Here is a 112,565-nt window from a genome sequence, read left to right on the forward strand (position 1 = left end):
CGTACAGGTGGATCTTCCGGTAGCTGGCGGCGAGCGTGCCGGACCGGTCGAAGACCAGCGACGTGTTCCAGGTGTGTGCCGGGTCCGGCCCGACCTCGTGGAAGGAACCGGCGACCACCCAGATCCCGAGGCGGCGGGCCACGTCGGCGAAGAACGTCCCCACCGTGCCGTCCACCCCCTCGGCCGCCGGCATCCCGTCGGCACGGCCGAGATAGTCGACGTACTCGGGAAGGACCGCCAGGTCGGCACCGGCCGCCGCGGCGCGGACCAGCAGGGCCTCGGCGGCGGCCAGGTTCGCCCGCCGGTCGTCGCGGGCGTTGAGCTGACAGACGGCGACACGCATGATGATCAGAGTACGGGCGGAAGCCGGCCCGGAACAGCCGGTGACGAGCTGATCCGCCCGTGGTCAGCGGTGTGTGCCGCCCCGCACACGCGGCAGCACGGCCCCGGGGCGCCGGAGCCGTGCTGCCGAAGGGTGGTGCGGGAGCGGCCGGTCAGGCCGACTTCTCTTCGCGGTCGCGACGGGCCCGCCGGCCGGTGAACTCGCGCGGCACGATGGTCGGGTTGACGTTCTCCAGGACCGCCTCGCGGGTGATCAGCACCCGGGCAGCGTCCGGGTTGCTCGGCACCTCGTACATCACGGAGAGGAGGACCTCCTCCATGATCGCGCGCAGGCCACGGGCACCGGTGCCGCGGAGCATCGCCTGGTCGGCGATCGCCTCCAGCGCCGGCGGCTCGAACTCCAGCTCGACGCCATCCAGCTCGAAGAGCCGCTGGTACTGCCGGACCAGGGCGTTGCGGGGCTCGGTGAGGATCCGGACCAGGGCGGAGCGGTCCAGGCTGCGCACGTTGGTGATCACCGGCAGCCGGCCGATGAATTCGGGGATCAGCCCGAACTTGAGCATGTCCTCCGGCATCACCTGGCTGAAGATGTCGTCGGTGGAACGCTCGGAGACCGACCGGAGCCGGGCACCGAAGCCGGTGCCGCCGGACCCGGTGCGGGCTTCGATGATCTGGTCGAGACCGGCGAAGGCACCACCGCAGATGAACAGCACGTTGGTGGTGTCGATCTGGATGAACTCCTGGTGGGGGTGCTTGCGTCCGCCCTGCGGCGGCACGTTCGACACCGTGCCCTCCAGCATCTTGAGCAGGGCCTGCTGCACGCCCTCACCGGAGACGTCCCGGGTGATCGACGGGTTCTCGGACTTGCGGGCGATCTTGTCGACCTCGTCGATGTAGATGATGCCGGTCTCGGCACGCTTGATGTCGTAGTCGGCGGCCTGGATCAGCTTGAGGAGGATGTTCTCCACGTCCTCGCCGACGTAGCCCGCCTCGGTCAGCGCGGTGGCGTCGGCGATCGCGAAGGGCACGTTCAGCATCCGGGCCAGGGTCTGCGCCAGGTGTGTCTTGCCGCAGCCGGTGGGGCCGAGCAGCAGGATGTTGGACTTGGCCAGCTCGACCGCGTCGTTGCCGGAGCCAGGGGCGTTGGCCGCCTCGGCCTGGATCCGCTTGTAGTGGTTGTAGACCGCGACCGCGAGCGCCTTCTTGGCCTGGTCCTGACCGACGACATAGTTGTCGAGGAACTGGCAGATCTCCATGGGCTTGGGAAGCTCTTCCCACTTCACTTCGCCCGACTCGGCCAGCTCCTCCTCGATGATCTCGTTGCAGAGATCGATGCACTCGTCGCAGATGTAGACACCTGGCCCTGCGATGAGCTTCTTGACCTGCTTCTGCGACTTGCCGCAGAACGAGCACTTCAGTAGGTCGCCGCCGTCACCGATCCGTGCCACCTACGTTCTCCCTGCACTCGTCGACCGGAACCCGGCCCTGAACCGCGGGCGCGGGGCGCCCGTCCGTGGTGAAATCCGTTCCGCCGGTCCGACCCGGCCACGCCGTACGGACCCGACGTTACCCGCTGGCGGAGGTTTCTCCGACCCCCAAAACGGGCGTGTCAGAGGTCGGCCGGGTTTGTGCCGCCCGGCCGACCCCCGACCCGAGGTTGCTCAGCGGGCCGCGTTGGCGGCCAGCAGGCCCTTCTTGCGGCTGGTCAGGATGGTGTCGACCAGCCCGTACTCCTTGGACTCCTCGGCCGTCATGATCTTGTCACGGTCGATGTCCTTGCGAACCTGCTCGATCGGGCGGTTGCAGTGCCGGGAGAGCATGTCCTCCAGCTGGGTACGCATCCGCAGGATCTCCCGGGCCTGGATCTCGATGTCCGAGCCCTGCCCGTAGCCGCCCTCGGTGGCCGGCTGGTGGATGATGATCCGCGAGTTGGGCAGCGCCATCCGCTTGCCCGGCGTGCCCGCCGACAGCAGCACCGCCGCCGCGCTGGCCGCCTGACCCAGGCAGACCGTGGAGATGTCCGGCCGGACGTACTGCATGGTGTCGTAGATCGCCGTCATGGCGGTGAACGAACCACCGGGCGAGTTGATGTACATGATGATGTCGCGGTCCGGGTCGGTGCCCTCGAGCGTCAGCAGCTGCGCCATCACGTCGTTGGCGGACGCGTCGTCGACCTGGACGCCGAGGAAGATGATCCGGTCCTCGAAGAGCTTGTTGTACGGGTTGGACTCCTTGACCCCGTACGAGGTGCGCTCGACGAACGACGGCAGGACGTAACGGTTGTGCACGGCCGCGAACTGGGGCGGCAGGCTCAGGTCGGTCATCGTCAGCTCCTCAGCTCAGGGTCCCGGCGCCATCCGGAACCTGCGTGGCCCCGATGATCACCTTGTCGATGAAGCCGTAGTCCATCGCCTCCTGGGCGGTGAACCAACGGTCCCGGTCCGAGTCGGCCTCGATCTGCGCCTGGCTCTGCCCGGTGTGGTGGGCGACCCGCTCCTGGAACATCCGCTTGGTGTAGAGCATCTGCTCGGCCTGGATCGCGATGTCCGACGCGGTGCCGCCGAGGCCACCGGACGGCTGGTGCATCATGATCCGCGCGTGCGGGAGGGCGTACCGCTTGCCCTTGGTGCCCGCGCAGAGCAGCAGCTGACCCATCGAGGCGGCCATGCCCATCGCCACGGTCGACACGTCGTTGTCGATGTACTGCATGGTGTCGTAGATCGCCATGCCGGAGTAGACCGAGCCACCCGGCGAGTTGATCCAGAGGAAGATGTCGCGGTCCGGGTCCTCCGCCGCGAGCAGCAGCAGCTGGGCGCAGATGCGGTTGGCGACCTGGTCGTTCACCTCGCTGCCGAGGAAGATGATGCGTTCCTTGAGCAACCGGTTGTAGACCGAGTCGTCGAGGTTGCCAATGGTGTCGCCACCTCGGGCTTCGATCGCCCGGAGCGGCTTCGCTGGGATGTGCATGTCGGTCATGGCAGCCCTTCGCTCTCCGTACCGTCGTCCCCGACATTAACCGCTCGACCGGGTGATCGACTCCCGGTCGCGGCACTGTTCGCTCTCAGCGCAGCTGGCTCGGGACGTACCCGGAAAAGGGGTTCGGCCGCCGTCTGCCGCAACGGGCGGACGGCGGCCTACCGGGTGTGGATCAGTGCTCGTGGTCGTGGTCGTGCGCCTGCTCGCTCTCGGCCCGCAGCGCGTCGAGGGTGACCTCGTTGCCGGCCGCGTCCTTGATGGTGATCTTTTCCATCATGGAGGCGAGCGCCTTGCCGCGCCGCACGTCGCCGAAGACGGCACCGGCGGCACCGGAGCGGACCAGCTGGTCGTAGTACTGCTGGGGGGCCATCCCGGCGCGCTGCGCCCGGTGGACGATCTCGTGCCCGAACTCGTCGTCGGAGACCTGGGTGTCCTCGGCGTCGGCCAGGGTGTCCAGCAGCAGCTGGATCTTGACGCCCTCGGTCGCCGCCTCGGTCAACTCGGCGTCGATCTGCTCCTCGGTCTTCTCCTCGGCGGCGAGGTACTCCTCCATCGAGGCGCCGATCCGCTCCAGCTGGTCGACCATCGCCTGCTTACGGCTCTCGACCTCCTCGCGGACGACACCCTCCGGGGCGGGCACCTCGGCGGCCGCGACCAGCTGCTCCAGGGCCTTGTCCCGGGCGGCGTAGATCTGCTCGACCCGCTTGCCCCGGCTGACCTTCTCCCGCAGGTCGGCGCGGAGCTCGTCGATGGTGTCGAACTCGCTGGCCATCTGGGCGAAGTCGTCGTCCAGCTCGGGCAGCTCCTTCTCCTTGACCGTACGGACGGTCACCGCCACCTCCGCGTCGCGGCCGGCGAAGTCGCCGCCCACCAGCTGGGTGGTGAAGGTGGTGTCGTCACCGGCGGCGAGACCGACCAGGGCCTCGTCCAGCCCCGGCAGGAGCTGCTTGCTGCCCACCTCGTGCGAGATGTTGCTCGCCGAACCGCCCGGCACGTCCTCGCCGTCGACGGTCGCGTTCAGGTCGATCTGCACGTAGTCACCCTCGGCGGCGGCCCGCTCGACGGTCTTGAGCGTGGCGAACCGCTCGCGCAGGTTCTTGACCTGCTCGTCGATCTCGCTCTCGTCGATCTGGAGCTCGTCCACGGTCACCTCGACGGTGGCCGGGTCCGGCAGGGTCAGCTCCGGCCGGACGTCGACCTCGGCGGTGAAGTTGAGCGAGTCACCGTCGTTGAACTCGGTGATCTCGACCTCGGGGCGACCGAGCGTCTTGAGGTCGTGCTCGCGGACCGCGGCGAGGATGTTCTGCGGGATGGCCTCCTGCACCGCCTCGTTGAGCACGGTGCCCCGGCCCACCCGCTGGTCGATCACGGCGGCCGGGATCTTGCCCCGACGGAAGCCGGGAACCTGGACCTGCTGGCCGATCTCCCGGTACGCCTTCTTGAGGCTCGGCTCGAGCTCGACGAACGGCACCTCGATGGCGAGCCGCACGCGCGTCGGGCTCAGAGTCTCGACGGTGCTCTTCACAGGCGTACTCCTTGACGGATCTCAGTTTGGGTCTGGACGGGTTGGACCTGGGCGTGATTGTGCGCATCGAGTGTAGGCGAGCCGGGACGCTGCTCCGGCAGCGCCCGGCGTACCGCACGGAATCGGCGTCACCCGGGGTCGCCCGGATGCGCACGCAGTCGGGGTGGCGGGATTTGAACCCACGGCCCCTCGCTCCCAAAGCGAGTGCGCTACCAAGCTGCGCCACACCCCGTGGCCAAAGAAGTGTATGCCGTCGCGCCCCACCCGGTACCCCGGGGCATCCCCCGGCACCGCAGCGGAGCGGCGTGGAGAGCGGCGGCGGGCAGAAGCCGGGGCGGGGTGGGAATGCCGGTGCGCGGGAGCCGGGGGGTGGGGGTAGGCTGGCGGCGCGTCCCGGGATGCCGGGCGTACGCGGGCGTAGCTCAATGGCAGAGCTTCAGTCTTCCAAACTGACGGTGCGGGTTCGATTCCCGTCGCCCGCTCCACACTTCCCCGAGCCAGGTCACGAGTCGATCGCGCTCCCGCCCACCCCGTACCGGGTACCGGTGCTCGTGGCCGCCATGGCGTGGCGGCTTCCCGATGCCGGTGGGCCGGCGGTCGGTGTCGGGGCATGGCAGGCTCGATGTCGTGATGAGCGACGACGCGGGACGGTTCGTCTCCGTGCACCGGGGGCCGGAGGACGGACCGTACGCGTGCCCCTGCTGTGGCTTTCTGACCCTCGGTGAGCGGGGCGGCTACGAGATCTGCGACGTCTGCTTCTGGGAGGACGACGGTCAGGACGAACACGACGCCGGCCGGGTGCGCGGCGGGCCGAACCGGGGCCTGAGCCTGCTCGACGCCCGCCGCAACTTCGCTGCCCACGGCGCGGCCGATCCGAAGGACCTGCGGCACGTCCGGCCACCCCGGCCCGAGGAGCACCCGCCCGGCGACCCGGGCCGCGCGTCCTGAGCCGTCCGGGGCAGACCGGACTGATCCGCCGGTCAGACCGGAGCGGCGGCGGGTCGACCGGGGTGTAGAACTGGGCCATGGACCCTGCGACGCTCGGCCGTGCCCTCGACGACGTGTTCGACCACGCGCTGGTGTACCACGCGTTCACCGACTACATGCGGGACTACGAGGTCATCGTCCACCTGACCGCCGACCCCCGTACCGGGATCGCGCCGACGACCCTGCGCTACCTGTTCCGGTACTGCGTCGAGGCCCGCTGCCGGACGTCGGTCCCACCGGTCACCTGGCGGGCCTCCCTGGACGAGCGCCTGATCGACCACCGGACCGGCGTCGACCTGGACGGTTACGTCTGGGGGGTGAAGTGGCACGCACTCTACCCGGGCGCCCGCGTCGTGGCGGACTCGGCCACCGCGCGGAGTTGGGCCGAGGCGACCGGACTCGACTTCCACGAGGTGGTGATCGAAACCAACGCCCACGTGCTCACCCTGGTCTTCTCCGACCTTCGGGTCAGCGAACTGCCACCGGGATACCGCCCCTTCACCGTCGACCGGGACGGCTAGCCGGGTGCGGCCCGGCGCTCGGCCGCCTCCAACCAGCGCCGGTACCAGCGGGCGAAGCCGAGCGGCGTGCCGTCGTCGTCGTACAGCGGCCGGAACCCGCCGCCCTCGGCGATGTCGTCCGCCCACATCTGCCCCCGGGTGGGACCGCTGACGACGAGCGCCTCCCGCAACGCACAGCCGAGATGGCACAGGTACAGCAGGCCGACCGAGTTCTCCGGCGTGTAGACGACCTGCTCGTACCGCTCCCAGTAGGCGTCCTGCGCGGCGGTGAACGCCTCCTCCGAGTCGTAGTCGTCCTCGTCGGGTTCGGCGGGGAGCCCGTCGGCCGGATTGAACGCCTCGACGTGGGTGAAGGGACGCCCGAGCGCCGCCACCGTGGTGAGGTCCGCCCCGTCGCCCTCCCACCGCCACCGCCCGTCACGCCGGCGCACCGGGAACAGCCCGTAGGCCGGTCCGGCGCCGCCCCGACCCGCCTCCCGCAGGAACGACAGGTACTCGGCGGGCAGCTCCACCCGCAGCTGCTCCGCCACCTCGGCCACCTCGGCGGCGGTCAGGGGTGGTTCGAGCTCCCACCCGTGGTCGCCGGCACCGAACACGGCATCGGAGCCGGGCGTCGCGGCCAGCCGGGCGAGCCGTCCACGGATGTCTGACCAGTCGGAGCGCGTCACGCCCGGCACGATACAAGCAGCGACTGAAGGGGCGACAGGGCTCAGAGCAGGCGGCCGGAGCGGTCGCGGGCGACGATGCCGTCGAGGCGCACGCCGGGAGTGAGGTCGGCCGGGTCGAACCAGAAGATCACCAGTTCCGGGTCGGTGCTCCACCGGGCCAGCCGGGCCTCGACCTGTCGACCGTCGACGGTGCCGACGATCCGGCTCGCCGGGCCGACGAAGTAGCCGAAGGTCGGCACCGACGGGCGGGCGGCCGAGGGGGTCGCTTCGTCGTACCCGATCTCGTGGAAACCCGGTCGTCGGTCGCTGCCCCGCACGTCGTTGACGACGATGTCGTCGGTCAGCTCCCCGGCGGGGGTACGCCGACCGGCCATCAGTCCGATCCGCACCCCGGGCGCCTCCGGCAGGTCGACCGCCACCACGTAGTACACCCGCTGGTCGACGCCGTACCAGATGCCGGCGTCCACCACGTCGCCGACCGGCCGTCGGTGGGGATCCCACCGGGTGGGGGCGGATCCCGACGGTGGAGTGGCCGGGGACGCGCCGCCGGGGGCGGATCCCGGCGGGGTGGCCGGAGAGGCGCCGCTGGGGGCAGGTCCCGGCGGGGTGGCCGGGGACACACCGCCGGGGGCGGCGACGCCGGCGGGTGGGCGGTCCGGCCCCGGCGGCCGGGCCCACCGCACGCCGAGCCCGACGCCGCCGGCCACCAGCACGGTGACCAGCGCCGTCGCGCCCACGCCGACGAGCCGACGGCGTCGGCGCAGCCGCCGGCCGTCCCGCATGATCACGGTCAGGTCGAGATCCTCGGGGTACGGTCGTTCGGTCGCCCGCATCGCCCGGCGCAGCTGCTCCAGCTCGGTCATCGGCCGCTCCCCTGGGTCGCCGGGGTCCCGGTGGCGCGGAGCTTCTGCAACGCCCGGGAGCTGGTGCTCTTCACCGTGCCGAGGGATACGCCCAGTTCGCGGGCCACCTGCGCCTCCGGTAGGTCGAAGTAGTAGCGGAGCACGACGATGGCCCGCTCCCGGGCACTGAGCGCGCCGAGGATGGCGAGCAGCCAGCGGCGGGTGGCGACGTCCTCGGCGACGTCACCGAGCCGCTGCTCCGGCAACTCGTCGGTGGGGTACTCGCGGATCGGCCGCCGCCACCCGTCGACGAGGTGGTTGACCAGCACCGTCCGGGCGTACCCGTAGGCGTCCTCGTCGCGGATCCGGGACCACGACGCGTACGTACGGACCAGCGCGGTCTGCGCGGCGTCCTCGGCCTGGTGGTGGTTGCCGGTCATCAGGAAGGCGGCATGCGTCAACCGCCCGGAGGCCGACCGGGCGAACTCGACGAACTCGGCGTCACCCCGGGCCATGCCCGCTCTTCCCGCATCCCACGACGCACAGGACGGGTCGGACCACCGAAAGGTTGAGTCCGGGGCGGATCAACTCCTGCCGCCGACCGCCCGTCCTTCCTCCTGCCCGTAGCCGACCGGCGCGGGGCGGAGGGAGCGTCATGGCGACGAAGGGTAGCGCGCACCGGGACAGCGGCCGGTTCCGCCGACCGACGGCAACGCTGCTGGTGGCGGGATGGTTGGCCGGTTGCGGGGCGCCCACGGCGGTGGACCGGGCCGCCACGGTGGCACCGGCCGACCGGGACCACCGGACCATGGCGGCACCGATCGACCCGGCAGCGGTGACCGGGCCGACGGCCGTGACCGGCGGACCGGCGGCAGCGGCCGGCGGACCTGTCGCGGCGGGGGGCGGGGCGGCGGCGGGCCGGGTCGGGAGCGCGCCGGTCAGCTATCCGGCGGACGGGAGCAACCGCTGGCAGGTCGCGGCCGGGGAGCCGGCGGCCCCGGGCGGCACCGGGCGGCTGTTGCGGTACCGGGTGGCGGTGGAGCGGGACATCCGGGGGCTGCCGGTGGCCGAGTTCGCGGCCGAGGTCGGCGCGACGTTGACCGCCCCGCAGGGCTGGGCCGGGGGCGGGAGACTGCGCCTGTGGCGGGTCGGCCCCGGCGGACCCGCCGACTTCACCGTCCACCTGGCCACGCCGGGCACCCGCGACGAGCTGTGCGGGGACGCGGCGGACGGCTACACCTCGTGCCGCAACGGCGACCGGGTGGTGGTCAACGTCGCCCGCTGGGTGAAGGGCGCACCGGGCTACGGCGCGGACCTCGGGACCTACCGGCGGTACGTGGTCAACCACGAGGTCGGACACCGGCTCGGCCACGGCCACGAGCGGTGCCCGGGGCGGGGTCGACCCGCGCCGGTGATGCAGCAGCAGACCCTGGGCCTGCACGGCTGCACCGCCAACGCCTGGCCGTACCGCGACGGGAGGCGTTACGCGGGACCGGCCGGCTCCTACGCCGACACGATCCCACCCCGCGAGCCGGGCCACCGGGGCTGACCCCGCCCCGGTCCGACACCCCGCGACGGGCCGGGGGCCGGGGCGACGGTCGGCGGGCCGGACCGGCCGGAGCCCGGGGCGGCGCGGGAGACGTACCATGCGGGACCGGGCATCCCCTCGTCCCGGTGGAGGTAGCGACCGATGGCAGGCCAGCAGGACGGATACGCCCTCGGGGTCGACCTGGGCACCTCCAACACCGTGGCCGTGCTGCGCTGGCCGGACGGGCGGACCCGGCCGCTGCTCGTCGACGGCCAGCCGATCCTGCCCTCCGGGGTCTACGCCGACACCGACGGCCGGTTGCACGTCGGCCGGGACGCCCAACGGCTGGCCCAGGCGGACCCGGCCCGGTACGAGCCGAACCCGAAGCGTCGGGTGGACGAGCCGGCGGTGCCCCTCGGCGACCGGTCGTACGCCCCGGCGGAGCTGCTCGCCGCGACCCTGTGGGCGGTCGCCGAGCAGGCGGTGGCGACGGTGGGTTTCCTGCCCCCGGCGGTGATCACCTATCCCGCCGCCTGGCAGGCCCCCCGGCGGCAGGTCCTGCACGACGCGTTGGGCCTGGCCGGGTGGCCGTCGGCGGCCGAGCACACCATGTCCGGCCCGGTGCCGACCGGCACCCGGCTGCTGCGGGAACCGGTCGCGGCGGCCCGCTACTACACCGAGGTGCTGCGCCGGCCGGTGCCGGTGGGCGAGTCGGTCGCGGTGTTCGACTTCGGCGGCGGCACGCTGGACGTGGCGGTCGTCCGCAACGAGGGCGCCGACCCGTGGGGCGACTCGGGATTCACCGTGATCGCCACCGGCGGGATGGCCGACCTCGGTGGGCTCGACCTCGACGAGGCCCTGCTCGGCCGGCTCGGTGAGCTGGTCGGCGGGGAGCATCCGGCGCTCTGGGACCGGCTGACCCGGCCGGAGACGACCGCCCAGTGGCGGGACCGGCAGCAGCTCCGGGACGCCGTACGCGGGGCGAAGGAGATGCTGTCCCGGGTCGCCGTCGCGCCGGTCGCGGTGCCGGGCCTGGAGGCCACCGTGCCGCTCACCCGGGAGGATCTGGAGCGGCTGGCCACTCCCCTGCTGACCCGGGCCGTCGACCGGACCCGGGAGGTGGTCGCCGAGGCGGGGCTCACCCCGGACCGGCTCGCCGGACTCTTCCTGGTCGGTGGTTCGTCCCGGGTTCCGCTGGTCGCCCGGCTGCTGCACGCCGAGCTGGGCATCGCGCCGACCGTGCTGGAGCAGCCCGAGCTGCCGGTGGCCGAGGGCGCGCTCACCGACCTGCCGCTGCCCCGCCGCGGCAGCCGCCCCGCAGCGGCCGGCGCGGCGGCCCTCGCCCCGCCCGGCACCCCCGTCGCCCCGCCCGGCACGCCCGTCGGCCCGGGCGGCACTCCCGCCGGACCGTCCGGTACCCCCGTCGGACCGTCCGGCGTGCTGCCGGCGGCGGCGACCGGCGGGACGCTGCTGGCCACGCCGGTCGCTCCCGCGCCCGTCGGCGTACCGGGTCAGGGCGGTCACCCGGTGGGGGCGACGGTCGACGCCGGTGGCCCGCCCGTCGCCAACCACCTGCCCGGCCCGCCGGGAGTCGGCGGACCGCCGGTGGAGCCGGTGCGGCGCGGACGTCGGACGTGGTGGATCGGGCTCGGCGCGGGCCTGGCGCTGGTCGGCGTGCTGGGTGCGGCGACGTTCTGGTTCACCCGGGACCGCTACCCGGCGTTGGAGTTCCACATCCTGACCGAGGTGGCCCGGCCCGCCGCCGACGGGGGCCGCTCGACGGCGATGTTCACCGCCGTGGCCGACGACCGCGCGTACCTGGCCTACCAGCTCCCCGACGACCGGTTGACGCTGGTCGCGGTCGACGCCGGCACCGGGAAACCGGCCTGGCGGAACACCATCGCGACGGGCGCCCAGCGGTGGGCCGGGGTCCGGGCGGTGCCCGGGGCGGTGCTGGCCGTCGCGGACGCCGCCGGTGCCAGCACGCCACGGGACGTGGTGGTGCTCGACGCCGGGTCCGGCAGGGAACGGTGGCGGCTGCCGGTGCACGGGGACGACGCGGTGCACGTCACCTCCGACACGCTGGTGTGGGTGGACGGCGGCGGCAGCCGCCTGGTCGGCCTGCGGCTGCGCGACGGCAGGCAGCAGTGGGAGCAGCCCAACCCGCGCAGCGAGTACGGCGACACCCGCAGCACGGTGCTGCCGGTCGGCACCGGGCCGGGCGCGGCCGGTCCAGCGGAGTTCGACGGCACTCCCCGTACCCCGTGGCGGGGTGACGCCGACCGGCTGGTGCAGGTGGGCGCCGACCGGTCGGTCCGGGTGCTCGACATGAACAGCGGGAAGGTGCTGCGCCGCCGCGACGGGGTCGCCGACGTCAGCGACCGGATGGTCGCCCACGCCGACCGGCTGTACCTCGTCGAGGAGGACCGGGGGTACAAGCTCCTCGGGTACGACCTGGGCAGCCTCGCCGAGCCGACGGTGCTCCACAGCGCGGGCGACCAGCGGCGGGTCACCGGACTGGTGGCCTGCGGCGAGCACCGGGCGTGCCTGCTCGAGGTCCCGGACGGGGACACCGAGCGGACCGAGGTGGTCGCCGCCACCGAGGGCAAGGACAGTCGTCGGTGGCCGGCGGCGGGTGGCCGCGACCTGGTGCCGGTGGGCGAGCACCTGCTCGTCCGGCGGGACTCACCGAAGGCCACGGTCAGCCTCTTCGACCCGGCCGGCAAGGCGGTGCTGGCCGACCGGAAGGGTACGGCGGTCCGGGTCGACGCCGGCAACCTGCTGGTCTTCGCGGAGACCCCGAGCAGCTACGAGGACGACCGCAGCATCGCCGGGGTGTCGACTTCCGGCGAGCTGACCGAGATGGGCCAGCTCCAGGGCGTCCGTAGCGAGTCGTGTTCCTGGAACACCTCGACGATCGTGTGCGGGGCCGAGCGCGACTTCGTGCTGTACCGGTTCGCCGGCGACGGCTGAGCGGGGACCGGCCGGGGCGGCGGACACGGTCGCGCCACCGACGGCCGGGGTGGCGGTCGGTGGCGCGACGGGAACGGGTGCGCGTGCCGGGCCGGTCAGCCGCCGAGGCTGGCGGCGGCCGAGGCGATCGACGCGGCGAAGGTGCTCACCTGGGTGTAGACACCGGGGGCGTTGGGTCGGGCGCAGCCGTCGCCCCAGCTCACGATGCCCACCTGGATCCAGGCGTTCGCGGCGTCCCGACGGAACATCGGGCCACCGGAGTCGCCCTGGCAGGTGTCGGTGCCGCCGCTGGGGTAGCCGGCGCAGATCTCCTCGGCGGCGATCAGGTCACCGGGGTAGGAGGCGGAGCAGCTCGCGTCGCTGACGAAGGGCACGGTGGCCTTGAGCAGGTAACGCTGCTGCGCCCCACCCTCACGGGCCGCGCCCCAGCCGGCGACGGTGAAGGTGCCGCTGTCGTACGCGGTGCTGGTGGCGATGGGCAGGGTGGCCTGCGAGGTGACCGGGGTGGCGAGCCGGATGAGCGCCCAGTCCTTGCCGCTGCCGTTGTAGCCGGGCGCCCGGTAGACGTAGTTGGACTTGACCTGGATCCGGCTGCTCGACTGGAGGTCGACCGCGCCGAGGGTGGCGGTGATGCTGGTGTTCGTGCCGGTGCGGTTCACACAGTGGGCGGCGGTGAGCACCAGCCGGGGGCTGTAGAGCGCCCCGCCGCAGCCCATGGAGAGCCGGACCATGAACGGGAACTCGCCCTGGGCCGCCCGGGTGCCGCCGACGACGGACGGGGCCGCGTCGGGGGTGGGCGCGGCGGTGGCCGGGGCGGTCAGGACGAGCGGGCCGGCGGTGATCGCCACCATCGCGGCGGCCGTCCGGCCGATGAGACTGCGCCAACGGTTCACTGGGCCTCCAACCTTCGGCGGCGCCGGTGGAGCGCCGGTTCGATGGCGGGAGCCTAGAGCCCTAGATCGACGATGCTCAACATACCGATGGGGTCATACGACCGCGTCCCCGCCCGTGGGCAGCCACGACGCGGGCACAGGGTCACCCGCCGGAGGGGGATGAAGGGGGCTCGGCGGGGTAAGACAGCGCCCGGCCTGGTGGAGTCGACCGGCGTCGTGGGTCAACCCCGCGACCGGACGCGGGCGGACCGGGGTCATCACCCGGCCCGCCCGCCGTACCGGGTCACCACCCGCGCCCCCGCCGGTGGTCACTCAGCCACCGACGGCGGTTCGCCCAGCTACCGGCCGGCGGTTCCCTCGGTTGCCGGTGGCGGTGCGGTCAGTTGCCGGTGAGGAAGTTCCAGGCGTCCATCACCCACTGGGTCTGTTGGAGGTAGGCGATGCCGACCCCGGCCAGGAAGATCCCCGTCACCAGGTGCGCGCCGCGTGCGCTGCGGCGGACGCGGCCGAGCTGGCGCTCCAGGACGACCCGCCCGAGCAGCCGGGACAGCGCGAAGAGGCCGGCCGCCACCAGCAGGCTGAGCAGGAAGGCGAGCAGTGGAGCGCCCAGGTCGCCCCGGCCGGAGATGGCCCAGATGCCCCAGCAGACGAAGGCGAACAGCGCACCGGCCGCGCTCCACTCACCGCCCCGGCGCAACTGCTCGACGTGCCAGCTCATCGGCCGGCGCGGCGCGGCCGGCTCGGCCCAGCCGTGGTCGTCGTGCTCGACCACGGGGAACGGCTCGGTGCGCGGAGCCCGGGGCTGCCCCACCGAGGCGACGCCCCGGCGGAACGGATCCCGCTGCGGCGGCACCCCGACACCGGGCTGGGGCGGCACCTCGACGGTCCGCTCGGCCCACGGCTGTGTCTGGTCTGCCATTTCGTTTCCTCCCCATGACCGGCGCCGGCCGTCGACCGGTCCACCGTCTTCGAGGGTAGCGAGCGGACAAACCGCCGTGCCCGGCCCGGCCCGGGGCCGCCGGGCGGTACGGTCGGCAGATGGCGGATGCGGAGCGGCGGCGACGCCGGTTACGGCACTCACCCCAGCCGGCGGACGGCACGGACGGGCCACCGGCGGCGGTCACCGCTCAGGTGCACGACGGGGCTGCCGCACCCCGGCCCCGGCGGGGCGGTCCGGGCGGCGATGACGGCGAACGGGGCCTGCGGGGGCTGGTCGGTTCCGGCTCGTCGCAGGTCGGGGTGAGCGCGGGGCTGCGTGCCCGGGACGCGGCCCGGCCCACCGAGCAGGACCTGGCCGAGGCCGAGGAACGGCTGGTGATCATCCGACGGAACTGGGTGCCCCGGGAGGACCTGCCCCGCTCGGGCCGGTGACCGGACGCCGGCCGGGAACGCGCGGCCCGGTGACGGACGCCGGCCGGGAAGGTTCGGCCCGGTGACGGACGCCGGCCGGGGAACGCGCGGCCCGCTGACCTGAGGGGTCACCCGGGGGTCGGGCCTCACCCGCGCCGGGTCGGCCGGGGAGCTGGCCGGGACCGGGCCAGCCGGCGGCCGGCCCGGTCGGTGTTGTCGGGGAACGTCAGGGCAGGTCGGGCAGTTCGCGGGTGCGCTCGTACTCGGCCACCTGGGCGATCCGGCGACCGTGCCGCTCGTTGCCGGAGAACGGGGTGGTGAGGAACGCCTCGACGATGGCGGCGGCCTCGTCCAGGGTGTGCTGGCGGGCACCGACGGCCACCACGTTGGCGTCGTTGTGCTGCCGACCGAGCTGGGCGGTCTCGACACTCCAGGCCAGCGCCGCCCGGACGCCGACGACCTTGTTGGCGGCGATCTGCTCGCCGTTGCCGGAGCCGCCGATGACCACGCCCAGGCTGCCCGGGTCGGCCACCACCCGGTCACCGGTGTGCAGGCAGAAGGTCGGGTAGTCGTCGTCGGGGTCGAAGGCGTGCGGGCCGACGTCGACCAGCTCGTATCCCTGCTTGGCCAGGTGATTGGCCAGGTGCACCTTCAACTCGAAGCCGGCGTGATCGGATCCCAGGTAGACGCGCATACCGGGCAGTCTGTCAGGGCCGCGCCCCGGCCCGCCGTGGGGGCGGCGTGCCGGGGCGGATTCGTCACACGGTCACTGGGGCAGTTCGGCGACGACCAGACCGCCGCGCGCCTTCGGGGTGAACCAGGTGCTCTTGCGGGGCATCTTCTCCCGGGCCAGGTTCACCGCGACGAAGTCGTCCACGGTCACCGGGGCGATCAGGATGGCCAGCTCGGCCCGGCCGGCGTCGACCTCGCCGGTGAGCCAGCTCGCCGGGTAGTCGCCGCCGACGTAGGTGATCCGCTTGTCGCCCGGGTCGAGGCCGAGGGCGTCGCGCAGCAGCAGCCGTTCGACCAGGGCGTGGTCGAGGTTCTCCAGCCGGGCTGCCTCCGCGTCGTGCGGCAGGGTCACCGCGTACCCCTGGCCGGCGAGCCGGAGGTGCACGGTGCCGCCGGCCGCCGGGACCTCGACCGGGCCGTCGATCGGGGCGAGCTGCGCCCCGGCGGCGCGGAGCCGGTCGAGCAGCTCGCCGGGGGTGCTGGTCAGCTCGCTGACCAGGCGGTTGTAGGGCTGGATGGCGACCGAGGCCGGGGTGGTGATCACGGAGAGGAAGCGCGCGAAGCCGCCGGTCTGCGCGGCCAGGCTGCGGTGGTTGCCGTCGGCGACCACCAACTCGCCGCCGCCGGCCAGCGCGGTCAGCGCGTCCTGCTCGGGACCGGGGCCGAGCAGCCAGATGGCGTGCGTCCGGCCGGCCTGGTCGGTGTCCGTGGCCGCCGGCACGCCGGCCGCGTCGGTCGCCGCCGCGAGCGCGGCGTGCAGCTCGTCGCCCCGCCCGGTCTGCAACAGGAGTACGGGCGAGAGCAGGTGACCCAGCGCCTCGGCCAGGGCGACCCGCTCCCGCACCTTGGCGATGAAGACGTCCTCGTTGCGGATCACCAGGCCGGGCTCGTCGGCGCTGGTGGAGATCTGGTCGGTGTCGACCATCGCGAACAGCCCGTACGCCGGATCCTCGTCCGGGGCGCTGATCCGGTAGAGGACGACGACCTGCTCGGCCGGGGTGTAGCTGCCGTCGGCCTTCGCCTCGGTGAGCCGGGCCGCCGCGTCGCCGAGCGAGTCGAGGAAGGACTTCCCGAGACTCTCCGGCGCCCGGTGGGGCATCTCGATGCCGAGGGCACTGTGCGGGTTCGCCTCGATGATCGCGGTGATCTCCGCGTCGTCGGCGAACTCGTCGTAGTTCTGCGCGCCGGTGCCGCCAGTGGTGATCCAGGCCCGGGTGATCGGATGCACGACCGTCATGGGGCTTGACGCTACCGGCGCGGGCCCCCACCATCACGCCGACCCCGGGGCCGGTCCACCAGATGAACCGTGCCGCCGCCCGGGTCCGCCCCCGGGCCGGTCAGTCGAAGATCGGACCCAGCTCGCGGGAGCGCTTCAGCTCGTAGAAACCGGGGGTACCGGCGACCAGCAGGACGCCGTCCCAGAGCCGGCCGGCGTCCGCGCCCTTCGGGATCGGGGTGACGACCGGGCCGAAGAAGGCGACCGTGGCGCCGTCCGGGCCGGGCGCGTGCACCACGGGGGTGCCGACGTCGGTGCCGACGGGTCGCATGCCGGCCTCGTGACTGGCCCGCAGCGCCTCGTCGTACGCGGTGGAGTCGGCGGCGTCGGCGAAGGCCGGGTCCAGCCCGACGTCGGCCAGCGCGGCGGTGATCATCTCCCGGCCGAGCGGCTCCTTGCCGGGGTGGATCCGGGTGCCCATCGCGGTGTAGAGCCGCGCCAGCGTCGCGCCGCCGTGCGCCTGCTCGACGGCGATGCAGACCCGCACCGGCCCCCAGCCCCGCTTCATCATCTCCCGGTACTGCTCGGGCAGCTCCCGACCCTCGTTGAGCACCGCCAGGCTCATCACGTGATAGCGGATCTCCACGTCCCGGACCTGTTCGACCTCCAGGAGCCAGCGGGAGGTGATCCAGGCCCACGGGCAGAGCGGGTCGAACCACATGTCGACGGCGACACGTTCGGTCACGGCGGGATCCCTTCCTCGGGCCGGGCCTGCCGGCAGGCCCGGCAGGCTGGCCTTTCGATACTCACCCCGGACGGCACCGATCGGTAGCGGAATGAGAGCGTGACGTCGACCACCGCACGGTCGGTGCATGGAAGACTCGGCTCGGGTCGCCGCCACGAGCGGCCGGCAGGGGCTGGCGCAGCCGTGAGGCGGCGAGAGTGGGATGGAGACGAAAGTGCCAGGAGTGCGCAACCTGACCCAGGCCGAGGCCACCGAGCGGGCCCGCCTGCTGGAGGTCACCGGGTACGACATCGACCTCGACCTGTCGACCGCGGTGCAGGCCGAGGCCCGCACCTTCCGGTCGGTGACCGAGGTCAGGTTCCGCTGCGCCGAACCGGGCGCCGGTACCTTCATCGAGACCGCCGCCGAGTCGGTGCACGCGGCCACGTTGAACGGCGAGCCGGTGGACCTGGCCGGCTGGTCGGCCGAGAAGGGCCTGGCGTTGACCGGGCTGGCCGCCGAGAACGTGCTCGTGGTGGACGCCGAGTTCGGTTACTCCAACAGCGGCCAGGGCCTGCACCGCACGGTCGACCCGGTCGACGGTGAGACGTACCTCTACAGCCAGTTCGAGACGGCCGACGCGCAGAAGGTGTTCGCCTGTTTCGACCAGCCCGACCTCAAGAGCGTGTACACCTGGCACGCCACCGTCCCGGCGCACTGGCGGGTGGTCTCCAACATGCCCGCCGAACGGGAGGAACCGGCCGGCGAGGGGCTCAAGACCGTCCACTTCACCACCTCGGTGCGGATGAGCACCTACATCACCGCGCTCTGCGCCGGCCCGTACCACGAGGTGCGGGACAGCCACGACGGCATCGACCTGGGGGTCTTCTGCCGGGCCTCGATGGCGCCCCACCTGGACGCCGACGACCTGTTCCTGGTCACCAGGCAGGGCTTCGACTTCTTCCACCAGCAGTTCGGGGTGCGCTACCCGCTGCCCAAGTACGACCAGCTCTGGGTGCCCGACTTCAACGCCGGCGCGATGGAGAACTTCGGCTGCGTCACCCACGCCGAGTCGCACTACCTGTTCCGCTCGCAGGTCACCGACTTCGAGTACGAGCAGCGGGCCAACACGATCCTGCACGAGCTGGCCCACATGTGGTTCGGCGACCTGGTCACCATGCGCTGGTGGAACGACCTGTGGCTCAACGAGTCGTTCGCCGAGTGGGCCAGCCACTGGTGCAACACCCACGCCACCCGGTTCTCCGAGGCGTGGACGACCTTCCTGTCGATCCGCAAGAACTGGGGCTACCGGCAGGACCAGCTCTCCTCCACCCACCCGGTCTACTGCGAGATGCCGGACCTGGAGGCGGTCGAGGTCAACTTCGACGGCATCACGTACGCCAAGGGCGCCAGCGTGCTCAAGCAGCTCGTGGCGTACGTCGGCGAGGAGCCGTTCCTGGCCGGGCTGCGGGCGTACTTCGGCAAGTACGCCTGGGGCAACGCCACCTTCGACGACCTGCTCACCGAGCTGGAGACGGCCTCCGGCCGGGAGCTGCGCAAGTTCGCCGCCCAGTGGCTGGAGACCGCCCAGGTCAACACCCTGCGCCCCGAGGTGGCCATCGGGGCCGACGGCGACTACGAGCGGGTAGTGGTCCGGCAGGAGGCACCCGCCGGCCACCCGACGCTGCGCACCCACCGGATCGGGGTCGGCCTGTACGACCTCACCGACGGCCGGCTGGTCCGCCGGGAACGGATCGAGGTGGACGTCACCGGGGAGAAGACCGAGCTGTCGGCGCTGCGCGGCCGGCCCGCCGCCGACGTGCTGCTGCTCAACGACGACGACCTGACGTACACCAAGCTGCGGCTCGACGAGCGGTCGATGGCCACCGTGGTGCCGCACATCGCCGGCTTCGAGTCGTCGCTGGCCCGGGCGCTGTGCTGGACGGCGGCCTGGGACATGCTCCGGGACGCCGAGCTGTCCGCCCGCGACTACGTGGCGCTGGTGCTGGCCGGGCTGCCCGCCGAGGCCGACATCAACCTGGTCACCGCCACCCTGCGGCAGGCCAGCACCGCGCTGGTCTTCTACGCCGACCCGGCCTGGGCGCCGACCGGCTGGGCCGCGCTGTCGCGGACCGCGAAGGCGACCCTGGCGGCGGCCGAGCCGGGCAGCGGCTTCCAGCTCGCCTGGGCCCGCGCGTACGCCTCGGCGGCCCGCTCCGACGAGGACCTGGCGACGCTGCGCGGTTGGCTGGCCGGCACCGGCGTGCCGGCCGGGCTGACCATCGACACCGAGCTGCGGTGGACGGTCCTGCAGTCGCTGGTGGCCAACGGGGCCGCCGGCACCGCCGAGATCGAGGCCGAGCTGGCCGGTGACCGGACGGCCTCCGGTGAGCGGGAGGCCGCGTACGCGCACGCGCTGGTGCCGACCGAGGAGAACAAGGCTGCGGTGTGGGCCCTGCTGACCGGTGCCGACGCGCTGCCGAACTGGCGCAACCGGGCGCTGTTGCAGGGGCTGACCCACCCGGCGCAGGTCGCGCTGACCGCGCCGTACCGGGAGCGCTACTTCGCCACCGTGGCGCAGGTGTGGGCGCAGCGGGACAGCGAGCCGGCGCAGGAGTTCGTGCAGCTCGCGTACCCGGCGTATCTGGTCGAGGAGGAGACGGTGGCGGCCACCGACGCGTGGCTGGCCGGCGACGGCCACCCGGCGTCGCTGCGCCGGCTGGTGGCCGAGGGGCGCGACGGGGTGGTCCGCGCGCTGAAGGCCCGCGCGCGGGACGCCCGCAGCGGCTGACGTCGAGGTGGCACGGCCCGGGGCCGGCGCGGGTGCGAGCCCACGCCGGCCCGAGGGAGCGCACGACGACCTGCTCGGCACCGGCGGGTGCGGTGGACGCGACAGAGCCCGGCCCGCGGGGCGCGGGCCGGGCTCCGGACGGATCGGGACGTGCGGGTGTGGGCTCAGCCCCGGCCGGCGTGGCTGGCGAGCTGGTCGAGCCCCTGGATGATGCCGCCGGCCAGGTCGCCGCCGCCGAACGACGCCACCATGGACAGCGCGGCCAGCTTCACGTACGTGTCGGGGATGCGCTTGCGGGCGTACCGGCCGGTGACGACCTCGAGCTGGCGCTGGTTGGGCGACACGGCGATCAGCACGGAACGGTCCGGCTCGGCGAGCTGGCGGTGCAGCCGCTCGGCGTGCTCCCGGACCGGCTCGTCGAGGCCGCCGACATAGACCGAGAAGACCAGGCCGCTGCCCTGGTCGGCCAGGCGCAGCGCCTCGTCGATGCGCAGCAGCTGGCGGGTCGAGAACGGCCCGTCCAGCACCTCGGGTGGGGTGCCCGTCCCGGCCTGGTCAACCTGCTCACCAACGGTCACTTGCGCCTCCGGTTCCACCGGCCGGCGCCTCGATGCCGGCCTGCTCCTGCTTGTGGCTGGTCAGCGCCGGCGCCTGGGCACCGGCGGCCAGGGCGGTGCCGGCCGAGTCGGCCAACTGCTCCGGGCGGCCCAGGAACCAGACCGGCGTGAAGTCGAAGCGTCGACCGGGGCGGTAGCGCTTGGCGCCGCCGCCGCTGCCGTGGTTGGCGGCGTAGACCAGCCCGACGATCACCAGCACCACCGCCGCCGGGATGCCGACGAAGATCAGCAACGTGTCAGTGACAGACAATCCCAACGCCCCCAGGCGGTAAGAGAGACCAGAGCTTCCGGGTCGGGTGGACGAGCATGGCATCGAGCTCCCGAGTCCGCTGCCATTCACGTTAGCGGAGCCGACCCCCCGCGAGCCTGCGGGGTGCCGATCCCACCTGTCACTCCAGTGTCCCAGTGACGTCGCGGTGGCGACGAGTCGGGTCGCGCGCCCCCATCCTGCCGGTTCGGCGCGCGGTGCGCCGGGGCGACACGGGCGGGGCGGGTGTGGCGTCCGCCCCATCTTCCGCTGACATGACCCGATCGGGATTGCCGGACGGCGCGGCGGGGCGCGGAGGATGACCCCAGTCGATCGACCGAGGTCGGTCGCATCCGGTCCGCCACCCCCAGGGAGTACCCGTGCAACCCGTACCCGCCCTCCACCCCCACCCCGTCCGGTCCGGTCCCCGCCGACCGTGGCCCCGGCTGGTCGCCCGTCCCCTGCTGGCGCTCGCGCTGGTCGGCACCGGGACGCTCGCCGCGCCGGGCGCGACCGCCGCGGCCGTCGACGGCCGAACCGTCACCGCGGTCGCCGCCAATCCCTACGAGCGCGGCCCCGCCCCCACGGTGAGCAGCATCGAAGCCAGCCGTGGTCCGTTCGCCATCGCCCAGAGCACCGTCGCCGCGTCGGCGGTGAGCGGCTTCCGGGGCGGCACCGTCTACTACCCCACCAGCACCGCCGAGGGCACCTTCGGCGCGGTGGCCATCTCCCCCGGCTACACCGCCAGCCAGTCCAGCGTCGCCTGGCTCGGCCCCCGGCTGGCCTCGCAGGGCTTCGTGGTGATCACCATCGACACCCTCTCGGTGTACGACCAGCCGGCCTCCCGGGGCACCCAACTGCTCGCCGCGCTGGACTACCTGACCGGCAGCAGCGCGGTGCGTACCCGGATCGACCGGAACCGGCTCGCGGTGATGGGGCACTCGATGGGCGGCGGCGGCAGCCTGTCGGCGGCCAACACCCGGCCGGCGTTGCAGGCGGCCATCCCGCTGACCGGCTGGCACACCGTGAAGAACTGGTCGTCGGTACGGGTGCCGACGCTGGTGGTCGGCGCGGAGAACGACTCGACCGCGCCGGTGTCGTCGCACTCGGAGCCGTTCTACACCAGCCTGCCGGCCAGCCTGGACAAGGCGTACCTGGAGCTGAACGCCGCCGGTCACTCCGCGCCCACCTCGGCGAACGTCACGGTGGCGAAGTACAGCATCTCCTGGCTGAAGCGGTTCGTCGACGACGACACCCGCTACGACCAGTTCCTCTGCCCGGCTCCCCGGGGCAGCGCGATCGAGGAGTACCGGGACACCTGCCCGCACTCCTGACCACCCACCGGTCGGACCCGTCTCCCCGGCGGGGCGGGTCCGACCGTCAGGAGGATCACATCGCGGTACGGGCCGACCACAGCTCCGGGAAGACCACCCGGGACATGCTGCGCTGCAACCAGGCCAGCCCGGCGGACCCGCCGCTGCCGACCTTGGCGCCCATGGTGCGCTGGACGGCCTTGACATGGTTCCAGCGCCAGTCGCCGAACTGCTCGGCCACGTCGGCCAGCGCGTCGCCGAGCTGCCGCAGGTGGTTGTCGGGTCCGTCGTCGTCGTAGACCGCCAGCCAGGCCGCCTCGACCCGGGGGTGCGGCAGGTGCTCCCCGGCGACGTCCCGGTCGAGCAACTCGGCGGGCAGGTCGTGACCGTGCCGGCCGAGCAGGGCGACCACCTCGTCCCAGAGGCTTGGTACGGCCAGCGCGGCGCGCAGCTCGTCGTACACCTGGGGCTGCCGGCGGAAGGGGCGGATCAGCGCCGGATCGCGCAGCCCGAGCAGGAACTCCAGCTGCCGGTACATCGCGGACTGGAAGCCGGAACCCTCACCGAGCAGGTTGCGGAACCGGTTGAAGTCGGCCGGGGTCATCCAGCGCAACCCGCGCCAGGCGGCGTTGAGCCCCTCCAGGTGCAGGGCGGCCCGGCGTAGCGGGGCGAGCGCCGCCCAGACCCGGTCGTCCCGCAGGTCCTGCCGGGCCTGTCGCAGCTCGTGGCAGGTCAGCCCGAAGTACAGCTCCATGATCTGGCTGACCATCAGGAACGACATCTCGCCCGGATCGGCGCTGAGCGGCTGCTGGAGGGTGTGCAGGGTGCTGGCGTGCACGTACGCGTCGTAGGGCACCCGGTCGGCGAACTCCAGCGTGGGTTCGCCGCCGTTGCGGGCGGCCCGCGCCCGACGCTGCTGCGGGGTGACCGGACGCACCGCCGGGGTCGGCGTACGCGCCCGCAGGTCCGTCTGTTCCATCGTCTCGCCTCCTCCGGATACCGGTTCCGTCATGATCTCGCGGCGCGGGCCGACGGCGGAATGCCGATTCGACGGCGGAATCCACTGCTCACTTTTACTGCTGAAGGCACTCCACCATTCTGACCTGCCGACGGTAAGGTCGCCGGATGGACGAGATGGACTGGGCGCTGCTGCGCGAGTTACAGGCCGACGCGCGCCTGTCGTTCAGCGAGCTGTCCCGGCGGGTGCACCTGTCCCCACCGGCGGTCGCCGAACGGGTCCGCCGGCTGGAGGAGTCCGGGGTGATCACCGGCTACCACGCCCACGTCGACCTGGCCCGTGCCGGCCGACCGGTGGTGGCGCTGATCCGGATGTCCTGTTACGGCTCCCGCTGCATCCTGCACGACCCGCAGGTCGTCGACTGGCCGGAGATCCAGGAGATCCACCGGATCACCGGGGACGCGTGCAGCGTGCTCAAGGTCGCCACCGGGTCGATCGGGCAGTTCGAGGCGGTCATCGACCGGCTCGCCCCGTACGGGCAGCCGTCCAGCACGATGGTGCTCTCCAGCCCGTTGCAGTGGCACCCGGTCACCCCGTTGCCGACCGGACCGTCCGCCCCGGGTCACCGGCGACGCTGACTCCGGGTTTGCCCCCCGGCCAGCGGGAATGCAGGCCCGCACACCCGTCGCTGGATTCCGGCGCACCGTCGCCGGGAGGGGGGAACCATGCGGGGGCTCACTCTGCACCGTCACGCCGTCGTCTTCGCCGTACTGGCGATGTTCGCCCTGGTCGGGGCGTTCGTCCTGGTCGCGGCGCCAGCGGCGCGGGCCGGCGAGAACGTCTTCGTCGAGGTCACGCCGAACAGCGCGCAGGCCGGCACCCGGGTCACCGTCCGGGCCAGCTGCGACAACACCAACAACCAGCAGGCCACCGTGCACTCGGACGCCTTCGGGCGGGTGGTGCTGCGGCCCGACAACGGTTTCCTCACCGGCGCGGTCACCATCGCCGGCAACAAGCAACCCGGTGACTACCCGGTCGACCTGCGGTGCCCGAACGGCAACACCGCCTCGACCATGCTGACCGTGCTCAACATGGCGCAGCCGAGCAAGGGACCGGCCACCGGTGGGGGCGGGACGGTGGGCGACCGGGGCACCGGTCCACTGTTGCTGGTCGGCGGCCTCGCCGTGGTGGCCGTGGTCGCCGGGCTCGGCGTCTTCGGCGGTAACCGCCGACGGACCCGTCCCGGCGCCTGACCACCGGTCGCCATGGCCCGCGCCCGTCGCCGCCGGTCCCGGCCGGCCGGCAGCCGGCTGCGGACGGCGGCCCGCCGGACCGTGCGGGCCGCCGCCCGGATCCACCGCCGGTCCCGCCGGCTCGCCGTCCGGTCCCGCCGGCTCGCGGCCCGGATCCACCGCCGGTCCCGGCGGGCCGCCGCCCGCTTCCGCCGGGTCGCCGGCCAGGCGTTCTCCGCCAGCGTGACCACCGCCGACCCGGTCACCCAGGCCCGGCCGGTACGCCCGGTGCCCCGGCAGCCGGCCTTCGGCGGCCGGTTCGCCGGCCACGGGCCGGGGCTACCGGTCCTGGCGACAGCCGCCGTGATGCTGCTGATCGTGACGATGCTCGGGGTGGAACGGGTCACCGGACGCAGCGTGCTGCCGGACCGGTTCATCGCCGGCCTGCGCCCGCCGCCGAAGAAGTTCCCGGTGCTGTCCGGGAGCCCGCCGACCCGGATCGCCATCTCGCGGATCGACCTACGGGCGACGGTGCACCCGGTCGGCATCGCCCCGGACGGCAGCATCGCCGTCCCGGACACCGCCCGCGCCCAGGAGGCAGGCTGGTACGACCAGGGGCCCACCCCCGGCCAGTACGGCCCGGCGGTGATCGTCGGGCACGTGGACACCACCACCGGGCCGGCGGTCTTCCACGGGCTCAAGGAGCTGCACGACGGCGACGAGATCCAGGTGACCCGCGCCGATCGTCGGGTGGCCGTCTTCGAGGTCGACGAAATCCAGCGGTACCGCAAGGAACGGTTCCCGGTCGACCAGATCTTCGGGGACTTCAGCCGCCCCCGGCTGCGGCTGATCACGTGCGGCGGGCGCTGGGTCGGGGGTGAGACCGGATACGCCGACAACCTGGTGGTCTACGCCACCCTGGTCCGGGCCGACTGACCGGCCCGGGCCGGCTCACCGGTCCCGGCCCGGGCCAGCGGCACCGCACGGCGGCACCGTCCAACGGCACGGCAGCACGGCACGGCGGCCCGACCCAGCCGCGCGAGACGTGACCGACCGCGCGAGACGTGACCGACCGCGCGAGACGTGACCGACCGCGCGAGACGTGACCGACCGCGCGAGACGTGACCGACCGCGCGAGACGTGACCGACGGCGAGGTCGGTCAGGCCGCCTCGGCCTCGCGGAACGGGTCGCGCAGGTCGAGCCAGTCCGCCCAGCGCGGATCCGGCGCGCGGTGACCGAGCACCCGCCAGGCGGTGCCCTTCGGTGCCGCCGGCAGGCTGTGCAGCCGCCAGCCCAGCTCGGCCGGGGTCTTGTCACCCTTGGTGTGGTTGCACCGGGCGCACGCGGCCACCACGTTCTCCCAGGCGTGCCGACCACCCCGGCTGCGCGGGAAGACGTGGTCGATGGTCTCGGCCGGACCCCGGCAGTAGGCGCACCGGTTGCCGTCGCGGGCGAAGATCGCCCGCCGGGAGAGCCCGACGTGGGTGCGGTAGGGCACCCGCACGAACCGGGTCAGCCGCACCACCGAGGGGACGGGCAGCGCGTCGTGGGCGCTGTGCAGGATGCCGTCGCCGTCGGCGACGCAGACGGCCTTGGCGGTGAGCACCAGGATCGCGGCTCGACGCACGGACACGACACACAGCGGCTCGTAGGTGGCGTTGAGAACCAGCGCGCCGGAGCCCACCGTGGGTCGTATGTCAGGCATCGTGCTCACCATCCCGGTCCAGCCGCTCCCACCGCTGGCAGCACCGGTCGACCCTCGGGCAGCAGGGAACACCGACCGGCTCCGGCGGGATCACCGTCATCCGCTGCGCCAATCGTCCCTGATCGGACCCGGGATTGCACGTACTAATCCGGGGTACCCGCTGAACGCTCCGCGCCGTGTAGGAAGATGTCCGGTTCGGCGTCGTACGATCATGGGACGGAACGGGCGTGGAGGGTCGGCCGTCGACCGTCCGGCCCCCTGCGGTACGAAGACAGGGTGAGCGTCGTCAGCCTGTCGTCCGTCGTCCTGTCCGCCGCCCCGAGCCCGGCACCGGGCAGCAGCCCGGGTTCCGGGAGCGGCTCGGGCGCCGACTGTCTGGGCAGCACCTCCTGCGAGTACCTGTACCGGGTGACCGGCTCGGCCTGGTTCGCCGAGGGCAGCTACTGGATCCTGCTCAAGCCGCTGCGGGTGGTGCTGATCCTGCTGCTGGCGCTCGTCGCCCGCTGGGCGCTGCACCGGACGATCAACAGGCTGGTCCGCACCACCGCGCACGGGTCGGTGCCCACGCTGCTGCGTCCCCTGCGCGAGCGGGTGCCCACCGCCGCGCTCGATCCGACCGAGTTCGTCCCCGAACGGCGTCGCCAGCGCGCCGAGGCGATCGGTTCGGTGCTGCGCAGCATGGTCACCGCGTTCGTCTTCGGTATCGCCCTGCTGATGATCCTGCGCGAGTTCAGCTTCGACCTGGCCCCGCTGCTGGCCAGCGCCGGGATCGCCGGGGTGGCCCTCGGTTTCGGCGCGCAGAGCCTGGTGAAGGACCTGATCGCCGGGTTGTTCATGCTCATCGAGGACCAGTACGGCGTCGGCGACACGGTCGACCTGGGCGAGGCGACCGGGGTGGTCGAGTCGGTGGGGCTGCGGGTCACCACCGTCCGCGACGGCCGGGGGGTGCTCTGGTACATCCGTAACGGCGAGATCATCCGGGTGGGCAACAAGAGTCAGGGCTGGGCGCTGGTCGTGATCGACCTGCCCATCGGGTTCGCCGGCACCGAGGAGGCCAACGCGGTGTTGCGGACGGCAGCCGCCTCGGTGGCGATGGACCCGGAACTGGCCCCGGAGATCGTCGAGCCGCCCGAGGTGCTGGGGGTGGAGCAGATGACGGTCGACGGCGCGGTGCTCCGCACGGTGGTCAAGACCACGGCGGAGGGGCAGTTCGCGGTCGGTCGGGAGCTGCGCCGCCGGCTCGCCGAGGCGCTGGAGAACTCCGGCATCACCGCCCGGATCGCGGCGGCCCGGCTCTATCCGGGGCTGCCGCCCAACGGCATCATCACCGGTCCGGCCACCCCGCCGAGCCCCACCCCCACCACGCCGCCGAGCCCCACCCCCGCCACTTCGGCCGGCACCTCCGCCCCGACCGGCACCGGTACGGGCACCTCCGCGCCGGGCACCACCGGCCCCGGCGGCACCGCACCGAACGGCACCGGTCCCGGCACCCCCGCGCCGGGCACCACCGGACCCGGCGGCACCGCACCGGACAGCGCCGGCCCCGGCGGCACCGCACCGCCAGACACCAGATCGGGCGGGACCGCACCGAGCGGCACCGGTTCCAGCGGGACCGCCTGAGGACGCCGCACCGTCGACCGGCTCCACCACCCGCCGGGCCGGCACGGGCCTGCCGGCAGCACCCACCGGCGGTAGCGGCCTTCCGGTGAGGCCACCGGCGACTGCCGCCGACGGCAGGCCACGGGCGGTAGCGGGCCGCCGACGGCAGGCCACGGGCGGAAGCGGGCCGCCGACGGCAGGCCACGGGCGGAAGCGGGCCGCCGCGGGCAGGCTCCGGCGGGCCACGGGCAAGCCTCCGGCCGCAGGCCACAGGCGGCAGGCACACCATGACGGCGGCCCGAAGGGCGGCACTCGCGCGCCGGCCGGCCCCTCGGGTATCGTCCGTTCGTTCAGTCGGGGATGCGACGATCAATCCGTTCGCCCTAGTCAGTTGTCAGACGATCGGGCAGAATCCGGTACACGCGTTCTCGGGAGCGTGATCGCGTCATCGCTGATCCGCGAATCTGACGACGGCGCCCCGCCGGGCCATCACAAGTGGCCGGTGTCGGGGCACGATGGAGGCCACGGTGTCCGACCAGCGACCCGGCCCGGAACGACCGGCCACCTTCCGTGAGGTGTTCGGCCGGGTCGAGTTCCGAGCGGTCTTCGCCGCCAGCGTCCTGTCCTGGATCGGCGACTACGTCGCCAAGGCCGCGGTCACCGTGCTGGTCTACCAGGAGAGCCAGTCCGTCGCCCTCTCCGCCGCCGCGTTCGCGGTCAGCTACCTGCCCTGGTTGGTCGGGGGTCCGCTGCTGGCCGCCCTCGCCGAGCGGTACCGGCACCGGCAGGTGATGGTGACCTGCGACGTGATCCGGATGGTGCTGACCGTCCTGATCGTGCTGCCCGACCTGCCCGTCTGGGCGATCCTCGCCCTGCTCTTCGCCGCCACCCTCGCCAACCCGCCCGGCCAGGCGGCCCGGTCGGCGTTGCTGCCGGCGATCCTCACCGGCGACCGGTTGGTGCTGGGCCTGTCGCTCAACGCCAGCGCCAGCCAGGCCGCGCAGGTGGTCGGCTACCTGGCCGGGGCGGCGGTGGCCGCGTTCAGCCCGACGGCGGCGCTGCTGCTCAACGCGGCCACCTTCGGCCTGTCGGCCCTGCTCGTCCGGATCGGCGTCCGCGACCGTGAGCCGACGCTGAGCGAGGCGCACCGCACCCATCTGCTGCGGGAGACCGCCGAGGGCTTCCGGATCGTCTTCGGCAACCCGGTCCTGCGGGCGATCAGCCTGCTGGTGTTCAGCGCGATGCTCTTCTCGATCGTGCCGGAGGGGCTGGCTGCGGCCTGGGCCGCGGAGCGCTCCGGCAACGGTCTGGACTCCGGGGCCGCCCAGGCCGTCATCATGGCGGCCAATCCGGTCGGATTCATCGTCGGCGGCCTGCTCGTGGGTCGGTTGGTGTCACCTGCCGGTCGGCTCACCCTGATGCGGCCCCTCGCGGTGCTCGCCCCGCTGGCCCTGGTGCCGGCCCTGCTGAATCCCCCACCGGTGGTGGTCGCCCTGCTCGCGGCGGCCTGCGGTTTCGCGGTCGCCGGTCTGATCCCGACGGCGAACGGCCTCTTCGTGCGGGCGCTGCCCAACGGCTACCGGGCCCGCGCCTTCGGCGTGATGGCGACCGGGATCCAGGTGATCCAGGGTGGCGCGGTGCTGGTCACCGGTCTGCTCGCCGACCGGTTCTCGGTGCCCACGGTGGTCGGGGTGTGGAGCGCCGCGGGGGTGCTGCTGATGCTGTGCACCGCGCTCCGCTGGCCGAGCCGGGCCACCGTCGACGCCGCGGTGGCCGCCGCCGACCTGACCAACGTCGCCCCCGGTCCGCAGCCGGACGGCCCAGCCGGGGCGGCGACCCGGCCCGGCGAACGGAGCGGTCACCGGCACGCTGTGACGTGATCGGCGTACGGGCGGCGGTCGGGGCACCGCCACACCTGGCAGGATGGAACGGTGAATTCCGCAGGCGAGCCCCGGCCCGTTCCGTCGACGACCCTCTTCGAAGCCGTCGGCGGTGAGCCCACCTTCCGCAGGTTGGTCGACAGGTTCTACGCCGGCATCGCCACCGACCCGTTGCTGCGGCCGATGTACCCGGAGGGCGACCTCGGGCCGGCCGCCGAGCGGATGACACTCTTCCTGATGCAGTACTGGGGCGGTCCGACGACCTACTCCGCCCAGCGGGGGCACCCCAGGCTACGGATGCGGCACGCGCCGTTCCGGATCGGTCCGGCCGAGCGGGACGCGTGGCTGCGCCACATGCGGCGCGCGGTGGACGAGCTGGCGCTGCCGCCGGAGACCGGCACCGCCCTCTGGGACTACCTGGAGCGTTCGGCCTATTTCATGGTCAACGTCATGGAGGACCCGGCCGCCGGCTGACGTCCCTGGGCCGCGTCGACGTCACGGAGCGCCCGGCCGACCGGCCGCCCAGGGCCACGTCGACGTCATGGAGAGGCCGGCTGACCCGCCCCGAGACCACGCCGACGTCACGGAGGACCCGGCTGACCGGCCGCCCAGGGCCGCCCGCCGCGCCGGGCCGGCGTAGGTCAGCAGGTCGGCCGGGGGCCGGTGCGCCCCTCCTCGTCAGCCGTGCGGGCCGACGGGCGTCCGCTCAGAGCAGGGCGCCCTCGTCGTGCAGCCAGTCGACGAACGTGGTGGCCACCGCCGCTCCGCAGTCCAGCATCTCCACCAGCAGCGCGTCGTGTGCCCCGGCGCCGAGGGGCACCTGCAGCTCGGCGTAGATGGGAAGCTGGCCGCGCTCGGTCGGGTCACCGATGTAGGCCTTGCAGAACCGGCGGGTGTGGTTCCACTCGTTGACCACCCGGTAGGCCCGGTCGGCCCAGTCCGGCGGGACGGTCGCGTGCGGACGTGCCCGCATCACCAGGATCTCGTCCTCGGGCCCTTCGAGGGTGACCAGCACCGCGTGCCGTTCCCACATGGCCAGCAGGTTGCCGTCACCGTCGGCCAGGTAACGCACGTCGAGCAGGTCGAGCGCGTCACACACCCGGGCCAGGGTGACCGGTGCCACGGAGACCGGCCGGTCGGTCACGGCCGGTCGCTCGGTGACAGGGCAGTCGTCCGCCGGTTGGCGGGGGGACGGTGGCCCCATCCGAATACTGTCCACCGTGATCCCGCTTCGAGTTTCCGTGTCGCCGCCAGCGGCGGGACCAGGGCGCCATGACCACCACGGCATCGCTCGCGCACCTCACTCCCCAGCGGATCCAATCGCCTACGGTGCGTTGGATCCGAGGATGGACGGTACCCGGACAGCCGGCTTGAGACACCCCCCCAACGGCAGCACCAGACCGGAAGAATGATCCGGGGTCATACTTTCGGCTGATCCCGCGCCGGACGAATTGCAAGATCCGAGACTTTCCGCGACCAGGCGGCTCCGTACGGCCCCACCAGACCGACCCACCGGCCGGCCACCCGCACCTGGACCTCCCCCGCCCCGCCGGCCTCGGCCGGACCCAGGAATCCCATCCGGACCAGACCCTGCACCAACCGTTGGGTGATCTCCACCGGCTCGGTCGGCCCGACATCCGGCGTGACGGTCACCGCCACGTGGTCGAGCAGCGCGTCCCGCAGCACCCGCTGGCCCACCGCACGACCGCGTACCCCCTCGGCGGCGGCGGTCCGCAGGGTGCCCGCCGCGGCCTCGGCGATCCGCCGCAGCTCGGCGGCGGGCAGCACCTCGACGGGTCGACTCGCCGCCGGGGGCAGCGGCCAGCGCCACCGGTCGTCGCGGGCCGGGGGCAGCGCGGGGTCGGCCGACGCCAACCGGGTCAGCAGCTCGGCCGCGTCCACGGTGACGTCGGCCGGCACCCGGCGGGTCACCGTCCGGACCACCAGCACGTCCCACGGCAACCGGGCCCACAGGGCGGTACGGCCGACGTCGGCCAGCGGGCGCATCCGGACCACCCCGCCGGGGTCGAGACGCACCAGCCGGGCGAGGAAGGCCCCCGCGTCGGCGACACCCTCGGCCCCCGGGCCGGCCACGCCCCCGCGCCCCGGGTCGGCGGCGTCCCCGGAGCGGGCGGCCGGTACGCCGGTCACGCCGACCCGTCGGCCACGGCCCACGCCTCCAGGAAGGCCCGCTCCTCGTCGCTGAGCCGCCGGGGCCGCTTCTCGAACAGGTCGAACGGGACCAGCACCGACCGGGCGGTGCTGGCCAGCACCTCCCCGTCGTACAGCTCGTAGGCGACGGTGAACGAGGCGGCCCGGATGCGCTCCACCCACAGTTCGATCCGGACGGTCGGCGCGGCCTCGGCGGTGGCCCGGCCGAGCGCGTAGTCGACCGGACGCAGGTAGTCGACCTCGTGCCGACGGATGACCACCCCGTCGGCGAACGAGCCGACGCCCCACGCCTTGCCGCCGGCGAACATCAGCGCCACCCGCGCCTCCTCGTACAGGGTGAGGAAGCGCGAGTTGTTGACGTGGCCGTACGCGTCCAGGTCGGACCAGCGCAGGGTGCAGTGGTAGACGAAACGGTCCGCCATGCTCAGTCGCGGGTCAGCTTGCGGTAGGTCACCCGGTGCGGGCGGGCCGCCTCGGCACCGAGCCGGTCGATCTTGTTCTTCTCGTACGCCTCGAAGTTGCCCTCGAACCAGAACCACTTCGCCGGGTTCTCGTCGTCGCCCTCCCAGGCCAGGATGTGGGTGGCGACCCGGTCGAGGAACATCCGGTCGTGCGAGATGACCACCGCGCAGCCGGGGAACTCCAGCAGGGCGTTCTCCAGGCTGGACAGCGTCTCGACGTCGAGGTCGTTGGTCGGCTCGTCGAGCAGGATCACGTTGCCGCCGATCTTGAGGGTCAGCGCCAGGTTGAGCCGGTTGCGCTCGCCGCCGGAGAGCACCTTGGTCGGCTTCTGCTGGTCCGGCCCCTTGAAGCCGAACGCCGCGATGTACGCCCGGGACGGCATCTCGACCTTGCCGACCATGAGGTGGTCCAGCCCGTCGGAGACGACCTCCCAGACCGTCTTGTCGCCGTTGAGGCCCTCCCGGTTCTGGTCGACGTACGACAGGGAGACCGTCTCGCCGACCCGGACCTGGCCGTCGGTCGGCTGCTCCAGCCCGACGATGGTCTTGAACAGGGTGGTCTTGCCGACGCCGTTCGGGCCGATGATGCCGACGATGCCGTTGCGCGGCAGCGAGAAGGACAGGTCGTCGATGAGCAGCCGGTCGTCGAAGCCCTTGCTGAGGTGGTTGGCCTCGATGACGGTGTTGCCCAGGCGCGGACCCGGCGGGATCTGGATCTCCTCGAAGTCCAGCTTGCGGGTCTTCTCCGCCTCGGCGGCCATCTCGTCGTAGCGGTCCAGCCGGGCCTTGGACTTGGTCTGCCGCGCCTTGGCGTTGGAGCGGACCCACTCCAACTCCTCGGTGAGCCGCTTCTTCATCTTGGCGTCGCGCCGGCCCTCGACGGCCAGCCGGGCGGCCTTCTTCTCCAGGTAGGTGGAGTAGTTGCCCTCGTACGGGTAGGTCCGGCCGCGGTCCAGCTCCAGGATCCAGTTGGCCACGTTGTCCAGGAAGTACCGGTCGTGGGTGATCGCCATGACGGTGCCGGCGTACTTGGCCAGGTGCTGCTCCAGCCAGGAGACGCTCTCCGCGTCGAGGTGGTTGGTGGGCTCGTCGAGCAGCAGCAGGTCGGGCGCCTCCAGCAGCAGCTTGCACAGTGCGACCCGGCGGCGCTCACCGCCGGAGAGCTGGGTGACGTCGGCGTCCGGCGGCGGGCAGCGCAGCGCGTCCATGGCCAGTTCGAGCTTGGAGTCGATGTCCCAGGCGTCGAGGTGGTCCAGCTCCTCCTGGAGCTTGCCCATCTCCTCCATCAGCTCGTCGGAGTAGTCGGTGGCCATCTGCTCGGCGATGGCGTTGAACCGCTCCAGCTTGGCCTTGGTCTCGGCGACCGCCTCCTCGACGTTGCCGAGCACGGTCTTGGCGTCGTTGAGCGGGGGCTCCTGGGCGAGCATCCCGACGGTGTAGCCGGGCATCAGCCGGGCCTCGCCGTTGCTCGGCTTGTCCAGCCCTGCCATGATCTTGAGGAGGCTGGACTTACCGGCGCCGTTCGGGCCGACCACACCGATCTTGGCCCCCGGCAGGAAGTTCAGCGTCACGTTGTCGAGCACGACCTTGTCGCCGTGCGCCTTGCGCGCCTTTTCCAGGACGTAGATGAACTGGGCCACGGTGCGGGCTACCTCCGTCGGTTGTCGTCGTGGGCGGCGCGGCGCGGGTGACGACCGCCATCCACCGCCGGCCGGAGGCCGGCCACGCGCACGCCGCCGTCAATCCTGACAGGTACGGCCCGCCGCGCCCACATCACCCCGCCCCGGCCGCGGTCCGGCCCGCCAGGTGGGAGCGGGTGTCGTCAAGATCACGGTACGGGTTCAGCCGGCGTGGGAAGGGTAGGTAACTGCGGCACGGGGTCCCGGACGCCGCAGCTACGCTCAGTACGCTCATCGCGGTGGACCCGTCAGCACCCGGAGGTGGCCGATCGTGACCGTCCGTAGCTCCTTTGTCGTTGTGGCCAACCGACTGCCGGTCGACGAGGTGAGCACACCCGAGGGGCGGCAGTGGCGACGTAGCCCGGGTGGGCTGGTCACCGCGCTGCACCCCGTCCTCGCCGAGCACCGGGGCACCTGGGTCGGCTGGGCCGGTGGCACCGGCGCCGCCCCGGAGCCGTTCGACCTGGAGGGCATCCGGCTGCACCCGGTGCCGTTGAGTGCCGAGGAGTTGGAACGCTACTACGAAGGCCAGTCCAACGCGACCATCTGGCCGCTCTATCACGACGCCGTCGAGACCCCTGCCTACAAGCGCCGCTGGCGGGAGGCGTACCGGCTGGTCAACGCCCGGTTCGCGGAGGCCGCCGCGGACGTGGCGGCCGAGGGGGCGACGGTCTGGGTGCAGGACTACCAGCTCCAACTGGTCCCGGCGATGCTGCGCGAGCTGCGGCCGGATCTCAAGATCGGCTTCTTCCTGCACATCCCGTTCCCGCCGATCGAGCTGTTCATGCAGATGCCGTTCCGCACCGAGATCCTGCGCGGCCTGCTCGGTAGCGACCTGGTCGGTTTCCAGCAGCGGCTGGCCGCGCAGAACTTCGTCCGGCTGGCCCGGCACCTGCTCGGCCTGCGCTACGAGGGCCAGATGATCCAGGTCGACGGACGGCAGGTGAAGGCCGGCGCGTTCCCGATCTCCATCGAGACCCGGGAGATGGAGCGGCTGGCCGAGGACCCGGCGATCCAGGCGCGGGCCAAGCAGATCCGCGAGGAGCTGGGCAACCCGAAGACGATCATCCTGGGCGTGGACCGGCTCGACTACACGAAGGGCATCGAGCTCCGACTCAAGGCCTTCCGCGAACTTCTTGCTGACGGAAAGTTGACAGTTCCGGATGCGGTTATGGTGCAGGTCGCCACGCCGAGCCGCGAGCGCGTCGAGCACTACCAGGCACTTCGTGTCAAGGTGGAACGCGAGGTTGGTCGGATTAATGGCGAATTCGGCAGGGTCGGCGTGCCGGCGGTGCATTATCTGCATCAGTCGTACAGTCGCTCCGAACTGGCCGCGATGTACGTCGCGGCCGACGTGATGATGGTGACCCCGCTGCGAGACGGAATGAACCTGGTGGCCAAGGAGTACGTCGCATCGCGCGCCGACCAGGGCGGTGCGCTCGTGCTCAGCGAGTTCGCCGGCGCCGCCACCGAGCTGCGCCAGGCGTTCCTGTGCAATCCGCACGACCCCGACGCCGTCAAGGACGCCCTCCTGCGGGCTGTACACGTAGAGAAGCCGGAGGCCCGCAGACGCATGCGGATCATGCAACGTCATCTGCGCACCCACGACGTGGGGCACTGGGCGAAGTCCTTTCTGACCGAGTTGGGCGCACCGGGGACGGAGGTCGAGTGAACGCCCCCACCGCCGAGATCGTCACCCCCGCCGCCGGGACGATGGACCCGGAGCTGCTCGCCGCGATCGGCCGGATCGCCCGCGTACCACAGCTCCTCGTCGCCTGCGACTACGACGGCACCCTCGCGCCGATCGTCGAGGACCCGAGCAAGGCCGTGCCACTGCCCGAGTCGGTCGCCGCCGTCCGGGCGCTGGCCGCACTGCCGCAGACCACCGTCGCGGTGGTCTCCGGCCGGGCGCTGCGCGACCTGGCCGCGCTCTCCCGGCTGCCCAACGAGATCCACCTCGTCGGCAGCCACGGCTCCGAGTTCGACATCGGCTTCGTCGAACGGCTCTCCCCCGAGCTGGTCGCGGTCCGCACCCGGCTGCGCGACGCGCTGCGCGAGATCGCCCAGGCCCACCCGGGGGTACGGCTGGAACGCAAGCCGGCCAGCGTCGCGGTGCACACCCGCGGGCTCGACCCGCAGGTCGCCGCCGCCGCCGTCGAGGCCGTCCGCAACGGGCCGGCGACGTGGGACGACGTCACCGTCACCCAGGGCAAGGAGGTCATCGAGCTGTCGGTGGTCGCCACCCACAAGGGCACCGCGGTCGACCAGCTCCGGACCCAGCTCTCGGCCAGCGCGGTGCTCTTCATCGGCGACGACGTCACCGACGAGAACGCCTTCGGCAACCTGCACGGACCCGACCTGGGCATCAAGATCGGTCCCGGCGACACCCAGGCGCACTACCGGGTGGCCGAGCCGATCGAGGCGGCCCGCGCCCTCGGCCTGCTGCTGGAGACCCGCCGGCACTGGCTCTTCGGCGAGCGGGCGGTGCCGATCGAGCGGCACTCGATGCTGGCCAACGGCCGTACCGTCGCGCTGCTCACCCCCGAGGCCAAGGTGAGCTGGCTCTGCCACCCCAAGCCCGACTCGGCGGCGATCTTCGCCGACCTGGTCGGCGGCAGCCCGGCCGGACACTTCACCGTCGGGCCGGAGCGCGGCGGCATCCCGCTGGGACAGCGCTACCGCAGCGGCACGATGACCGTGGAGACCCGCTGGTCCGGGCTCACCGTCACCGACTGGCTGGACCTGCCGGCCCGGGAGACCACCCCGGACGGCCCGGCCGTCATCACCGGCGACTCCACCCTGGTCCGGGTGCTCACCGGCTCCGGCCGGGCGCGCATCGAGTTCGCCCCGCGCCCGGAGTTCGGTCAGGTCGCCACCCAGCTCCAGCCGATGGACGACGGCCTGCTGGTGCTCGGCTCCAACGAACCCGTCGCGCTCTACTCCCCCGGGGTGACCTGGCAGGTCCGCAACGACGGCGGGTACGAGACCGCGCACGCCGTGGTCGATCTCTCCGCCACCGGCGGCCAGGTCGTGCTGGAGCTGCGTTTCGGCACGCACAGCCTGGAGGACCACGCGGTCGCCATCCACGACCGGCAGGCCAGGGCCGAGCAGCCCTGGAAGGAGTGGGTGGCCTCGCTGAAGCTGCCCGCCACCGCCCGGGACCTGGTCGCCCGCAGCGCGCTCACCCTGCGCGGGCTCTGCCACGAGGCGACCGGCTCGATCCTGGCGGCGGCGACCACCTCGCTGCCGGAGGAGTTGGGCGGCGTCCGCAACTGGGACTACCGGTACTGCTGGCTACGCGACGCGGCGATGACCGCGCGGGCCCTGGTCGACCTCGGCTCGATCGAGGAGGCCGAGGCGCTGCTGCGCTGGGTGGACGGCTGCATCGAGCGCACCGGCGGGCACCCCGAGCGGCTGCACCCGCTCTACACGGTGGACGGCTACGAGCTGGGCGCCGAGGCGGTCATCGACACCCTCCCCGGGTACGCCGGCTCCCGGCCGGTCCGGGTCGGCAACCTCGCCAACCACCAGCTCCAACTGGACGTCTTCGGCCCGATCGCCGACCTGATCGCGGCCGTCGCCGACGCCCGGGGCTCGGTCCGCGACGACGAGTGGCGGGTGCTGGACAACATGGTCGAGGCGGTCCGCCGCCGCTGGCACGAGCCCGACCACGGCATCTGGGAGGCCCGCCTCCCACCCCGGCACCACATCTTCTCGAAGGTGATGTGCTGGATGACCGTCGACCGGGCCCTGCACGTGGTGCGTCAGCACGACGGCGAGGACCGGCCGGAGTGGGTGGAGCTGCGCGACCGGATCGGCGCCAACGTGCTGGAGAACGGCTGGCACGAGGAGGTCGAGGCGTACAGCGTCGCGTACGGCGACGAGGACATGGACGCCTCCTCGCTCTGGATCGGGCTCTCCGGCCTGCTCCCGGGGGACGACCCGCGCTTCCTCTCCACCGTGCTCAGGATCGAGGCGGATCTGCGCAGCGGTCCGGTCGTCTACCGGTACCACTGGGACGACGGCCTGCCCGGCCGGGAGGGCGGCTTCCACATCTGCACGGCGTGGCTGATCGAGGCGTACCTGCGCACCGGTCGACGCACCGACGCGGAGGAGCTGTTCGCCCAGATGGTCGACACCGCCGGCCCGACCGGGCTGCTCCCCGAGCAGTACGACCCGCTGGCCGAGCGGGGGCTGGGCAACCACCCGCAGGCGTACAGCCATCTCGGGCTGATCCGCTGCGCCCTGCTGCTGGACAACATGCTCAAGCAGTAACCCGCCCGGACGCGTTCGAGGTGGCGGTGTCCCCGGCCGGGGACACCGCCACCTCGGCGAACGGGAGGCGACGCCGCACCCCGACCGGGGGCCCGGCGGTCAGCCGGTGAGGGCGTCGACCACCTCGCCGACCACCACGATGGCCGGTGGGCGCAGGCCCGCTACGGCCACGTCCGCCGCCACCGCGCCGAGGGTCGACCGGAGGCTGCGCTGCGCGCCCGTGGTGCCCTCCTGGATCACCGCGACCGGGGTGGCCGCGTCCCGGCCGTGGCGGGTCAGGGTGGCCGTGATGGCGGCCAGATTCTTCAGCCCCATCAGCACCACCAGGGTGCCGCGCAGGCCGGCGAGGGCCTCCCAGCGCACCAGGGAGGCCGGCGAGTCCGGGGCGACGTGCCCGGAGACCACGGTGAACTCGTGCGCCACCGCCCGGTGGGTGACCGGGACACCGGCCGCCGCCGGCACGGCGATCGCACTGGTCACCCCGGGCACCACCGTCACCGGCACCCCGGCCGCCGCACAGGCCAGCAGCTCCTCCCCGCCCCGGCCGAAGACATACGGGTCGCCGCCCTTGAGCCGGACCACCACCTTCCCGGCGAGCGCCCGGTCGACCAGGATCCGGTTGATCTCCTCCTGGGTCCGTGACGGGCCGTAGGGGATCTTGGCGGCGTCGACCAGCTCAACGTCGGGGCGCAGCTCGTCCAGGAGGAGTCCGGGCACCAGCCGGTCGGCGACCACCACCTCCGCCTCGGTGAGCAGCCGCCACCCCTTCACCGTGATCAGCTCCGGGTCACCCGGTCCCGCGCCGACCAGCGCCACCCGCCCGACCGGGCCGGCGGGCGGCGTCACCGCGTCGCCCGCCCCGACCGGCACCGGCGGGCCGACGACGACCCCGGCCACCGGGCCGACACCGGCCGCGGCCTGCGCGTCGAGCAGTTCCCGCACGGCGTCCCGGACGCCCACCGCCCGGCGCGGGTCGCCCCCGCCGAGCACGGCGACGGTGACCGGACCGTGCCGGGTGACCGCCGGCGTCCACGCGGTGGCCGCCGCCCGGTCGTCGGCCCGGACGCAGAAGATCCGGCGTTCGGCGGCGACCGCGCTGACCGCGGCGGCGGCGAGCGGATCGTCCACCGCGACCTGCACCAACCACGCGCCGTCGAGGTCGTCGGGGGCGAACCGGCGGGGCCGCCAGTGCAGCCGCCCGGCGTCGACGTGCGCCCGCAGCGCCGGGGTCACCTCGGGCGCGACGAGCAGGACCTCGGCGTCGGCGTCCAGCAGGGCGGGCACCCGGCGGGTGGCCACCGCGCCGCCGCCCACCACGACCACCCGCCGCCCGGCGAGCCGCAGGCCGAGAGGGTACGGATTGGCTCTCACTTCTCGGAGACCCCCGCCGCGTCGAAGGTGGCCACCTCGTGCAGCACCCGGACCGCGCCGGTGAGCACCGGCAGCGCCAGCAACGCCCCGGTGCCCTCGCCGAGCCGCAGGCCCAGGTCGACCAGCGGGTCGAGACCGAGGTGCCGCAGCGCCACGGTGGCACCCGGCTCGGCGGACCGGTGCCCGGCGACCATCGCACCGACCGCGTCGGGGGCGAAGGCGGCGGCGGCGAGCGCGGCGCTGGTCGCGATCACCCCGTCGAGCAGCACCGGCACCCGGCGGGCCGCCGCGCCGAGGAGCAGACCGGCCAGCGCCGCGTGCTCCAGGCCACCGACGGCGGCCAGTACCCCCAGCGGATCGGCCGGGTCGGGCCGGTGCCGGTCCAGTGCCGTCCGCACCACCCCGACCTTGCGCCGGTACGTCTCGTCGTCGACCCCGGTCCCCCGACCGGTCGTCCCGGCCGGGTCGACCCCGGTGAACGCGGCGACCAGCGCGGCGGACGGCGTGGTGTTGGCGATCCCCATGTCCCCGGTGAGCAGCACGCCCGCCCCGGCGTCGATCAGCTCACCGGCGACCCGGATGCCGACCTCGACGGCCGCCCGCGCCTCGTCCCGGGTGAGCGCGGCGGTGACCGTCATGTCCCGGGTGCCCCGCCGGACGTTGGCGTCGACCAGGCACGGCGTCCGGTCCGGTCCGCCGCTGTGGGCGGGGTCGCCGGCCACCTCCGCCACGGCGGCGGCGGGGTCGCCGGCCACGGCGGCGGGGTCGCCGGTCGGGAACGGCAGCGGGGTGGCCACCCCGACGTCGACCACGGTGACCGAGGCACCGGCCTGCCGGGCGAACGCGTTGACCACCGCCCCGCCGGCCAGGAAGTTCCCGATCATCTGGGCGGTGACCTCCTGCGGCCACGGGGTGACCCGCTGGGCGTGCACGCCGTGGTCACCGGCGAAGACCGCCACCGCCGCCGGTTCGGGCAGCGGGGGCGGGCAGGTCCCGGCCAGCCCGGCCAGGCGTACGGACAGCTCCTCCAGGGCACCGAGTGAGCCGGCCGGTTTGGTGAGCCGGGCCTGGAGGTCCCGGGCGGCCGCCATCGCCGCCTCGTCAGGCGGGCCGATCGCCGCGATCGTCGTCTCCACCATCATGCCTCCAGGATCTCCGCCAGTACCTCGATGAACGCGTCGGTGGTCGCCGGGTCGCGCACGGCGACGCGCAGCCAGTCCGGTCCCAGCCCGGGGAAGGTGTCGCCCCGGCGGACGGCCCAGCCACGGTCGCGCAACGCCTCGCGTACCCGGTCGCCGCCGGGCCGGTGGATCAGGACGAAGGCGCTGGCCGGGCGGCCCGCGACGCGTACCCCGGGCAGGGCCGACAGGCGGCTCACCAGGTGGTCGCGGTCGGCGGCGAGCCGGGCGGCGATGGCGCGCTCGGCGGCGACGGCGGTCGGTGACGCGACGGCGGTGGCGGCGGCCAGCGCCGGGGTGGAGACGGGCCAGAGCGGCTGCACGGCGGCGAGGCGCTCCAGCAGGGCGGGCGCACCCAGCAGGTAGCCGATCCGCAGACCGGCCAGTCCCCAGGTCTTGGTGAGGCTGCGCACCACCACCAGGCCGGGCAGGTCACACCGGCCGGCGAGCGACTCCGGCTCACCCCGGACACCGGGTGCGCCCGTGGTGTCGGCGAACGCCTCGTCGACCACGAGCACCCGGCCCGGCCGGGCCAGGGCGGCCAGGTCGGCGGCGGGGTGCAGCACCGAGGTCGGGTTGGTCGGGTTACCGATCATGACCAGGTCGGCGTCGGCCGGCACCCGGGCCGGGTCGAGCCGGAAGCCGTCGTCCGGGTCGAGGAGCACCCGCTCGACGCGGTGTCCGGCGGCCCGCAGCGCGGCCTCCGGCTCGGTGAACTGCGGGTGCACCACCACCGGCCGGTGGACCCCGGACAGGGCGCGGGCGAGCAGCACGAAGCCCTCGGCGGCGCCGGCGGTGAGCAGCACCTCCGCCGGCGGGCGGCCGTGCCGGGCGGCGACCGCGGCGCGGGCCGGGCGGGGGTCGGGGTAGCTGGCCAGTCCGGCCAGGGCGGCGGTGATCGGGGCGGCCAGCCAGTCCGGCATCGGATCCCGGCGGACGTTGACGGCCAGGTCGACCAGGCCGGGGGTGGCCTCGACGTCCCCGTGGTGGGCGAGATCCGGTTCGCCGGTGGTGGTCGGCGCGACGCCGGTCGGTTGCCCGTGCATGACCGCGATCCTGCCGGGAAGCCGGCGTGGTGGACAGCCGAACCCGGCGTGGGACACATCACGGCCACCGATGGGACGCTGACGGCGTTCATGAATTCTTCTCATGGATGATACGGAAATGTCATAACTTGACCAGGTGAGCAATCGACCCCTTGCCGCCGCAGGTCGTTCCGTTCCACTCCTCCGCGCCGGGCTGATCGCCGGCGTCGTGCTCGCCGCCGTGGCGTACCCGCTGGCCGCCGTGACCGGCCTCGGCGCCAAGGCCACCGCGCACGCCGTGGAGCACAAGACGAACATCCTGCGCACCGCGCTGCCCGCCGAGACCTCCTACCTCTACGCCCCGGACGGCAAGACGATCCTGACCATGTTCTACGAGGAGTACCGGCAGTACACCAAGTTGTCGGACATGTCGCCGAACATCCAGCAGGCCATCGTCGCCGCCGAGGACAACCGCTTCTACCAGCACGCGGGCGTCGACCCCAAGGGCGTCGCCCGGGCCTTCGTGGCCAACGCCCGCTCCAGCGGCGTCTCCCAGGGCGCGTCGACGCTGACCATGCAGTACGTCCGGATGGCGCTACGGGACAGCGCGCAGACACCCGAGGAGGTGCAGGAGGCCACCCAGCAGACCAGCCTGCGCAAGGTCAAGGAGATGCGGATGGCGCTGGACATCGAGAAGGAGCTGACCAAGGAGCAGATCCTGGAGCGCTACCTCAACTCGGCGTACTTCGGCCACCGGGCGTACGGCATCTACGCGGCGGCCCAGATCTTCTTCTCGAAGACCCCGGCCACCCTCAGCCCGGTCGAGGCGGCCACCCTCGCCGGCCTGGTCAAGTCCCCCTCCGAGTACGACCCACTCAGCTCCGACCAGAAGGACGCCACCGACCGGCGCAACTACGTCCTCGACAAGATGGCCCAGCTCAACTACCTGTCCCCGGACGCCGCCGCGACGGCGAAGAGCGAACCGATCCGCACCCGGCCCACCACCCCGGCCAACGACTGCGCCTCGATCACCGGCGCGTACAACGCCTGGGGCTTCGCCTGCGACTACGTGAAGAACTGGTGGAGCGCCCAGCCCGCGTTCGGGGAGAACCGGCTGGAACGGATGGACAAGTTGCGCCGGGGCGGCTACCGGATCGTGCTGAGCCTCGACCCGAAGGTCCAGGCCGCCGCCGAGAAGAACGTCGGCGCGAAGGAGCGGGTCGGCAGCCCCTTCGCCAACGGGATCGTGGTCGCCGAACCGGGCACCGGACGGATCAAGGCGATGGCGGTGAACCGCACCTACTCCCTGGACGTCGGCGAGAACGGCCCCAGCTCCAACCCGGAGGCCGACCCGAAGACCAAGGCGAACTACCCGAACACGGTCGCCCCGCTGCTCGGCGGCGGCACCCTCCCCGGGTACCAGGCCGGCTCGACGTTCAAGATGTTCCCGATGCTGGCCGCCCTGGACGCCGGGATGCCGCTGTCCACCGCGTTCGACTCGCCGCACACCTACCGGTCGGCCGTCTACGACGGGTGGGCACCGTCCAACGCCAGCGGGGCGATGACCGGCCGGCAGACCATGTGGTCCGGGTTCGGCAAGTCGGTCAACACCTACTTCGTCCAGCTGGAGGAGAAGATCGGCGCGGACCGGGGGGTGCACCTCGCCGAGCAGTTGGGCCTGCGCTGGCGGACCGACGTCGACAAGGAGCAGGCGTCGCCCGCCAAGGCGAAGAAGTGGGGCGCGTTCACCCTGGGCGTCTCCGACGCCACCCCGCTGGAGATGGCCAACGCGTACGCCGCGATCGCCGCCGACGGCCGGTACTGCGAGGCGATGCCGGTGAACTCGATCACCAACCGGGACGGCACCCCGGCCACCTACCGCACCGCCGGTGGCATCGAGCGGGAGGTCGCCAAGCCCCGCTGCCGGCAGGTGGTGAACGCCGACGCGGCGCGGGCCGCCACCGACGCGGCGCGCTGCCCCACCGGGGACACCCCGGCCAAGGGGAGCTGCGGTGGCTGGTCGACGGCGGACAGCGTCCGCCGCACGGTGGGCCGCCCGGTGGCCGGCAAGACCGGCACCACCGACAGCACCCGGTCGGCCTGGTTCGTCGGCTACACGCCGGAGCTGGCGGCGGCGAGCTTCATCGCCGACCCGGACAACCCGTTCAACGCGGTCGGTGACGGGCAGTCGCAGATCCCGGTCAACGCGGTCGCCCAGACCCTGCGGGACGGCCTCAGGGGCACCCCGACCCGCCAGTTCACCCCACCGTCGGACGCCATCGTCGGCTGAGCGGCCAGGCGACGCGGTCAGGCCGGGGCGGCGACGCCCTCGACCGGCGACGGCAGCGCCGCCGCCGTCACCAGCCGGGTCGCGATCCCGGGGTACGCCGCCCAGTGCAGGCCGAGCTGGGAGGCGTGCACGCCCCGCCAGACGAAGCCCTCGGGCGTGCCGCCCTCCCAGCTCCACGCGGCCCGCTGACCCGACCGGGGGGTGAGCACGGCACCGTGCTGCTTGTAGCCCACCACCGTCGTCCCGGCGGCGGCGACCACGCTGTCGGACTGGGCGACCGCCTCCCGGTAGCCCACCACCAGGCCGTCCCGGCTGGCCCCGATCGCGTCCAGCACCCCGCACATCGGCAGGCCGTCCAGCTCGCGGGCCAGCCACAGCAGGCCGGTGCCCTCGGCGATCACCGGCCGCCCGGTGCGGGCCAGCTCCGCCACCGCGATGCAGAGCCGGCGGTTGGCCGACAGGTCCCGCGCGTACGACTCGGGCAACGCGCCGCCGACCACCAGCGCGCGGGTGCCGGCGGGCAGCGCCTCGTCGCGCAGCGGGTCGACGGTGACCACCTGCGCCCCGGCGGCCCGGAGCAGCTCGGCGACCTCCGGGTGGCCGTAGCTGCCGCCCGGCCCTCCGGCGAGCGCCACCACCGGCGCGTCCCCGACCGCCGCCCCGGTGGCCGGCGACCACGGCGCGACGGAGAGCGCCGGGGCGGACCGGGCCAGCGCGAGCAGGCGCTCCAGGTCGACCGTGCCGGCGACCGCCTCGCCGAGCCGGCGGACCGCCCGGGTCGCCTCCGGGTCGCGGGCGAGCACCGGCACCACGCCGTGCCGGCGCGAGGGCAGCACCGGGGGCAGCTCGTGGCGACGCAGCGCGCCGTAGACCGGCACGCCGACGTCGTCGAGCGCCTCCCGGAGCATGGCCTCGTGCCGGCCGGACGCCACCTGGGTGAGGATCACCCCACCCAGCCAGAGCTGCTCGTCGTACGAGCGGAAGCCGTGCACCAGGGCGGCCACCGACTGCCCCATCGCCGCCACGTCCACCGCCAGCACGACGGGGCTGCGCAGCACGGTCGCGACGGCGGCGGTGGACTCCGCCTCGGGGCGGCCGGCGACCGAGTCGTACAGACCCATGGTGCCCTGGACCAGGGCCAACGCGGCACCCTGGGCACCGTGCGCGAAGAGCGGCCCGAGCCGGTCGGCGCCGGTCAGCCGGGGGTCGAGGTTGCGCCCGGGTCGGCCGGCGGCCAGCCCGAGGTACGCGGCGTCGACGTGGTCCGGCCCGACCTTGAACCCGGCGACGTCGAGCCCCCGGTCGGCGAGGGCGGCGAGCAGCCCGACGGAGAGCGCGTTGGTGCCGTGACCGGAGGACGGCGCGCTGAACACGAGGCGCGGCACGGCGGTCATCATCGACTCCTCGGTGGTGACGGACAGTAGTGCGCGGACGGCCGGGAGGAACACCGGCGGCGGTCCGCCCGCGTGACCATACCCGCCCGCACCGGCGGCGGAAGTCCGCCGATCCGGCGTCGTACGGATCGGTCCCGGGCCGTCGCGGAGGGTGGCCTCCGTCATACGGGTAGCCTCGTGCCGTGTACCGGTTCCTGCTGACCCCGCGCTGGTTGGGCATCCTCGCGCTGACCCTGGCCGCCGCCGCCGTCATGGTGCTGCTCGGCAACTGGCAGCTGGACCGCTACCGGGAACGCACCGCGGTCAACGAACGCATCGACGCCGGCACCGCGGGCACGCCCGCGCCGCTGCGGTCCACCCTGCCCGCCCCGACCGGCGGCGCGGGCACGGTCGGCCCGCCCCCCGCCGAGCAGGCCGAGTGGAGCAGGGTCACCGCCACCGGCCGGTACGACCCCGCGCACGTCGTCCTGGTCCGGGGCCGGACGGTGGAGAGCAGGGTCGGCTTCGAGGTGCTCGCCCCGCTGGTGCTGGACGACGGCACGGCGGTGCTGGTCGACCGGGGCTGGGTTCCCCCGGCCCCCGGCGGCGCGACGGCCGTGCCCCAGGTGCCCGCGCTGCCGACCGGGGAGGTGACCGTCGTCGGCCGGGTGCACCCCACCGAGACCGGCGGCAACGGCGTCGACCGGCGCGACGGCCGGTTGGAGACCCGACGGGTGACCGTCGACCGGCTGGCCCGGGAGCTGCCGTACCCGCTGCACGGGGCCTACCTGCTGCTCGACGAGCAGACCCCGGCGAACGACCCGGCGTTCCGGGCGGTGCCGATCGGGCACGCGAACAACTGGCAGAACTTCGGCTACGTCGTCCAGTGGTGGCTGTTCGCCGTGATGACGCTGTTCGGCTACGGCTGGGTGGCCCGCCGGGAGGCCCGCCGCGCCGCCGGCCTGGACACGCCGAAACTCCCCGTCGACCGGGCCGCCGAACCCGCCAACCCCGCCTGAGCGGTGCCGCGGCCGCCCTCGGCGGGCACCTCCCGGTGTCAGCCCGGCCGGTGGTCCGCCCTGCCGTGCGGTGCCCGGCTCAGCCGGCGGAACGCCCCGCGTGCAGGGCGCGGACCGTGTCGATGGTGTCGGCCTCGGCGGCCGACTTGTCGTCGCGGTAGCGCAGCACCCGGGCGAACCGGAGGGCCACCCCGCCCGGGTAGCGGGTGCTGGCGAGCACGCCGTCGAAGGCGACCTCGACCACCTGCTCGGGACGCACCCGGACCACCCAGTCGCCGCGCTCCACGGCCAGCCCGAGGAACCGTTCGGTCTGCCAGCGCAGCACCTCGTCGGTGAGGCCCTTGAAGGTCTTGCCGAGCATCACGAAGTCACCGGTACGCGGATCCCGGGCACCCAGATGGAGGTTGGACAGCCAACCCTGCCGTCGGCCGCTGCCCCACTCGACCGCCAGCACCACCAGGTCGAGGGTGTGCCGGGGTTTGACCTTGACCCAGGCCGAGCCACGCCGACCGGCGTCGTAGGGGGCGTCCGGCGACTTCACCACGATCCCCTCCTGGCCGGCGTCGAGCGCGGCGGCGAACGCCGCACCGGCCTGCTCCGGGTCGTCGACCTCGACCCGGCCCACCAGCAACGACCCGTCGACCACCTCGGCGAGCCGGGTCCACCGCCGCCGGCCGGGCAGGTCGATCAGATCGTCGCCGTCGAGGTGCAGCAGGTCGAAGAAGTACGGCGTGAGCACCGCCGGGTCGGCCGGGTCGGTGACGGCCCGCACCGCAGCCTCGACCGGATCACCGGCGGCTGGCACGACCAGGGCACCGGCGGCTGGCACGGCCAGATCACCGGCGGCTGGCACGGCCGGATCACCGGCGGCTGGCACGGCCGGATCGGCCCGGTCAGGGTCGGCCGGAGCGGGACCGGTGGGACCGGTCGCCCTGCCGGGAGACCTGCGGGCGGCCCGGCTGGAGGTCTGCGGGAACGGCAGCGGGCGGCCGGCGGCGTCCAACCCGATCGCCTCGCCGTCGAGCACCAGTTCCCGGACCGGCAACGCCCGGACCGCCGCGACCACCTCGGGCACCCGCGCGGTGATCTCGTCCAGGCTGCGGGTGAAGACCGCGACGTCGTCACCGGAGCGGTGCACCTGGATACGGATGCCGTCGAGTTTCACGTCGACCACCGCCGGAACCCCGGTGACCGCGAGCGCGGCGTCGACCGACGGGGCGCTCGACGCCAGCATCGGTGCGAGCGGACGGCCCACCTGGAGCCCGAACCCGGCCAGCGCGGCGGCACCGCCGGTGCGGGCGGCCACCGCGACGGCCCGCAGGTCGCCCACGAGCAGCAGCGCCCGCCGTACCGCCGCCACCGGCACCTCGGCGGCCCGGGCGATGGCGTCGGCGAGCAGGCCGGCCTGGGCGCCCTGGCGCAACTCGCCACGGAACAGGTCGACCAGGAACCGCTGCTCGTCGGCGGTGGCGGCACCGAGCAGCGCGGTGAGCAGGTGCCGGCGGCGGGCCTGGGAGCCGGGGCCGTGCACGGCGGCGATCCCGTCGACGGCCGCGTCGACGGCGGTCACGGTCAGCGTCGGCTCAGCGGCCGGCGGGGGCAGGTCGCGCAGGCTGGCCCAGCCCACGCCGGTCTGCCGCTGGCGCAGCTCACCGGCGAGATAGCCGGAGCCGACGGCCACCTCGGACGGGTCGAGCGCCCGCAGCGCACCGGCCAGCAGCTCCACCTTGGCGCGTCGGCCGGTGGTGGCCGAGACGGCCGCGGAGGTGGCTGCCAGGTCGAGGAACCGCACGCACCTCATCCTGCCAGCCACCCCCGACACCACCCGGGCATTGCCGTACCCGGGCCGTCTGTCTGTCCGGGCACGGCACGGCACGCCCGGCCGCCGGCCGGGCACGTCCGCACGGGACGGCCGGCCGGGCCGACCCCGGCGACGGGGTGCACCCCGGACCACCCGCTCAGGCCGAGACGGGCTCCTCGACGCGCAGGCCACGGGCGCGGACCCCGTCGGCGACCCGGGACAGCACGCCGTCCAGGGCGACCAGCACCGCCGAAAGCTCGCCGAGCTGTTCCTTGAGCGTGTCCTCGGGCCACGCGGAGACGTCGACGTCCCCCAGAGCGCTCACGGCGGCTTCCAGCCGCGTCATCACGTCGTTCGTACGCATGTTCGAAAGGCTATACCAGGTGGTCTTCCGACACGCCGCAAACTCCGACATCGACCCCGAAGTTACCGTTCCGCGACCTGACCGACCGGCTGCCGCTGCCGGGCCACGTTCGCCAACAGCAACGCCTCGGCGAGGCAGACCCGGGCGAACTCGCCCAGGTGCAGGCTCTCGTTCGGGCCGTGCGCCCGCGCGTGCGGGTCCTCCACGCCGGTGACCAGGATCGCCGCCTGCGGAAACATCTCCTGGAAGGTCGCGATGAACGGGATCGAGCCCCCGATGCCGATGTCCACCGGCTCGGTCCCGTCCCAGGCGGCCCGGAACGCCGCGCGGGCGGCGTCGAACACCGGCCCCGAGGCGTCGATGACACACGGATCGCCGCCGCTCTCCAGGGTCACCGTCACCCGGGCACCCCACGGCGCGTGCTCCTCCAGGTGGGCACGGACCGCGTCGTACGCCCGCCGGGGGTCGTCACCCGGCGCGAGCCGTACGCTCAGCTTGGCCTTCGCGGCCGGGACCAGCGCGTTCGGTGCCTCGCCGGTGGCCGGGGCGTCGATTCCGAGCACCGCCACCGCCGGTCTGGTCCAGAGCCGGTCGGTGATCCGGCCGGTGCCGGTCAGCGACACCCCGTCGACCACGCCGGCCTCGGCCCGGAACCGGTCCTCCGGATAGTCGACGGGAGCGCCCGTGCGGCCGGCCAGGCCCGCGACGGCCACGTCCCCGGCGGCGTCGTGCAGCGTGGCCAGCAGCCGGACCAGGGCGGTCACCGCGTCCGGGACGGCACCGCCGAACATCCCGCTGTGCACCGCGTGGTCCAGGGTGCGAACCTCGACGAACAGGTTGACCAGGCCGCGCAGCGAGGTGGTCAGGGCCGGCACGCCCACGTCCCAGTTCGCCGAGTCGGCGATCACGATGACGTCCGAGGCGATCTCCTCGCGGTGCTCGGTGAGCAGCCGCTCCAGCGAGTCGGAGCCGTACTCCTCCTCCCCCTCGATGAACAGCACCACGCCGACCGGGAGCTGGTCGCCGAAGGCGCGCAGGGCGGCGACGTGCGCCATGATGCCGGCCTTGTCGTCGGCGGCACCGCGCCCGTAGAGGCGACCGTCCCGCTCGACCGGCTCGAACGGCGCGGACTCCCACAGCGACAGGTCGCCGACGGGCTGGACGTCGTGGTGGGCGTACAGCAGCACGGTGGGTGCGCCGGGCGGGGCGGGACGCGTCCCGATGACCGCCGGCTGACCGCCGGAACGCACGATCCGCACGTCGAGACCACAACCGCGCAGCAGCTCGGCGACCGCCTCGGCGGACCGCTCGACGTGGGAGTGGTCGAAGCCCTCGAAGGCGATGCCGGGAATGCGGACGAGGCGTTCCAGATCGGCACGGACACCGGGCATCTCGCGCGCGACGGCGGCCCGTACCTCGGACTCGGACATGATCGGAGAGGTCATGACCGGCATCGTATGCCGGCCTTACCGGGCGGTACCCGGCGAGCGGGAACCCACAGCCGGGGGACCGGATCAGGGACCGGATCAGGGTCGGGCTCGGCTCACGGGACCGGAACCGGGACCTGGGCCGGAGGCGGGCACCCGGCGGCGGACGTAGTAGCGGTCGCGGTCGTGCGGCAGGGTCGGTGCCCCGTCGACCACCAGGTCGACGGCGGTGGCGGTCCGGTCGGCCGCGAAATGCGCCTCCTCCCCGGTATGCCAGCGCCGCAGCTCCGGCAGCAGCTGCGGCCCGTCCCGGTCCAGCGCGCGGCGCAGCCGCAGCCCGGCCGGCGCGGTGACCTGCACCGACAGGGTCAGCTCCGGCCGGATCGCCGCCCGTGCCGCACTCACCCCCTCCAGCAGCAGCACCGGGGCCACCGGCACCGGCATCTCGCGGGGCAGGAACTCCCGCCGCAGCCAGCTGTAACGCCGGTAGGACCCGGCCCGGCCGGACCGCAGCGGGGCGAGCACCCGGTCCTCCAGGCGGGTCCAGAAGGTGAGCTGGTCGTCCCAGCCGTCGAGCAGGTCGTCGGTGTGCACCACCGGTGGCCGCCCGCCGTCGGGCAGCGCGGCGAGGGCGTCCGCGAGGCGCGCGGTGAAGGCGCTCTTGCCCGCGCCGCTGGGTCCGTCGACGGCCACCAGTCGGGTACGCCCCAACCGTGCCGGACCGTCGAGCACCCGCCGGGCCAGCATCGCGTACGCCTCGACCAGCGCCACCGTCACACCGGTGACGCTAGTGGGTGTCCCCCGTGAGCCTGGTTCCGCCGTGGGGAGTGCTGTTCGTCGGGCGGTGGTGGGGGTGCCGGGGCATGATCTGGACGTGCTCAATGACGTGATGAGTCCGGGCGTGGACGCCCTGCTGGAACAGGCCCGGGCCGGGCTGCGGCGGCTGAGTCCTCAGCAGACGGTCGAGGCGGTACGGGCGGGTGCGCTGCTGGTCGACACCCGCACCGAGGGGCAGCGTCGTGAGCAGGGGGAGCTGCCCGGCGCGATCGTCATCGACCGCACGGTGCTGGAGTGGCGGCTGGACCCGGCCAGCGAGTGGCGGATCCCCGAGGCCACCGGCTACGACCGGGAGATCGTGGTGGTGTGCCGGCACGGCTACAGCTCCAGCCTGGCGGCGGCCAGCCTCCAGGCGTTGGGCCTGCGCAACGCCACCGACATGACCGGCGGCGTGCGGGCCTGGCGGGAGGCCGGGCTGCCCCTGTCCGACCAGCCCGCCGACGTCCGTCTCTGACGCCCGACCGGTGGGCGGCGGCGCGGTCAGCCGGCGGGCGGTGCTCCGGGTGGCACGAACGGCAGGTCGGCCGGCGGACCGGACTCGACGAGCCGCCACAGCGCGGCGGTGTCGAGGTGCTCCTCGACCAGGTCGCCGAGCAGGTCGAGGGAGCGTTCGCGGGCGGCCGCGAAGGTGGTGTCCGGGGCGACGGTGAACCCGTGCCGACCGGCCGACCGGGCCACTGCGGTCAGGAACCGGCGGCGGAACTCGTCGGACTCGAAGGCCCCGTGCCAGTGGGTGCCGTGCACCGCGCCGAGCCGGGCACCTTCGGGGCGACCGTCGGCGTGGTGCAGCAGCGGGGGCAGCGCCGGGTCGGCGGTGGAGACGTACCCGTGGTGGATCTCGTAGCCGCGCACCGGGACGTCGGGGGCGGCGGTGCCGACCGCGGGGCGCACGGTCTTGGCCGGGTCGAAGGTGATCTCGATGGGCAGCAGGCCCAGGCCGGGGACGCTGCCCCGGCGGCTCTCCACCGGGTCGTGGATGGCGGTGGCCAGCATCTGGAAGCCGCCGCAGATGCCGAGCAGCGGCCGACCGGCGGCGGCGTGTGCGGTGACCGCCCCGGCGAGCCCGGTCTCACGCAGCCAGGCCAGGTCGGCGACGGTGGACTTGGAGCCGGGCAGGACGACCAGGTCGGCGGCGGCCAGCTCGGCGGGTTCGACGGTGAGCCGGACCCGGACGCCCGGCTCGGTGGCCAGCGCCTCCACGTCGGTGGCGTTGCTGATCCGGGGCAGTCGGACCACGGCGACGTCGAGCCAGTCGGTGCCGTACGGGGCGGCGGGCCGGCCGAGCACCCGCCCGTAGGCGAGCGAGTCCTCGGCGTCGAGCCAGAGGTCGAGGTGCCAGGGCAGCACCCCGTAGGTGGGGCGGCCGGTCACCCGGTGCAGCATGTCCAGCCCGGGGCGGAGCAGGCCCAGGTCACCCCGGAACTTGTTGATCACGAAGCCGGCGACCAGGGCCTGGTCGGCCGGGTCGAGCAGGGCGACCGTGCCGAACATCGAGGCGAACACGCCGCCCCGGTCGATGTCGCCGACCACGATGGTGGGGAGGTCGGCGTGCCGGGCCAGCCCCATGTTGACGTAGTCACCGGCCCGCAGGTTGATCTCGGCGGGGCTGCCGGCCCCCTCACAGATCACCACGTCGTACGCCGCCCGCAGCTCGGCCAGGGCCGCGTACGCCGTCTCGGCGAGCTTCGGGCGCAGGGTGCGGAAGTTGCCGGCGGTGACCGTGTCGACGGCCTCGCCGAGCAGCACCACCTGACTGGCCAGGTCGCTACCCGGCTTGAGTAGCACCGGGTTGAACCGCAGGTCGGGGGCGATCCCGCAGGCGGCGGCCTGCATCGCCTGGGCCCGACCGATCTCGCCGCCCCGCCCGTCCGGGCCGACCACCACGGCGGAGTTGTTGGACATGTTCTGCGCCTTGAACGGCGCGACGGCGACGCCCTGCCGGTGCAGCCAGCGGCAGATGCCGGCGGTGAGCACGCTCTTGCCCGCGTCGGACGTGGTGCCCGCGACGAGCAGCCCGCCGCTCATCGACCGTTCCCCGGGCCGGGGACGCCGAGGCGGGCGGTGAGCCGTCGGGCCGGGTTCCACAGCAGGGTGCGCCCGGTGGCGGCGACCAGCCGGCCACCGGTCAGCGGCCAGAGGGCGGCCAGGGCGAGCGCGGCCAGGCCGACCCGGCCGGAGAGCCGGGCGGCCCGTTTCAGGTGCCGGGCCTCGGGGCGCGGGCCGTCGCCGAGGAACGGCCGCACCTCGGAGCGTCCGAAGTAGACGTTCCGGCCGCCGAGCCGGACGCCCAGCGCCCCGGCCATGGCCGCCTCGCACTGACCGGCGTTGGGGCTGGGGTGGTCGTGGCGGTCCCGTCGCCAGACCTGCCAGGCCCGGTCCCGGTCGCCGTGGACGCTGGGCGCGGCGGCGACGGTGAGCAGCCCGGTCAGTCGGGCCGGCAGCAGGTTGAGCAGGTCGTCGAGGCGGGCGGCGGGGGTGCCGAACCGGGCGTAGCGGGGTGAGCGGTGCCCGACCATCGCGTCCAGGGTGTTCGCCGCCCGGTAGCCGAGCAGGCCGGGCAGGCCGGCGAGGGCACCCCAGACCAGGGGGGCGACGACGGCGTCGGAGGTGTTCTCGGCGACCGATTCGACGGTCGCGCGGGCCAGCTCGCCCTCGTCGAGGCGGGAGGGATCCCGACCGCAGAGGTGCCCGAGCCGGTTCCGGGCCGCCGGCAGGTCACCGGCGCGCAGGGCGGTGCCCATCACCGTCGCCTCGTGGCGCAGGGTCCTACCGCCGAGCACCGTCCAGGTGCCGACGGCCACGACCAGGACCCGGGCCACCGGGTGCCGCCGGGTGGCCCGGTCGACGGCCACGCCGAGCAGCACCGGCGCACCCACCGCGACGGCGGTGAAGACCGCTCCCGCGCGGCGGTCGGCCCGGTAGACCCGACGTTCGAGGATGCCGGCGGCCCGCCCGAAGCCGGCCACCGGATGCCCACGCCGGGGGTCGCCGAGCAGGCTGTCCAGCGCGTACCCGGCCACCAGTCCGACCGCGTTCGCCGCCGCTGTACGCCGCCCCACCCGCACCACCTCCGGCCGGCCAGCCTAGCCCCTGGGCGGGGTGGCCACGTCGCCGTCGCCACCCCACCCCCGCCCGTCGGAACCCGGCCCCGCGCCCCTTCCCCGACGCGGGGCCGGGTCGTCAGGCCGGGACCGGCACCCGACCCCGGCCCCGCCGGCCCCGACCCGCCGGACCGCCGGCCACCTCGGCCGGCGTCGGAGCGGCCGGACCGCCCGACGGGTGGTCGTCGCCGGGCTCCCCCTCGCCGCCCGGTCGACGCTCCTCACCGGACCGGCCCTCACCCGGTCGGCCCCCACCCAGCAGATCCTCGCCCAGCAGGTCCTCGCCCAGGCGGCCCTCGTCATCGGGTCGACCCGGGTCCGGCCGGTCCCCGCCACCCGGCCGGCTCTCGTCGGGCAGGCCCCCGCCACCCGGCCGGTTGTCCTCGTCGGGCAGCGGGGTCAGGTCGTCGTCGGGCTCGTCGTCGAGCGGGTCGGACGTCGGGGCGTACCCGCTGCCGGGCAGGTCGTGGCCGGCGCGCGGGAAACCGAAGCCGGACAGCTCGAAGTCGTCGTCGAGGGGACGGTCGTCCGGGCCGGCGGGGGCCTGCCCCGGCGGCACCGGCTCGGTCGGTTCGCCCTGCACCCGGTGGGCCGTCTCGTCGTCCTCCACGGTGCTGGTGGCCATGCTCGGCCGGTTACGCAGGAAGCGGGACCGGCCCCGGGAGAGGTCGTGCCCGACCGCGACCGCCTCCAACTCGTAGAGGACCCGGTGGTTGCCGGCGTCGTCGGTCCAGTCGCGGGTGTAGAGCCGCCCGGCGACCACCACCGGGTCGCCGACCATGATCGAGGCAGCCACCCCCTCGGCCAGCCTGCGCCAGCAGTTGACCCGGACGCGCAGGCTGTTGCCGTCCACCCAGCGACCGCTGTCCCGGTTCAGGCGGCGGGCGGTCGAGGCCACCTTGAAGTTGGCGACCAGGGTGTTGCTCTGGGCGGTACGACGCCATTCCGGCGCGGTCAGCACATTGCCGACGATCGTTACGTAGGTGTCAAACATCGTTCCCTCTCCAGGGTCCGGCGGATACGGTGCCGAGTCGACTCGGGATCGAGCCTGACCCGGCGCGGCATGCCGGCGCGAACACCCGACCCCGTCCTGTGGACAACCGGACCGGCTGTGGACGACAACCTGATCAAGGTCCCGGTGTGCTAGGCCGACCGGCCCTGGAGGCGGCCCCGGGATCGGACCAGGCTGAAACCACCAGAGACCGAGGGAGGCCAGTGGGATCGGGAACAGCAGGGTCGAGAAGGCGGCATCACCCGGAGTGAGGTCGACCCCGACTGGGTATTGAGTTGATCAACCAAGCGCCACCAGGCACGACGTCCGAGGAGAAAGGCAGTGCTGATGATTCGGACCCCGCTCCGCATGACCGGCTCCGTCCGCACCGAGCGGGAGGGGCGGCGATGAGCGCGGTGGCGAACCCGGCGACCGTGGCCGAGTGCCTGCGCATGGGCGCGGGCTTCTCCCAGGGCGACCGGAACTGGATCGTCGAGCAGTTCGGCACCCTGGACGCCCGGCTGGCCGCCTTCCACGCCGACGCCACCGAGCTGGAGGTGTCGGTCAAGGACCGGGAGGCCCGCGGGCAGAAGGTCACCCTGGAGTGCTGGATCGCCGGCCGGCAGAAGATCGTCACCACGTCGACCGAGGAGGACCTGCGGGCCGCCCTCAACGACGCCCGGGACGACCTGCGCCGCAAGCTCAACGACTCCAAGACCCGGCAGGAGCCCCGGCACAACAAGCACATCCGGGAGATGGCCGCCCCGCAGGCACCCGCGCCGCTGCCGGACCTCGACGCCGACGACGCCCCCCGGGTGGACGCCGAGACCGTCTGACCGGTCGCCGGAGTGTCCCCGTCCGCGTTCCCACCGGACGGGGACACTCCCCGGCGAGCCCCGCCGGACGGGGACGTTCCCCGGCCAGACCCGCCGGTGCCGGTGGTGCCGCCCGCACCCGCACCGCCGCCGGGGCTACCGCCGGGTAGGTCCACGGGCGTAGCGTCGCGGTTGTGGAACAGGACGTGCTGGGGCCGCCGTACGAGCGGCAGACGATCGACCTGGGCACCGACGACGAGGGGCCGGTGGTCGCGACGCTGGTCCGGCGGCGGGCGGACCGCCCGACCGGCCGGGCGGTGCTCTACGTGCACGGCTTCGTCGACTACTTCTTCCAGACCCACCTGGCCGACTTCTACGCCGCCCGGGGCTGGGACTTCTACGCTCTCGACCTGCGCAAGTACGGCCGCAGCCTGCTCCCCCACCAGACCCCGAACTTCTGCCGCGACCTGAGCGACTACTTCCCCGAGCTGGACGCCGCCGCAGAGATCATCCGTACCGGGGACGGGCACGACACCCTGCTCGTCATGGGCCATTCCACCGGCGGCCTGATCATCTCGCTCTGGGCACACGCCCGCCGCGACGCTGGCCTGGTCGACGGGCTCGTCCTGAACAGCCCCTTCTTCGACATCAACGCCCCCTGGCTGGTCCGTCGACCCCTCGCGGCGGCCGTCGCCCGGCTGGGCCGTCGCGCGCCGCACCGCGCCCTCCCCTTCGGCCTCGGCACCGTGTACGGCGAGAGCCTGCACGCCGACCATCGCGGCGAGTGGACGTACGACCTGACCTGGAAGCCGCTGGCCGGGTTCCCGGTGCGGGCCGGCTGGCTGGCCGCGATCCGCACCGCCCAACGGCAGCTCCGCGCCGGACTGGACATCCGCGTCCCGGTGCTGCTGGCCTGCTCGACCCGGAGCTTCCGGGGCACCCGCTGGCACGACTCGGCGGCCCTGGCCGACGCGGTGCTGGACGTGGAGCACATGGTCCGCTGGGCACCCCGGCTCGGCCGGCACGTCACCGTGGCCCGCTTCGACGGCGGCAAGCACGACCTGGTCCTCTCCGGCCCGACCGTACGCGAGCAGGTCTTCACCGAGGTCGGACGCTGGGCCGAGGCCTTCCTGGGTGCCGGCCCGACCCGCCCCGCCGACACCGCACCGACGGACGCGGAAGCCCCGGTGCCCGGCACCCGCGCCCCCAGCGCCGACGAGACCCCGGCCGCCAACGCCCTCCCGACCGCCTGACGGGTGCCTGCCGGCACTCAGGTGGCGGGCAGCGCGGCGAGCACCCGGTCGAGGGTGGCCACCGGATGCCCAGTTCCAGCCTCGCCGTCGGCGGGCAGCACCACGCCCAGGCAGCGCAGGCCGATCTCCCCGGTGGCGTCGGGGCGTACCCCGAAGACGGGAGCGCCGACGTAGCCGGCGGGGAGGTCGGCGGTGACCCGCAGCCGGTCGTCGTCGCGGACGGCCCGCTCGACGGCGACCTCCAGGGGACGGCTGCCGTCGACGCCGACGCCGAGGGCCAGCACGATCGCGGTGACCGGCCCGGCCCCGAAGCCGGCGAGGTCGTCCGCCCCGACGGCCACGGAGGCCGGCACCGGCTGCACCCGCCACCGCCAGCCCTGCCCCTCGGCGAACGCGTGCAGCCCGCCGGTCGGCAGGACCGCCACCCCGAGCCGCGCGTCACGTGCCCACCGCGCCGCAAGCTCCGCCAGCGGCACCGACGCACCGGCCACGCCGGCCGGCTCGGTGACGCTGGGCCGCAGGCCGAGCCGCCGCGCCCGCCCCGCCACGGCGTCGGCGGTCAGCAGGAACTCGCCGTCGGGACGCGCGAGGAAGAAGGCGGTACCCGGGTCGCCCGCCGCGTCGACCGGCAGGATGGCCCGGCCCAGGAGCTGGCACAGCTCGTAGGCGACCTCGTTCTCGACATCCGGCTCCAGCAGCACGACCCGAGGGTACGGCCCGACGCGCCAGCCGGATGAGGGGTGCCCCGACCGGGGGTGCCGTGCGACGCTGATCACGCGTGTCCGGAAGCGACCCGTTCCGCCGTACGGCGGGGGGTCGGCGGTACCCTCTTGGCGCGACACGTACGCCGCGCGCCCGTAGCTCAGCGGATAGAGCAGGGGACTTCTAATCCCAAGGCCGCAGGTTCGAATCCTGCCGGGCGCACAGGTACTTCGCCCTACTGAGGACTCGATGAGCGGTGGGGCCGGTCAGCGGCAGCTGCGGCACGCTCGTAGGCCAGGGTGAGTTCGGCGAGGACGCCGTCGGCGGGTTGCGGCCGGCCTTCAAGGTGGATGGCGCGAAGCTCGTCCATGAATCTCTGCCACATCTCAGGGCCGCCGTCGGCGAGGAGCTGGGCGCGGATCGACAGCTCGGGTGAGGTCGGAAGCCATCGGGAGCCCCACGCGCCGAGGTGCGCCATGACCGGGACGAGTTCGATCGCCGCCTCGGTCAGCCGATAGTCGATCTTCTGTCGGTGGCTCGGGTCGTCGTGGCGGCTGAGCAGGCCCGAGTTCACGAGCTTCGACAGGCGGCTGGCGAGGATGTTCGACGCGATGCCCTCGACCGAGTTCGTCAGGAGTTCGCGGAAGTGCCGGTATCCGCCGAACATGACGTCCCGCAGCACGACCAGGCTCCACCGGTCGCCCAGCAACTCGACCGTCAGGTTGATGGGGCACCCCGATTTTCCCTCAGGCACGGGTAGGCGACCGGCCCCAACTGGTTGCGGCATGCCACCAGCGTAGTACGGTGTTACCGGTTGCAAGTTGCTATCAGAAGCCGCCCGTCGGCCATCGAGGAGGATTCGTGCCGCAGCTGTTGAGGGTGCAGAGCTTCTGCTTGTCGCGTGACGGGTTCGGCACCGGCGAGGGGCAGAGCCTGGAACGCCCCTTCGGCCACGCCGACCCGACTCCCCTCTTCTCCTGGCGTGCCGCCACCGCCAGCTTCATCTACCGCACCGAACCCGGCGGCACTCGCGGGCTGGACGACTACCTGACCCGCGACTACGACCACAACATCGGCGCGGAGATCATGGGCCGCAACAAGTTCGGTCCCCAGCGTGGCCCGTGGGAGAACCACGAGTGGCAGGGCTGGTGGGGGGACAATCCGCCGTTCCACACGCCCGTCTTCGTCCTCACCCACCATGAACGCCCGTCGTTCACCCTGGCCGACACCACGTTCCACTTCCTCGACGCCAGCCCGGCCGAGGCGCTGTCGCGCGCGAGGCAGGCCGCCGCCGGTCGGGACGTACGCCTCGGCGGCGGAGTCGCCACGATCCGTGAGTTCATCGAGGCCGACCTGGTCGACACGATGCACATCGCCGTGGCACCCGTCGACCTCGGCCGGGGCGAACGGCTGTGGGACAGCCCTGAGGACCTTCTCGACCGGTTCCACCTGGAGTCGGTGCCGAGCCCCAGCGGGGTCACCCACCTGCTGTTCTGGAGACGATGACCTCGGCGGAGACCGGCCGCCTCGGCGAACAGCCGCCAACCCCCTGCACCTTTCGTGGCTGGCCAGTCACAACAGGTTACTTGCCGGTGGGCAAGCACATACCCACGACCTGGGAATGACCTTGTTCACTATCAATCCATATTGATCTATGTAACACAGCTCGTTTGGATGGACACGCACCGTCTACCGGCGGTGTCCACCACCAATCGAGGAGCATCCTTGCCCCGGTCCCCGTTCCGGACCCGACGACCGCGTACCCTCGCCGCCGTCACCGCCGCCACCCTGGCCACCGCCCTCGCGGTGCTCTCCGCCCCGACTCCCGCCCTGGCCTGGGGGCCCGGCAGCGAGCCGGCCCAGCCGTACGCGCAGCCGAGCATGCCCACCGTGCCCAAGCGCGGCTGCCAGTCCACCGTGGCCAACCCGGCCGCCCCGACCGGCGCGACCCCCGCCGTCCAGGTGATCTACGCCTGGCACGATGGCGTCGGCAACAACTACGAGGCCAACGTCGAGTACATCGCCAAGGTGGTGGACCGGATCGACTGGGCGCTCGACGAGTCGACCAACTACGACCAGCACTACAACCTGAGCTGCCGTACGGGCTACGACACCAGCACGTACGCCGGCTATGCCCGCGCCCTGGTCGTGCCCGAGAAGATCGACGCCGGGGCGAACCCGAACACCCCCGCCAGCACGGTCCGCAGTGACCTGGTCTCCGCCGGATACCAGGACAGCAACCGGATCTACCTGGTCTTCACCGACTTCGCGTCGAACTCCGACGCCTACCAGTGCCCGAACGGCGGGAACTCCAGCGGCACGCACTGCTCGGCGGTGACCGAGTCGTGGACGACCGGGGTCGCCGGACACGAGCTGCTGCACGTGCTCGGTGCCGGGCACGCCTGGATGGCCGAGACCGGGGCCTCCTACGTGCCCGACATCATGTACGGCTGGTGGGACAACTGGAACACCGATCCCGGGTTCCGCGGCTACTACGACCCGAGTGAGCTGTCGGCCAGCTTCTACATCGACCCGAGCCCGTCCACCGCGAAGGTGAACGTGGCGAACCACCCGATGCTGACCGCGCCGGTCTGCTGCGACGTCGGCGCGAACAACGACCTGCTCACCGCCGAGCAGCGCACCGTCGAGGCCGCCACCCCGGGCAGCAGCACGTCGACGTTCACCTCGTCGGGCGGCTGGCACCAGGTGACGCCCGCGTGCGGCATCTCGGGGAACTCCTGCACCTACTTCGACGGCCGGCGGTCGGTCCAGTTCAACACCTACACCGGGCCGTCCAACACGTCGTCGATCTCGCTGACGAACCGGGCCACGGTCACCGCCGGCCGGACGTACAAGCTGTTCACCCGGTTGCGCAGCGGCACGGCGGTCAACACCCAACTCCAGCTCGCCTGGTACAACTCCAGCGGCACCCTGCTGTCGACCAGCACCGGAGCCACCGACACGCTCGCCGGCAACTGGCTGGAGTACCGGACGACCGCCACCGCCCCGGCGAACGCCGCCAGCGTGCGGCTCACCGTGAACGTGCCGGCGCAGTCCACCACCGGCAACCAGGCCATCAACCTGGACAGCCTCCAGCTCAACGACTGTACGGCGAACACCGGCGGCACCTGCCGCTACGACACCTGAGGCACCGGCGGGGTGCGGGCGGCGCCCGTCCGTCCGCACCCCGCCCCGCCACCCCCGCTCCTCCGTCGACAGGCCGGACCGGGCGGGGCAGCACACCGGCGCGGGCCGCTCACCGCGCCGTCTGGCGCAGACCGGCGAGCACGAGGGTGATCACCCCCTCCGCATCGGCCCGATACGCCGGGTGCCCGTACGCCGCACAAATCCCCTGAACAGCCATCATGACCGCACCCGCACCCACGTCGTCCCGGATGCTCCCCGCCCTGACGGCGGCCCCCAGCAGGTTGTCGATGACCTCCCCCAGCGCCTGGGCACCCTCGGCCACGACGCCCGACTGGGTGGCCATCAGCGTCGACAGGGTGCGGGCGAGCCCTTCGTGAATGTGCAGGTGGTCGACGAAGCCGCGCAGGAAGGTCTCCAGCGCCTCGTCGGCGGGGAGCGTGGCCTGCATCTCCCGTGCCCGGTCGCAGATGGCCCGGAGTTCTTCCCGGTAGACCGCTTCGGCCAGGGCTTCCCGGGTGGGGAAGTGCCGGTAGAGGGTGCCGGTGCCGACCCCGGCCAGCTTGGCGAAGTCGTCGAAGCGCAGGTCGAAGCAGCCGTCGGCGAAGAGTTCGCGGGCCTTGGCGATCAGGGCGTCGCGGTTGCGGCGCGCGTCGGCCCGCAGTGGCTTGGCGTCGGCGCGCAGCGGCTTGGCATCGGTCATGCGGGGGCCTCACGTTGACAAGTGGAGACTGTCTCCATATTTTGAAAGTGGAGATAGCCTCCGATTATACCGGTGAGGTGCGCGTGAAGATTTTGATGTTCGGCCGGGGCGTGATCAGCGCGACGTACGGATGGGCGTTGGAGCAGGCCGGGCACCAGGTCGAGTTCTACGTCCGACCCGGGCGGGCGGCGGCGTACGGCGACTCGATCGACCTCGACCTGCTCGACGTGCGGCGGCGGCCGTGGGGCAGGCGGGTCGTCGGGAAGTGGCCGGTGCGCTACCGCGAGTCGGTGGAGCCCGGCCACGACTTCGACCTGATCGTGCTGAGCGTGCAGCACTACCACTTCGCGGAGGCTGCGGCCTACCTGGGGCCACGGGTGGGCGGGGCCACGGTGCTCGTCTTCAACAACCTGTGGGTCGAGCCGTCGACCGCGACGGCACACCTCCCCGCCGACCAGGTGGCCTGGGGCTTTCCCGGGGCGGGCGGCGGGTTCGGCGACGACGGGGTGCTGCGCGCGGCACTGCTGCCCGTGGTCTTCCTCGGCACCATGGACCGGCCGCCGACCGGCCGTGAGCAGGCCGTCCGCCAGGTGTTTCGCGGGGCGGGGCTCAGGATCCGGGAGAACTCCGACTTCCGGGGCTGGCTGTCGGTCCACTTCGCCCAGAACGCGGGCCTGCACACCCAGAGCCTGCGGCGGGGCTCGCTGTCCATGCTGACGACCGCCGACGTACGCGAGGCGATCCTCGCCACCCGCGAACTGCTACCGCTCGTCGAGGCGCGCGGCGTCGACCTGCGGCGGCACCGCGCCGAGCTACGGCCCTTCACCGCGCCGCTCTGGCTGGCGGCACCGGCGCTCTCGCTGCTGTTCAGTCGCTTCCCGCCGATGCGCAGGGTGATGCAGGCCCACGCCAACCCCGAGGAGCTGCGCGCGGTCTGCCGTGACACCCTCGCCGAGGCCCGCAGGCTGGGCGTGCGGGTACCCCGACTGGAAGCGGCCGAGCCCCACTTCGCCAGCGCGGACACACCCTGACGCTCCGTCACCCCCGACCGGCCGCACCCCGCCCGCCGTCCGAGGTCCGCCGTACCGCCGGCACCCCGACCGAACCCCTCCCGCCGGCCGTCATCCCGGCCGGAGCAGGCCCCCGGCGTACGTTGGGCGGCACCCCCACCCGGCTCGGCGCGCGAGGTGTCGGCGCGGGCCGCACCACCTCCAACCCCGCCGGTTGTACGTAGATCGAGCGCCGGGCCACCGCGTCCCCCTTGGCGTTGAGCTGGTAGACGTCGAGCCAGCACCACCCGTCGTAGGTGATCCAGTCGAGTACCCGGATCACCCGGCAGCTGATCGGCCGGAGGAACTGCACACTGGCCGCCCGCCCCACGATCACCAGGTCACCCGCCTTGGGCAGCGGCGCGCTCACCGTCGCCCCCAGACGTGCCGGAACCTGCGCCACTGCCTGATCCGGTGCCGGGCGGCCTCCGCGACCGGGCAGAACCCGGCCTCGGCACACTTCCCGCAACGGCTGCGCCGGTGCTGGTCCAGGCAGTCCCACGCCAGCCAGACCAGCAGCGGTACCCCGCGCCGGGCCGTCACGACGCCACCCCGGGCCGGTCTCCGCCACCGCGCAGGGCGCGGCCGGGCAGAGCGCGGCGGCCGACGCGGCAGGGCAACTCCGCACGGTAGGGCAACTCCGCGCCGCAGCGGCACACCCTGCGCCACCGGGTCGGGCTCCGGGTCGGCCGGTGCCGTCGGACCAGGGTCAAGGTCAGGGCGGCGGCGACGAGAGGGTCCTCATGGGTGGCACACATCGGGTTTCCTTCCCCGGAAATAGCGCCGCCCCGCCCGCGCGCTATTCGCAACGAGCGGGACAGCGGGCTATTGTCGACGCCTTTTCTGACGCCCCCGGATCACGTCCGGTGATTCACACACTGCGACACGACCAACACCTTGCGCAACACCTCACCCGCCCCCTAATGTCGGGTCGATTTGACGCACGAGGAACGGAGGACAGAAATGGCGGAGAAGAAACAACTGCTGTTGCACCAGCGGTGCGGTGATGTTGCATGACGGATGAAACAAGCGGCTCCACCGTCCCCCGCCGGCAGCTCGGCCGGCTGCTCACCCAGCTCCGCGAGGACGCCTCGGTCTCGCTGGACAGCGCGGCCGAGGGGCTGGACTGCTCGCGGCAGAAGGTGTGGCGCATCGAGAAGGGCCTGGTGCCGGTCCGGGTGGTGGACGCCCGCGCCATGTGTGCGATGTACCGGGTACCGGAAGAGATGACGTCGATCGTCGCCGGCCTCGCCAAGGAGACCCGCGCCAAGGGATGGTGGCATTCCTACGGTGAAGTCGTCCCATCGTGGTTCTCGCTCTACGTCGGCCTGGAATCATCGGCCTCGACACTGCGCCAATACGACGCGGAACTGATCCCGGGTCTGCTCCAAACCCGCGAGTACGCGGCAGAACTATTCCGCCGCAAGAATCCCACGATGAGCGCGGAGGAACGGGAAAAGCTGGTCGAGGTACGGATGCAGCGCCAGCACGTCCTGGTGCGCCGGCTGCCCAGCGCGCCCACCCTCAGGGTGGTGCTGAGCGAGGCGGTGCTGCGGCGCACCATCCCCGACCGCCAGGCGATGGCCGGGCAGCTACGCCACCTGCTCGACATGGCCGCCCTGCCGAACGTGAGCCTGCGCGTCCTGCCGTTCACCGCCGGCCCGCCGCTGGCCAGCGAGACGGGCACCTTCGTCCTGCTGGACTTCCCGCAGGCGTTCGGGCGGGCATCGACCGAGCCGACTACCGTCTATCTGGAGAACATCACCGGCGCGCTCTACCTGGACAAGCCGGCAGAGGTCGCCGCCTACGACCGTGTCTGGGTCGACCTGGAGACCCTCGCGGCGGACGAGGCGGCATCAGAGAAAATGATCACAGCGATCATCGAGGAGCGAGCATGAACGACCTGGCCGGTGCCGTCTGGCGCAAGAGCACCCGCAGCGGCGGGAGCGGCGGTAACTGCGTCGAGGTGGCCGACAATCTGCCCGGCGTGATCGGCGTACGGGACAGCAAGGACCAGGCCGGTCCGGCGCTGCGGTTCTCCCCGACCGCCTGGTCCGCCTTCGTCCACCAGGCACGCCACGGGCTGCGCTGAGTGCCTCCGGGGCCGCCCGCCAACGGGCGGCCCCGCCCGCACCGGCAACTCCCCCACCGGCACGCCCCCGCCAGCACCGGCAACGACCCTGCCCGCACCGGGAACGGGGGCGGAAACGTCGGGGCGGCCCGCTACCGTGCGGCCCATGAGTGACACGGAAACCGCGAACCGCCTGCCCACGGCCGAGGAGGAGGCCCGGTTCTGGGGCCTGGTGGAGGCCGCCTGGCAGCGGCTCGGCCCCGAGGCCGCCGCACTGCGCCGGGCGCTGCTCACCCGCGACCCGGCCGCCGACGACGACAGCGCCTCCGCGCTCGACACCTGGCGGGACGCCTTCCTCGACCAGTTGGGCCAGCTCTGCGCCGACCTGTCCAGCCCCGACCTCACCGACCTCGACCGGGTGGTCGAGCGCAAGCTGTACGATATCGACCGGGCCGACGTGCACGCGGTGATCGACGGCTCCGACGACGGTTTCCTCTACGGCCGGGGGCACGTCGTGGCGCTGGGCCGGGAGTTCTACGAGGCGGTCCGGGCCGACCCGACGCGGGCGGTGCCCGACGGCCACCTCCAGGGCATCTGCTACCTCTTCGCCCACCTGCACGACCAGCGGTTCGGCGACTGGCCCCGGACCGGCTCCGGCATCTCCCGGGAGTCGTTCAGCAACCCGGCGGGCTGGGCGGAGCAGTGAGCCACCCTCGGCCACCCTGGCGTGGCTGCGCCGCTGACCAGCGACGACGGACGACCCGGGGAAGCGGACGCAACGCGACACGCCGCATACCATTGGTGAACATTTAGGGCTGCTCGTGTTATTCTCCGGCGTCGATGCACCGCCGAGCAGACCCGGACGGGTCACCGCCCGAAGGACGCACTTCTCTTGATGTCGGCCGTTTCCGCTCCGACCTCGTCACCGTCGTTGCTGGATCGGCCGGCGGGTGGCGCGTTGCAGCTCATCTTCACCACCCTGCCGGCGATGCTCCGGTTGACCTGCGGCCTGTTCGGCGCGGTGACCGCGCTGGCGGTACGCACCACGCCGGTCCGGGTGCCGTTGCTGCTGGCCACGGTGGTCGTGCTGACCGGCTGGTCGGTCTTCTACGCGGCGCGGGCGCTGTGGGTCGGCATCGGTCCCGGGATGGTCGCCGGGGACGTCGCGCTCACCGTCGGGGCGAGTCTGCTGGCCCCGCTGCTGGTCGCCCCGGAGGTGCTGCCGGGCGAGGGTAGCTGGCTCGCCGTGCTGGCCAGCACCACGGTGATCAACGCGCAGGCCACCGCGCCGGTCCGCTGGTCGGTGCCCGCCGGCCTGCTGGTCACCGCCGGGTACGCGGTCGGCACCTCGGCCGCCGGCAACACCGTCGAGGCGTCCGCGCACGCGGCGACCCTGCTGGTGCAGACGGGGTGCGCGGCGATGATGGCGGCGGTGATGCGCCGGTGGATCGGCCGGGCCGACGCCGCCTTCACCGAGTTCCAGCGGCTGCGCCGGGAGGCGGTGCTGGCCCGGACGATCCGCGAGGTGGAACGGCGGCAGAACCGGGACCTGCACGACACCGTGCTGTCCACGTTGACCATGGTCGGGCTGGGTGCCCTGCCGGCCGGCTCGGCGGCGCTGCGCCAACGGGCCGCCGCCGACCTGCGTACCCTGGTCGGGCTCGCGAACGCCCGCTCCGCACCGCCGACCGGCCCGGTCGGCGTCCCCGCCGGCCCGCCCCGGGCCGCCGCAGGCCCGCAGGCGACGAGCGGGTCGCCCCCGGCCACGGTCGGCCCGCCCGGTGTCGACGCCGGCCTGCGCGCGTTGCTCGACACCCACCCCGAGCTGCGGGTGACTGCCACGTTGCCGCCCTGCTCGGCTCCGGCGGGGGTGACCGTCGCGCTGGTCGACGCCACCGCCGCCGCACTGGCCAACGTGGCCCGGCACGCACCGGACGCCGCCGTGGTCGTCCGACTGGGCGGCGACGACGGCCGCGTCGTGGTCGAGGTGGTCGACGACGGTCCCGGTTTCGACCCGGCCGCCGTCCCGGCCCACCGGTACGGGCTACGCGAGTCGATCCAGGGCCGGCTGGCCGACGTCGGCGGGCGCGCGGAGGTGACCTCCGCCCCTGGCGAGGGCACCCGGATCCGGTTGGAATGGCCGCATGTCGACTGACCTCCGCGCGCCGGCACCGGTCCGCGTACCCGGGGCGGCGGACCCGGCGGCGGCGGACGGGCCAATGGTCGACGGGCCGGCGACGGACGGGCCGGCGACGGACGGGCCGGCGGTCGACGGGCCGGCTCTGGACGTGGCCCGGTTCTCCGACCGGGGCGCCCGGATCGCGGCGGTCGCCATCGCCCTGGTCTGGCACATCGCGGTCGGGCTGCCGGCCGTGCTCGGCGCCTGGTCCGAGCTGGCCGCGCCGACGGTGGTCGCGGCGGGCTGGCTGACCGCCGCCCTCGTCGGCGGGTACGCCGCCCACCGGCTGCTGCACGGCGCGCTGCCACCGGCGTTGCCCCTGGCGACGCTGTTGCTGGCGGTGGACGCGGCGGTCTTCACGGCGGCCGGCGAACGGCAGCTCTTCGCCGCCGCGAACTGGGCGTGGACCGGGCTGGCCTGGTTCCTCGTGGTGGTGCTCTGGGGTCGCCCGATCCGCTGGATGATCCTCCTGCTGGTCGGTCACGCGCTGATCGCGCTCGCCACGCTCGTCGGCGACGGCGCGACCGCCCCGGCCGACCTGACCCGCTTCACGATGTACGTCTACGGCACGTCGTCGCTGCCGGTGGCGGTCTTCACCGGGGCCGCGGTGATCGCCACCCTCGCCCGGGACCGGGCCGGCACGGCGGCGGCGACCCTGGCCGTACGCGCCGAACGGGACGCCGCCGAACGGGCCTGGGCGGACCGCCGTAGCAGGCTGGCGCTGGTCGGCGGGGCCGCCGAGCAGGTGTTGGCGGAACTGGCCGACGGTCGTGCCGACCCGGCCGACCCGTTCGTGCAGCGGCGGTGCGTGCTGGCCGCGACCCGGCTGCGCCGGTTGATCGCCGAGGCCGACGACGTGCCGGACCCGCTCCTGCACGAGCTGCGGGCCGCCGCCGACCTGGCCGAACGGAATGGGCTGCCGATCGAGCTGATCGCCGTCGGCACGCCGCCGCCGCTGCCCGTGGAGGTCCGCCGCCGACTGGCCGACCCGCTCGCCGCCGCGCTGGCGGACGCCACCGGCTGGGCCCGGCTGACCGTGGTGGCCGGTCCGGACGAGGTGGCGGTCAGCCTGGTCGCCCCCGACGTGACCGGCCCTCAGGCGGTCGTCCCGCAGGCGGACAGACCGGAGGTGAACGGCCCGGGGACGGCCGGGCCGTCGGCCGAGCCGGCCGGCGACGACGAGCAGGTGGAACACCTACACGAGCGGGACGGGGAGATCAGGTGGACGCAGACCCGATGGCGCAGGCCATGAGTGGGGAGCGGCCCGTCGGGGTGTCGATCGTCGACGACCACCCGGTGGTGATCGACGGGGTACGGGCGTGGCTGACCACCGAGCCCCGGCTCCGGGTGCTCGCCACCGGGGACGACCCCGACCTGGTGCTGCGCACCGCGCCGGAGGCCGACGTGATCCTGCTGGATCTGCGGCTACGCGGACGGATGGTGCTCGACAAGCTGGCCGAGCTGAGCGCCGCCGGCCACCGGGTGGTGGTCTACTCCGAACACACCGACCCGGCGACGATGCTCGCCGCGCTCGACGCCGGGGCGACCGCGTTCCTGGCCAAGCACGAGGGGCGGGAACACTGCGTGGCGACCGTGCTGGCCGCCGCCAGCGACCGCCCGTACGTGCCGCCGACCCTGGCCGGGGCGATGGTGGGGGATCCGCGCCCCGACCGGCCCGCCCTGTCGGACAAGGAACGGGAAGCGCTGCTGCTGTGGTTCCAGTCGATGTCGAAGGCGTCGGTGGCCCGCCGGATGCAGATCAGCGAGCACACCGTCAAACAATATGTCGACCGGGCGCGGATCAAGTACACCCGTGCGGGTCGCCCGGCCGCCACGAAGGCCGCGCTGCTGGCCCGCGCGATCGAGGACGGACTCGTCCGGCCGGAGGAGATCGGCACCTACCGGTCACAGGCGTCGTCCGACCGGCCGACCCCCTAACGGGTGTCATGACAGTGCGTCACCGTTCGGCAAGGCTAAGCGCCGAAGACCACTGCGCGGGGGGGGAGGTCGTGACGATGCGCGAGGACATGTCCCCGTTCTTCATCGCGCCACATCGGTTCGACGCACCGGAGGACAACTTCGCCCCGGTGCTCGACCGGCAGCACGAACTGGTCCTGGAGCCCGGTGAACGGGTGCTCGGCCGGTACCTCACCTCGGTGGCCGGCTGCCTGCTGAGCCCGACCGGCACCCGTCGGCAGTGGGTGTTGCCGGCTCCCGCCTCGGTCACCGTCACCGACCGTCGCCTCGCGTACGTCTGCCTCGCCGGTGACCTGGCCCTGGTCGCCGGCAAGATCGATGCGACGGGGGTCCGGCACCGGCGGAACGTCCGGCTGCCCCGCCTGGTCAGCGGGCAGGTCTGCTGGCAGTGGCCGTCCCGGCTGGAGCTGCGCCCCACCCCGTCGTCCGAAACGGACGGTCCGCTGCCCGAGGCGGAACTGCTGGTGGTCTGCGACGCGCTGCGGACGATCCAGCAACCCACCCTGGCCCTGGGCGGTCAGGTCGGCCCGGTGACCGAGCTGGCCCGGCTGATCCGCCGGACGGTGGCCTGCTTCCGGGTCTCCCGCCCCGAGCTGGTGGAGCTGGCACCGCCGGAGCGGGACGTGCTGATCCGGCGGGCCACCGCCGCCCCGGTGACCGGTGAGGGGCGGGTGACCCTGCCGGGTTCCCTGCCGGTGGAGTTCCTCTCCCGCGACGACTACTACCGTCGCCCGCAGCCGGCCGGCAGGGACGCGGTCGGTAGCTGAGCCGTGCCGGACGGCACGGGCACCCCGGCGCAGCCACCCGCCGCCAGCGGCCGCGCCGGTCAGGAGGCGGTGGAGCGGCGGGGACGGCGGTCCAGCTCGGCGGCCTCCTGCGGGTTGGGCGCGGTGCCGCCCAGGTGGGCCGGCTGCCACCAGGTGTCGTCCGGGCCGGACGGCTTGTCCGGGTACTCCCGCTGGGCCCGGTCGACCAGCGCGCTCAGCCGGGTCTTCAGCTCCGCCGTCATCGTGTTGGCGTCCGGGTAGGCGGTCGGGTCCATCGGCTCGCCGAGCAGGATGGTGACCGGGGTGTGCCGCCGGGTCAGGGTCTTCGGCCGGCCCTTGGTCCACAGCCGCTGGGTGCCCCACAGCGCCACCGGCAGCAGCGGCACCCCGGCCGTCTGCGCCATCCGGGCCGCCCCGCTCTTCAGCTCCTTGACGGTGAAGGAACGGCTGATCGTCGCCTCCGGGAAGACCCCCACCACCTCGCCGCGTCGCAGCGCGTCCACCGCCGTGTTGTACGACCCGACCCCCGCCGCGCGGTTCACCGGGATGTGCTTCATGCCACGCATCAGCGGGCCGGAGACCTTGTGGGCGAAGACGTCGTGCTTGGCCATGAACCGGACCAGCCGCCGCGACGCGTGTGCCCCGTACCCGCAGAAGATGAAGTCGAGGTAGCTGACGTGGTTGCTGGCCAGCACCGCCCCACCGGTCCGGGGCACGTGGTGGCTCCCGTCGACGGTCAGGCGCAGGTCGAGGACCCGGAACAGCGTCTTGGCGGTGGCGATCACGGGCGGATACACGAGTTCCGGCATCCGGGCACTTTACCGCGTGTGAGCGACGCGACCGCAGGGACGCAGCCGGCGCGGCCCCGCCACCGGTTCGGCCGGCGTACCGGCGGTGCTGCCGTCAGTCGGCCAGCTTGTGCAGATCGAGGCGGCCCCGGGCGAAGGCGTCGACCCGTCCCCAGCGGCCCGGGATGTCCAGCACCTCGATCCGGCCCATCCCGACCGGCAGCACCGGCTCGACCGCCAGGTGCCCCTCGTGCGGCTCCAGGCCGAGCATCGTCCGCAACAGCAGCAGCGGCGCCCCCGTCGACCAGGCCTGCGGGCTGCACGCCGTCGGGTACTCGACCGGGAACTTGGTCTGCTCCCGGCGGTAGCCGCCGAACGCCTCGGGCAGCCGCCCGTCGAAGTAGGTGGCCGCGTCGAGGATGCCGTTGGCGATGACGGCCGCCTCCTCGGCGAAGCCGTACCGGCGCAGCCCCCAGGCGATGAAGGAGTTGTCGAACGGCCAGATCGTGCCGTTGTGGTAGCCGATCGGGTTGTACCGCACCTCCCCCTCGGCGAGGGTGCGCACGCCCCAGCCGGTGAACAGCCGCGGCCCCACCAGGTGCTCGGCGATCCGCTCGGCCCGGTCGTCGTCGACGATCCCGCTCCACAGCAGGTGCCCGATGTTGGAGGTGAGCACGTCGCACTGCCGGCCCTCCGGGTCGAGGGCCAGCGCGTAGTACTCCCCGTCGGCCACCCACCAGTCCCGGTTGAACCGCTCCTTCAGCGCGGCGGCCTCCCGTTCCAGCCGGTCGGCGAACGCCGGGTCGTCCCAGAACTCCCGGGCCATCCGGGCCGCCCGCAGCTTCGCGTCGTACGCGTAGCCCTGCACCTCGCAGGTGGCCCGGGGAAACGGCGGCAGGCTGCCGTCGGCGTACGAGATGGAGTCCCAGGAGTCCTTCCAGCACTGGTTCTCCAGGCCGGTGTCGGTGTTGCGCCGCTCGTACCAGATGTAGCCGTTGCCGGCCAGGTCGGCGTAGTCGTCGATCCACCGCAGCGCGGCCCGGCACTCCCGTTCCAGCTCCCGGACCAGCGCGACGTCGCCGCTCCACCGCTCGTACTCGTCGAGCAGGACGACGAAGAGCGGGGTGGCGTCCACCGAACCGTAGTACGGCGAGTGCGGCTGCTCCTCGAAGGCGGCGGTCTCGCCGTAGCGCATCTCGTGCAGGATCCGGCCGGGGTCCTCGTCGCGGAAGTCGTCGAACCGGGTGCCCTGCAACGACGCCAGGATCCGCAGGGTGGTCTTGGACAGCTGCGGGGCGAACGGCAGCACCTGGAGGCAGGTGAGGATGCTGTCCCGGCCGAACATGGTCATGAACCAGGGCAGGCCGGCGGCGGGCAGGGTCTGGCCACCCAGCGACAGCGGCGCGAAACGCAGCGCCGCCAGGTCGACCAGACTCCGCCGGTAGGTGGCCGCCACCTGGTCGTGCTCACTGTTGACCTTGGGAGCCTGGGCGATCCACTCCTCCAGGTCGTGCTGGAGGGCGAGCCGCTCGTGGCCGTGCACCGTCACCCCCAGCCGCAGGTCCCGCCCGCCCGGGCCGATCGCGAAGGTCTGCACGTCGATCTCGGCGGTCCACTCCTCGTTGGGCTCCAGGTGCACCGAGTACGCGAAGCCGTTGCGGTCGTACCGGGCCGGCCGGGACGACGAGATGACCGTCTCGCGGCGGAAGTTGCCCCGCCGGTAGCCCAGTCGCAGCCGGTCGGACTCCGCCTCGGCGTACAGCTCGCCCTTCTTGTTCAGGATCTCGTCCTTGACCTGGAAGAGGTCGGCGAAGTCGGCCCCGGCGTCCATCCGGACCTCCAGGTCGACCGCCTTCTCGTCGTGGTTCAGGATGGTCAACTGCTCGCGGAAGCTGCCGCCGACCGCGCGTTCCCGGATGATCGACAGCTTGGCGTCGACGTAGTGGGTGGCCATCCCGGGCACCAGGAAGAACCGCGCCTCGTAGTACTGGAGGTCGTCGTAGGACAGGGCGTTGAGCCGTTCCCCGTTGACGGTCAGCACCCAGCGGGACAGGAACCGGACGTCCAGCGAGAACAGTCCGGTCGGCTCGCTCGGCGTCGCCTCGATGTCACCGGTCTCCTCGGAGACGACGAACGTGTTGCCGTCCAGGATCCGGACCGTGTTGCCCTGTCCCATCACCGCACCTCCCGCTGGTGGAGCCGACGCGGCCCCTGGGCGTCCGGCGGGCCGGGGAAGATCCGTTCGATCTGCACCACCAGCCGGGCGTCCCCGGTCACCGTCATGTCACCGCGCAGCAGCGCCGCCAGGCCGTCCTCCCGACCCGCCGCCATCTCCTCGAACAGCGCCGGGGTCGTCCCGATGACCGTGTCGGCCTCCCGGTCCTCCTGGCTGACCGCCACCTCGCCCCGGTCCACCCGGAGCAGCCAGTGGGTGGTGTGCGCCCCCTCGTGCAGGTCGAAGCGCAGCGTCCCGACAGCCTTGTCCAGCAGCGGTTCGTAACCCCGCCGGTCCAGGCCCTCGAAGAACCTCGTGGTCGCGTCCACCATCGGGCCTCTCCCCTGTCCGCCTGCCAGTGACCGCAGGGGTGTCCCCGGCCGGCCCGTCGTCAACCTCACCCGGATCGGGTGAGCCGCCTCCGGGACGGGCGGCGGCCAGGCGGCCGGCGGCGAACGGACGGGCGGCCGGAGCGGAGGGCGGCCCGGCGGAGCGGCGGAGCGGAGGGCGGCCCGGCGGCCCGGCGGAGCGGCACGAACGACGACGCCGGCCCCCGTGGTGCTCCGGGGGGGGGCCGGCGTCGTGGTCGTCCGCGACGGGACGTCAGTTGTTGGGCTCGTCGGCGCTGATGTCCGCCAGGACCGACTGGGGTTCCCGCTCCACCGCGAGGTCACCCATCGACACCAGGCCCACCAGCTGGCCGTCGTCGACCACCGGCAACCGGCGTACGGCGTAGGTGCGCATCAGGTCCGCGGCGGCGACCGCGTCGTCGTGCTGGCTGACCGTGATCACGTCCCGGCTGATGATCTCGCCGAGCCTGGTGCGGTCCGGGTCGCGGTTCTCCGCCACGCCCCGGACCGCGATGTCCCGGTCCGTCACGATGCCGATCACGTCGTCACCGTTGGTCACCACCACGTCGCCGATCGCACTGTTCCGCATCTCCTGCGCCGCGGCGGTGAGCGTGTCGTCGCCGTCCATCGTCACCAGGCGGGTCGTCATGAACTCTCCGACCATGGTCATGGCGCTCTCCTCTCGGTGTCGGCACGGCCGTCTACCCGCCGTCGACACGCAGGTAACGCGCCCACACCAGCCCCGGCGGCGGGCCGGTCAGCGCAGGTCGGCGGCGACCAGCTCGGCGAGCTGCACCGCGTTCAGCGCGGCACCCTTGCGCAGGTTGTCGTTGGCGCAGAACAGCGCGAGGCCGTGCTCGACGGTCTCGTCGGCGCGCAGCCGGCCCACGTAGGTCGGGTCCTGACCGGCCGCCTGCAACGGCGTCGGGACGTCCGACAGCGCCACCCCCGGCGCACCGTCGAGCAGTTCCCGGGCCCGCTGCGGGGTGATCGGCCGGGCGAACCGGGCGTTGATCTGCAACGAGTGGCCGGTGAAGACGGGCACCCGCACACAGGTGCCGGAGACCTTCAGCCCGGGGATCTCCAGAATCCTGCGGCTCTCGTTGCGCAGCTTCTGCTCCTCGTCGGTCTCGAACGAGCCGTCGTCGACGATCGAACCGGCCAGCGGGAGCACGTTGAAGGCGATCGGCCGGGCGAAGGAACGCGGCGCGGGGAACTCGACGGCCGCCCCGTCGTGGGTCAGCGCGGTGGCCCCCTCGACCACCTTGCGGACCTGCTCGTCCAGCTCGGCGACACCGGCCAGGCCCGCCCCGGAGACCGCCTGGTAGGTGGCGACGACCAGGCTGACCAGCCCGGCCTCGTCGTGCAGCGGGCGCAGCACCGGCATCGCGGCCATCGTGGTGCAGTTCGGGTTGGCGATGATGCCCTTCGGCCGGTCGGCGATCGCGTGCGGGTTGACCTCGGCGACGACCAGCGGCACCTGCGGATCGGTGCGGAACGCCGACGAGTTGTCGATCACCACCGCCCCGGTCGCGGCGACCCGGGGGGCCAGCTCCTTCGCCGTGCCCTTGCCGGCGGAGAACAGCACGATGTCCAGCCCGGAGTAGTCGGCCGTCGCCGCGTCCTCCACCGTGACCTCGCCGTCCCGCCAGGCCAGGGTGCGCCCGACCGACCGCGCCGAGGCGAACAACCGCACCTGCTCCGCCGGGAACTCGCGCTCCGCCAGCACCTGCCGCATGACGCCACCGACCTGGCCGGTGGCTCCCACAATGCCGATCCTCATGCCCGCGAGGCTACCCAGCCGCAGGCCCACGACGGGAAGCCTTTCCCACCGCCCGGGTCACCGTCCGCCCCCGGGCCGCCGCCCGTGCCGGCCGCCGACCCCACAAACCACCCGACGGTACGCCCCGCAGCCCCGGAAGATCGCCCGCCGCCGGGCCGTCCGGCCGCAGCATCCGCACCGCCGGTCCGGCCCGGCGCTCCCGGGGCGGCGCGACCGGAATCACACCGCCCCGGCCCGGCAGAGCCACCCACCCCGCGTGGTCGGTCACCCCGCCGAGGGCCGGTCACCCGGCCGGGTCGGTCACCCCGCCGGGTGCCGGTCAGTCCGCACGGTCCGGTCACCCGACCGAGGGCCGGTCAGCCCGGGTGGTCGGTCACCTCGCCGAGCCCGGAGGCGACCAGGTCGTCGCGGATCACCGCCGCGTCGCCCTCGACGACCAGGGTCAGCGCGTCCGGGTGCAGGTGGGCGGCGGCGGCAGCGGAGACCTGGGCCACGTCGGCGGCGAGCAGTTCCTCCCGCAACCGGGCGTGGTAGTCGTCCGGCAGGTCGTGCACCACCAGGGTGGTCAACGCCGAGGCGATCGCCCGGGGGCTCTGCAACTCGACCGAGAGCTGACCGGCCCGCCAGGAACGGGCCACCGCCAGCTCGTCCTCGGTCACCCCGCCGGCCCGGGTACGGGTGATCTCGCCGACCGCCTCGACCAGGGCCGGCGCGGTCACCGCCGTCTGCACCCCGGAGCTGACCGCGAACCGGCCGAACCGGCGGGACGAGGCGAAGTCGCCCCGGATGCCGTACGTGTAGCCGCGCACCTCGCGGATCAGGTGGTTGAGCCGGGAGGTGAACGCCCCGCCCAGCACCGTTCCGGCGAGCGTCATCGGCACGTGGTCGGGGTGGGCCCGGTGCGGCGACGGATGCCCCAACCGCAACGTGGACTGCACCGACCCGGGCCGGTCCACCAGGATGATCCGCCGGCCGGCGGGCAGCGGCGCCTCGATCGGGCCGCCCCGCTCGGCGGGACCGCCGCCGGTGCCGGCGAAGGCTGCCGCGCCCAACGCGTCCAGGTTGAGCCGGTCCAGGTCACCGGCGACGATCAGGGTGCCGGGGCGGAGGAACCACTCGGAGTGGAAGACGGTGACGTCCTCCACGTCCAGCCCGGCCACCGAGTCGGGATCGCCGTACAACGGCCGACCCCACCGGTTCGTCACGCCGAACAGATCGGCGCGCAGCACCGCGTCGGCACGCGGCCCGGGGTTGGCCCAGTCCATCCGGAGCCCGGTCGCCTCGTCGTCGCGGACCCGGCGCACGTCGTCCGGGTCGAGCCGGGGCGTCCGCACCGCCTCGCCGAGCAGCCGCACCGCCGCCACCAGCCGGTCCACCGGCACCTGCACGCTGACCTGGAAGCTGTCCCAGTCCAGCCCGGTGGCCAGCTCGGTGCCGAGCCCCTCCAGGGCCAACGCGAACCCGGTGGCGTCCCGCTGGACGGTGCCCTCCTCCAGCGCCTTGGCCAGCACCGCGCCGAGCCCCTCCTTGCCGACCGGCTCGCGACCGGCTCCGGCGTCGAGCAGCAGCAACGCGACGGCGAGGGTCTGGCCGGGCAGGTGCGCGGCGACCACCCGGCCCCCGGCGACGTCCCGCCGGACCACCGTCGGGAACCGGTACGGGCGGGCGTTCCCCGGACCCGGCCGGGTGGTGATCAGCGTCATGGGGTCTCCTCCGGCAGGTAGGTCAGGGTCACCCGGTCGGCCGGGGTGAGCACGTCGGCGGCCAGCTCGGCGATCTGCCCGGCGGTCACCGACAGCCAACCGGACAGCCGGTCGGCGGTCTTCGCCGGGTCGCCGAACTGGGTGGCGTACCGGCCGAGCGCGTCGGCCCGGCCGTCCACCGTGGCCATCTGCCGCCACCAGGCGGTGCTGAGCAGCGCCTTGGCCCGGTCCAGCTCGGCGCTGGTGACCGGCACGGTGGCGAGTTCGTCGACCACCTCGGCGACCCCGGCGGCGAGTCGTTCGGCGCTCACCCCGGGGCGGGCGGTGGCGGTGGCGATCAGCGGTGCCGGGGCGTGCGCCAGGTCCACCCCGTACGCGCCGACCAGATCCGGCTGGGCGAGCCGTTCGCCGTCGGCGAGCCGCTGGTAGAGCCGGCTGCCCCGGCCGCTGCCGAGCACGGTGGCGGCCACCGTGGCCACGTCGTAGCCGGGGCTGCCGAACGGGTGGGTGCGGTGTGCGACGTAGACCCGGGCAGCCGGCACCTCGGCGGTGACCGTCTCGACGGCGGGCCGGCCGGTGCTGGTGACGGTGTGGCCGTCCGGCGCGGCGGGGATGTCACCGCGCGCCGGGATCGCCCCGAAGTACCGCCGTGCCAGCGCGAACACCTCGGTGGCGGTGGTGTCGCCGACCACGGTCAGCACGGCGTTGTCCGGCGCGTAGTAGGTCCGGTGGAACGCCTGGAAGGTGGCCAGGTCGGCGGCGTTCAGGTCGGCCATCGACCCGATCGTCGCGTGGTGGTAGGGGTGCCCCGGCGGGTAGAGCAGCGGGAGCAGCCGCAGCCAGGCGTCACCGTACGGGACGTTCTCGTAGCGCTGCCGTCGCTCGTTCTTGACCACGTCCCGCTGGTTGTCCAGCGTCTCCTGGGTCAGCGCGGGGACCAGCCCGCCCATCCGGTCGGCCTCCAGCCACAGGGCCAGTTCGAGGTGTTCGGCCGGGACCGTCTCGAAGTAGTTCGTCCGGTCCGGGTTGGTGGTGGCGTTGAGCGAGCCACCGGAACCCTGGATCAGCTTCATGTGTTCGGTCTTGGCGACGTTGACCGAGCCCTCGAACATCAGGTGTTCGAAGAGGTGGGCGAAGCCGGTCTGGCCGGCCGGCTCGTGCCGGGAGCCCACGTCGTACCAGAGGTTGACCGCGACCGCCGGGGCGGTGCGGTCCTCGCTCACCACCACGCGCAGGCCGTTGTCCAGTCGGGTCGTCTCGATGGGCCAGGGGTAACCGCTGTCGGGCATGACCCGACGCTATCCGATCTCCGCGCGACCATGGCGACGTGTCACCTCCCGGTCACGTCGGCGCGGCGACGTCCCGTCGGGGTGCCGGCCGGGCGTGGCCCGGCGGCACCGCGACGGTCGGTCGGGACGGGTCAGTCGGGGGGTTCGATCGGGGTGACTGTCTGCGCGGAGGTGCGGTGCTCCAGCACCGTGTCGGGGGCGGCCCGCTGGTCGGCCAACCGGAGATCCGACTCGGCGAGGATCGCCTCGGCCTGGGCCTGGGGGTCGTCGCTGCCGACCGCTGCCTCCTCGGGCAGCAGGTGGGAGCGGGACTCCACCCGTTCCTGGTCGCTCTGCTCGTGGGTCATGCGGATCCTGTTACCCCGCCGGCCCGCCCGCCACGCCGGGTAGGCACGACCGCCGGGGTCAGCGGAACGGGCCGCGCACCTCGTAGGTGACGCCACCACCGGGGATGCCGGACGTGCCGCGCTGGGAGGAGAAGTAGAGCCGGCTGCCGTCCGGCGAGAACGCCGGCCCGGTGATCTCCGACTCCGACTGCCCGGTGATCCGCAGGAAGGGCGTCACCACCCCGGTCGGAGTGATCAGGTTGATCTCCATGTCGCCGCCGTCCTCGGCGACGTAGAGGTCGCCGGAGCGGGTGCCGGTGATGTTGTCCACCCCGGTCAGCGGGGCGGTGCCGCCGGTCACCAGCGAGTCGTCGTACGCCAGGTCGATGCGCTGGCCGACCACGTCGTACGCCCAGACCCGGTTGTCGCCCTTGGTGGTGAACCAGCAGGTGCCGTCGGCGTACCAGCAGCCCTCGCCACCGGCGAACCGCTTCGCCCCGGCGACCTGGTTGCGGGTCGCCTTCGGCAGGCCGTCCGGGTCGGGGATCCGGGTCCAGCTCACCGGGCCGTCGGTGCCGGTGCCGGCGACCAGCACCTCCAGGGTGCCGGCGGAGAGATCGCCCCAGACGGTGGGGCGGAACCGGTAGAAGCACCCGTCGGTCTCGTCCTCGGTCAGGTAGATCACCTGGCGGCCCGGATCGGCCGCCGCCGCCTCGTGCTTGAACCGGCCCAGCGCCGGGCGCTGCACGGCGGGGGTGCCGCCCTGCGGGTAGGTCTCGTAGACGAAGCCCCGGTTGGTCTCCTCGCAGGAGAGCCAGGTCCCCCACGGCGTCGCGCCGCCGGCGCAGTTCTGGTTGGTCCCGGAGAGGATGCGGTACGCCGCGGTGACCGTGCCGTCGGCGGCGAACCGCACCGCCGACGCGCCGCCACCGGGGGTGACCTCCGAGTTGGAGACGTAGATCCAGCCGGTGCCGGCGGCGAAACAGGCCCCGCCGTCGGGCGCGGGATGCCAGGTGTACGAGGTGCCGGGCACCGTCTGCCGGGAACGGGCGATCACCCGGCTGGTGAAACCGGCGGGGAGCTGGAGGCCGTTGCCGTCGGCGGTGCCGAGCGGGCCGTAGGGGCCGGTGCCGGGCTGGGCCGGGGCGGCGAGCGCGACGCCGGACCAGAGGCTGCCGGCGAAGGCGGCGGCCCCACCGGTGACGGTGGCGCGCAGGACGGTACGACGGTCCATCGGAACCTCCGGGGGTGCGAGCGGTGCCGCCGAAGTTACCGACGGTCGCCGTGCCCGAGGTGAACGTCAGGCGAGGAGCGACCGACGACCGGATGAGTCCTTGCTCCGTCTCGGGTACGCTGGTCGGCGTGACGCGTACGTATCGATGGTTTAGTCAGCCGGCTGCGGAGCCGGTGACCTCACCATGAGCTGACGTCACCGCGTTTCGAGCCGGCCGGGCAGGAGCCTTCAGCTTCCTGCCCTTCTGTTTACGAGCAGCCGGCTCGACCCGGGCACCGGCCCCGGGCACGGTCGGCGGAAGGACTCCCCCCGTGACGACCCCGGACAACGGGCCGACCCCGGACAACGGCGCGGTCATCGACCAACGGATCGACCGTGTCGTGCCGCTGACCACCCCCGCCCTGCTCCTGCACGAGTTGCCCCTGGACCCGCCGCTCGCCTCGGCCGTGCTGGCCGGTCGACGCGCGGTCGGCCGGGTGCTGGACCGCGCCGACGACCGGCTGCTGGTGGTGGTCGGCCCGTGCTCGGTGCACGACCCGGCCGCGGCGCTGGACTACGCGCACCGGCTGCGCGAGGCCGCCGACCGGCACGCCGAGGACCTGCTGGTGGTGATGCGGGTCTACTTCGAGAAGCCGCGTTCCACGGTCGGCTGGAAGGGCCTGATCAACGACCCGGCGCTGGACGGCTCCGGCGACGTGAACACCGGCCTGCGGACCGCGCGGGCGCTGCTGCGCGACGTGGTCCGGTTGGGCCTCCCGGTGGGCTGCGAGTTCCTCGACCCGATCACCCCGCAGTACATCGCCGACACGGTGGCCTGGGGCGCGATCGGCGCCCGGACGGTGGAGAGCCAGGTGCACCGGCAGCTCGCCTCCGGACTGTCCATGCCGATCGGGATGAAGAACCGCCCGGACGGCAGCATCGCCACCGCCGTGGACGCGATCCGGGCCGCCGGGGTGCCGCACGTCTTCCCCGGCATCGACGTCTCCGGCACCCCGGCGATCATGCACACCCGGGGCAACGCCGACGGGCACCTGGTGCTGCGCGGCGGCGGGGGCCGCCCGAACTACGACGCCGAATCGGTGGCCGGGGCGTTGGACCTGCTCCGGGCGGCCGGGCTGCCGGAGCGGCTGGTGGTCGACGCCAGCCACGCCAACAGCGGCAAGGACCACCGCAACCAGCCGAAGGTGGCCGCCGACGTGGCCGCCCAGCTCGCCGCCGGGCAGCGCGGCATCGTCGGCATCATGCTGGAGAGTTTCCTGCTGGCGGGCCGGCAGGACCTGGACCCGACCCGGGAGCTCACCTACGGCCGGTCGGTCACCGACGCCTGCATCGACTGGGACACCACCGCCGAGGTGCTGGTGCGGCTCGCCGCCGCCGTCCGGGGCCGTCGGGCCACCCTGTCCACCCCGGCCTGACGGGTTTGACCGTTTCGGCCCCGGGTAGCAGGGCGTGGTGACCGACGACGCACCCGTGACCGAGGCCGTACCCGGGACCGGCGACCTGCCCGGTGCCGACCAGCCGGACCTCCGGCAGCTCGACGAGCTGCTGGACGAGATCTACCACGGCCAGGAACGGCTCAGCCAGGCCGACATCTACCGGGCGGCGGTCAGCGCGGACCTGCCGGCGGAGCTGCTCACCCGGGTCGCCGCGCTCCCCGAGGGGGAGTACGCGGTGGACGAGGTGGCCGACCTGCTGGGCGGGTCGGCGGGCTGACCGGCCACGGCCGGCGAGAGGAGATCGAGATGTCCGACCAGCAGGAACACCACGAGCGGATGCCGGCGCTCGGCCAACCCCCCGAGGGGCGGGACACCCTGCCCGAGCCGGACTTCGCCAACGAGCACGAGCAGACCGCCGTCGACCGTGAGGTGATCACCGGAGCGGACGCCGACGAGCGGGAACCGGAGGCGTCCCGCGGCTGGGCGGGGGAGGACCACGGCACCACCCCCACCTGAGCGGCGAGGAACACGGAAAAGGGGCCGGCGGACACGATCCGCCGGCCCCTTCCGGTGCCCGGGTCACTTCTCGGGGTGGCGTCCACCCTCGGCGGCCTGCTGGGCCATCGCGTAGCCCATCTGGAGGAAGTCGGACGCCGCGACGGCGGTCAGCGCGGTCGCCACCAGCCGGGTCAGCCGGGGGGCGAGCACCAGGCCGCCGGTGAGCCCGGTGGCCACCCAGACGGCCAGGCAGAACGGGCAGCTCAGCAGCTCGCCGATCGCGTGCCGGGTGGCGCTGCCCTGGTCGCGGACCTGCTCCATCACCTCGCCGCTACCGCTGGGGCGGTCGTAGCGGGTGAACGGGGCACGCAGCGGGCTGGTCACCGCGTCCTTGGACAGCAGCCGGCTCAGCTTGTGGGTGGCCACGGCGAGCAGCACCACGTCGCCCGGGGCGGGCCGCTCGGGCACCGGTCGACCGGTCGCCCTGACCAGTGCCGCGATCGACGCGGTCACCCCGGCGTAGGTGCCCATCGCGGCCAGGTAGCCGCCCAGCGGCCGGTGCTCGTGCGGGGCGTACGCCTGGCGCAGCCGGGTCACCTTCCGCTTCAGGCCGCTCTCCGTCACCGGGTCTCCTCGGTCAGTCGTTCGTATCGGTGGGGTGTCCGTCGCCCGCTCGGGGCGCGGGCGGGTCAGCCCGCGGTCAGGTTCTCGGCGACCTCGCGTTCGAGGTTGGCCAGTGACTCGTCGGCCAGGCCGTCGGCCGACCCGGCGGGCAGTTCCAGCCGGACCCGGGCGCCACCGGCGTCGGCCGCCTCCACCCGCAGTTCGGCCGGGCCGTCCGGGCCGTCCCAACGGGCCTTCAGCTCGTCGTCGGACCTGCTGGCGGGGGCCGCGCCGGCGACCCGCAACGGCGCGGGCAACCAGGCGTCGATCCGGTCGGGGTCGGTGGCGGTGCTGAACACCACCTCGGGCGGTGCGGACATGCCGCGTTCGGCGAGCACCCCCATCAGGCGTCCCGCAGCCGGTGCGGATCCACCTCGCGGCCGGGGTGCCGGGCCAGGTACTCGGTCTCCAGTTCCGCGGTGCGGCGCAGGTGGTTGGCGAGCGCCGCGTCGGCGGCGTGCCGGAGGGTGTCCAGCCGGGTGCGGTGCAGGCTCCGCAGCTCGCGGATCAGGTCGGCCTCGTCGAGTTCGGCCGGGTCCACCCCGATCAGCTCACCGTCGGCCCCGGGTGCCACCGGCTCCGTCCGGTGGACGTGGTCGCCGTCCCACTCGGGCATCAGCTGTTCGGCACTGGCCTCGCCGGAGCGGTGCAGTGATTCGGTCATGTCGCCCCCTCGGGTTCGACTGCGCTGGCTGTCTAGACGGTTGCCCAACCGGGGTGGCACCAAACCCTCCGGCGCGGTGACTACGACGTCGCGTCGGAGACGCCGGCCCGTCCCGGTACCCTCGACGGCATGAAGCGGCTCTGGACACCGGCGTGGATCCTCCGCCACGTGGCCCTGGTCGTCCTGGTGACGGGCTTCCTGGCGCTGGGCTGGTGGCAGATCAGCCGGGCCGCTTCCGGCAACACGCTGAGCTGGGCGTACGCGGTGGAGTGGCCGATCTTCGCCGGCTTCGTGGTCTTCGTCTGGTGGCGGGAGGTCCGGCACGCGCTGCGCGGTCCGCGCGCCACCTCTCCCCCGGCCACCGCACCGGACGGGCCGTCCCCGGCCGGCTCCACCGCCGGTCCGACCACCCCAGCGGTACGGCGTCCGGTGCGGGTCGCCCGGGTTCCGGCGGCACCGGCCGACGGCGCGGACGACGCCGAGTTGGCCGCGTACAACCGCTATCTGCACTGGTTGAACGCCAATCCGGGCGCGAGGCCCGGCGACTATCCCGGCTGAGGCCGGTCGGAAGGACGGACGACGGTGGGCGGAGCCCTTACCCGGTACCGCGTGATCGCCTGGATCGTGGGCGTCGCGCTGGCCGTGCTGGTGCTGATCGGCATGCCACTGAAGTACGCGTTCGACGAGCCGCTCGTGGTGGCGGTCGTCGGCACCGCGCACGGCTGGCTGTACCTGCTCTATCTGGCCGCCACCTTCGACCTGGGCCGTCGGGTGGACTGGCCGCTGAAGCGGATGCTGCTGGTGATGCTCGCCGGCACCGTGCCGTTCGTGTCGTTCGTGGCGGAACGCAGGGTGACCCGCGAGCTGGCGACCGGCCCGCGTCCCCGCGTCCCGGAGCCGGCCGTCCGCTGAGCGACGCCTACCGGCGGCCCGGTCGCCAGTAGGTGGCGGTCGGGGACGGGTCGTCGGCGTCGGCGTAGCGGTGCTGTTCCCGGGCCTGGCGCAGGGCGTCGACCACCTGGTCGAACTGCTCCCGGTCGTCACTGCTGAACAGCAGCAGCTCGGTGCCGTGGCAGTGGCCGTGCAGCTCGTGGGGCGGGGGCCGCCAGCGGTCGCCGAGCAGCACCAGCAGCACGGGCAGCAGGCACACCGCGCCCAGCCCCAGGTACGCCCCGGCGGTGAGCCGCTCCAGGCCGCCGGTGAAGCCGAGCAGCACACCGGTCGCGCCGGCGCCGAGGGCGGCCAGGGTGACGATCCGGGCGGCGAGCCGGTCGTGCGGTCCGCGTCCGGTGCGCAGGTGGGTGAGGTCGGCCACGGCGTAGCTGCTCCGGCCGGCGGTGAACCGTTCGGTGGTCACCACGATGCCGGGCCGGGCGTACAGCAGCGTGGTGGGTCGGGACCAGCGTGGTGGTCGGGTGCTCGCGCGGTCTGCCTGCACGGCGTCCTCCGAGGGGCCGACGGAACCGGGTGGACCCGCCCGCGACGCCACCCGCGTGCGACGGGATTCCCGGCCGAGGCTCCATTCTGTTGCCGGCCCGCCCGGGTCGCTCCCCGATTTCCGACACTTCCGGCGAGCGGCTTTCCGCACCTCGCCGGCATCTGACCACCATTTCGGTTTTATCAGCTTTTTCTCAGGCGATCCATATCGGTATCCGCCTGGAACGACGAAAACCACCTTCCTCGTCAAACGCCCAGGCGTCACCCCTCGACCGCTCCCCTGCCGCGCCGGTCGCCACCTGCCCCAACGACACGCCGCACCGCTCCGGCAACATTCGCCGCTGCTTTGTCTGCGCGTCACTCCCGTCACGGGATAGGTTGAGCAGGCCGGCACGGTAAACGGCCGTCCATCCGGACGGGCCCGGCCGGTGTCACCGGGGGCGTCAGCATCCTCCGGTGACCGGTGGGAGAGGAGTCTTCCGCTCTTGTCGTCCTTACGGATGCTGCTGCGCACCCTGGCGGTCGTCGGTCTGTCGGCCGCGTTGACAGCCCCGTCGGCACCGGTCCGGGCCGAGCCCTCGGTGGCCGAACTCACCGCCCGGATCGACCGGTCCTCGGCGGAGTTGGAACGGATCGTCGAGTCCTACAACAAGCTCACCGAGGAGATCAAGACGAACCAGACCGCCGCGGCGGGCCTGCACGCGAGGATCGGTCCGCTGGAGGCCCAGGCCGCCCAGAGCCGGGCCGCGGTCGGCGAGATCGCCGCCACCGCCTACAAGACCGGCGGGCTGCGCACCGCCGAGGCGATCCTCGACCCGGCCGGTGGCTCGCTGGTCGACCGGCTCGGCACCCTCGACCAGCTCACCCGGCAGCGCCAGCAGCAGATCGACGGGTACACCGCCGACCAGCGGGCGCTGCTGGACCAGAAGGTCAAGCTCGACGCCACGCTGGCCAGGCAGGCCGCCCAGTCCCGGGCGGTGGTCAAGACCAAGAAGCGGATCGAGCAGGACCTGGCGAAGCTCTACGAGATGCGCCGGGCGGCGTACGGGCGGGCGACCGAGGCTCCTCCGGTGAAGAAGCCGAAGAGTTCCGGCTCCGCCGACACGCCCGACGCACCGAACGTCTCCGGCAACGCCGGTGCCGCCGTCCGGTACGCGTACGGGGCGATCGGCAAGCCGTACGTCTGGGGGGCCGAGGGCCCCAACGGGTACGACTGCTCCGGCCTGACCCTGGCCGCCTGGCGGGCCGCCGGTAAGCGGCTGCCACACAACGCGGCTATGCAGTGGAACGCCACCTCCCGGGTCAGCCGTAGCGAGCTGCGCCCCGGTGACCTGGTGTTCTATTCGGGGCTGGGGCACGTGGCGCTCTACGTCGGCAGCGGTCAGGTGATCGACGCGCCGAGCGCCGGTCGCAACGTGCTCAAGCGGAAGATGAACATGATGAGCATCGCCGGCTACGGCCGGGTCCGCTGATCAGGCACCACGACGGCGAGCGGCCGGCGTCCCCCTATCGGACGCCGGCCGCTCGCCGTCATTGATACCAGCTCAGGCCGCCTGGAGGCCCTCCGCGCGGGCCAGCTCGCGGAGCCGGCCGAGCGCCTGGATCTCCAACTGCCGGATCCGCTCCCGGGAGAGCGAGAAGCGCGACGCGACCTCGGTCAGCGAGTGCTCCCGCCCGTCCTCCAGCCCGTACCGGGCCCGCATGATGCCGGCGGACCGGTCGTCGAGGTGGTTGAGCAGACCCTCGATGCGCTGCCGCTCCAGCCCGGTGAGGACGATGTCCTCCGGTGACGGGGCGTCGCTGTCGGCGACCAGGTCACCGAGGTTCGTGTCGCCGTCGTCGCCGACCGGAGTGTCCAGCGACACGGTGTCCTGGGACCAGCGGCGCAGCTCGTTGACCCGCTCGACGGTGACGCCGAGCGCCGCGGCGACCTGCTCCGGCTCCGGGTCGCTGCCCAGCTCACGGGTGAGCTGACGGGCCACGTTGCGCATCCGGTTGACGTCCTCGACCAGGTGCACGGGCAGCCGCACCGTCCGCTCCTGCTGGGCGATCGCCCGGCTGATGGCCTGACGGATCCACCAGGTGGCGTAGGTGGAGAACTTGTAGCCGCGCTCGTAGTCGAACTTCTCGACCGCCCGGACGAGGCCGGTGTTGCCCTCCTGGATCAGGTCCAGCATGGGCATGCCCGACCGCACGTAGCGGCGGGCGATCGAGACGACCAGCCGCAGGTTGGCGCGGATGAAGAGATCCTTCGCGCGCTCACCCTCGGCGACCAGCCGATCCAGGTCCTCCCGGTCGACGCCGGCGGGGACGCGGTCCTCACCGAGCAGGTGCTCGGCGTAGAGCCCGGCCTCGATCGCCTTGGAGAGATCGACCTCCTTGGCGGCGTCCAGCAGTGGCGTCCGGGAGATCTCGTGAAGGTAGACGCCGACCAGGTCGCGCTCCTCGGCGACCTCGTCGGTTCGCATGCCGATGTTCTTGTCCACGGTGTCCACGGTCCCCTCGCTCGCGCCGGTTGCCCGGTTCCTTGCCATCCCCACGTCCATCAGCCCTCCCCCGCAACGCCCACGCTGCCCGCCGGTGCTGACACCTGCACAACAGTCGGGACGGGTCGGGGATTCCATGTCGTGGGTCGAAAGTGTCACGAATGCCTGAGTACCAGCTGAAAGCCCGGTCCACGTTTGCTGTCAGCGCCCGCTCGGGACGCCCTGTCGACCCGCGACAACCGCTGGTGGCGTCGGGGGTCGTCGGCCGAATCCGCAGCGCCGCACCATTGCGACATCCCGCGACACAGCGACCCGCGTCACCACCTGCGGTGGTCCTGGTCATTGCCAGATACGGGCCGGTGGACCGGTTGGTTCATCCGGCTCTCCTGGATTACCCCACGCCCCGAACAACAATCCGGGACGTGGTGGACGTCCCCCGGCGGGGGTGTTTCCGGTCACTACGCCCGGCGGACGGGTGCGCGGCGCGACGCCGGGGGCACGGACCGGCACGGGCTGCCACCGGGCACGGGCTGCCGCCGGTCGCGGGACGGACCGGGATCGCGCGGCGGACTCAGGAGGCGAGCAGGGCGAGGGCGCCCCGGACCTGGTGGGCGGCGCGGGCCAGCGCCGACCGGGCCGCGTCGATCCCGGCCCCGGACAGCAGCGAGACGAGGGCCGTCTTCAGGTCGCCGTCCGCCTCGTGCAGCGCCCGCCGGGAGACCTCCTCGCCGCACCCGGTCGCCTCGATCAGGATGGAGATCATGCGGCCCCGCAGCTTGGCGTTGGTGGCCACCATGTCGATCATGAGATTGGAGTAGACCCGGCCCAGGCGCACCATCACCGCCGTGGAGAAGGCGTTCAGCACCAGCTTCTGCGCGGTGCCCGCCTTCATCCGTGTCGAACCGGTCACCACCTCCGGGCCGGTGTCGACCCCGATGACCACGTCGAGGCGGACCGTGGTCCGTACCTCCGGATTGGCGCAGAGCAGCACCGTCGCCGCCCCCCGCTCCCCGGCCGCCCCGAGCGCCCCGAGGACGTACGGTGTGCGTCCGCTGGCCGCCAGACCGACCACCAGGTCACCGGCGGTGACGCACCGGGCGGCCTCGGCCGCGCCGCCCAGCAGGTCGTCCTCGGCGTCCTCGACGGCCCGCCACACGGCGGCGGGGCCGCCGGCCAGGTGCGCGCAGAACCAGCCGGCCGGGGAGTTGAAGGTGGGGACCAGTTCGGCGGCGTCGATCACCCCGAGCCGCCCGGAGGTGCCGGCGCCGAAGTAGTGCACCCGGTGCCCGGTGCTCAGCGCGGTCACCGCCAGGTCGACGGTCACCGCGATCTCGTCGAGCACGGCGGCCACCGCCGCCGGCACCCGCCGGTCGTCGTCGTTGATGACGGTGAGCATCTCCCGGGTCGACATCAGGTCGAGGTCGGTGCTGCGTGGGTTGCGCCGCTCGGTGGGTGCCCCGACGAGGACCACCGGGTGCAGTTCCGCGACGCCGTCGGCGGCGGGCCGCCCGACCACGTCGTCCGGCCCGGCCGGGCCGCCGGTCACGAACGCCTCCGGCTGCCGCCCACCCGGTGCGTGCGCACCGCCTCGGCGGTGACCTCCAGCGCCCGGCGGGCCCGGGACCGGTTCCGGGCGGCCACCCCGACGAAGAGGCAGTCGACCACGGTGAGCTGGGCGAGCCGGCTGGCCATCGCCCCCGAGCGGTAGGTCGTCTCGCGGGCCGCGGTGGTGAGGACGAAGTCGGCGACCTCGGTGATCGGCGAACGGGGGAAGTTGGTCAGCGCGACGGTCACCGCGCCCCGGGAGCGGGCCTGTTCGAGCACCTCGATCACGTCGGAGGTGGTGCCGGTGTGGGAGATGCCGACCGCCACGTCGCCCTTGCCGAGCAGCGCGGCGGAGGTCAGCGCGCTGTGCACGTCGGGGAAGGAGAAGGCGACCCGGCCGATGCGGTGCAGTTTCTGCTGGAAGTCGGAGGCGACGAAGCCGCTCGCGCCGGCACCGTAGACCTCGATCCGCCCGGCGCCGACGATCGCCTCGACGACCTGCTCGCAGACGGCCGGATCGAGCTGCTGGGCGGTCTCCTCGACCGCCCGCGCGTCGTTGAAGGCGATGGTGGCGATGATCTGCGCCAGGTCGGCGCCGGGCGGGATGTCGCCGCCGACCACCCGGGCGTCCGGCGGCTCGATCCGCCGGGCCGCCTCGGCCGCGAGGCGGATCCGTAGCTGCGGGTAGCCGTCCATGCCGACGGACCGGCAGAACCGGATGACGGTGGCCTCGGAGGTCTCGGCGGCGGTGGCGAGGTCGGTGATGGTCCGCCGGGCGGCATCGGCCGGGTCCGCGACGACCAGCCGGGCGACCCGCTGCTCGGCGGGGGACAGCGAGGGGAGCAGGCCACTGATGTGGACGATCAGTCCACCCGGCTCATGACTCGCAGAAATCTTCGGACTATTCGCCACGGATGAAACTTACTTTCACCAGCCGCGAGCGTCAACCACGACCACGCGGATCCGACAGGAAGCATCCCCCCTCACGTGGGGGTTTTCCGGCACAGACTGCCAGGTCCACGGCCCGTCGGCCTCGGCCGGTCCGGTGGAATCGGCCGGTCTACGGTCCGGCCTGGGCCACGACCGGCTCCCGGGCCGCGTCGTCGGGCCCTCCGGCGGACGAACCGCCGTCACCGTCCGGTGGACCGTCGACCACCGGTCCGGTCCCCTCCGGCGGCAGCCACCGCGTCAGGTGCGCCAGGATCCGGCGGGACACCTCGTCCGGCCCGCCCCCGGCGTCGATCACCACGAAGCCCGGGTACTCGGGCAGCGACCGGTACGCCGTGTCGGCGGCGGTCAGCCAGCCCATCGTCTCGTGGTCCTCACCCCGCCGCTCGATCCGCTGGTACGCCTCGACCGGGTCGACGGCGAGCAGGAAGGTGATCTGCGGGGCGGGGAAGACCCGGTAACCGGCCCGGGCCAGCCGCTCCCACCGCTGCCCACCGTGCGCCCGGATGCTGGCGTACTGGCAGGCGGAGTAGCGGTCCATCACCGCGGTGCGTCCGGTCACCAGGCAGCTCAGCAGCGCGGCGGCGATGGCCAGCCAGCGCAGCACTGATTCCGCCGCGAGCAGCCCGTTGCGGCCCAGCAGCAGTTGCGGGTCGGCCCGACCGAGCCGCTGGGCGACCCGGCCCAGCCAGCGTCGACCGCCGGCGTTGCGGTGGTAGGTGGCCGGACGCCCGGCCGAGGTGAGGGCGGCCGCGAGCCGGTACGCCTGGGTGGTCTTGCCCGAACCGTCGATGCCGATCAACGCGACACGACGCAGTCGGGCCGGACGGTCGGTCGCGCGCCGTGTTCTGGCCACCCTCCACAGGCTATCCGACCCGCGCTCCCCCTCGTCCGATTGAAGCATCTTCAGTGGCTTTCGCCCGGATCAGCGACCCCGGCACAGGTGTGGGCGGGCGGACAGCCGGGTACGCAACGTCATTTCCCACCGACCATCCACGACAGGAGAGACCAGATGGCCGAGCGCGGGGACGTCAGCCTCCTGCACACCCTCAAGCGGGTCGCGGCCGTGCTCAAGCAGAACGAGATCCCCTTCGCCCTCGGCGGCAGCTTCGCCGTGTACGCGCACGGCGGCCACTCCAGCGAGCACGACGTGGACTTCCTGCTCCAGGAGGCCGACGTCGAGCGGGCCCTCCAGGCGCTCACCGACGAGGGCTTCACCGCCGAGCGCCCCCCGGAGGACTGGCTGGTCAAGGTCTACGACGACGGGCGCATGGTGGACCTGATCCACCGGCCGGTGGAGACGCCGGTGACCCACGAGACCCTCGCCGACACCGTGGTCCGCCCGGTGGACGCCATCCGGATGCCGGTGCTGTCGGCGACCCGGCTGATGGTGCACAAGCTGCTGAGCTTCTCCCAGCACTACTGCGACTTCGCCCGAGGGCTGCCGCTGGCGCGCTCGTTGCGGGAGCAGATCGACTGGGAACGGGTCCGCAAGGAGACCCAGCACTCGCCGTACGCCGAAGCGTTCCTGATGCTGCTGGACCGGCTCGACGTCGTCCCCTACGGGGGCACGCCGGTGCCGTACGCGCGCATCCCCGAGGGAAAGGAGATCCCGTGACCGAGCACAGCGTCGGCCCGCCGGACGAATACGTCGAGGCGGCGATCCAGCGGCTGCTGGCCGAGGATCCGGACGTCGCCGAGCAGGGGATCACCGTGGTCCGCCGGGAGCGGGGCCTGGTCCTCACCGGCGAGGTGGAGAGCCCGCACCGACGGGCGGAGATCCTGCGGCTGGTGGCCGAACGGTTCCCGGACGAGGCGGTCACCAGCGACATCGGGGTGATCCGCGCCCAGGCGCCGGCCCAGGTGGAGGAGCTGCCGTGAGGAGGACCCGATGATCCGGATCGCCGCCGTCGGCGACGTGCACCTGGACGCCGACGTGCTGGGCCGGTTCCGCCCGGCGCTGGAGGAGCTGCCCGACTGCGCCGACGTGCTGCTGCTCGCCGGCGACCTGACCCGGCACGGCACCGAGGCCGAGGCCCGCTGCGTCGCGCAGGAGTTCGGCGGACTGGGGGTGCCGGTGATCACCGTGCTGGGCAACCACGACCACCAGTGCGACCAGGTGCCACAGGTGGTCAAGGTGCTCCAGGACGCTGGGATCACCGTGCTGGAGGGGACCGGCACGGTGCTGGAGTGCCCCGGCGGCCGGCTCGGCGTGGCCGGGGTGAAGGGCTTCGGTGGCGGTTTCGCCGGCCGGTGCGCCAGCGACTTCGGCGAGCCGGAGATGAAGTCCTTCGTGCGTACCAGCAACGAGAGCGCGGCGGCGCTGGGCGAGGCGCTGCGCGGGCTGGACTGCGACCTGCTCGTCGCCCTGACCCACTACGCCCCGGTACCGGACACCCTGGCCGGTGAGCCGTTGGAGATCTACCCGTTCCTCGGGTCGTACCAGCTCGGGCAGGCGATCGACTCGGCACCGACGGCGCTCGCCCTGCACGGGCACGCGCACGCCGGCACCGAGCGGGGGGTCACCCCCGGCGGGGTACGGGTCCGCAACGTCGCCCATCCGGTGATCAAGCAGGCGTACAGCGTCTTCCACCTGGGAGATCAGGTCGACTGAGAAGCAGGTTTTCAGGATCGGACGGCCGGGTACTCAGCGGCCATGGAGCTGATTCTCTGGATTCTCGCAGTCGTCCTCGTGGTCGCCGGCATCCTCGCGCTGTTCCGCCGGCAAATTCTGTGGGGCATCGTCCTCATCGTGGTAGGCCTTCTGGTCGGCCCGGGTGGTGTCAGCATCTTCAATTGACGCCGGTACCCGCACCTGACCCGCCGGGATCGTCGCCTCCGGAAGCCCAGTCCTCCCAGACCGGGGCATCCGGTACCGACGATCCCGGCGTCCTGCTGTCCGGGGTCCGCCGTCGTCCCCGCGAGGTGACGGTTTTGCGGCGGCGTACCCGGGAAATATCTTGACCATGGAGACAACCCGGAGCGGCCGGCGGACCGGCACCGCGCGGACCTGGTGGGCGCTGCTCGGCTTCGGCGCGGCGGTCGCCGTCGCCGCCGCGATCGGCGGGCTGGGGGTGTCCGGCACCAGCGACGAGTACGCCGCCCTGCGACAGCCGGCCTGGGCCCCGCCCTCCTGGCTGTTCGGCCCGGTCTGGACCCTGCTCTACGCGATGATCGCGGTCGCCGGCTGGCTGGTCTGGCGGCGGGTCGGCTTCGGCCCGGCGCTCTGGGCGTGGTCGGTCCAGCTGGTGCTGAACGCGATCTGGACCCCGCTGTTCTTCGGCGCCGGCCGGTACGGGCTGGCGTTCGCCGAGATCGTGCTGATGTGGCTGGCGATCGCCGTGACGGTGGTCGCCTTCCGGCGGGTCTCCCGGCCGGCGGCGGCGCTGCTGCTGCCCTACTGGGCCTGGGTCACCTTCGCCGCCGCGCTGAACTTCTCGATCTGGCAGCTCAACCGCTGACGGTCACCGCCCCCCCCGACCGCCGACCCGGGGTGGTGCCGGTCGGGCCGGGGGCGGATCCGCCCCCGGCCCGACGGGTCGCGGCTCAGCAGCGCGGCACGTTCGGGATGTACCCGTCGTGGCCGGTGTAGACGTAGGCGTCGGCGATGAACCGGCCGGAGCCGATCCGGTCCCAGATCGAGCTGGTGCCGAAGGTGCCGGTGACCGTGGTGCCGCTGGTCTGGCAGCCGATGGTGACCTGGGCGCCGTCGGCGACCGTGTCGACCGCCGCGTAGCCGGTGCCCGGACCGGACCGGACGGTGAGCGGGCTGCCGGCGGTGTCGACCGTGCCCGACCCGGTGCCGCTGGAGCAGCCGTTCCCGCTGGTGTACGTTTTGGTGCCCCAGTACAGCGCGAGCGTGCCGTTGAACTTGACCTTGATGTCCGCGCCGTCGAGGCGCTGCTCGTAGTGCAGGTGCGGGCCGCTGGAGCCGCCGGTGCTGCCGACCCAGCCGATCACCTTGCCGTAACCGACCTTCTGGCCGACCGAGACGTTGAAGCCGTTGAGGTGGGCGTAGTAGGTCGTGTAGCCGCCGCCGTGGTCGATCCGGACGTACTTGCCGTAGCTCGTCCCGCCGAGGTCGGTGACCCGGTCGACGGTGCCCGGGGCGCTGGCGACCACCGGGTCGCCCTGGTCGTCGGTGCGGTTGAAGTCGATCGCGTTCGCCGGACTGTGGTCCGACCGGGTCTGGCCGGACCAGGACTGGTTGCAGGGGAACGGCACCTTGAACGTGGGTGCGGCGGCCCACGCCGGGCCTGCCGGGACCACCGCCCCGGCGACCAGCAGGGCTGCCGCCGTCAGGCTCCACCACCGTTGACGCATCCAACACCTCCGATGTCGAGATCCTTCGATCACCTGTGCCGAGCTTGGCAGATATCTCCATCGATGGGAAGCTTCCGAACCCCCTGGCCACCCCGGTCCGGCGCGAACGGGTGGGAGCGCACCCAGCAGCGGTGAGGGGGTTTCGTGATTGTTACCGGGCCGTGTCCGCCAGGGGGTGGACCGATCGGGATGCAAGCGCTTACATGTGGGGACGACTCATCGGACCGGCGTCGGGTTTCCCCCACCTGTGGGCGCGCCGGCAAGGAAGGAGAACGGCATGGCGTTTGCCAGATCACGCCAGGCTCTCGCGATCGCCGGCGTGCTGGGGCTGGCGCTCGGCGCCACCGCCTGTGGCACCGGCAAGGACAAGAAGAGCAGCGACGCGGGCTCGGCCGAGTGCGCCGCATATGAGAAGTACGGCGACCTCGACGGTAAGAAGGTCACCGCCTACTCGTCGATCCGGGACATCGAGGCCGACCGGCTGGCCCAGTCCTGGAAGCAGTTCGAGGACTGCACCGGCATCGAGATCGACCACGAGGGCTCCGGCGAGTTCGAGGCCCAGCTCCCCGTCCGGGTGCAGGGCGGCAACGCCCCCGACATCGCCTTCATCCCGCAGCCGGGCCTGATCAAGCGGTTCGTCGACGGCAACAACCTCAAGCCGGTCGCTGCCGCCACCAAGGCCGAGGCCGAGGCGAACTACTCCCCCGACTGGCTGAAGTACACCACCATCAACGGTCAGTTCTACGGTGCGCCGCTGGGCTCGAACGTCAAGTCGTTCGTCTGGTACTCGCCGAAGACCTTCAAGGAGAAGGGCTGGCAGACCCCCACCAGCTGGGACGAGCTGATCAAGCTCTCCGACACCATCGCGGCCAGCGGCACCAAGCCGTGGTGCGCCGGCATCGAGTCCGGTGACGCCACCGGCTGGCCGGCCACCGACTGGATCGAGGACGTGCTGCTGCGCACCGGCGGCCCTGAGGTCTACGACAAGTGGACCACCCACGGCATCCCGTTCAACGACCCGCAGGTCGTCGACGCACTCAACCGGGCCGGCACCATCCTCAAGAACGACAAGTACGTCAACGGCGGCTTCGGCGGCGTGAAGAGCATCGCCACCACCTCCTTCCAGGAGGCCGGCGTCCCGATCACCACCGGCAAGTGCGCCCTGCACCGGCAGGCGTCCTTCTACGCCAACCAGTGGCCCGAGGGCACCAAGGTGGCCGAGGACGGCGACGTCTTCGCGTTCTACTTCCCGGCCATCGACCCGGCCAAGGGCAAGCCGGTGCTGGGCGGCGGCGAGTTCGTCGCGGCCTTCACCGACCGCCCCGAGGTCCAGGCGGTGCAGACCTACCTGGCCTCCGGCGAGTACGCCAACAGCCGCGCCAAGATCGGCGACTGGGTGTCGGCGAACAAGAAGCTCGACCTGGCCAACGTGCCCAACCCGGTGGACAAGCTCTCCGTGGGCATCCTCCAGGACCCGAAGACCGTGTTCCGCTTCGACGGTTCCGACCTGATGCCGGCCGCCGTCGGCAACGGCACCTTCTGGAAGGGCATGGTCGACTGGATCAACGGCAAGGACACGAACACGGTGCTGAACGGCATCGAGAGCACCTGGAAGTGAGCTGAGACGGTGGCCCGGTCCGTGGGTACGGACCGGGCCACCGTCTGATACCGAGCCCTTGAGAGGGAGGGTCGATGGAGTTCGACTTCGCTGAGGAACAGCCGAAGTTCCTCATGCTGATGTACGGGCTGATCGCTTTCGTCGCGGTGGTGGGCGGTCTGCTCCTGCTCCTCGACGTGGTGCCAGCCTGGTTCGCCCGCCGTCGGGAGGCGCAACTGGTCGCCGCCTCGACCGGCGGTGGCCCCCTGCCCCGCCGGCGCAAGCCCCGGGAGGGGCTGTTCGCGCTCTTCTTCCTGCTGCCGACCCTGCTGCTGCTCACCATCGGCCTGGTGGTGCCCGCGCTGCGGACCGTCCTGCTCTCCTTCATGGACGCCGGCAGCACCGAGTGGGTGGGGCTGCGCAACTACAGCTGGATGTTCTCCGAGGACTCGATCGTCCGGGTCCTGCTCAACACCCTGATCTGGGTGCTGCTGGTGCCGCTGGTGGCCACCACGTTCGGCCTGCTCTACGCCGTCATGGTGGACAAGGCGCGGTTCGAGTCGGTCGCCAAGTCGCTGATCTTCCTGCCGATGGCGATCAGCTTCGTCGGGGCGAGCATCATCTGGAAGTTCGTCTACGCGTACCGCAGCGAGGACCAGGACCAGATCGGCCTGCTCAACCAGATCGTGGTCACCCTCGGCGGCGAGCCGAAGCAGTGGCTGCTGGACTCACCGCTGAACACCTTCCTGCTCATCGTCATCATGGTCTGGATCCAGGCCGGTTTCGCCATGGTGGTGCTCGCCGCCGCGATCAAGGCGATCCCCGGCGACATCGTGGAGGCGGCCCGCCTCGACGGGGTCACCCCGTGGCAGATGTTCTGGCAGATCACCATGCCCAGCATCAGGCCGGCGCTGATCGTGGTGGTGGTCACCCTGTCGATCGCCACCCTGAAGGTCTTCGACATCGTCCGGACCGCCACCAACGGCAACTACGACACCAGCGTGATCGCCAACGAGATGTACAACCAGGCTTTCCGGTACGGCGAGAACGGGCAGGGCTCCGCCCTCGCGGTCTTCCTCTTCATCCTGGTCATCCCGATCGTGATCTACCAGATCCGCAACCTGCGTCAGCAGCGGGAGGGCTGAGATGACCACCGCCACGCCCACCGTCGGAGCCGGCGCCCAGGCCGCCGGGAAGCCCACCACCGCGGCCGGCCGGGTCCGCAACCGGCTGAACAGCCGCACCGCCACCCTGGTCTCGATCGTGATCGCGCTGCTCTGGACGATCCCGACCTTCGGCCTGTTCGTCTCCTCGTTCCGCCCCGAGGCCGACATCAAGTCCACCGGCTGGTGGACGGTCTTCACCAGCCCCGAGTTCACCCTGGAGAACTACCAGGACGTGCTCTTCGGGTCCTCATCGTCGTCGGGGCAGTTGGCCAGCTACTTCATCAACTCGCTGGCCATCACCATCCCGTCGGTGCTGTTCCCGCTTGCCTTCGCCTCGCTCGCCGCGTACGCGCTGGCCTGGATCAACTTCCGGGGCCGGGACTGGCTCTACATCGCGATCTTCGCGATGCAGATCGTGCCGTTGCAGATGGCCCTGGTGCCGCTGCTGAAGTTCTTCTCCACCGGGGTCACCGTGGGCGGCGTGCAGCTGATGCCGGCCTGGGACCTGGTGGACGAGCAGAAGTTCGCCCAGGTGTGGTTCGCGCACACCTGTTTCGCCCTGCCCTTCGCGGTGTTCCTGCTGCACAACTTCGTCTCCCAGCTCCCCCGGGACCTGATGGAGGCGGCCCGGGTCGACGGGGCCACCCACCCCAAGATCTTCCGGACCATCGTGCTGCCGCTGATCACCCCGGCACTGGCAGCGTTCGGCATCTTCCAGTTCCTCTGGGTCTGGAACGACCTGCTGGTCGCGCTGATCTTCGCCGGGGGCGGCAACGAGACCGCCCCGCTCACCGTCCGGCTGGCCGAGATGGCCGGTACCCGGGGCAACGAGTGGCAGCGGCTCACGGCCGGCGCGTTCGTGTCGATCGTCGTACCGCTGGTCGTGTTCCTGTCGTTGCAGCGCTTCTTCGTGCGCGGCCTGCTCGCCGGCAGCGTCAAGGGTTGACGGCCCTCCCGCCGCCGCCCGGCAGCACCGGGTGGCGGCGGGAGGTCGGCACGGAGCGGGGGAACGACAGCGTGACGAGGATCGACGACGTGGCCCGGCTGGCCGGGGTCTCCACCGCCACCGTCTCCCGGGCGTTACGCGGCCTGCCGACGGTGTCGGCCGCCACGCGCCGCCGGGTGCTCGCCGCCGCCGAACAGCTCCAGTACGCGGTCTCGCCGAGCGCCTCCCGGCTGGCCGGCGGCCGGACCGGCACGGTCGCCGTGGTGGTGCCCCGGATCACCCGCTGGTTTTTCAGCACCGTCGTGGAGGCGGTCGAGGAGTTCCTCCACCAGGCCGGCTACGACCTGCTGCTCTACAACCTCGGCGGGCGCGAGCAGGTGCGCCAACGGGTGCTGCGCACCGCCAACCTGCACAAGCGGGTCGACGCGATCATGCTGGTCGCCACCCCGCTGCGACCGGCCGACCTGACCGCCCTGGCCGAGCTGGACCTGCCCGGCATCACCATCAGCTCCGGCAGCACGGTGCCCGGCTGGCCCTGCGTCCGGATCGACGACGTGGCGGCGGCCCGGACGGCCACCCGGCACCTGCTCGACCTCGGCCACCGGCGGATCGCCCACATCTCCGGCGACCCGACCGACGAACTCGCGTTCACCACCCACACCGACCGTCGCCGGGGCTACCAGGAGGCGCTGCGCCACGCCGGCCTGCGCCCCGACCCCAGCCTGGACATGGAGTCGCAGTTCACCATCGCCGGGGGCAACCAGGCGACCACCGAGCTGTTGGCCCGGGGCGAACCGCCGACGGCGATCTTCGCGGCCTGTGACGAGATCGCGATGGGCGCGCTGACCGCGCTGCGCGACGCCGGGCTGCGGGTTCCGCAGGACGTCAGCGTGATCGGCGTGGACGACCACGACCTGTCCGGCGTGCTCGGGTTGAGCACCATCGCCCAGCCCGCCGCCGAGCAGGGCCGGCTGGCCGCCCGGCTGCTGCTCGACCCGCTGGTCGCCGGCACCGTCGAGCCGTACGCCGGCCGGGTGCCGAGCCCCCGCGGAGCCGGTGCCGACGGCACCACGACGAGCCCGCCGGTGATCCTGCCCACTCGCCTGGTGGTACGGGAATCGACCGCGCCGCCCCGGGCACACTGAACGGATTCGACCGCGCGGTCCGGCAGGACGCGGCCGGCTCGACACGACACCCGGCTCGACACAGGGAGAAGGCTCTGAACACCGACGCGAGGCAGCAGGACCAGTCCGTGGGCGTGGCCCCCGGATGGTGGACCGAGGCCGTCATCTACCAGATCTACCCGCGTTCCTTCGCCGACTCCGACGGCGACGGCATCGGTGACCTGCCCGGCATCACCGCCCGGTTGGGACACCTGGCCGAGCTGGGCGTCGACGCCGTCTGGCTGTCGCCGTTCTACCCGTCGCCGCAGGCCGACGCCGGGTACGACGTCGCCGACTACCGTGACGTCGACCCGCTGTTCGGGAGCCTGGCGGACGCCGACACGCTGATCGCCGAGGCCCGCGCCAAGGGGTTGAAGGTCATCGTCGATCTGGTGCCCAACCACACCTCGTCGGCGCACCGGTGGTTCCAGGCGGCCGTCGCCGCCGCCCCCGGCAGCCCGGAACGGAACCGGTACGTCTTCCGCGACGGCCTCGGCCCGGACGGGGCGCAACCGCCGAACGACTGGCAGAGCGTCTTCGGCGGTCCCGCCTGGACCCGGCTCGTCGAGCCCGACGGCCGGCCCGGCCAGTGGTACCTGCACCTGTTCGACACCGCCCAGCCCGATCTCAACTGGGACAACCCGGAGATCCGCGCCGAGTTCCTCGACGTGCTCCGGTTCTGGCTGGACCGGGGCGTCGACGGCTTCCGGGTGGACGTGGCGCACGGCCTGATCAAGCAGGCCGACCTGGCCAACTGGGAGGAGCCGCAGGAGATCCTCTCCGGTAACGAGGCGGACAAGCCCCGCCCGCCCATGTGGGACCAGGACGGCGTGCACGAGATCTACCGGGACTGGCGGCGGGTGCTGGACTCCTACGACGGCGAGCGGATCCTGGTCGCCGAGGCGTGGGTGGAGCCGGCCGAACGGATCGCCCGCTACGTCCGCCCCGACGAGATGCACCAGGCGTTCAACTTCGAGTACCTGCTCGCCGCCTGGACCGCCCCCGCCCAGTACGCGGTGATCACCCGCTCGCTGGAGGCCACCGACGCCGTCGGCGCCCCCACCACCTGGGTGCTCTCCAACCACGACGTCATCCGGCACGCCTCCCGGATGGGCCTGTCGGCCAAGGGCGGCCGACCCAACGGCATCGGCATCGGCGACCCGCAGCCGGACGCCGCGCTGGGCCTGCGCCGGGCCAGGGCGGCCACCCTGCTGATGCTGGCCCTGCCCGGCTCGGCCTACCTCTACCAGGGCGAGGAGCTGGGGCTCCCGGAGCACACCACGCTGCCCGACGAGGCCCGGCAGGACCCGACCTGGGAACGCAGCGGTCACACCCAGCGCGGCCGGGACGGCTGCCGGGTGCCGATCCCGTGGGAGGCCGACGCCCCGTCGTACGGCTTCGGCCCGACCGACGCGAGCTGGCTGCCGCAGCCGTCGCTGTGGGCCGAGTACGCGCTGGACCGGCAGCAGGGGGTGGCCGGCTCGACCTACGAGACGTACCGCACCGCGTTGCGGCTGCGCCGCGAGCACGGCCTCGGCCGGGGCACCCTGGGGTGGCTCTCCTCCGGCGACGAGGTGTTGAGCTTCCGCAACGGCGGGCTGACCGTGCTGACCAACTTCGGCGCCGCCGCGGTGCCGCCGCCGGCCGGGGAGCTGCTGCACAGCAGCGCGCCGCTGGACGCCGACGGCCGGGTTCCCACCGACGTGACCGTCTGGGTCCGCCACTGACCGACGCCCGGCCCCCGGGCCCGGCCCTGGACGACGACGCCCGGCCGGGTCCGGGGGTCGGGGGCCGGCCCGGGGGGTCGGCGGGCACAGCGGTGGTCGGGTGCCCAGCGGTGGTCGGGCGGCTCAGTGGTGGTCGGGCGGCTCAGTGGTGGTCGGCGCGGCGGTGCAGCAGGTCGCGTACCGCCGCGATGTCGTGCGGCGAGGTGCGGGAGGCCAGCCAGTACATCAGCCCGGTGGGAATGAAGAAGAGCTGGAACGCGGCCAGCCCGACGGCGTAGTTGAGCGGCGGCGGGAAGGCCGCCCGCAGGCTGTGGAACACCGCCCCGACCAGGCCGTTGCCGGCCGCCCGCCCGACCCCGTTCACCAGGTTGCCCAGGCTGTACACGGTGCCCCGGTGCTCCGGCGGGTTGACGTCGGCGATCAGGGCGAACCAGTTCGGCGAGTTCGCCGAGGTCAGCGCCAACGCCACCAGGGCGGTCAGCAGGCTCAGCCCGACCGTCGGCTCGGTCACCACGCTAGCCAGCACGGCACCCACCACCGCGCCGGTGCCGCCGCCGTCGGGCACGTCGATCCGGATCGGCACGAAGAACAGCACCAGGTAGAACGGCAGCGCCGCGAGGATGCCGACCGCCGCGACCAGCGCCCGGCCCCGGGGGGTACGCCGTTGCAGCGCGTCCCCGGCCAGCCCACCGAGGATGGAGAACACCCCGCCGAGCTGGAAGAGGGTCGCGAAGACGCTGCCCACCACGACCGCCGTCGCCGCCGAGTAGCCCTGCCCCTGCGCCCGCTCGGCGAACAGCACCGGCAGCCACACCAGCGAGCCGAACGCCGCCTGCGCGGTGAGACCCTGGAGGATCAACCAGCGATTGGTCCGCCGGCCCAGGATGCGCGGCAGGTCGGCCCGGGTGATCCGGTAGTCGTACTCGACGCCGGCGTCGATCGCCCCGGCCAGCTCCGGCTCGCTCTGCCCGCGCCGGATGTCGTACGTCAGCAGGTAGGCCACCGTGGCGGCCAGGCCGACCACGGTGAGCAACAGGAACGGGCGTCGCCAGTCGGCGGCACCGAGCAGCCCCCCGGTGAGCGTGCCGGCCAGCGTGCCGACCCCCTGGGACAGTCCCCAGAAGCTCATCACCAGGCCCCGGCGACGCGGCGAGATCAGGTCGGTGACCACGGAGAAACCCACCGAGCCGACCGCGCCCAACCCGACCGCGGCGACCAGTTGCGCGGCGAGGAAGGTCGGGAACCCGGTGGCGAACGCGCTGCCGCCGGTGCCCGCCGCCCAGACCAGCGTGCCCACCATCAGCAGCGGCTTGCGGTTGGTCCGGTCGCCGACGTACGCCCAGCCCACCGCCGCGACCGCGCTGACCAGGAAGCTCACCGCCGTGACCAGGCCGAGCGTCCGCTGCGGCACCCCCAGCGCCCCGGAGATCGGCCCGTACAAGGGGGGCACCAGGCCGATCGCCACGTTGTCCAGCGAGGCGAGCACCACGAACACCACGACGCTGTAGACGCGGTGCGCCGCGTTCCCGCGCCGGGGGAACCTGCTAGCGGTCATGTCCGGCAGCCAACCAGGTAGCGGCACCGGTCCCGCGAGCGCCCCCGCCGGGCCGGCGGCACCACCCGGACGACCTCCCCGGGGAGCGGCCCACGGCGGGCGGCCCACGGCGGGCGGCCTCGGTCGCGACCGACCGCCGGGCCGGAGGCCGCGCCGCCGGGCCGGAGGCCGCGCTGCGGGGCCGCCGGTCACCGCGGTCGGTCGCGGCCGGTGACCGACCCCCGTGCGTCGGTCACCGGCCGGCGACACCGGTCCGGGCGGTCACTCCCCCGCCGCGGCCACCTCGTCGGGCTTTCCGGTCGCGGTCACCGGGTCGGCTTCCCCGCCCGCGGTCACCCGGTCGAGGATGTGGTCGCGGGCCTCGGCGTACCGCTGCCGGATGGCGGGGACGGGCTCCGCCGCGTACTCCTCGGTCTCCTGCACCGCCCAGGTGGGCGGCTGCTCCCCGCCCAGGGCGACCCAGGCGGCCTGGCGGGCCGCGCCGTCCGCGACGTACTCCCCGGGCGGGGGGACGACCACCGGACGGCCGAAGACCTGCGGTGCGATCCGGCGGACCGCGGCCGAGCGGGCCCCGCCACCGACCAGGATCACCCGCTCGACCGTGGCCCCCTGGGCGACCAGCGCGTCGAGCCCGTCGGCCAGCGCGCAGAGCATCCCCTCCACCGCCGCCCGGGCCAGGTGGGCCGGGGTGGCGGTGCGCAGGGTCAGCCCGTGCACCGAGCCGGTGGCGGTGGGGCGGTCCGGGGTCCGCTCCCCCTCCAGGTAGGGCACCATGACCAGGCCGTCCGCCCCGGGCGGGGCGGCCAGCGCCAGCGCGGACAGCTCGTCGAGGTCGACGCCGAGCAGCGTCGCCGCCGAGTCGAGCACCCGGGCCGCGTTGAGCGTGCAGACCAGCGGCAGGAACCGGCCCGTCGCGTCGGCGAAGCCGGCCACCGCGCCACCGGCGTCGGCGGCCGGGGTGTCCGCCACCGCGAAGACCGTGCCGGAGGTGCCGATCGAGACGACCACGTCGCCCGGACCGGCCCCCACGCCCAGCGCTGCGGCGGCGTTGTCCCCGGTACCGGGGCCGAGCAGGATCTCCCCGCTGCCGGGGCCGGCGGCTCCGACCGGGGCCGCCGGGCCGCCGGCCAGCACGGTCGGGTCGAGCACGCCGGCCCGCTCGGCCGGGCCGAGCACCGTGGGCACCTCGACGACCCGACCGAACGCCCGTTCCAGCAGGTCGGGTCGGTACTGTCCGGTGGCCGGGGACCAGTAGCCGGTGCCACTGGCGTCACCCCGGTCGGTGCGCAGCGCCGCCAGGCCGGGGGCGCCCGCCAACCGCCAGGTCAGCCAGTCATGCGGCAGACAGACGGCGGCGACCCGGGCGGCCCGCTCCGGCTCGTGCCGGGCCAGCCAGCGCAGCTTGGTGGCGGTGAAGCTGGCCACCGGGACCAGGCCGACCGCGTCGGCCCAGAACCGGCGGCCGGTCTCCCCGTCGCCGGCCTCGGCGATCAGCTCCCGGGCGGCGTCGGCCGACCGGGTGTCGTTCCACAGCAGCGCCGGCCGGACGACCTCGCCCGACCCGTCCAGGCAGACCATGCCGTGCTGCTGACCGGCGACCGACACGGCCACCACGTCGGCCAGCCCGCCGGCCGCCTCGACGGCGGCCAGCAGGGCATCCCACCAGGCCCGTGGGTCGACCTCGGTGCCGTCCGGGTGCGGCGCGCGGCCCTGCCGGACCAGCGCGCCGGTCTCCGCGTCCCGGATCACCACCTTGCAGGACTGGGTGGACGAGTCCACCCCGGCGACGAGCGGCATGCCGGGCCGCCTCAGCGTGCGCCGAGCAGGTGCTCGACGGCGAGCTGGTTGAGCCGGACGAAGGCGAAGCCCTTGGCGGCCGTCGCGTCCACGTCGAACTCCTCGAACGCGGACCGGTCGGCGAGCAGCCCGGCGTAGCCCTCACCCTCGCCCAGCGTGGGACTGGCCAGCTCGCCGACCTTGCTGGCGGCGAGCGCCTCGACCACCTCCGGGTCGGCTCGGAAGGCCGCCGCCCGCTCCTTGAGCAGCAGGTAGGTCGCCATGTTGGCCTCGGCCGACGCCCACACCCCGGCGATGTCCTCGGTGCGGGAGGGCTTGTAGTCGAAGTGACGCGGGCCGTCGTACGCCGGGCCGCCGTTGGGGCCGCCGTTCTCCAGCAGGTCGACCAGGGCGAACGCGTTCATCAGGTCACCGTGGCCGAAGACCAGGTCCTGGTCGTACTTGATGCCGCGCTGGCCGTTGAGGTCGAGGTGGAACAGCTTGCCCTGCCACAGCGCCTGGGCGATGCCGTGGGCGTAGTTGAGGCCGGCCATCTGCTCGTGCCCGACCTCCGGGTTGAGGCCGACCATCTCGGGGCGGGCCAGCTCGGAGATGAACGCCAGGGCGTGCCCGACGGTGGGGAGCAGGATGTCGCCGCGCGGCTCGTTCGGCTTGGGCTCGATGGCGAACCGCAGGTCGTAGCCCTGGTCGACGACGTACTGGCAGAGCACGTCGACGGCCTCGCGGTAGCGGTCCAGCGCGGCCCGGATGTCCTTGGCGACGTCGTACTCGGAGCCCTCCCGGCCGCCCCACATGACGAAGGTCTTGGCGCCCAGGTCGGCGGCGAGGTCGACGTTGCGCAGCACCTTGCGCAGCGCGTAGCGGCGGACGTCGCGGTCGTTGCTGGTGAAGCCGCCGTCCTTGAACACCGGGTGGGTGAAGAGGTTGGTGGTGACCATCGGCACGACCAGGCCGGTCTCGTCGAGGGCCTTGCGGAACCGGGCGAGCTGGGCCTCCCGGGCGGCGTTGTCGGCGCCGAACGGGATCAGGTCGTCGTCGTGGAAGGTGATGCCGTACGCGCCCAGCTCGGCGAGCCGGTGCACGGCCTCGACGGCGTCCAGCTCGGGGCGGGTGGCGTCGCCGAACGGGTCACGGGCCTGCCAGCCCACCGTCCAGAGCCCGAAGGAGAACTTGTCGGCGGGGGTGGGACGGGGTGCCATGGCAGACCTCCGGTGATGATGGTGGCGGTGGTGTGGTGCCGCAATTTGTTCAGTGGTTGAATTAAATGGCCGGGCTGTGGCACTGTCAAGGGGTGACCGAGACCCGGACCGTCGGCGCGGTCCGCCAGGGAAGCCTGCGCGAACTCAACCTCGCCGTGGTGCTGCGGCGGATCGCCAACACCGCCCGGCCTCCGTCGCGGGCCGAGATCGCCGCCGACACCGGGCTGACCCGGGCCACCGTGTCGGCCGTCGTCGACGACCTGATCGCCGGCCGGCTGGTCACCGAGGCCGACCCCGCGCCCCGCACCGGCGCCGGCCGACCCGCCCGCGGGCTGCTGCTCGGCGACACCGGCCCGGCCGGGCTCGGTCTGGAGGTCAACGTCGACTACCTGGCCGCCTGCGTGGTCGACCTCACCGGCGCGGTCCGGCACCACGAGGTACGTCGGCTCGACCTGCGCCCCCTGTCCCCCGCCGACGCGCTCACCGCCCTGGTCGCCCTGGCCCGACGGGCGCGCGACGCCGCCGACGCCGCCGGGCTCGGGCTGGCCGGGGCGGCCCTGGCCGTGCCGGGGCTGGTCGACTCCCGGGGACTGGTCCGGCTCGCCCCCAACCTCGGCTGGCGGGACGTGGACGTGCCGGCCCTGCTCGCCGGTCACCCCGCCCTCACCGGCCCGGTCGACGGGGTGCCGCCACTGGTGGTGGAGAACGAGGCGAACCTCGCCGCGCTGGGCGAACTGCACGCCCGCCCCGGCGGTCCGGAGAGTTTCCTGCACGTCTCCGGCGAGATCGGCATCGGGGCCGGGATCGTCCTCGACGGTGCGCTGTTCCGGGGCGCCCGCGGCTGGAGCGGCGAGCTGGGCCACGTACCGGTGGACCCGGGTGGTCCCACCTGCCGCTGCGGTGCCCGGGGCTGCCTGGAGACGTACGCCGGGCAGGAGGCCGTGTTGGCGGCGGCCGGGCTGGCCGGCGCGGACCTGCCCGCCGACACCGCCGCCCACCGGCTGGCCGACCTGGCCGGCACCGGCGATCCCGCCGCGCTCGCCGCGTTGCGGTCCGCCGGCACCGCCCTGGGGGTCGCCGTCTCCGGCGTGGTGAACCTGCTCGACCTGGACACCGTCGTGCTCGGCGGCGGATACGCGACCCTCGCGCCCTGGCTGTGCCCGCCGGTGCTGGCCGAACTCGACGACCGGGTGCTCACCAGCGGCTGGTCCCCGGTGACGGTCCGCCCGGCGGCGCTCGGTGCCGAGTCCGCCGCCGTCGGCGGGGCCGGTTCGGTGGTCCGTCGGATCATCGCCCGCCCGTCCGGGTGGCTGTCCCGCCCCGGGTGAGACCACCGGGTGCTGGGCGATCGTCGCCCCGCCTCGGTACGCTTTCCCCTCGGCAACGATTTTCCACCGAGGAGAGCACTTCCAGCATGCGCACAGGTCGACAGGCCGACGCGCCCGGCCACCGACGGTGACGGCGACCCACCGGGACGGGTCCGCCGACCCGGTGAGCGCAGGTGCCCGGGCGGCGCGCACGCCGGCCGACCCCCGGGCGGGCCAGCCGGCACCGACCGACCCGCAGCTCGCCCGGGAGTTGCTCGACGGCCTCGCCGAGGCGGTGCTCACCACCGACCACGCCGGCCGGGTCACCCTGACCAACGCGATGGCCGCACGGCTGCTCCCGGAGCTGTCCCCCGGCACCGACCTGGCCGGCAGTGCCGTGCCGGCGCTCGCCCGAGCGGTCGCGCAGGGCGCCCGGACGTTCGACGCCGAGCACCACGGTCGGCGGTTACGGGGCACCTGCCGCCCGCTGGCCGCCGGTGGCTACGCCTGGTACCTGCGGGACGTCACCGACGACCAGGCCCGCGCCGACGCGCTGCTCGCCGAACGTCACCGCACCGCCTTCCTGGCCCGCGCCGGCAGCCGGCTCGGCCTCTCCCTCCACCGGGAACAGACGCTGCGGGCCGCGGTCACCCTGCCGGTGCCCTACCTGGCGGACGCCGCGCTGGTCGTGCACCGCCCTCCGCACCCGGGCGGGGATCCGCCGAGCTGGCTCCGGTACGCCGACGGCGAACCCGGCCCGGTCGAGGTGCCCGGCGGCGCGGAGCTGGCCGGTGCGGTCCCCCGGCTCGGCGAGGCGCTCGGGGGCGGGGCCACCGGTGGCCCCTGGCTCGACACCGACCCGGCGGCGCTGGCCACCGTGCTACCGACGGCCTTCGGCCGCCCCGGCGCCGTGCTCGTCGCCCCGATGCCCAGCGCCGGCGGGCCGGCCGGCGCGTTGCTCCTGGTCCGGCGGGCGGACCGGGCCGGCTTCGACCAGCGCGACATCGGCCTGGTCAGGGAGTTCACCGCCCGCGCCGGGTCCGCGATCGCCGCCGCCGAGCTCTACGGCGAGCAGGCGCACCTGGCCAGGGTGCTCCAGCACAGCCTGCTGCCGCCGCGGCTGCCCCGGGTGCCGGGGGCCACCCTCGCCGGCGGTTACCGGGCCGCCGGGGACACCCTGCGGATCGGCGGCGACTTCTACGAGGTCTTCCCCACCGCCACCGGCGCGCTGTTCGCCCTCGGGGACGTCTGCGGCAAGGGGGTCGGCGCGGCCGTGCTCACCGGGCGGGTCCGCCAGTCGTTGCAGACCCTGCGGCTGGTCGAGCAGCGCCCCCGGGAACTCGTCGAACTGCTCAACCGGGCGCTGTTCGACTCCCCCGACACCGCCCGGCGCGGGCAGTTCACCACCCTGCTGCTGGGCACCACCGAGCCGGAACCCGGTGGTGGGGTGCTGGTCCGCGTCGCCGGTGGCGGGCACCCGTCCCCGCTGGTGGTGCGCGCCGACGGGAGCGTCGTCGAGGTCCGGGTGGGCGGGATGCCGATCGGGGCGTTCGCCTGGGCGACCTTCGCCCAGACCGAGGTCCGGCTGGCCCCGGGGGAGCTGCTGCTGGCGTACACCGACGGGGTGACCGAGGCGCGCGGCGGCACGGCGGCGGTCGAGATGTTCGGCGAGCGCCGGTTGCGCCGGGCGCTCGGCACGCTGTCCGGGCTGCCGCCCACCACCGTGGTCGACCGGCTGTTGCGCCTGGTCGACGAGTGGCTGGGCGGAGAGAGCCACGACGACATCGCGATGCTGGCCATCTGCGCGGCCGACGGTGCCTGACCGGTTCCGCCGGGGTCAGGCCGAGCGGACCGTCGACGGGCCGTCCGGGGACCTGCGGGGTCGGACCGGCGGGGGTGCCGCCGACCGGAACCCGGCCACCGGGCCGGTGGCCCGCTGCCGGGCCCGCGCCGCCCGGTCGAACTCCACCAGCCCGTGCAGCAACGCCTGCCGCCCCTCGCCGCTCATCTCGGCCAGCACGTCGGCGAGCCGCTGCCGGCGGTCCCGGCGCAGCTCGGCGAGGAGGCGGACCGCCTCCGGGGTCAGGTGCAGGGCGATCTCCCGCCGGTCCACCCGACCCGGTTCCCGCTCCAGCATGCCGGCGGCGACCAACCGGTCGCAGAGCCGGCTCGCCGACGAGAGCAGCATGTCCAGCAGGGTGGCGAGCCGGCGCAGGTTGATCCCGTCGTGCCGTTCGACGACCATGACGGCGCGCAACTGCGCGCTGGACAACCGGCTGGTGGTGCCCTCCCGGGCCGCCTCCCAGACGGACAGCAGGGCTCCCGTCGCGGCGTCCAGCTCGGCGACCATACTCACGTCTGGTCCGTGCGGACCGTTCACTTCGGCCATGGTGAGCTTGAGACTACCCCCCTTACCAGGGGATCTACGCTGTCAGGAGGCGTGATGACCAGCGGAGGCGAGGCCCAGGCCCGAAGGGCGCTGACCGAGGCGCCGGCGGACCTGTTGCTGGACCGGCTCGCCGACCAGCTGGCCCGGTCCCACCGGATCACCGGGGTGGAGCTGTTCCAGGTCGACTACCGGCTGTCGGTGCTGCTGCCGCTCGGGGACGGCGAGCCGCTGACCGCACCCGGGCACCCGGGCTGGCGCTGCTTCGACCACCAGCAGCCGGTGCTCACCGACGGCACCGGCTGGTTCCCGGTCGGGATGCGGGGCGAACGGCGCGGAGTGCTGCGGTTGAGCCCGGTGCCCGACGACCGGACGACCGTCGGGGAGTTGACCCGCATCGCCACCGCCCTGGGGCACGAGTTGGCCGCCGTCACCGCCGGCACCGACGTCTACCGCGCCTCCCGCCGGGCCCGCCGGCTCACCCTCGCCGCCGAGATGCAGTGGGAGCTGCTGCCGGGGCGGAGTCGGGACCGGCCCTCGTTCCGCCTCGCCGGCCAGCTCGAACCGGCGTACGCGGTGCGCGGGGACAGCTTCGACTGGTCCGACGACGGGGACCGGTTGTGGCTGTCGACCATCAACGGCACGGGTGAGGGGGTGGCCGCCTCGATGCTCACCGCGCTGGCCACCCACGCACTGCGCAACGCGCGCCGGGGCGGGCTCGACCTGGCCGACCAGGTCGCCCTGGCCGACCAGGCGATCTACGCCCTGCACCGGGGCGAGCAGCACCTGTCCGCCCTGGTGATGGAGCTGGACCTGGCGTCCGGCGGGTTGACGGTGGTGGACGCCGGCTCGCCCCGGCTGGTGCTGCTGCGCGGCGGCGAGGTCAGCGAGCAGACGCTGGACAAGCAGTTCCCGCTGGGGATGTTCGAGGACACCGACTACCGGTCCCAGCGCTTCGACCTGCGCCGCGACGACCGGCTCTTCGTGCTCAGCGACGGTGTGATCGACGCGACCGACCAGCACGTCCGCTACGGGGAGACGGCGCTGGACCGGTTCCTGCGGCGGACCGGCCCGATGACGCCGTTGGACGCGGTCCGCTCGCTCATCGGCGACCTGCGCGCCTTCGTCGCCGGTGACCTGATCGACGACGCGGTGGTGGTCTGCCTGGACTGGACCGGCCCGCAGCCGTGAACCGGGCGGGGCGGGGCAGTGCACCGGGCGGGCCGTGAACCGGGCGGGGCCGTCGACCCGGCCGGGCCGGGACCGACGCCGGGCGGCGGGGGCGGGGGTCAGTAGGCCCCGCGGCCCCGCAGCACCGCGCCGAAGGTCTTCCACAGGATGGTCAGGTCGGCGGCGAGCGACCAGTTCTCCACGTAGTAGAGATCCAGCCGGATGCCGTCCTCCCAGCTCAGGTCGGACCGGCCGCTGACCTGCCAGAGGCCGGTCATGCCGGGCTTGACCAGCAACCGGCGGGCCACGTCGCCGTCGTAGCGGGCCACCTCGGACGGCAGCGGCGGGCGGGGGCCGACCAGGCTCATCTGGCCGAGCAGCACGTTGACCAGCTGGGGCAGCTCGTCGACCGACCACTTGCGCAGCAGCCGACCGATCCGGGTGACCCGCGGATCGTCGCGCATCTTGAACATCAGCCCGTTGGTCTCGTTGCGGGCGACCAGCTCGGCGAGGAGGGCGTCGGCGTTGACCACCATGGTGCGGAACTTCAGCACCCCGAACTCCCGGCCGCCCTGCCCGACCCGGGTCTGCCGGAACAGCACCGGCCCCCGGCTGTCCAGCTTGACGGCCAGCGCGATCACCGCCACCAGCGGCAGCAGCAGCGCCAGCGCCAGCGCGGCGGCGGACCGGTCGACGAACTCCTTGACCACCTTGCGGGCACCCCGGAACTCGGGCGCCTCGACGTGGATCAGCGGCAGACCGGCCACCGGCCGGGTGTGGATCCGGGGACCGGCCACGTCGGTGAGGGCCGGGGCGACGACCAGGTCGATCCCGGTGCCCTCCAGCTGCCAGCCCAACCGGCGCAGCCGGGTCGCGGTCAGCTCGCCGGACGCGGTGACCGCCACGGTGTCCGCGCCGATCGCGCAGGCCGCCTCCGGGATGCCCCGCAGGGAGCCCACCACCGGCACGTCGCTGAGCCGCTGCGGTACCGGGGCGAGCAGGGCGTCGGGAATGCACGCGCCGACCACGTGGTAGCCGGCGTACGGCTCCCGCCGCAGGGTGTGCACCAGCTCGAGCACGTGTGCGGTGTCCCCCACCACCAGGACCCGGCGGGACCAACCGTCACCCCGGCAGCGTGCCCGGTGCAGTGCCTTGCGGGCCGCGAACCGGGTGGCCACCAGGCCCACCGTGCCGACGGCGAAGGAGATGCCGAGGAAGCCCCGGGAGACCCCGACGTCGAAGATGTAGCCGGCGATCGCCACCCCGCCGGCGAGGCGCAGACTGGCCCCGCTGACCCGCCGGTACTCGTCCGCGCCGTAGCCGAGCACCCGGTCGTCGTAGCAGCGCAGCGCCTTCAGCGAGATCAGCCAGACCAGCACCAGGGCCGGCGCGACCAGCACGTACGGGATCTCGGAGCCGCGCGGCACCGCGTCGCCGAACCGGGTGGCGTAGCCGGCGAGGACGGCGAACGACAGCACGGCGGTGTCCAGCACCACCAGCGTTCGTACGTAGCCCCGTTGGCTGGTCCGGGACCGGGTACCCGTCGACCGGCCACCGGGTGCCGACGACGGGGTGCGGACAGGCGTGGACAGCGTCGCCGAGGTCACCCAACCTCCCCCACATCACACTGGTCAGCTCCGAGCCGGATGCTCACCTCTGGAGGGGGCCGCCGGCCGGAACGCTCCCGACATCCTGCCCCACAATGATGCTCACCTATTGCTTCGGACACATTACTGTCAGTTTTCTTTCGCCGCCGAGGCGGAGAAATCCCACCACCGCACCAATTCTCACCGAATGCGGTGGCCCATGTGCACTGTGCGAGGGCTCAGCGGGGTGCGTTCGGACGCAACGCGATGGCCTTCAGGAAGATGTCACCGATCTTGGACGGGTCCTCGGTGACGAACGCGCCGCCGCCGGTGACGTTGGTGATCGACTGGAGTTCGGTCTTGGAGACCTCGCTACCGATGCCGATGATGACCACCTGCACCGGCCGTTCCGGGTCGTTGAGTTCCTTGAGCCGGCTGACCAGGGTGGACTGGGAGATGCCGTTCTTGTCCTCGTTCTTGCCGTCGGTGAAGAGCACCACCGAGTTCACCCGGCCGGGCTCCCAGCCGTCCCGGACGGTCTTGTAGGCCGCCAGCATGGTGTCGTACAGGCCGGTGTCGCCGCTGGACGGGCGGATTCCGGCGAGCCCCTGCTCCAGCTTGCCCCGGTTGCCGGACAGCGGGTTGATCGGCTCGATCTCCCGCCAGTCCCGCGAGCCGACCAGCTCGGTGGAGAAGGTCCACAGCCCGATCGACCAGGAGTCGTCGAACAGGTTCAGGCCCCGGCTGGCCGCCGCCACGGTCACCTGTTCCCGGCTGGCGTTGTTGGCCGACGGGACGGGGGTCTTCATCGAGCCGGAGACGTCGATGACGCAGAGCATCCGACCGGACTGGGTGGCGATCGACCAGCCGGAGACCGCACGGTCTATGGCCACCGGGTCCAGGCCACCGGCGGCGGTCCCGCCGGACGGGGGCACGGCCGTACCGCCACCGGCCGGGCTCGGTGCGCCCGGCGGGGCCTTGAAGCCGTCGCCCCAGTTGCCGTCCGGGGCGCGCAACGACTGGACGGCCAGCCGGTTCTTGAAGCCCTGCGTGGTGAGCAGTTCGAAGAGCACCTTCGCGGCCGACGACTTGGCCTGGTCGATCCCGGGCAGCACCGCGTACGGGTAGTCCAGCGGCATCGGGGACGGCTCCAGGTAGAGCGCGGCCAGCGGGATCGGCGGCTTGGTGTTGTTGTACGCGATGACGTCTTCCTCGGAGAGCGCGGCGGCACCGAGCGCGCTGGCGATGGACGTCGGGTCGTTGGAGCGCGGGAACCGGGCCAGCAGGTCCTGCCGCAGCGCCGAACGACCGGTGGCCAGCGCCCGCAGGGCGGCCGTGGTGGCCTGCTGGGCGTCGCCACCCCCGCCACTGGCGGCGGCGGTGAGGGAGAGCAGGCCGGAGAGCCCGGCGGCGTCCTGGGTCGGCTCGACGATGCCGGCCCGTATCGGCTTGTCGCTGCGTACGGCCCGCAGCATGTCGTTCCAGGTGAGCTTCTTGTCGGGCCAGCCGAACTTGGTGGTGGCCACCGGCTGCGGCACGGCCACCACGACCGGGCTGCGGGCGATCGAAGCCCCGTTACCCGGGGCGAACGCGGTGGCGCCGCCGCTCTTGAGGCGCAGCAGCCAGGTCGACGA

General features: G+C 73.3%; 108 protein-coding genes, 3 tRNA genes and 2 pseudogenes (2 of these 113 only partly in view). 51 read left to right on the top strand and 62 right to left on the bottom strand.

Translation table 11 applies throughout. The annotated features are described in order from the left end of the window. The 6 genes from O7612_RS23715 to O7612_RS23740 all read right to left on the bottom strand — a co-directional run. On the bottom strand, positions 1–343 hold the 5' end (the start) of the coding sequence (locus O7612_RS23715) for a carbon-nitrogen hydrolase family protein (RefSeq protein WP_282267461.1). 455 nt of this gene lie to the left of the window's left edge; the window shows 343 of its 798 coding nt (coding positions 1–343); it begins with the start codon at positions 341–343; its stop codon lies off the left edge, out of view. A gap of 151 nt (positions 344–494) precedes the next feature. Continuing rightward, positions 495–1,790, bottom strand: coding sequence for an ATP-dependent Clp protease ATP-binding subunit ClpX (gene clpX / locus O7612_RS23720; RefSeq protein WP_282267463.1), 1,296 nt, complete (start codon positions 1,788–1,790; stop codon positions 495–497). A 213-nt stretch (positions 1,791–2,003) separates the two neighbouring features. Next, positions 2,004–2,666 carry an ATP-dependent Clp protease proteolytic subunit gene (locus tag O7612_RS23725; protein ID WP_030333536.1) on the bottom strand — a complete coding sequence of 221 codons (663 nt, stop codon included), beginning with the start codon at positions 2,664–2,666 and terminating at the stop codon, positions 2,004–2,006. Positions 2,667–2,676: 10 nt separating this feature from the next. Beyond that, on the bottom strand, positions 2,677–3,318 hold the full coding sequence (locus O7612_RS23730) for an ATP-dependent Clp protease proteolytic subunit (protein ID WP_067310650.1): 642 nt from the start codon (positions 3,316–3,318) through the stop codon (positions 2,677–2,679). A gap of 172 nt (positions 3,319–3,490) precedes the next feature. After that, positions 3,491–4,843 carry a trigger factor gene (tig, locus tag O7612_RS23735; RefSeq protein ID WP_282267465.1) on the bottom strand — a complete coding sequence of 451 codons (1,353 nt, stop codon included), beginning with the start codon at positions 4,841–4,843 and terminating at the stop codon, positions 3,491–3,493. A gap of 158 nt (positions 4,844–5,001) precedes the next feature. Further along, a tRNA-Pro gene (locus O7612_RS23740) sits at positions 5,002–5,075 on the bottom strand. Positions 5,076–5,254: 179 nt separating this feature from the next. On the opposite strand from O7612_RS23740, the gene O7612_RS23745 reads away from it, so the two are divergent. The 3 genes from O7612_RS23745 (at position 5,255) to O7612_RS23755 (ending at position 6,351) form a co-directional block, all read left to right on the top strand. Next, a tRNA-Gly gene (locus tag O7612_RS23745) sits at positions 5,255–5,328 on the top strand. 145 nt (positions 5,329–5,473) lie between these two features. Continuing rightward, entirely contained in the window at positions 5,474–5,791 is a 318-nt protein-coding gene (locus tag O7612_RS23750; protein ID WP_282267466.1) for a CPCC family cysteine-rich protein, read from the top strand. A gap of 77 nt (positions 5,792–5,868) precedes the next feature. After that, a complete protein-coding gene (locus O7612_RS23755; RefSeq protein ID WP_282267467.1) occupies positions 5,869–6,351 on the top strand; it encodes a hypothetical protein in 483 nt (160 codons plus the stop codon). Here O7612_RS23755 and O7612_RS23760 read toward each other — a convergent pair. From O7612_RS23760 to O7612_RS23770, 3 genes are read right to left on the bottom strand one after another with little or no spacing between them, the layout of a single operon-like run. Beyond that, entirely contained in the window at positions 6,348–7,019 is a 672-nt protein-coding gene (locus tag O7612_RS23760) for an SMI1/KNR4 family protein (RefSeq protein WP_282267468.1), read from the bottom strand. The two genes, O7612_RS23755 and O7612_RS23760, sit on opposite strands and share 4 nt — an antisense overlap. Before the next feature lie 41 nt (positions 7,020–7,060). Further along, on the bottom strand, positions 7,061–7,882 hold the full coding sequence (locus tag O7612_RS23765) for a hypothetical protein (RefSeq protein WP_282267470.1): 822 nt from the start codon (positions 7,880–7,882) through the stop codon (positions 7,061–7,063). Continuing rightward, positions 7,879–8,376 (bottom strand): SigE family RNA polymerase sigma factor, encoded by a 498-nt coding sequence (locus tag O7612_RS23770; protein WP_282267472.1) that lies wholly within the window; start codon positions 8,374–8,376, stop codon positions 7,879–7,881. The genes O7612_RS23765 and O7612_RS23770 overlap by 4 nt, the downstream gene beginning before the upstream one ends. A 140-nt stretch (positions 8,377–8,516) precedes the next feature. Between O7612_RS23770 and O7612_RS23775 the strand changes: the two genes are divergently transcribed. Both O7612_RS23775 and O7612_RS23780 read left to right on the top strand, forming a co-directional pair. Beyond that, complete coding sequence (locus O7612_RS23775; protein ID WP_282267474.1) at positions 8,517–9,410, top strand: DUF3152 domain-containing protein; 894 nt, start codon at positions 8,517–8,519, stop codon at positions 9,408–9,410. A gap of 141 nt (positions 9,411–9,551) precedes the next feature. Then, the gene (locus O7612_RS23780) at positions 9,552–12,362 is read left to right on the top strand and encodes an Hsp70 family protein (RefSeq protein ID WP_282267475.1); all 2,811 of its coding nucleotides are present in this window, start codon (positions 9,552–9,554) and stop codon (positions 12,360–12,362) included. Between the two features lie 95 nt (positions 12,363–12,457). On the opposite strand, the gene O7612_RS23785 is transcribed toward O7612_RS23780, so the two are convergent. Both O7612_RS23785 and O7612_RS23790 read right to left on the bottom strand, forming a co-directional pair. Then, on the bottom strand, positions 12,458–13,255 hold the full coding sequence (locus O7612_RS23785) for a serine protease (RefSeq protein WP_282267476.1): 798 nt from the start codon (positions 13,253–13,255) through the stop codon (positions 12,458–12,460). 379 nt (positions 13,256–13,634) lie between these two features. Further along, positions 13,635–14,174 carry a hypothetical protein gene (locus O7612_RS23790; protein WP_282267478.1) on the bottom strand — a complete coding sequence of 180 codons (540 nt, stop codon included), beginning with the start codon at positions 14,172–14,174 and terminating at the stop codon, positions 13,635–13,637. 119 nt (positions 14,175–14,293) lie between these two features. Between O7612_RS23790 and O7612_RS23795 the strand changes: the two genes are divergently transcribed. Beyond that, on the top strand, positions 14,294–14,626 hold the full coding sequence (locus O7612_RS23795) for a hypothetical protein (RefSeq protein WP_282267480.1): 333 nt from the start codon (positions 14,294–14,296) through the stop codon (positions 14,624–14,626). A gap of 205 nt (positions 14,627–14,831) precedes the next feature. Here the strand turns inward: O7612_RS23795 and O7612_RS23800 are convergent, their stop codons facing one another. From O7612_RS23800 to O7612_RS23810, 3 genes are all read right to left on the bottom strand, one after another. Then, positions 14,832–15,299, bottom strand: a complete 468-nt coding sequence (locus O7612_RS23800) for a ribose-5-phosphate isomerase (protein WP_282267482.1) — start codon at positions 15,297–15,299, stop codon at positions 14,832–14,834. 72 nt (positions 15,300–15,371) lie between these two features. Then, positions 15,372–16,574: a DUF1015 family protein gene (locus O7612_RS23805; RefSeq protein WP_282267484.1), complete on the bottom strand. Its 1,203-nt coding sequence runs from the start codon at positions 16,572–16,574 to the stop codon at positions 15,372–15,374. 100 nt (positions 16,575–16,674) lie between these two features. After that, positions 16,675–17,298: a DsbA family protein gene (locus O7612_RS23810; protein ID WP_282267486.1), complete on the bottom strand. Its 624-nt coding sequence runs from the start codon at positions 17,296–17,298 to the stop codon at positions 16,675–16,677. 223 nt (positions 17,299–17,521) lie between these two features. Here O7612_RS23810 and pepN point away from each other — a divergent pair, with 223 nt between their 5' ends. Further along, positions 17,522–20,068, top strand: coding sequence for an aminopeptidase N (gene pepN, locus O7612_RS23815; RefSeq protein WP_282274021.1), 2,547 nt, complete (start codon positions 17,522–17,524; stop codon positions 20,066–20,068). Positions 20,069–20,232: 164 nt separating this feature from the next. Here pepN and O7612_RS23820 read toward each other — a convergent pair whose 3' ends face one another. Both O7612_RS23820 and O7612_RS23825 read right to left on the bottom strand, forming a co-directional pair. Then, complete coding sequence (locus tag O7612_RS23820) at positions 20,233–20,646, bottom strand: DUF5130 family protein (protein WP_067310697.1); 414 nt, start codon at positions 20,644–20,646, stop codon at positions 20,233–20,235. Next, positions 20,633–20,917: a hypothetical protein gene (locus tag O7612_RS23825; RefSeq protein WP_282274022.1), complete on the bottom strand. Its 285-nt coding sequence runs from the start codon at positions 20,915–20,917 to the stop codon at positions 20,633–20,635. Before O7612_RS23825 ends, O7612_RS23820 begins: the two co-directional genes overlap by 14 nt. Before the next feature lie 395 nt (positions 20,918–21,312). On the opposite strand from O7612_RS23825, the gene O7612_RS23830 reads away from it, so the two are divergent. After that, positions 21,313–22,266, top strand: a complete 954-nt coding sequence (locus tag O7612_RS23830; RefSeq protein ID WP_282267489.1) for an alpha/beta hydrolase — start codon at positions 21,313–21,315, stop codon at positions 22,264–22,266. Positions 22,267–22,321: 55 nt separating this feature from the next. Here O7612_RS23830 and O7612_RS23835 read toward each other — a convergent pair whose 3' ends face one another. Beyond that, positions 22,322–23,224 (bottom strand): tryptophan 2,3-dioxygenase family protein, encoded by a 903-nt coding sequence (locus O7612_RS23835; protein WP_282267491.1) that lies wholly within the window; start codon positions 23,222–23,224, stop codon positions 22,322–22,324. 146 nt (positions 23,225–23,370) lie between these two features. Here O7612_RS23835 and O7612_RS23840 point away from each other — a divergent pair, with 146 nt between their 5' ends. The 3 genes from O7612_RS23840 (at position 23,371) to O7612_RS23850 (ending at position 25,371) form a co-directional block, all read left to right on the top strand. Beyond that, entirely contained in the window at positions 23,371–23,841 is a 471-nt protein-coding gene (locus O7612_RS23840) for an Lrp/AsnC family transcriptional regulator (RefSeq protein ID WP_282267493.1), read from the top strand. A gap of 87 nt (positions 23,842–23,928) precedes the next feature. After that, a complete protein-coding gene (locus O7612_RS23845; RefSeq protein WP_282267495.1) occupies positions 23,929–24,456 on the top strand; it encodes a hypothetical protein in 528 nt (175 codons plus the stop codon). 12 nt (positions 24,457–24,468) lie between these two features. Continuing rightward, a complete protein-coding gene (locus O7612_RS23850; RefSeq protein ID WP_282267497.1) occupies positions 24,469–25,371 on the top strand; it encodes a class F sortase in 903 nt (300 codons plus the stop codon). A 224-nt stretch (positions 25,372–25,595) separates the two neighbouring features. Here O7612_RS23850 and O7612_RS23855 read toward each other — a convergent pair whose 3' ends face one another. Further along, the gene (locus O7612_RS23855) at positions 25,596–26,141 is read right to left on the bottom strand and encodes an HNH endonuclease (protein ID WP_282267500.1); all 546 of its coding nucleotides are present in this window, start codon (positions 26,139–26,141) and stop codon (positions 25,596–25,598) included. 186 nt (positions 26,142–26,327) lie between these two features. Here O7612_RS23855 and O7612_RS23860 point away from each other — a divergent pair. The 3 genes and pseudogenes from O7612_RS23860 to O7612_RS23870 all read left to right on the top strand — a co-directional run. Continuing rightward, positions 26,328–27,449, top strand: a pseudogene (locus O7612_RS23860) (mechanosensitive ion channel family protein); the annotation flags it as partial. A gap of 806 nt (positions 27,450–28,255) precedes the next feature. Beyond that, positions 28,256–29,620: an MFS transporter gene (locus O7612_RS23865; protein ID WP_282267501.1), complete on the top strand. Its 1,365-nt coding sequence runs from the start codon at positions 28,256–28,258 to the stop codon at positions 29,618–29,620. 51 nt (positions 29,621–29,671) lie between these two features. Further along, complete coding sequence (locus O7612_RS23870; RefSeq protein ID WP_067308569.1) at positions 29,672–30,094, top strand: globin; 423 nt, start codon at positions 29,672–29,674, stop codon at positions 30,092–30,094. Between the two features lie 232 nt (positions 30,095–30,326). Here the strand turns inward: O7612_RS23870 and O7612_RS23875 are convergent, their stop codons facing one another. The 4 genes from O7612_RS23875 to ettA form a co-directional block, all read right to left on the bottom strand. Continuing rightward, positions 30,327–30,908 carry a YbjN domain-containing protein gene (locus tag O7612_RS23875; RefSeq protein WP_282267503.1) on the bottom strand — a complete coding sequence of 194 codons (582 nt, stop codon included), beginning with the start codon at positions 30,906–30,908 and terminating at the stop codon, positions 30,327–30,329. Between the two features lie 131 nt (positions 30,909–31,039). Further along, entirely contained in the window at positions 31,040–31,714 is a 675-nt protein-coding gene (locus O7612_RS23880; RefSeq protein WP_282274023.1) for a hypothetical protein, read from the bottom strand. A 53-nt stretch (positions 31,715–31,767) separates the two neighbouring features. Continuing rightward, complete coding sequence (locus O7612_RS23885) at positions 31,768–32,214, bottom strand: thioesterase family protein (protein ID WP_282267506.1); 447 nt, start codon at positions 32,212–32,214, stop codon at positions 31,768–31,770. 2 nt (positions 32,215–32,216) lie between these two features. Next, positions 32,217–33,893 carry an energy-dependent translational throttle protein EttA gene (ettA, locus tag O7612_RS23890; RefSeq protein ID WP_067308560.1) on the bottom strand — a complete coding sequence of 559 codons (1,677 nt, stop codon included), beginning with the start codon at positions 33,891–33,893 and terminating at the stop codon, positions 32,217–32,219. Positions 33,894–34,203: 310 nt separating this feature from the next. Between ettA and O7612_RS23895 the strand changes: the two genes are divergently transcribed. Together O7612_RS23895 and otsB are read left to right on the top strand one after the other, a co-directional pair. Then, positions 34,204–35,604: a trehalose-6-phosphate synthase gene (locus O7612_RS23895; RefSeq protein ID WP_067308557.1), complete on the top strand. Its 1,401-nt coding sequence runs from the start codon at positions 34,204–34,206 to the stop codon at positions 35,602–35,604. 41 nt (positions 35,605–35,645) lie between these two features. Continuing rightward, positions 35,646–38,207, top strand: a complete 2,562-nt coding sequence (gene otsB, locus O7612_RS23900; RefSeq protein ID WP_282274024.1) for a trehalose-phosphatase — start codon at positions 35,646–35,648, stop codon at positions 38,205–38,207. Between the two features lie 99 nt (positions 38,208–38,306). Here otsB and cobA read toward each other — a convergent pair whose 3' ends face one another. Genes cobA through cobC form a run of 3 tightly spaced genes read right to left on the bottom strand, consistent with a single transcriptional unit; the run spans position 38,307 to position 41,802 of the window. Continuing rightward, positions 38,307–39,578 carry a uroporphyrinogen-III C-methyltransferase gene (cobA, locus tag O7612_RS23905; RefSeq protein ID WP_282267511.1) on the bottom strand — a complete coding sequence of 424 codons (1,272 nt, stop codon included), beginning with the start codon at positions 39,576–39,578 and terminating at the stop codon, positions 38,307–38,309. Continuing rightward, positions 39,575–40,717 (bottom strand): nicotinate-nucleotide--dimethylbenzimidazole phosphoribosyltransferase, encoded by a 1,143-nt coding sequence (locus tag O7612_RS23910; RefSeq protein WP_282274025.1) that lies wholly within the window; start codon positions 40,715–40,717, stop codon positions 39,575–39,577. Before O7612_RS23910 ends, cobA begins: the two co-directional genes overlap by 4 nt. After that, positions 40,717–41,802, bottom strand: a complete 1,086-nt coding sequence (gene cobC / locus O7612_RS23915) for an Rv2231c family pyridoxal phosphate-dependent protein CobC (protein WP_282267513.1) — start codon at positions 41,800–41,802, stop codon at positions 40,717–40,719. Before cobC ends, O7612_RS23910 begins: the two co-directional genes overlap by 1 nt. A 136-nt stretch (positions 41,803–41,938) precedes the next feature. Between cobC and O7612_RS23920 the strand changes: the two genes are divergently transcribed. Then, a complete protein-coding gene (locus O7612_RS23920; protein ID WP_282267515.1) occupies positions 41,939–44,071 on the top strand; it encodes a transglycosylase domain-containing protein in 2,133 nt (710 codons plus the stop codon). Between the two features lie 17 nt (positions 44,072–44,088). On the opposite strand, the gene O7612_RS23925 is transcribed toward O7612_RS23920, so the two are convergent. Then, positions 44,089–45,465, bottom strand: a complete 1,377-nt coding sequence (locus tag O7612_RS23925) for a cobyrinate a,c-diamide synthase (RefSeq protein WP_282267516.1) — start codon at positions 45,463–45,465, stop codon at positions 44,089–44,091. A 182-nt stretch (positions 45,466–45,647) separates the two neighbouring features. Here O7612_RS23925 and O7612_RS23930 point away from each other — a divergent pair, with 182 nt between their 5' ends. Next, the gene (locus tag O7612_RS23930; RefSeq protein WP_282267517.1) at positions 45,648–46,463 is read left to right on the top strand and encodes an SURF1 family protein; all 816 of its coding nucleotides are present in this window, start codon (positions 45,648–45,650) and stop codon (positions 46,461–46,463) included. A 79-nt stretch (positions 46,464–46,542) separates the two neighbouring features. Here the strand turns inward: O7612_RS23930 and O7612_RS23935 are convergent, their stop codons facing one another. From O7612_RS23935 to O7612_RS23950, 4 genes are all read right to left on the bottom strand, one after another. Beyond that, complete coding sequence (locus O7612_RS23935; RefSeq protein WP_282274026.1) at positions 46,543–48,264, bottom strand: ATP-dependent DNA ligase; 1,722 nt, start codon at positions 48,262–48,264, stop codon at positions 46,543–46,545. 157 nt (positions 48,265–48,421) lie between these two features. After that, entirely contained in the window at positions 48,422–48,628 is a 207-nt protein-coding gene (locus O7612_RS23940; protein ID WP_067308586.1) for a hypothetical protein, read from the bottom strand. Positions 48,629–48,690: 62 nt separating this feature from the next. Next, positions 48,691–50,058, bottom strand: a complete 1,368-nt coding sequence (locus O7612_RS23945; RefSeq protein WP_282274027.1) for a dipeptidase — start codon at positions 50,056–50,058, stop codon at positions 48,691–48,693. A 96-nt stretch (positions 50,059–50,154) separates the two neighbouring features. Next, complete coding sequence (locus O7612_RS23950; protein ID WP_348774311.1) at positions 50,155–50,802, bottom strand: hypothetical protein; 648 nt, start codon at positions 50,800–50,802, stop codon at positions 50,155–50,157. Between the two features lie 142 nt (positions 50,803–50,944). Between O7612_RS23950 and O7612_RS23955 the strand changes: the two genes are divergently transcribed. Next, positions 50,945–51,346: a rhodanese-like domain-containing protein gene (locus O7612_RS23955; protein ID WP_282274028.1), complete on the top strand. Its 402-nt coding sequence runs from the start codon at positions 50,945–50,947 to the stop codon at positions 51,344–51,346. A 26-nt stretch (positions 51,347–51,372) separates the two neighbouring features. Here the strand turns inward: O7612_RS23955 and O7612_RS23960 are convergent, their stop codons facing one another. From O7612_RS23960 to O7612_RS29495, 3 genes are all read right to left on the bottom strand, one after another. Beyond that, complete coding sequence (locus tag O7612_RS23960; protein WP_282267519.1) at positions 51,373–52,917, bottom strand: cobyric acid synthase; 1,545 nt, start codon at positions 52,915–52,917, stop codon at positions 51,373–51,375. Continuing rightward, positions 52,914–53,951 carry a cobalamin biosynthesis protein gene (locus O7612_RS23965; protein ID WP_282267520.1) on the bottom strand — a complete coding sequence of 346 codons (1,038 nt, stop codon included), beginning with the start codon at positions 53,949–53,951 and terminating at the stop codon, positions 52,914–52,916. Before O7612_RS23965 ends, O7612_RS23960 begins: the two co-directional genes overlap by 4 nt. 121 nt (positions 53,952–54,072) lie before the next feature. Beyond that, complete coding sequence (locus O7612_RS29495) at positions 54,073–54,987, bottom strand: single-stranded DNA-binding protein (RefSeq protein WP_348774249.1); 915 nt, start codon at positions 54,985–54,987, stop codon at positions 54,073–54,075. Between the two features lie 404 nt (positions 54,988–55,391). Here O7612_RS29495 and O7612_RS23975 point away from each other — a divergent pair, with 404 nt between their 5' ends. Beyond that, complete coding sequence (locus tag O7612_RS23975; RefSeq protein ID WP_282267522.1) at positions 55,392–55,820, top strand: HPF/RaiA family ribosome-associated protein; 429 nt, start codon at positions 55,392–55,394, stop codon at positions 55,818–55,820. 173 nt (positions 55,821–55,993) lie between these two features. Next, positions 55,994–57,052 carry an alpha/beta hydrolase gene (locus tag O7612_RS23980; protein ID WP_282267523.1) on the top strand — a complete coding sequence of 353 codons (1,059 nt, stop codon included), beginning with the start codon at positions 55,994–55,996 and terminating at the stop codon, positions 57,050–57,052. 17 nt (positions 57,053–57,069) lie between these two features. Here O7612_RS23980 and O7612_RS23985 read toward each other — a convergent pair whose 3' ends face one another. Further along, positions 57,070–57,753 carry a hypothetical protein gene (locus O7612_RS23985; RefSeq protein WP_282267524.1) on the bottom strand — a complete coding sequence of 228 codons (684 nt, stop codon included), beginning with the start codon at positions 57,751–57,753 and terminating at the stop codon, positions 57,070–57,072. A 150-nt stretch (positions 57,754–57,903) separates the two neighbouring features. On the opposite strand from O7612_RS23985, the gene O7612_RS23990 reads away from it, so the two are divergent. After that, positions 57,904–57,976 (top strand) — tRNA-Arg (locus O7612_RS23990). Between the two features lie 13 nt (positions 57,977–57,989). On the opposite strand, the gene O7612_RS23995 is transcribed toward O7612_RS23990, so the two are convergent. Further along, positions 57,990–58,541 carry a helix-turn-helix domain-containing protein gene (locus tag O7612_RS23995; protein WP_282267525.1) on the bottom strand — a complete coding sequence of 184 codons (552 nt, stop codon included), beginning with the start codon at positions 58,539–58,541 and terminating at the stop codon, positions 57,990–57,992. Between the two features lie 74 nt (positions 58,542–58,615). On the opposite strand from O7612_RS23995, the gene O7612_RS24000 reads away from it, so the two are divergent. Both O7612_RS24000 and O7612_RS24005 read left to right on the top strand, forming a co-directional pair. Continuing rightward, positions 58,616–59,260 (top strand): dihydrofolate reductase family protein, encoded by a 645-nt coding sequence (locus tag O7612_RS24000; RefSeq protein WP_282267526.1) that lies wholly within the window; start codon positions 58,616–58,618, stop codon positions 59,258–59,260. 219 nt (positions 59,261–59,479) lie between these two features. Beyond that, on the top strand, positions 59,480–60,901 hold the full coding sequence (locus tag O7612_RS24005) for a hypothetical protein (protein ID WP_282267527.1): 1,422 nt from the start codon (positions 59,480–59,482) through the stop codon (positions 60,899–60,901). A gap of 109 nt (positions 60,902–61,010) precedes the next feature. Here the strand turns inward: O7612_RS24005 and O7612_RS24010 are convergent, their stop codons facing one another. Further along, positions 61,011–61,601, bottom strand: a complete 591-nt coding sequence (locus O7612_RS24010) for a TetR/AcrR family transcriptional regulator (protein ID WP_282267529.1) — start codon at positions 61,599–61,601, stop codon at positions 61,011–61,013. A 77-nt stretch (positions 61,602–61,678) separates the two neighbouring features. Here O7612_RS24010 and O7612_RS24015 point away from each other — a divergent pair, with 77 nt between their 5' ends. After that, positions 61,679–62,632: a 2-dehydropantoate 2-reductase N-terminal domain-containing protein gene (locus O7612_RS24015; protein ID WP_282267530.1), complete on the top strand. Its 954-nt coding sequence runs from the start codon at positions 61,679–61,681 to the stop codon at positions 62,630–62,632. A gap of 151 nt (positions 62,633–62,783) precedes the next feature. Here O7612_RS24015 and O7612_RS24020 read toward each other — a convergent pair. Beyond that, a pseudogene (locus O7612_RS24020) lies at positions 62,784–63,008 on the bottom strand (hypothetical protein); the annotation flags it as partial. A gap of 8 nt (positions 63,009–63,016) precedes the next feature. Then, positions 63,017–63,193: a hypothetical protein gene (locus O7612_RS24025; protein ID WP_282267531.1), complete on the bottom strand. Its 177-nt coding sequence runs from the start codon at positions 63,191–63,193 to the stop codon at positions 63,017–63,019. Between the two features lie 470 nt (positions 63,194–63,663). Here O7612_RS24025 and O7612_RS24030 point away from each other — a divergent pair, with 470 nt between their 5' ends. From O7612_RS24030 to O7612_RS24060, 7 genes are all read left to right on the top strand, one after another. Continuing rightward, a complete protein-coding gene (locus O7612_RS24030) occupies positions 63,664–64,548 on the top strand; it encodes a helix-turn-helix transcriptional regulator (RefSeq protein ID WP_282267532.1) in 885 nt (294 codons plus the stop codon). Further along, on the top strand, positions 64,545–64,742 hold the full coding sequence (locus tag O7612_RS24035) for a DUF397 domain-containing protein (RefSeq protein ID WP_282267533.1): 198 nt from the start codon (positions 64,545–64,547) through the stop codon (positions 64,740–64,742). The genes O7612_RS24030 and O7612_RS24035 overlap by 4 nt, the downstream gene beginning before the upstream one ends. Positions 64,743–64,887: 145 nt before the next feature. After that, positions 64,888–65,427 carry a DUF4240 domain-containing protein gene (locus O7612_RS24040; protein ID WP_282267535.1) on the top strand — a complete coding sequence of 180 codons (540 nt, stop codon included), beginning with the start codon at positions 64,888–64,890 and terminating at the stop codon, positions 65,425–65,427. A 189-nt stretch (positions 65,428–65,616) separates the two neighbouring features. Further along, positions 65,617–66,876 carry an ATP-binding protein gene (locus tag O7612_RS24045; protein ID WP_348774250.1) on the top strand — a complete coding sequence of 420 codons (1,260 nt, stop codon included), beginning with the start codon at positions 65,617–65,619 and terminating at the stop codon, positions 66,874–66,876. Further along, positions 66,866–68,152 (top strand): hypothetical protein, encoded by a 1,287-nt coding sequence (locus tag O7612_RS24050; protein ID WP_282267538.1) that lies wholly within the window; start codon positions 66,866–66,868, stop codon positions 68,150–68,152. The genes O7612_RS24045 and O7612_RS24050 overlap by 11 nt, the downstream gene beginning before the upstream one ends. Further along, the gene (locus tag O7612_RS24055; RefSeq protein WP_282267539.1) at positions 68,122–68,838 is read left to right on the top strand and encodes a response regulator transcription factor; all 717 of its coding nucleotides are present in this window, start codon (positions 68,122–68,124) and stop codon (positions 68,836–68,838) included. Before O7612_RS24050 ends, O7612_RS24055 begins: the two co-directional genes overlap by 31 nt. Before the next feature lie 77 nt (positions 68,839–68,915). After that, positions 68,916–69,644 carry a hypothetical protein gene (locus O7612_RS24060; protein WP_282267540.1) on the top strand — a complete coding sequence of 243 codons (729 nt, stop codon included), beginning with the start codon at positions 68,916–68,918 and terminating at the stop codon, positions 69,642–69,644. Between the two features lie 59 nt (positions 69,645–69,703). On the opposite strand, the gene O7612_RS24065 is transcribed toward O7612_RS24060, so the two are convergent. The 9 genes from O7612_RS24065 to O7612_RS24105 all read right to left on the bottom strand — a co-directional run bounded on the left by O7612_RS24065 (position 69,704) and on the right by O7612_RS24105 (position 79,332). After that, on the bottom strand, positions 69,704–70,453 hold the full coding sequence (locus O7612_RS24065; RefSeq protein ID WP_282267541.1) for a lysophospholipid acyltransferase family protein: 750 nt from the start codon (positions 70,451–70,453) through the stop codon (positions 69,704–69,706). Positions 70,454–70,547: 94 nt separating this feature from the next. Then, the gene (locus tag O7612_RS24070; protein ID WP_282267543.1) at positions 70,548–72,608 is read right to left on the bottom strand and encodes a glycogen debranching N-terminal domain-containing protein; all 2,061 of its coding nucleotides are present in this window, start codon (positions 72,606–72,608) and stop codon (positions 70,548–70,550) included. Then, complete coding sequence (locus O7612_RS24075; protein WP_067303075.1) at positions 72,608–72,979, bottom strand: SCP2 sterol-binding domain-containing protein; 372 nt, start codon at positions 72,977–72,979, stop codon at positions 72,608–72,610. The genes O7612_RS24070 and O7612_RS24075 overlap by 1 nt, the downstream gene beginning before the upstream one ends. A gap of 271 nt (positions 72,980–73,250) precedes the next feature. Then, positions 73,251–73,667: a CBS domain-containing protein gene (locus O7612_RS24080; protein ID WP_282267548.1), complete on the bottom strand. Its 417-nt coding sequence runs from the start codon at positions 73,665–73,667 to the stop codon at positions 73,251–73,253. Between the two features lie 87 nt (positions 73,668–73,754). Continuing rightward, positions 73,755–74,780 (bottom strand): aspartate-semialdehyde dehydrogenase, encoded by a 1,026-nt coding sequence (locus O7612_RS24085; RefSeq protein ID WP_282267549.1) that lies wholly within the window; start codon positions 74,778–74,780, stop codon positions 73,755–73,757. A gap of 356 nt (positions 74,781–75,136) precedes the next feature. Further along, the gene (locus O7612_RS24090) at positions 75,137–76,483 is read right to left on the bottom strand and encodes a pitrilysin family protein (protein ID WP_282267550.1); all 1,347 of its coding nucleotides are present in this window, start codon (positions 76,481–76,483) and stop codon (positions 75,137–75,139) included. Beyond that, positions 76,480–77,772, bottom strand: a complete 1,293-nt coding sequence (locus O7612_RS24095; protein ID WP_282267551.1) for a pitrilysin family protein — start codon at positions 77,770–77,772, stop codon at positions 76,480–76,482. The genes O7612_RS24090 and O7612_RS24095 overlap by 4 nt, the downstream gene beginning before the upstream one ends. Before the next feature lie 131 nt (positions 77,773–77,903). Then, entirely contained in the window at positions 77,904–78,119 is a 216-nt protein-coding gene (locus O7612_RS24100) for a hypothetical protein (RefSeq protein ID WP_282267552.1), read from the bottom strand. Positions 78,120–78,177: 58 nt separating this feature from the next. Continuing rightward, positions 78,178–79,332 carry an alkaline phosphatase PhoX gene (locus O7612_RS24105; protein WP_282267554.1) on the bottom strand — a complete coding sequence of 385 codons (1,155 nt, stop codon included), beginning with the start codon at positions 79,330–79,332 and terminating at the stop codon, positions 78,178–78,180. Between the two features lie 311 nt (positions 79,333–79,643). Here O7612_RS24105 and O7612_RS24110 point away from each other — a divergent pair, with 311 nt between their 5' ends. From O7612_RS24110 to O7612_RS24120, 3 genes are read left to right on the top strand one after another with little or no spacing between them, the layout of a single operon-like run. Continuing rightward, a complete protein-coding gene (locus tag O7612_RS24110) occupies positions 79,644–80,747 on the top strand; it encodes a 3-deoxy-7-phosphoheptulonate synthase (RefSeq protein ID WP_282267556.1) in 1,104 nt (367 codons plus the stop codon). A gap of 37 nt (positions 80,748–80,784) precedes the next feature. Further along, a complete protein-coding gene (locus O7612_RS24115; protein WP_282267558.1) occupies positions 80,785–81,045 on the top strand; it encodes a hypothetical protein in 261 nt (86 codons plus the stop codon). 29 nt (positions 81,046–81,074) lie between these two features. Beyond that, positions 81,075–81,284 (top strand): hypothetical protein, encoded by a 210-nt coding sequence (locus tag O7612_RS24120; RefSeq protein ID WP_282267559.1) that lies wholly within the window; start codon positions 81,075–81,077, stop codon positions 81,282–81,284. Positions 81,285–81,347: 63 nt separating this feature from the next. On the opposite strand, the gene O7612_RS24125 is transcribed toward O7612_RS24120, so the two are convergent. The 3 genes from O7612_RS24125 to O7612_RS24135 form a co-directional block, all read right to left on the bottom strand. After that, positions 81,348–81,890 carry a DUF1360 domain-containing protein gene (locus O7612_RS24125; protein ID WP_282267561.1) on the bottom strand — a complete coding sequence of 181 codons (543 nt, stop codon included), beginning with the start codon at positions 81,888–81,890 and terminating at the stop codon, positions 81,348–81,350. Between the two features lie 65 nt (positions 81,891–81,955). Beyond that, the gene (locus tag O7612_RS24130) at positions 81,956–82,273 is read right to left on the bottom strand and encodes a hypothetical protein (RefSeq protein WP_282267562.1); all 318 of its coding nucleotides are present in this window, start codon (positions 82,271–82,273) and stop codon (positions 81,956–81,958) included. After that, entirely contained in the window at positions 82,273–82,593 is a 321-nt protein-coding gene (locus O7612_RS24135) for a DUF6158 family protein (RefSeq protein WP_282267565.1), read from the bottom strand. The genes O7612_RS24130 and O7612_RS24135 overlap by 1 nt, the downstream gene beginning before the upstream one ends. A 129-nt stretch (positions 82,594–82,722) precedes the next feature. Here O7612_RS24135 and O7612_RS24140 point away from each other — a divergent pair, with 129 nt between their 5' ends. Further along, entirely contained in the window at positions 82,723–83,151 is a 429-nt protein-coding gene (locus O7612_RS24140; protein ID WP_282267567.1) for a hypothetical protein, read from the top strand. Between the two features lie 24 nt (positions 83,152–83,175). Continuing rightward, complete coding sequence (locus tag O7612_RS24145) at positions 83,176–83,505, top strand: DUF3817 domain-containing protein (RefSeq protein ID WP_282267569.1); 330 nt, start codon at positions 83,176–83,178, stop codon at positions 83,503–83,505. A 7-nt stretch (positions 83,506–83,512) separates the two neighbouring features. Here the strand turns inward: O7612_RS24145 and O7612_RS24150 are convergent, their stop codons facing one another. Next, positions 83,513–84,031, bottom strand: coding sequence for a DUF6232 family protein (locus tag O7612_RS24150; protein WP_282267571.1), 519 nt, complete (start codon positions 84,029–84,031; stop codon positions 83,513–83,515). Positions 84,032–84,515: 484 nt separating this feature from the next. Here O7612_RS24150 and O7612_RS24155 point away from each other — a divergent pair, with 484 nt between their 5' ends. After that, positions 84,516–85,502: a C40 family peptidase gene (locus tag O7612_RS24155; protein WP_282267572.1), complete on the top strand. Its 987-nt coding sequence runs from the start codon at positions 84,516–84,518 to the stop codon at positions 85,500–85,502. A gap of 72 nt (positions 85,503–85,574) precedes the next feature. Here O7612_RS24155 and O7612_RS24160 read toward each other — a convergent pair whose 3' ends face one another. The 4 genes from O7612_RS24160 to O7612_RS24175 form a co-directional block, all read right to left on the bottom strand. Beyond that, positions 85,575–86,564, bottom strand: coding sequence for a sigma-70 family RNA polymerase sigma factor (locus O7612_RS24160; RefSeq protein WP_282267573.1), 990 nt, complete (start codon positions 86,562–86,564; stop codon positions 85,575–85,577). 523 nt (positions 86,565–87,087) lie between these two features. Then, on the bottom strand, positions 87,088–87,987 hold the full coding sequence (locus O7612_RS24165; protein ID WP_282274029.1) for an N-acetylmuramic acid 6-phosphate etherase: 900 nt from the start codon (positions 87,985–87,987) through the stop codon (positions 87,088–87,090). A gap of 71 nt (positions 87,988–88,058) precedes the next feature. Next, positions 88,059–88,973 carry a MurR/RpiR family transcriptional regulator gene (locus tag O7612_RS24170; RefSeq protein ID WP_282267575.1) on the bottom strand — a complete coding sequence of 305 codons (915 nt, stop codon included), beginning with the start codon at positions 88,971–88,973 and terminating at the stop codon, positions 88,059–88,061. A 148-nt stretch (positions 88,974–89,121) separates the two neighbouring features. Further along, the gene (locus O7612_RS24175) at positions 89,122–89,865 is read right to left on the bottom strand and encodes a thymidylate kinase (RefSeq protein WP_282267578.1); all 744 of its coding nucleotides are present in this window, start codon (positions 89,863–89,865) and stop codon (positions 89,122–89,124) included. 156 nt (positions 89,866–90,021) lie between these two features. On the opposite strand from O7612_RS24175, the gene O7612_RS24180 reads away from it, so the two are divergent. The 5 genes from O7612_RS24180 (at position 90,022) to O7612_RS24200 (ending at position 92,470) form a co-directional block, all read left to right on the top strand. Further along, the gene (locus O7612_RS24180; protein ID WP_067303019.1) at positions 90,022–90,627 is read left to right on the top strand and encodes a nucleotidyltransferase; all 606 of its coding nucleotides are present in this window, start codon (positions 90,022–90,024) and stop codon (positions 90,625–90,627) included. After that, complete coding sequence (locus O7612_RS24185; protein WP_282267581.1) at positions 90,624–90,890, top strand: hypothetical protein; 267 nt, start codon at positions 90,624–90,626, stop codon at positions 90,888–90,890. The genes O7612_RS24180 and O7612_RS24185 overlap by 4 nt, the downstream gene beginning before the upstream one ends. A gap of 10 nt (positions 90,891–90,900) precedes the next feature. Next, the gene (locus O7612_RS24190) at positions 90,901–91,623 is read left to right on the top strand and encodes a metallophosphoesterase (protein ID WP_067303013.1); all 723 of its coding nucleotides are present in this window, start codon (positions 90,901–90,903) and stop codon (positions 91,621–91,623) included. Between the two features lie 42 nt (positions 91,624–91,665). Then, positions 91,666–91,809: a GPGG-motif small membrane protein gene (locus O7612_RS24195; protein ID WP_007464364.1), complete on the top strand. Its 144-nt coding sequence runs from the start codon at positions 91,666–91,668 to the stop codon at positions 91,807–91,809. Positions 91,810–91,975: 166 nt separating this feature from the next. Continuing rightward, positions 91,976–92,470 carry a TspO/MBR family protein gene (locus tag O7612_RS24200; RefSeq protein ID WP_282267584.1) on the top strand — a complete coding sequence of 165 codons (495 nt, stop codon included), beginning with the start codon at positions 91,976–91,978 and terminating at the stop codon, positions 92,468–92,470. 85 nt (positions 92,471–92,555) lie between these two features. On the opposite strand, the gene O7612_RS24205 is transcribed toward O7612_RS24200, so the two are convergent. Beyond that, positions 92,556–93,332, bottom strand: coding sequence for a peptidoglycan DD-metalloendopeptidase family protein (locus tag O7612_RS24205; protein ID WP_282267586.1), 777 nt, complete (start codon positions 93,330–93,332; stop codon positions 92,556–92,558). A 277-nt stretch (positions 93,333–93,609) separates the two neighbouring features. Here O7612_RS24205 and O7612_RS24210 point away from each other — a divergent pair, with 277 nt between their 5' ends. The 5 genes from O7612_RS24210 to O7612_RS24230 all read left to right on the top strand — a co-directional run bounded on the left by O7612_RS24210 (position 93,610) and on the right by O7612_RS24230 (position 99,931). Next, complete coding sequence (locus tag O7612_RS24210; protein WP_282267588.1) at positions 93,610–94,950, top strand: ABC transporter substrate-binding protein; 1,341 nt, start codon at positions 93,610–93,612, stop codon at positions 94,948–94,950. A gap of 74 nt (positions 94,951–95,024) precedes the next feature. After that, on the top strand, positions 95,025–96,074 hold the full coding sequence (locus O7612_RS24215; RefSeq protein ID WP_282267590.1) for a sugar ABC transporter permease: 1,050 nt from the start codon (positions 95,025–95,027) through the stop codon (positions 96,072–96,074). A 1-nt stretch (position 96,075) separates the two neighbouring features. Next, complete coding sequence (locus O7612_RS24220) at positions 96,076–97,041, top strand: carbohydrate ABC transporter permease (protein WP_282267592.1); 966 nt, start codon at positions 96,076–96,078, stop codon at positions 97,039–97,041. A gap of 71 nt (positions 97,042–97,112) precedes the next feature. Then, positions 97,113–98,186, top strand: coding sequence for a LacI family DNA-binding transcriptional regulator (locus O7612_RS24225; RefSeq protein WP_282267594.1), 1,074 nt, complete (start codon positions 97,113–97,115; stop codon positions 98,184–98,186). 113 nt (positions 98,187–98,299) lie between these two features. Beyond that, the gene (locus tag O7612_RS24230; protein WP_282274030.1) at positions 98,300–99,931 is read left to right on the top strand and encodes a glycoside hydrolase family 13 protein; all 1,632 of its coding nucleotides are present in this window, start codon (positions 98,300–98,302) and stop codon (positions 99,929–99,931) included. A 142-nt stretch (positions 99,932–100,073) separates the two neighbouring features. Here O7612_RS24230 and O7612_RS24235 read toward each other — a convergent pair whose 3' ends face one another. The 3 genes from O7612_RS24235 to xylA all read right to left on the bottom strand — a co-directional run bounded on the left by O7612_RS24235 (position 100,074) and on the right by xylA (position 104,482). Next, positions 100,074–101,486, bottom strand: a complete 1,413-nt coding sequence (locus O7612_RS24235) for an MFS transporter (RefSeq protein ID WP_282267595.1) — start codon at positions 101,484–101,486, stop codon at positions 100,074–100,076. Between the two features lie 261 nt (positions 101,487–101,747). Then, positions 101,748–103,283 carry a xylulokinase gene (xylB, locus tag O7612_RS24240; RefSeq protein ID WP_282267596.1) on the bottom strand — a complete coding sequence of 512 codons (1,536 nt, stop codon included), beginning with the start codon at positions 103,281–103,283 and terminating at the stop codon, positions 101,748–101,750. A gap of 11 nt (positions 103,284–103,294) precedes the next feature. Further along, on the bottom strand, positions 103,295–104,482 hold the full coding sequence (gene xylA, locus O7612_RS24245) for a xylose isomerase (protein ID WP_282267598.1): 1,188 nt from the start codon (positions 104,480–104,482) through the stop codon (positions 103,295–103,297). A 65-nt stretch (positions 104,483–104,547) separates the two neighbouring features. Here xylA and O7612_RS24250 point away from each other — a divergent pair, with 65 nt between their 5' ends. After that, positions 104,548–105,810 carry an ROK family protein gene (locus O7612_RS24250; protein ID WP_282267600.1) on the top strand — a complete coding sequence of 421 codons (1,263 nt, stop codon included), beginning with the start codon at positions 104,548–104,550 and terminating at the stop codon, positions 105,808–105,810. 163 nt (positions 105,811–105,973) lie between these two features. Next, a complete protein-coding gene (locus O7612_RS24255; RefSeq protein ID WP_282267602.1) occupies positions 105,974–107,611 on the top strand; it encodes a PP2C family protein-serine/threonine phosphatase in 1,638 nt (545 codons plus the stop codon). Between the two features lie 15 nt (positions 107,612–107,626). Here O7612_RS24255 and O7612_RS24260 read toward each other — a convergent pair whose 3' ends face one another. After that, entirely contained in the window at positions 107,627–108,139 is a 513-nt protein-coding gene (locus tag O7612_RS24260) for a MarR family transcriptional regulator (RefSeq protein ID WP_282274031.1), read from the bottom strand. Positions 108,140–108,232: 93 nt separating this feature from the next. On the opposite strand from O7612_RS24260, the gene O7612_RS24265 reads away from it, so the two are divergent. After that, positions 108,233–109,366: a PP2C family protein-serine/threonine phosphatase gene (locus O7612_RS24265; RefSeq protein WP_282267603.1), complete on the top strand. Its 1,134-nt coding sequence runs from the start codon at positions 108,233–108,235 to the stop codon at positions 109,364–109,366. A gap of 98 nt (positions 109,367–109,464) precedes the next feature. On the opposite strand, the gene O7612_RS24270 is transcribed toward O7612_RS24265, so the two are convergent. Together O7612_RS24270 and O7612_RS24275 are read right to left on the bottom strand one after the other, a co-directional pair. Further along, entirely contained in the window at positions 109,465–110,952 is a 1,488-nt protein-coding gene (locus O7612_RS24270; RefSeq protein WP_282267604.1) for a sugar transferase, read from the bottom strand. A 218-nt stretch (positions 110,953–111,170) separates the two neighbouring features. Further along, positions 111,171–112,565, bottom strand: the 3' portion of a protein-coding gene (locus tag O7612_RS24275; protein ID WP_282267606.1) for a substrate-binding domain-containing protein. It continues 348 nt past the right edge of the window; only the last 1,395 of its 1,743 coding nucleotides appear in the window; its start codon lies off the right edge, out of view — the gene reads right to left on this strand; the stop codon is at positions 111,171–111,173.

It is taken from the genome of Micromonospora sp. WMMD987, from assembly GCF_029581435.1.
Taxonomy (GTDB): domain Bacteria; phylum Actinomycetota; class Actinomycetes; order Mycobacteriales; family Micromonosporaceae; genus Micromonospora; species Micromonospora rifamycinica.

Excerpts from the sequence above, each read along its gene's own strand:
- O7612_RS24075 (WP_067303075.1), bottom strand. The coding sequence starts at position 72,979 with ATGGTGGACGCGACCACGAGGTTCTTCGAGGGCCTGGACCGGCGGGGT.
- O7612_RS24080 (WP_282267548.1), bottom strand. The coding sequence starts at position 73,667 with ATGACCATGGTCGGAGAGTTCATGACGACCCGCCTGGTGACGATGGAC.
- O7612_RS24090 (WP_282267550.1), bottom strand. The coding sequence starts at position 76,483 with ATGACGCTGATCACCACCCGGCCGGGTCCGGGGAACGCCCGCCCGTAC.
- xylA (WP_282267598.1), bottom strand. The coding sequence starts at position 104,482 with ATGGCACCCCGTCCCACCCCCGCCGACAAGTTCTCCTTCGGGCTCTGG.
- O7612_RS24065 (WP_282267541.1), bottom strand. The coding sequence starts at position 70,453 with ATGCCGGAACTCGTGTATCCGCCCGTGATCGCCACCGCCAAGACGCTG.
- O7612_RS23790 (WP_282267478.1), bottom strand. The coding sequence starts at position 14,174 with ATGGCAGACCAGACACAGCCGTGGGCCGAGCGGACCGTCGAGGTGCCG.
- O7612_RS23855 (WP_282267500.1), bottom strand. The coding sequence starts at position 26,141 with ATGCCTGACATACGACCCACGGTGGGCTCCGGCGCGCTGGTTCTCAAC.
- O7612_RS23910 (WP_282274025.1), bottom strand. The coding sequence starts at position 40,717 with ATGGTGGAGACGACGATCGCGGCGATCGGCCCGCCTGACGAGGCGGCG.
- O7612_RS24210 (WP_282267588.1), top strand. The coding sequence starts at position 93,610 with ATGGCGTTTGCCAGATCACGCCAGGCTCTCGCGATCGCCGGCGTGCTG.
- O7612_RS23845 (WP_282267495.1), top strand. The coding sequence starts at position 23,929 with ATGCGGGGGCTCACTCTGCACCGTCACGCCGTCGTCTTCGCCGTACTG.
- O7612_RS23775 (WP_282267474.1), top strand. The coding sequence starts at position 8,517 with ATGGCGACGAAGGGTAGCGCGCACCGGGACAGCGGCCGGTTCCGCCGA.
- O7612_RS23750 (WP_282267466.1), top strand. The coding sequence starts at position 5,474 with ATGAGCGACGACGCGGGACGGTTCGTCTCCGTGCACCGGGGGCCGGAG.
- otsB (WP_282274024.1), top strand. The coding sequence starts at position 35,646 with ATGGACCCGGAGCTGCTCGCCGCGATCGGCCGGATCGCCCGCGTACCA.
- O7612_RS24205 (WP_282267586.1), bottom strand. The coding sequence starts at position 93,332 with ATGCGTCAACGGTGGTGGAGCCTGACGGCGGCAGCCCTGCTGGTCGCC.
- O7612_RS23730 (WP_067310650.1), bottom strand. The coding sequence starts at position 3,318 with ATGACCGACATGCACATCCCAGCGAAGCCGCTCCGGGCGATCGAAGCC.
- O7612_RS23875 (WP_282267503.1), bottom strand. The coding sequence starts at position 30,908 with ATGCCGTGGTGGTCATGGCGCCCTGGTCCCGCCGCTGGCGGCGACACG.
- O7612_RS23885 (WP_282267506.1), bottom strand. The coding sequence starts at position 32,214 with ATGGCGGACCGTTTCGTCTACCACTGCACCCTGCGCTGGTCCGACCTG.
- O7612_RS23950 (WP_348774311.1), bottom strand. The coding sequence starts at position 50,802 with ATGCTGGCCCGGCGGGTGCTCGACGGTCCGGCACGGTTGGGGCGTACC.
- O7612_RS24135 (WP_282267565.1), bottom strand. The coding sequence starts at position 82,593 with ATGACCGAATCACTGCACCGCTCCGGCGAGGCCAGTGCCGAACAGCTG.
- O7612_RS23765 (WP_282267470.1), bottom strand. The coding sequence starts at position 7,882 with ATGACCGAGCTGGAGCAGCTGCGCCGGGCGATGCGGGCGACCGAACGA.
- O7612_RS23835 (WP_282267491.1), bottom strand. The coding sequence starts at position 23,224 with ATGGAACAGACGGACCTGCGGGCGCGTACGCCGACCCCGGCGGTGCGT.
- O7612_RS23800 (WP_282267482.1), bottom strand. The coding sequence starts at position 15,299 with ATGCGCGTCTACCTGGGATCCGATCACGCCGGCTTCGAGTTGAAGGTG.
- O7612_RS24045 (WP_348774250.1), top strand. The coding sequence starts at position 65,617 with ATGTCGGCCGTTTCCGCTCCGACCTCGTCACCGTCGTTGCTGGATCGG.
- O7612_RS23780 (WP_282267475.1), top strand. The coding sequence starts at position 9,552 with ATGGCAGGCCAGCAGGACGGATACGCCCTCGGGGTCGACCTGGGCACC.
- O7612_RS23770 (WP_282267472.1), bottom strand. The coding sequence starts at position 8,376 with ATGGCCCGGGGTGACGCCGAGTTCGTCGAGTTCGCCCGGTCGGCCTCC.
- O7612_RS24215 (WP_282267590.1), top strand. The coding sequence starts at position 95,025 with ATGGAGTTCGACTTCGCTGAGGAACAGCCGAAGTTCCTCATGCTGATG.
- O7612_RS24140 (WP_282267567.1), top strand. The coding sequence starts at position 82,723 with ATGAAGCGGCTCTGGACACCGGCGTGGATCCTCCGCCACGTGGCCCTG.
- O7612_RS24120 (WP_282267559.1), top strand. The coding sequence starts at position 81,075 with ATGTCCGACCAGCAGGAACACCACGAGCGGATGCCGGCGCTCGGCCAA.
- O7612_RS23995 (WP_282267525.1), bottom strand. The coding sequence starts at position 58,541 with ATGCCGCAACCAGTTGGGGCCGGTCGCCTACCCGTGCCTGAGGGAAAA.
- O7612_RS24220 (WP_282267592.1), top strand. The coding sequence starts at position 96,076 with ATGACCACCGCCACGCCCACCGTCGGAGCCGGCGCCCAGGCCGCCGGG.
- O7612_RS24260 (WP_282274031.1), bottom strand. The coding sequence starts at position 108,139 with ATGGTCGCCGAGCTGGACGCCGCGACGGGAGCCCTGCTGTCCGTCTGG.
- O7612_RS24050 (WP_282267538.1), top strand. The coding sequence starts at position 66,866 with ATGTCGACTGACCTCCGCGCGCCGGCACCGGTCCGCGTACCCGGGGCG.
- O7612_RS24095 (WP_282267551.1), bottom strand. The coding sequence starts at position 77,772 with ATGCCCGACAGCGGTTACCCCTGGCCCATCGAGACGACCCGACTGGAC.
- xylB (WP_282267596.1), bottom strand. The coding sequence starts at position 103,283 with ATGCCGCTCGTCGCCGGGGTGGACTCGTCCACCCAGTCCTGCAAGGTG.
- O7612_RS23850 (WP_282267497.1), top strand. The coding sequence starts at position 24,469 with ATGGCCCGCGCCCGTCGCCGCCGGTCCCGGCCGGCCGGCAGCCGGCTG.
- O7612_RS23795 (WP_282267480.1), top strand. The coding sequence starts at position 14,294 with ATGGCGGATGCGGAGCGGCGGCGACGCCGGTTACGGCACTCACCCCAG.
- O7612_RS24030 (WP_282267532.1), top strand. The coding sequence starts at position 63,664 with ATGACGGATGAAACAAGCGGCTCCACCGTCCCCCGCCGGCAGCTCGGC.
- cobC (WP_282267513.1), bottom strand. The coding sequence starts at position 41,802 with ATGCACGGGCAACCGACCGGCGTCGCGCCGACCACCACCGGCGAACCG.
- O7612_RS23960 (WP_282267519.1), bottom strand. The coding sequence starts at position 52,917 with ATGAGCGGCGGGCTGCTCGTCGCGGGCACCACGTCCGACGCGGGCAAG.
- O7612_RS23755 (WP_282267467.1), top strand. The coding sequence starts at position 5,869 with ATGGACCCTGCGACGCTCGGCCGTGCCCTCGACGACGTGTTCGACCAC.
- O7612_RS24190 (WP_067303013.1), top strand. The coding sequence starts at position 90,901 with ATGATCCGGATCGCCGCCGTCGGCGACGTGCACCTGGACGCCGACGTG.
- O7612_RS23945 (WP_282274027.1), bottom strand. The coding sequence starts at position 50,058 with ATGTCCGAGTCCGAGGTACGGGCCGCCGTCGCGCGCGAGATGCCCGGT.
- O7612_RS23935 (WP_282274026.1), bottom strand. The coding sequence starts at position 48,264 with ATGAGGTGCGTGCGGTTCCTCGACCTGGCAGCCACCTCCGCGGCCGTC.
- O7612_RS24105 (WP_282267554.1), bottom strand. The coding sequence starts at position 79,332 with ATGGACCGTCGTACCGTCCTGCGCGCCACCGTCACCGGTGGGGCCGCC.
- O7612_RS24265 (WP_282267603.1), top strand. The coding sequence starts at position 108,233 with ATGACCAGCGGAGGCGAGGCCCAGGCCCGAAGGGCGCTGACCGAGGCG.
- O7612_RS23925 (WP_282267516.1), bottom strand. The coding sequence starts at position 45,465 with ATGACCGCCGTGCCGCGCCTCGTGTTCAGCGCGCCGTCCTCCGGTCAC.
- O7612_RS29495 (WP_348774249.1), bottom strand. The coding sequence starts at position 54,987 with ATGTTTGACACCTACGTAACGATCGTCGGCAATGTGCTGACCGCGCCG.
- O7612_RS24085 (WP_282267549.1), bottom strand. The coding sequence starts at position 74,780 with ATGAGGATCGGCATTGTGGGAGCCACCGGCCAGGTCGGTGGCGTCATG.
- O7612_RS24180 (WP_067303019.1), top strand. The coding sequence starts at position 90,022 with ATGGCCGAGCGCGGGGACGTCAGCCTCCTGCACACCCTCAAGCGGGTC.
- O7612_RS23940 (WP_067308586.1), bottom strand. The coding sequence starts at position 48,628 with ATGCGTACGAACGACGTGATGACGCGGCTGGAAGCCGCCGTGAGCGCT.
- O7612_RS24235 (WP_282267595.1), bottom strand. The coding sequence starts at position 101,486 with ATGACCGCTAGCAGGTTCCCCCGGCGCGGGAACGCGGCGCACCGCGTC.
- O7612_RS23975 (WP_282267522.1), top strand. The coding sequence starts at position 55,392 with ATGAGCGCGGTGGCGAACCCGGCGACCGTGGCCGAGTGCCTGCGCATG.
- O7612_RS23725 (WP_030333536.1), bottom strand. The coding sequence starts at position 2,666 with ATGACCGACCTGAGCCTGCCGCCCCAGTTCGCGGCCGTGCACAACCGT.
- O7612_RS23805 (WP_282267484.1), bottom strand. The coding sequence starts at position 16,574 with ATGACGGTCGTGCATCCGATCACCCGGGCCTGGATCACCACTGGCGGC.
- O7612_RS23840 (WP_282267493.1), top strand. The coding sequence starts at position 23,371 with ATGGACGAGATGGACTGGGCGCTGCTGCGCGAGTTACAGGCCGACGCG.
- O7612_RS24040 (WP_282267535.1), top strand. The coding sequence starts at position 64,888 with ATGAGTGACACGGAAACCGCGAACCGCCTGCCCACGGCCGAGGAGGAG.
- O7612_RS24200 (WP_282267584.1), top strand. The coding sequence starts at position 91,976 with ATGGAGACAACCCGGAGCGGCCGGCGGACCGGCACCGCGCGGACCTGG.
- O7612_RS24250 (WP_282267600.1), top strand. The coding sequence starts at position 104,548 with ATGGCCGGGCTGTGGCACTGTCAAGGGGTGACCGAGACCCGGACCGTC.
- O7612_RS24060 (WP_282267540.1), top strand. The coding sequence starts at position 68,916 with ATGCGCGAGGACATGTCCCCGTTCTTCATCGCGCCACATCGGTTCGAC.
- O7612_RS23865 (WP_282267501.1), top strand. The coding sequence starts at position 28,256 with ATGGAGGCCACGGTGTCCGACCAGCGACCCGGCCCGGAACGACCGGCC.
- O7612_RS24130 (WP_282267562.1), bottom strand. The coding sequence starts at position 82,273 with ATGGGGGTGCTCGCCGAACGCGGCATGTCCGCACCGCCCGAGGTGGTG.
- O7612_RS24035 (WP_282267533.1), top strand. The coding sequence starts at position 64,545 with ATGAACGACCTGGCCGGTGCCGTCTGGCGCAAGAGCACCCGCAGCGGC.
- O7612_RS24195 (WP_007464364.1), top strand. The coding sequence starts at position 91,666 with ATGGAGCTGATTCTCTGGATTCTCGCAGTCGTCCTCGTGGTCGCCGGC.
- O7612_RS24100 (WP_282267552.1), bottom strand. The coding sequence starts at position 78,119 with ATGACCCACGAGCAGAGCGACCAGGAACGGGTGGAGTCCCGCTCCCAC.
- O7612_RS23955 (WP_282274028.1), top strand. The coding sequence starts at position 50,945 with ATGAGTCCGGGCGTGGACGCCCTGCTGGAACAGGCCCGGGCCGGGCTG.
- O7612_RS24160 (WP_282267573.1), bottom strand. The coding sequence starts at position 86,564 with ATGGCAAGGAACCGGGCAACCGGCGCGAGCGAGGGGACCGTGGACACC.
- O7612_RS24010 (WP_282267529.1), bottom strand. The coding sequence starts at position 61,601 with ATGACCGATGCCAAGCCGCTGCGCGCCGACGCCAAGCCACTGCGGGCC.
- O7612_RS24070 (WP_282267543.1), bottom strand. The coding sequence starts at position 72,608 with ATGGGACAGGGCAACACGGTCCGGATCCTGGACGGCAACACGTTCGTC.